The sequence below is a fragment of the Sphingomonas kaistensis genome (assembly GCF_036884275.1).
Taxonomy (GTDB): domain Bacteria; phylum Pseudomonadota; class Alphaproteobacteria; order Sphingomonadales; family Sphingomonadaceae; genus Sphingomicrobium; species Sphingomicrobium kaistense_A.
This window is the reverse complement of the sequence record NZ_CP145607.1, coordinates 2438344-2549424: the sequence shown is the minus strand read 5'-3', so window position 1 is coordinate 2549424 and position 111081 is coordinate 2438344. Positions and strand designations below refer to the sequence as shown.

Below are 111081 nucleotides of genomic sequence, written 5' to 3'. Positions count from 1 at the left end.
GCGGCTGCGCGGGCAGCGCGCGGCTGTCGTTGGCGAACGCCGCGACCGACAGACAGGCGGCGAGCGCCAGTAGCCCTGCGCCGGCGCTTTCTCGCGGCCGAGCGCGCAGCAGGCTCAAGGCCTGGCTCACCGGGCTAGGCCGGTCGGAAGGGAGGGTCGCGGAGGTCATGGGAAGGTGTATGAGGTAGCTAACTCAGCCGGTAATTTCAAGGTTTGGGCGGGTCTGCCCGCCACCGTCCGGTCTCGCTCCAGCGCAAGATCGGGCGCAGCGGCAGGATCCAGACGATGCCGGCAATCATGTAGAAAAGGAGCTGAACGAAGGCTGGCCAGCGGCTAACCACGTCCGAGATCGAGGCGATCAGCACCGACCACACGATGATGATGCCGATGATCATGAACACGCCGGCGGCGGGGCGGGGACGCGGTTCTTCTTCGGGAATCACTGCCTTGCAATCTCCTTGAGGCCGGCCGGTGAGGCAAAGGCGTCGAGCCGCTGATCCCACGGATCGGCCGGAATGGCGACCTCCAGCAATTGAAAGTCCCAGCCGATTCCGACCAGCCGCGCGGTTGGTCGCAATCCTTCGAGCGCGCGATCGTAATGGCCTTGGCCCATACCGATCCGATTGCCTGCACGGTCACAGGCGACCAGCGGAAGGAGAACGAGATCAGGTTGCCGCGGCGGCGCCGTCAGCGGCGGTTGGAGCAGCCCCCATGGCCCAGGCTCGCTCGCCTCGCCGCTGCGGAAGGTCATGCGCGAATCGCGCGCAGCGAAAGCGGGAAGGGCGATATCCTTGCCCATCGCCTGCGCCCGGGCGAGCGCGCCCAAAGGGCTGATCTCGTCTTTCATCGGCTGATAGGCGGCCACCACGGACGCGCCGAACAACAAAGGTTCGAGCGCGGCGGTAAGCTCGGCTTCGAGCGCCTTGCGCGTGTCGGGCGCGAGGCTCGCCGCAAACTCACGCCGCCGAGCGCGAAGCTCGGCGCGCAGCGCGACCTTGTCGGCGGGGGAAGGGGAGGGTGACGGGACCACCATAGGTCGGAGCCTTGTAATCCTCTGACGCCTGTAACGTCAGGTGGGAGCCATGTGTGCCGGGCCCCTAAGAGACCTTAGTGAACCAGCCAGGGACAGCCCCCATGGATCGGGAATAGCCTCAGGGATTTCATGAGGCGCGTGCCAGGCAGTACCCGTCCGCTTCTATCTAGGCGCTTGCGACCTCTTTCTCAAGCTTGGCGGCAAGAAGCTCGAGCCGTTCGGCCAGCGCGTCGACCCGGCGCACCACCTGCGGATCAGGCGGCATCGACGGCGGGGGCGAGACGACGCCGCGCTTTTCAATCAGCTGGTCGGCCAGCAGCAGCGAGGCGAACAGCAGGGTGCGCCCTTCCGACAAAGCGCCCAGCCCGGCCAAAGCCTCGCGGCCCTTGGCGTCCACCATTTCCGCGGCGTGGCGCAGATTCTGCTCCTCGCCGTCGCGGCAAGCGACCTTGTAATGGCGCCCCGCAATTTTGATCGCGATCTCGGCCATTTTTTACGCCTCCACCTTGCCGATGAGTTGGTCGAGCTCGGCGATCGCCGCCCGGACCTTTTCGCGCAGCCGTTCCTCGCCCGCGCCGCGGCGTCCCACTTGTTCAGCGACCCGCTCGATCCGGGCCAGCGCCCGCTCGGCGCGCGTCAATGCAGCTTCCAATGCTTCTTGTGTCATGCGCCTGACCTATGCCTCCGCAAGCGCCCTGCCAAGCGGCGTGGAGGTTGACGCTCAACGGCTCACCCCTCAAAGGGGCCGCACTACCGGCGCGGCCGAGTCCGGTGCGGCGCCGTCATGAAAAAGCGGAGTCACGATGCAGCCGACCCAGCGCCGTCTCGCCAATGCCATCAGGGCCTTGGCCATGGACGCGGTCGAGGCCGCCAACAGCGGCCATCCGGGCATGCCGATGGGGATGGCGGATGCCGCCACCGCCCTGTTCACCAAGGTGATGAAATACGATCCGGCCGATCCCAAGTGGCCCGACCGCGATCGCTTCGTGCTGTCGGCTGGCCACGGCTCGATGCTGATCTACGCACTGCTTCACTTGACCGGTTACGAACGGCCGACGCTCGACGACATCAAGCGTTTCCGCCAGCTGCACAGCCCGTGCGCCGGCCACCCCGAGAATTTCGAGCTTGCCGGCATCGAGACCACCACCGGCCCGCTCGGCCAGGGCCTTGCCACCGCGGTCGGCATGGCGATCGCGGAGCGGCACCTGAACGCGCTTTACGGCGACGATCTGGTCGATCACCACACCTATGTCATCGCCGGCGACGGCTGCCTGATGGAAGGCATCAATCACGAGGCGGTGGGGCTTGCCGGGCATCTCAAGCTTGGGCGGCTGATCGTTCTGTGGGACGACAACAAGATCACCATCGACGGATCGACCGAGCTCAGCCGGTCGGAAGACGTCATGGCCCGCCATGCGGCGAGCGGCTGGCACACCATCGAATGCGACGGTCTCGATGCGGGCAAGGTCGCGCAGGCGCTGGAAAAGGCCAAGGCCGATCACCGCCCGAGCCTGATTCGCTGCAAGACCATCATCGGTTATGGCGCGCCCAACAAGCAGGGCACGTCGGCCACCCACGGTGCGGCGCTCGGCAAGGATGAGGTCGAGGCGGCGCGCAAGGGCCTAGGGCTCGATCCGCAGGAATTCACCATCCCCGCCGACGTGCGCGAAGCCTGGGCCAAGGCCGGCGGTCGCGGCGCCGTCGAGCGCGAAGCGTGGGAGAAGCGTCTCGCCGCCAGCCCCAAGGCCGACGATTTCCGTCGCCGCATGGCCGGCGATCCCGACGAGCGCTGGCTTCAGCCTTATGTCCAGGCGCTGATCGAGAACCCGCCCACCGTCGCGACCCGCAAGGCGAGCGAGATGGCGCTCGAAGTCATCAACGTCGCGGTTCCGGCGACCATCGGCGGTTCGGCCGATCTTACCGGCTCCAACAACACCAAGACCAAGACGACGGGCCCGCTGACCGCCGAGGATTATGGCGGCCGCTACGTCTATTACGGCATTCGCGAATTCGGCATGGCCGCGGCGATGAACGGCATGGCGCTGCACGGCGGGGTCATCCCTTACGGTGGGACCTTCCTCGTCTTTTCCGACTATTGCCGCGCGGCAATGCGCCTGTCGGCGCTGCAGAATGCCCGTGTGGTCTATGTCATGACCCACGATTCGATCGGGCTTGGCGAGGACGGGCCGACCCATCAGCCGGTGGAGCATATCCAGAGTCTGCGGCTGATCCCCAATCTAGAGGTCTGGCGCCCGGCCGATGCGGTGGAAACCGCCGAAGCCTGGGCCGAGGCGCTGAAGCAGGACGGCCCGTCGGTCCTCTGCCTGTCGCGCCAGAATTTGCGGCCGGTGCGGACCAAAGCGTCGGAAGAGAACCTGAGCGCGCGCGGCGGCTACATCGTCCGCCAGCACGCCGATCCCAAGGTGATCCTGATCGCCACCGGGTCCGAGGTCGAACTGGCGCTCGACGTCGCCGACCGGTTGGACGGGGAGGGCGTCGCCGTCCGCGTCGTCAGCCTGCCCAACTGGCGCCGCTTCGAAGCGCAGGACGAGGCGTATCGCGAGAGCGTGCTTCCGACCGTTTCGCCCGAGCAGGTGCTGCGGGTATCGATCGAGGCTGGCACCACTTTCGGTTGGGAGCGGCTGACCATGGTGCAGGGTCTGCGCTTAGGGCTCGACGGCTTCGGCGCCAGCGCGCCGGCCAAGGATCTTTACGATCATTTCGGGCTGACCGTCGACAAGATCGCGCCCAGGATCATGAGCAAGCTCGAAGAGTTCGGTCATGCCGGGCGCGGCAAGGAAAGCAGCCCCGCCGTTCTCGCCGAAGCCGAGGCCCATCCCAGTTAAACCCACGCCGTCCGTGCTTGGCACGGTAAGCGTCTTGCCCCGCGACGTCGCTTGGGGCGCATGAAGAAGAGGAACGAGAAAACGATGACAAAGGTCGCCATCAACGGGTTCGGGCGCATCGGCCGCCTGGTCGCTCGCGCCATCCTCGAGCGTCCGGACTGCGGGCTCGAACTGGTCGCGATCAACGATCTCGCCGACGCCAAGAGCAACGCCTGGCTGTTCAGCCGCGACAGCGTGCATGGGCGTTTCCCGGGCGAAGTGACCGCCGAAGGCGACGCGATTATCGTCAACGGCAAGCGCATCGCGGTCACCGCCGAGCGTGACCCGGCCAACCTTCCGCACAAGGAGCATGGGGTCGAAATCGCGCTCGAATGCACTGGCTTCTTCACCGACAAGGCGGGCGGCGAGAAGCATCTCGCTGCGGGCGCCAAGCGCGTGCTCATCTCGGCCCCGGCCAAGGGCGCGGACCTGACGGTCGTCTACGGCGTCAACCACGACAAGCTGACCGACGAGCACAAGATCGTGTCGAACGCCAGCTGCACCACCAATTGCCTGGCGCCGGTCGCCAAGGTACTGAACGACGCTATCGGCATCGAGCGCGGCCTGATGACCACCATCCACGCCTACACCAACGACCAGAAGATCCTCGACCAGATCCACAGCGACATGCGCCGTGCGCGCGCGGCCGGCATGAGCATGATCCCGACCACAACCGGCGCTGCCCGCGCGGTCGGCGAAGTGCTTCCGGAACTTAAGGGCAAGCTCGACGGCTCGGCCGTACGCGTGCCGACGCCGAACGTGTCGATGGTCGACCTGACCTTCACGCCCAAGCGCGACACCACGCTGGACGAGGTCAATGGTCTGCTCAAGGCGGCGAGCGAGAGCGGTCCCTTAAAGGGCATCCTCGACTATTCGACCGATCCTTTGGTCTCGATCGACCTCAATCATTCGCCGGCAAGTTCGACCATCGACAGCCTCGAGACGGCCGTCCTCGAAGGCAAGCTGGTCCGCGTGGTCAGCTGGTACGACAATGAGTGGGGCTTCTCGAACCGCATGGTCGATACGGCCGGCGCGATGGCCAAGCTCGGCTAATCCACCACTCGCCGTTTGCCCCGAGCGAAGTCGAGGGGCGCACGCCTGTGCCTCGACTTCGCTCGGCACGAACGGAGACTTGAATGCCTGACTTTCATACCCTCGACGACCTGCCCAGTGACCTGACCGGCAAGCGGGTCCTCGTCCGCGTCGACCTGAACGTGCCGATGCAGGATGGCGCAGTGTCCGATGCGACCCGCCTGCAGGCCGCGCTGCCGACCATCCTCGAGCTCTCGGACCGCGGCGCGATCGTCCTGCTGCTGAGCCATTTCGGCAGACCCAAGGGGCAGGTCCGCCCCGACATGTCGACCGCCTTGCTGGTCAAGCCGCTGACCGATCTCACCGGCCGTTCGGTTCGCTTCGTCGAGGATTGCCAGGGCGAGCATGCGGCGCGGGCGATTTCGACCATGACGGCGGGCTCGATCGCGGTGCTGGAAAACACCCGCTTCCATGCGGGGGAAGAGAAGAACGATCCCGAACTCAGCCGCGCGATCGCCGCGCTTGGCGACTATTATGTCAACGACGCCTTCTCCGCCGCGCACCGCGCGCACAGCTCGACCGAGGGTGTCGCCCACCTGCTGCCGAGCTTTGCCGGGCGGGCGATGGAAGGCGAACTGAAGGCGCTGCAAGCCGCTCTCGGGTCGCCCGAGCGCCCGGTCGCGGCGGTGGTCGGCGGGGCCAAGGTCTCGACCAAGCTTGCGGTGCTGCTGCACCTCGTCGGCAAGGTCGATCAACTGATCATCGGCGGCGGCATGGCCAACACCTTCCTTGCCGCGCGCGGGGTGAATGTCGGCAAGTCGCTGTGCGAGCATGAGCTGACCGGCCAGGCCGAAGCGATTCTCGAGGCGGCCGACAAGGCGAATTGCACCGTTCACCTGCCGTACGACGTGGTGGTGGCCAAGGAGTTCGCCGCCAATCCGCCCAGCCTGCGGACCACCAACGTGCATGAACTGGCGGCCGACGAGATGATCCTCGACGTCGGCCCGTCGGCGGTTGAGGCGCTGGGCGACGCGATCAAGAATTGCCGCACCCTCGTCTGGAACGGTCCGCTCGGCGCGTTCGAAACGCCGCCGTTCGACACCGCCACTGTCGCGCTCGCCCGCATCGCGGCGGCACTGACCACCGATGGCAGCCTCGTATCGGTCGCGGGCGGGGGCGACACCGTTGCAGCGCTCAATCACGCCGGGGTGTCGGATGACTTCACCTTCGTCTCGACCGCTGGCGGCGCCTTCCTCGAATGGATGGAAGGCCGCACCCTTCCCGGAGTCGCCGCGCTCGGCGCCTAGCTTTGTTGCGTGGCGGCTGATGCCCGGTTAGAGCCTGCCGCATACGTATGCAGCAGGGTTTTAGGGAGCGTCATGACTAGCGAAGAAATGCGGGCGAAGATTGCGGCCGGTCAGGGGTTCATTGCCGCGCTCGACCAATCGGGCGGTTCGACGCCCAAGGCGCTCAAGGGTTATGGCGTCGAGGAAGATGCTTATTCGAACGATGAGGAGATGTTCGGCCTCATCCACCAGATGCGCAGCCGGATCATCACCTCGCCCTGTTTTTCGGGCGAAAAGGTAATCGGCGCGATCCTGTTCGAAAAGACAATGGACGGCGACGTGGACGGCAAGCCGACCCCGGCCGCGCTAATCGAGCGCGGAATCGTGCCCTTCATCAAGATCGACAAGGGCCTCGAAGACGAGCGCGACGGCGTTCAGTTGATGAAGCCGATCCCCGGCCTCGACGAGCTGCTTACCCGCGCCAAGGACCTTGGTGTGTTCGGGACCAAGGAGCGTTCGGTCATCAATCAGGCCAACGAGGCGGGCATCGCCGCTGTCGTCGGGCAGCAGTTCGAAGTCGCGATCCAGGTGCTGCGCCACGGCATGATGCCGATCATCGAGCCGGAAGTGAACATCAAGAGCGCCGACCGCGCGCAGTCCGACGCGCTGCTGCGTGACGAGATCCTGCGCCATCTCGACCGCCTGCCGGAAGGCGAGCAGGTGATGCTGAAGCTGTCGATCCCGGCCGAAGCGGGGCTGTTCGACGCCCTGACCAAGCACCCGCGCGTGCTTCGCGTCGTGGCGCTGTCAGGCGGGTTCAGCCGTTCGGAAGCGTGCGAGCAGCTCGCCCAGAACCCCGGCATGATCGCCAGCTTCAGCCGCGCGCTGCTGAGCGATCTTCGTCATCAGCAATCGGACGAAGAATTCGACAAGACGCTGGGCGGCGCGATCGACGAGATCCACGCCGCGTCGGTGGCGTAAAGCTCGTCAGTCGGCGCCGCGGCTTCGCAGCGTCAAGGTGAAGGCGAGGGCGAGGGCGGCGATGAAGATCGCCCCCTCGACCGCGCCGGCGAGCAGAAGCAGCGTCGGCGTCAGCGAAGCGAGCAACGGGCCGAGCGGCGCATCGGGGTGAGCCGCGGCGAGCCCGGCGAGGCTTCCCGCCATCATCTTGCCCCCGCCGAAGGTTACCAGCAGCCCGGCCAGCGCGCCCAGCAGCGCGCCCTTGCCCGTCATTACCCCAAGCTTCGGGCGCCCTCGCTCGGCGAGCCACAAAGCGGCGCCGGCCATCGCCCCGATGATCAGCCCTTCGCTGCCCCCCGTGATCGCCAGCGGCCGGCTTCCGATCAGCAGCGCAAAGGCATCGAGGCCGATCAACCGGCCGAGCGATCCGATCAGCATTCCGCCAAGCGCGCCGCCTAGCATCAGCGGCATCAATCGTCCGCGCGCGATTATCCGCCCAAGCGCGCTGCCCGCCGCGACGCCGAGGCCGCCGATCATGCCGACCAGCAGGCAAAGGCAGGTCATCACCAGCACGATCGATATCGCGCCGGTGCCGGGCGGCGGTTCCGTCGCGGCGAGCATGCCGTAGCCGACCCCCCCGAGCAGCCCGGCCGCGGCGCCCCCGGCGAGGCCCGCGCCAGCCAGGAGCAGAATGTCGAACCACGGTAGCCAAATCGGCCTGAGCCGTGGCAGCGCCGCCGAGTGCACTGAACGGGTCGGTTCACCCCCGGCGCTTACCTCAGCAAGAAAACGATAGCCATGCCGCGGCACCGTCTCGATGAAGCGCGGTCGTCCCGCCTGATCGCCAAGCGCCTTACGCAACGCGCGGATGCATTGGGTCAGCGCTTCGTCTGTCACCGGCACACCGCGCCAGACCTCGGCCATGAAGCGGTCCTTGGTGACGAGTTCGCCGGGCTGGCGGGCCAGCAGCAGCAGCGCGTCGAGATAGCGACCGCTCACATCCACCACCGCGCCGTCGCGGGTCAGCCGCCGTTCGGCAGGCTCAAGCCGAAAGCCGCCGAACTCCAGCACCTCATTATTCACGCCGCTCAGCAAAGCCTCATCTCCCGCTCATGCCTTTCAGCAGAGCGGGGGCCAGGGTGACAAGCATTCCCAGTCAAACGTGAAGGAGCGAAAGCACCATGACCGACCCCAGCCGCAAACGACCCGCCCTGTGGCGCCTCGCGATGTGGGGGGCACTTGCGACACTTCTGTCGCTGCCCGCCATTTTTCGCTTTCCCTGGACCTCATCCGACTTCGTCATCATGGGAATCATGCTCGGCAGTGTCGGGCTGGGCATTGAGTTCCTGGTGCGGCGATCGGGCAGCTATGCCTATCGGCTTGGCTCCGTAGCAGCAGTGCTGACGGCCTTCATGACGGTCTGGGCCAATCTTGCGGTGGGCATGATCGGTTCGGAGGAAAACCCCTACAACCTGTACTTCATGGCTATACCGCCGGTGGTCTTCGTGGCTGCCGCGCTGGTGCGCTTCGAGGCGCGGCGGACCGCCTGGATCATGGCTGGAGCGGCCGGGGTGCAACTGGCGCTGGCGCTGGGCGGCATGGATGTCGATTTGCGCGGCGCTCGCTTCAGTTCCTTCTTCGCGATCCTGTGGTTGATCTCCGCGGCCATGTTCTGGGGCGCAGCCGTTGGAGAGCGCCGCGCGGTCCGCTAGGGCGTCGTCCATGATGGACCATGACGACGACCTGACCGTGGAAGGCTTTGCCGACCGCTTCGTGCCGCAGGGGAGAGGTGATGCATCGCTCTACCTCATCAGCCCGCAAGAGGTCGGCGGAGACTTTCCCGACCGTTTGCGCGCGGCGCTCGGCGGCGGCGAGGTGGCGGCGTTCCAGTTGCGGGTGAAGGGCGCCGACCAGCACGCTCTCGCGCGTCTCGCCGAACCGTTGCAGGCAATCTGTGCCGACGCCGGCACCGCCTTCATCGTCAATGACGACATGGGCCTCGCCAAGCGGCTCGGCGCGGACGGCGTTCACCTTGGCCAGAAGGACGGCGATCCGCGCGAGGCCCGCGCGCTTCTCGGACCGGCGGCGCAAATCGGCGTCACCTGTCACGACAGCCGCCATCTCGCGATGGAAGCGGGCGAGGCGGGGGCCGATTATGTCGCCTTCGGAGCCTTTTTTCCGACCACCACCAAGGAAGTCAGTCACGTGCCCGAACTCGGCATTCTCGGCTGGTGGGCGACCCTGTTCGAGCTGCCCTGCGTCGCGATCGGCGGGATCACGCCGGAGAATGGCCGCGGACTGGTCGAAGCGGGTGCCGATTTTCTGGCGGTCAGCGGATCGGTGTGGAATGCGCCCGATCCGGCCAGGGTTGTCGAAGCCTTCCAGCCTTTGCTCAAACGCGGCTGAGCGGGCTTTCCTCGAACCGATCGAGCAGTTCCTCGACATTGTCGTAGACCGCGAGCGCGCCGCGAAGATCGTCGTCCGGGAACAAGCCTGAGCGGACCGCCAGAATCCGGATCCCGGCCGCCGTCGCCGATTCGATGTCGAACGGCGAGTCGCCGACCGCAAGCGCGTCATCCGGATCAACTCCGGCCTTGCGGGCCGCCGCTTCGTAGATGTCTGGACAGGGCTTGGAGCGGTCGACGTCGTCGGCGGTGACCCAGCCATCGACGAACCTGCGGGCGTCGAGCACGTCGAGATGCCGTTTCACCTCCTTCTCGCTCGCCGACGTGGCGAGAATTACCGTCAGCCCTTCCTCATGGCAGCGGCGCAGCAGCGCCCGGGCGCCCGGAAAGGGTTTCAGCCGGTGCATGTAGTCGCGGGCGAACACCTTGGCGTGCGCCTTGCCGAGCGTTTCAATCTCGGCTGGTCCGGCATCGGGAAGCAGGCCTTTCACGAAATTTGCGGCGCCTTTGCCGACCTCGGCATGGATTCGGGCGAGCCGGAACTCGTGACCGGCGGCGCGCAACACTTCCGCCCAGGCCAGCACATGGAAATTGTTGCTGTCGACGAGCGTGCCGTCGATATCGAACAGGATGGCTTTGGGCATGAGGCCCCCAACGAGGAACTGCCGCAAAGCGTTTCCCAACGATGCTTGGGAAAGAAGCCGTGTCTGGATCGTTTCGGGTGGCAACCAATTACTTATCGGGGTTTCCAAGCGATGCGTACTGTTGTTCTTCTCCTCGCCGCCGGTGCAGGCCTTGCCGCTGCCGGACACGCGCTGGCGCAGCAGCCTGCCGCCACCAACAGCCCGGCCGCTGCGACTGCCGCCAAGCCGTGGGTCGCTCCGGGCACGCCGGGATCGCCGATCGACGGCACGGTCTTCCACGCACAGGTCCTGCTCGATGTCGCCGGGTTTCCGAGCGGGGTGATCGACGGCAAGAAGGGCATGGTGTTCGCGCAGGCGCTGCGCGGGTTCCAGCAAAGCCGCAACCTGCCGGTGACGGGCGAACTCGACGGCGCGACCCGCCAGGCGCTGCTTCAGCTCAAGCGGCCGTCGACCCGGATGCTCAGGCTCGGCGAAAACGATCTTCGTGGCCCGTTCGTGTTTCCATTCCCCAAGGACGCGGCGGACCAGGCAAAGCTCGATGGGCTGCATTATCGCAATTCGCTCGAGCAGCTCGCCGAGCGCTTTCACACCACGCCACAGACGATCGTCGCGTTGAACGGCCCGGACAAGCCGATCGGGCAGGGGGCGGTGCTACGCCTTCCGAACGTACTTCCGGGCTCGCGCGATTATGCCGGCGCGATCGGTGACAAGCAGGGGCGGCTGCTCAATTTCTTCAACGTCGATGCCAACCAGCCCAAGGGCGACTTCATCGTCGTCGACAAGTCTGAAGGCGTGATGCGGGTGTACGAGGGCAAGGTGCCCGAGGGGCAGTACAGCACCAATTCCAATCCCGGTCCGGCGCCCAAGCTCGACGACAATCCGGGCAAGCTGGTCGCCCAGTTTCCGGTGACCATGGGGTCGTCGCAATATCCGCTGCCGATCGGGCGCTGGAAGGTGACGACCTATGCGTTCGAACCGCCGTTCAAATATCAGCCGCGCCTGCTCAAGGGGAAGGACCCGAACGAGCCCGAGCAGATGCTTCCGCCGGGACCGAACGGGCCCGTCGGGGTCGCCTGGCTCGACCTGACTAAGGAGCATTACGGAATCCACGGCACCGATTCGCCTGAGACGATCGGCCGGGCCGAAAGCTCGGGCTGCATCCGGCTCGCGAACTGGGATGTGATCCGCCTGAGCCGGATCATGAAGCCCGGCTTCACGGCCATTTTCCAGGCCTGACGGGACAAAGGGGGCAGCGGTGCGGGTCAGCCGGCTAAGTCTCTTCGGCAATGCCATCATCTTTGCCTTGCTGGCGTTCGGCGCGTGGCTGTGGTGGCGCAACGTCAGCCGCGGCGCCGATCCGCCCTCGGCAGCCGAGGCGCTCGCCACCGAGGCGGCCGAGCGGGTCGGGGTCAATCGTAGCGCCCGAGCGCCGCGCCGCGATGGCGGGCCGGCCGGGCCACTGATCATCTCGTCCTCGGGGCTGGCCATTCCCGTGGCCGGGATCCGAATGGCGGACCTGACCGACACCTATAAGGCGAGCCGGGGCGGCGGGAGCCGCGTGCATAATGCCATCGACATCATGGCGCCGCGCGGAACGCCTGTCGTGGCGGCCACCGAAGGCACGGTCGAGAAACTGTTCTTTTCGCGCGGCGGCGGCGGGATCACCGCCTATGTCCGCTCACCCGACGGCCAATGGCTGCATTACTACGCCCATCTCGATTCCTACGCGCCGGGCCTTCAGGAAGGGCAACGTATCAGTCGGGGTGACCCCATCGGCACGGTGGGGATCAGCGGCAATGCAAGCCCGTCCGGGCCGCACCTTCATTACGCCATCTACCGGATGAGCCCGGGCGAGCGGTGGTGGCAGGGCACTCCGATCAATCCCTACCCCCAGCTTGCCGGAAAAGGCGAACGCGGCTAGGGGGCTGGCCCTCGGCCGGGCGTTTTCGGCCAAGCTCTTTCAACCTGTAGAAGCGGAAGTAGCGGATCCATGAAGATCAGCGGCGTCGAAATTCGTCCCGGCAACATCATCGAATATGAAGGCGGCATCTGGCGTGCGGTGAAGATCCAGCACACCCAGCCCGGCAAGGGTGGCGCCTACATGCAGGTCGAACTCAAGAACCTGCGCGATGGTCGCAAGAACAACGTCCGCTTCCGCTCGGCCGAAAGCGTCGAGCGCGTCCGCCTCGACACCAAGGACTTCCAGTTCCTGTACCCTGAAGGCGACATGCTCGTGTTCATGGACAAGGACACCTACGACCAGGTCAGCCTGCCGCGCGACCTGCTGGGCGATGCTGCCGCTTTCCTGCAGGACGGCATGGACGTGGTGATGGAGCTTTATGAGGAAGAAGCCATCTCGGTGCAGCTTCCCGACACCATCGAAGCCACCATTGTCGAGGCCGACGCCGTGGTGAAGGGCCAGACCGCTTCGTCCAGCTACAAGCCCGCGATCCTCGACAATGGCGTGCGCGTCATGGTCCCGCCGCATATTTCGAGCGGCACCAAGATCGTGGTCGACGTCTACGAACAGACCTACGTCCGCCGCGCCGACTGAATGAGCCCGGGGCAGGGTTCGCCTGTCCCGCCCAACCGACCCACCCCCGTCCCCTCCCGCATTCGGGAGGGGGGAGAATTGCCATGGTTTCCCACTCCGGCCTGATCGCCGTCATGCAAAAGGCCGCCCGCAAGGCCGCCCCCAAGCTTCGCCGCGACTTTGGCGAGGTGGGCGAGCTGCAGGTGTCCAAGAAGGGCCCGGGCGATTTCGTCACCATGGCCGACCGACAGGCCGAGGAAACCATTCTCGGCGAACTCAAGGCCGCGCGTCCCGACTGGAACTTCCTGCTCGAGGAAAGCGGCGAGATCGCCGGCAATCCCGCCAAGCCGCGTTTCATCGTCGACCCGCTGGATGGGACCACCAACTTCCTCCACGGCATTCCGCACTTCGCCATCTCGATCGCGGTCGAGGAGAAGAAGCCCAACGGGCAGCCCGACATCACCCATGCTCTGGTCTACCAGCCCCTGACCGACGAGACCTTCTGGGCCGAAAAAGGCCGTGGCAGCTGGCTTCACGACCGCCGCCTGCGCGTGTCGGCCCGCCGTTATCTCGACGAGGCCCTGATCGGGACGGGCATCCCACATCTCGGACGCTCGGACGTCGCGCAATGGAACCGGATCTACTCCGCCATCGCGCCCGAAGTCGCGGGGATCCGCCGGTTCGGCGCCGCCAGCCTCGACTTCGCGTGGGTTGCGGCAGGGCGGATGGACGGCTTCTGGGAAGACGATCTCGACGTCTGGGACTCCGCGGCGGGCATGCTGCTGGTCAAGGAAGCGGGCGGCTTCGTGTCCGACTATCGCGGCCAAGATCGGATGCTTGAACGCCGCGAGTATATCGCCGCCAACGGCGACCTCCACAGCCGCCTTCACAAGCTCGTCGCGAGCGCGCTGCGGAGTTGAGGCCGGGCGCGTCCCGCTAAAGGGACAAAGGGGGACCATATGGTCCTTCTGATGGTTGTTTCCGGCCCAGCCCTGCTCTAGAGCGCGGCCAACCTATTACCGGAGAGTCTCGCGTGGCCGCAGTCGCCGCACAATATCTGCCGATCCTGTTGTTCCTGGGCGTGGCGCTCGCTCTCAGCTCGATCTTCGTGTTCGCGCCGATCATCGCGTCCAAGTTCACCGGCGCCGACAAGCCTTATGCCGAGAAGCTCACCGAATATGAGTGCGGCTTTCCGGCGTTCGAGGATTCGCGCTCGCAGTTCGACGTCCGCTTCTACCTGGTCGCGATCCTGTTCATCGTGTTCGACCTCGAAGCGGCGTTCCTGTTCCCGTGGGCGGTTACGCTCGACAGCACCGGCTGGCTCGGCTGGGGCGCGATGATGGTGTTCCTCGCCGAACTGGCGCTCGGCCTTGCTTATGCCTGGAAGAAGGGAGCGCTCGAATGGGAGTGATGCTCGACCCCGCGGCCAATCCCTATCCGACCGAGGAAGAGATCGCCCGCGCCTATGGTCTGACCCCCGGCTCGCCTGAGCACGCCCGCCTGACCGAGATGGGCAAGGACCTCGACGAGAAGGGCTTTCTCGTGACGTCGGCCGAGGACCTGTTCACCTGGGCCCGCACCGGCTCGCTGTGGTGGATGACCTTCGGGCTTGCCTGCTGCGCGGTGGAGATGATCCACGTCAACATGCCGCGCTACGACCTCGAACGGTTCGGCGTTGCCCCGCGTGCGTCACCGCGTCAGTCGGACGTGATGATCGTCGCCGGCACCTTGTGCAACAAGATGGCCCCGGCACTGCGCCGCGTCTACGACCAGATGGCCGAGCCGCGCTACGTCATCTCGATGGGCAGCTGCGCCAATGGCGGCGGCTATTATCACTACAGCTACAGCGTCGTTCGCGGCTGCGATCGGATCGTTCCGGTCGACATCTATGTCCCGGGCTGCCCGCCGACCGCCGAAGCCCTGCTCTACGGGATCATGCAATTGCAGCGGAAGATCCGCCGCGAGGGGACGATTGAGCGGTGACCCATTCGGCTCCTAGGACCGCGTCCGACGAGGGCGTGATCGATGCGGCCCAGGCCGCGCTCGGTTCGCTGATCCTCGACGTGAAGGATCAGGCGGACGAAATCACGCTGACCGTGCAGCGCGACGGCGTGGCCGACGCCTGCCGCCTGCTGCGCGACACGCCCGGCCTCGAATATCAGCAGCTGATGGAGATCGCCGGGGTTGATTACCCGGAGAATCCGGAGCGCTTCGAGGTCAATTACCACCTGCTCTCGCTGACCCGGAACCGCCGCATTCGCGTCAAGGTGCGGACCGACGAGACGACCCCGGTGCCGACCGTCACGACCCTGTGGCCGGTCGCCGGCTGGCTCGAGCGCGAAGTGTTCGACCTTTATGGGGTGACCTTCGCCGGCAATGCCGACCTTCGCCGGATTCTCACCGACTACGGGTTCGAGGGCTATCCGCTGCGCAAGGACTTCCCGCTGACCGGTTATACCGAGATGCGTTATTCGGAAGCCGAGAAGCGCGTGGTGTACGAGCCGGTCAGCCTGGCGCAGGATTTCCGTACCTTCGACTTCCTGACGCCGTGGAACGGGCCGGAATATCGCCTGCCGGGCGATGAAAAGGCCGAGCCGGGCGCTCCGGGGGGTGCTTCGCCTGCGCCTGCCACCGCGGCCGCGCCGAAGGTCGAAGCTGGCAGAGGCGCCGGCGAGCGTGGCGGCGAAAAACCGTACAATACCGATAACGAGGACCGCAAAACCGCCGGCATGGCTGAAGCGTCGGTTGAGGCCCGAAAGTCGAACAGCGACAAGTCGGCGCAGCTCGGCGGCAAGCTCACCGAAACCGACGAGCCGGTCCCCGACAGCAAGAACGTGACCCGCGACGGCGGGGAGGCGCAGTAATGGCTATCAGCGAAGAGAATGGCGTTGCGCTCGACGAGGGCCGCCAGACCACCCGCGTCGAGATCGGTGTCCTGCCCGAGCGCGGCGACCAGAACCTCGGCGACGAGGCGATCCAGAATTACACGATCAACTTCGGCCCGCAGCACCCGGCCGCGCACGGCGTGCTGCGCCTGATCATGGAATTGGACGGCGAGATCGTCGAACGCTGCGATCCGCACGTCGGCCTGCTTCACCGCGGCACCGAAAAGCTGATCGAATACAAGACCTATGCGCAGGCGATCCCCTATTTCGATCGCCTCGATTACTGCTCGCCGATGTGCATGGAGCATAGCTTCGTGCTCGCGGCAGAGAAGCTGATGGGTCTCGAGGTGCCGATCCGCGCCCAGTACATCCGGGTGATGATGGCGGAACTGACCCGCATCAAGAACCACATGCTGAACCTTGGCTCCCACGTCATGGACGTGGGCGCGATGACGCCCAACCTGTGGCTGTTCGAGCTGCGCGAAGATCTGATGCAGATCTACGAAAGCGTGTCGGGCGCGCGGATGCACGCCAACTATTTCCGCGTCGGCGGCGTCCACCAGGACATCACGCCCAAGACGCTGGACGAAATCGGCACCTTCCTCGACAAGCGCCTGCAGCTGTTCGAGGATGCGATCAGCCTGGTCGCCGACAACCGCATCTTCAAGCAACGCAACGTCGATATCGCAATCGTCACCAAGGAAGACGCGATCGCCTGGGGCTTCTCGGGTCCGATGATCCGCGGCTCGGGCATGCCGTGGGATATCCGCAAGTCGCAGCCGTACGAGGTCTACGACCGGATGGAGTTCGACGTGCCGGTCGGGACCCGCGGCGACTGCTACGACCGCTTCATGGTCCGGGTCGAAGAGGTTCGTCAGAGCTGGCGCATCATCCGCCAGTGCCTGAACGAGATGCCCAAGGGCGAGATCGGGTCGAGCGACCGCAAGGTGTTCCCGCCCAAGCGGGCAGAGATGAAGACCTCGATGGAGGCGCTCATCCACCACTTCAAGCTTTACACCGAAGGCTATCACGTGCCGGCGGGCGAAGTGTATGTCGCGACCGAAAGCCCCAAGGGCGAGTTCGGCGTCTATCTGGTCGCCGACGGCACCAACAAACCTTACCGCTGCAAGATCAGGCCGACTGCGTTCAGCCACCTGCAGGCGATGGACTTCATGATGAAGGGTCACATGCTGGCCGATACGACTGCCGTGCTCGGCGCGATGGACATCGTGTTCGGGGAGTGTGACCGCTAATGGCCGAGCGTCATTTCGCCCCCGATGTCCCCGAACTGCGCGAGCGCTGGAGCGCTTTCGCGTGGGACAAGGCGCATGCGCCCGAGGCTGCGCGTGCGCTTGCCAAATATCCGGAAGGCCGCAAGGCCTCGGCCGTGATCCCCTTGCTCGATCTTGCCCAGCGGCAGGTCGGCGCCGAGACCGGCACGCAAGGCTGGCTGCCGATCCCGGTGATCGAATTCGTCGCTGCAGAATGTGGGCTTCCCCCAATCCGCGCGATGGAGGTCGCCAGCTTCTACACCATGTTCAATCTGGTGCCGGTGGGCAAATTCCACGTCCAGGTGTGCGGCACCACGCCGTGCATGCTGCGCGGGTCCGACGACGTGCTCAAGGCTTGCTATGCCAAAGGCATGAAGAAGGGCGGGACCTCGCCCGATGGCCTGTTCACCCTGACCGAGGTCGAGTGCCTGGGCGCCTGCGCCAACGCACCGATGGTCCAGATCAACGACGACAATTTCGAGGATCTGACCGAAGAGAGCATGACCAGGGTGCTCGACGCGCTGACGGCCGGCAAGCCGGTCAAAGCGGGCTCTCAGATCGGGCGGCAGACCAGCTGCCCCGAGGGCGGCCCGACCAGCCTCAAGAAGATGACCGAGCGCAATTACGACTATCGCCCGATGTGGGCGGAAGCGGGCGAGGGCGCCTGAGTGGAAGGCTCGGTCATCCTGATCATCGTCGGCGTCATCGCCGCCTTTCTCGCGCTCAAGTTCATCAAGGGCGTGGTCAAGCTTGCCGTGCTTGCGGCAATCGTGATCGCGGTCATCTACTTCCTCAGCCAGGGCTCGCTCTAAGATGGGCTACACAGGACCGCTGTCCGACAAGGACCGCATCTTCACCAACGTCTACGGCTTTCAGTCGCCCGATCTGAAGGCGTCGCAGGCGCGCGGCGACTGGGACAATACCAAGGCGCTGATGGCCGTCGGCCCCGACGCGATCATCGACGCGGTCAAGGCGTCGGGCCTGCGCGGGCGCGGCGGGGCGGGCTTCCCGACCGGCATGAAGTGGAGCTTCATGCCCAAGGAGCCCAAGCCCGGCAAACCCAACTTCCTGGTGATCAATGCCGACGAATCCGAGCCCGGGTCGTGCAAGGACCGCGAGATCATCCGTCACGATCCGCACAAGCTGATCGAAGGCGCGTTGATCGCCAGCTTCGCGATGCGTGCGCGGGCCTGCTACATCTACATCCGCGGCGAATACATCCGTGAGGCGCAGGCGCTCGAGAAGGCCATCGCCGAGGCCTATGCTGCGGGTCTGGTCGGCAAGAATGCAGCCGGGTCGGGCTACGACTTCGACATCTTCTGCCATCGCGGTGCCGGCGCCTACATCTGCGGCGAAGAGACCGCGATGCTGGAAAGCCTCGAAGGCAAGATGGGCCGTCCGCGTCTCAAGCCGCCGTTCCCGGCCGGTGCGGGGCTCTACGGCTGCCCGACCACGGTCAACAACGTCGAATCGATCGCGGTGGTCCCGACCATTTTGCGCCGCGGCGCCAGCTGGTTCGCCGGCTTCGGGCGCGAGAAGAACGAGGGCACCAAGCTCTTCCAGATCAGCGGCCATGTGAACAAGCCGGCGGTAGTCGAGGAGAGCATGAGCATCTCCTTCCGCGAGCTGATCGATCGCCATTGCGGCGGTATCCATGGCGGGTGGGACAATCTGCTCGCGGTGATCCCGGGTGGAAGCTCGGTACCGCTGGTGCCGGCGGCCGAGATCATAGACGCGCCAATGGACTTCGATGGCCTGAAGGCGGTCGGCTCCGGACTTGGCACCGCAGCGGTCATCGTCATGGACAAGTCGACCGACATCGTCCGCGCGATCAGCCGCATCAGCTATTTCTACAAGCATGAGAGCTGCGGCCAGTGCACCCCGTGCCGCGAAGGCACCGGTTGGATGTGGCGGATCATGGAGCGGCTGCGTGAAGGCGACGGCAGCCCCGAGCTGATCGACAAGCTCTACGACGTTACCAAGCAGGTCGAAGGCCACACCATCTGCGCGCTCGGCGACGCGGCGGCGTGGCCGATCCAGGGCCTGATCAAACATTTCCGCCCCGAGCTTGAGCGCCGCATGACGGAGCGCAACGGCGGGGCGATGCTCGAGGCTGCCGAATAATGCCCAAGGTTACCGTCGACGGCGAAGAGATCGAGGTCCCCGCAGGGGCGACCGTGCTGCAGGCATGCGAGCTTGCCGGCAAGGAGATCCCGCGCTTCTGCTACCACGAGCGGCTGAGCATCGCGGGCAATTGCCGCATGTGCCTAGTCGAAGTCGCGCCCGGCCCTCCCAAGCCGCAGGCGAGCTGCGCGCTTCCGGCTGCTGACGGCCAGACGATCCGCACCGACACGGCGATGGTCAAGAAGGCGCGCGAAGGGGTGATGGAGTTCCTCCTCATCAATCACCCGCTCGATTGCCCTATCTGCGATCAGGGCGGCGAATGCGATCTGCAGGACCAGGCGATGGCCTATGGCCGCTCGTCCAGCCGCTTCAACGAGAACAAGCGCTCGGTCGACGACAAATATATGGGTCCGGTCATCAAGACCGCGATGACCCGCTGCATCCAGTGCACCCGCTGCGTGCGCTTTGCCGAAGAGGTCGCGGGCACGCCCGAACTGGGCATGCTGTATCGCGGCGAGGATGCGCAGATTACGGCGTATCTCGAGCGGGCGTTGACCAGCGAGCTGAGCGGCAACCTTGCCGACCTGTGCCCGGTGGGCGCGCTTCTGCAGGCGCCGCAGAATTTTGAATATCGCCCATGGGAACTGCGCAAGATCCCGTCGATCGATGTGATGGACGCGGTCGGCAGCAACATCCGCCTCGACGTTCGCGGGCCTCAGGTGATGCGGATCCTTCCGCGCATCAACGAGGACGTCAACGAGGAATGGATCAGCGACAAGACGCGGCACCACGCCGACGCGTTGGTCCGCAATCGCCTCGACCGCCCGTGGCTGCGCGAAGGCGGCAAGTTGCGCGCGGCGACCTGGGCTGAGGCACTCGAGCTGTTTGCGAGCAAGCTGAAGAGCGCCGGGTCGAAGGTCGCGGCGATCGCGGGTGACCTGCTCGACGCGGAGACGATGTTCGCGGCCAAGAAGCTGCTCCAGGGCCAAGGCTCCACCCTGCTCGAAGGTCGTCAGACCGGCCTCGATTATGATGTGACCTCGCTTTCGGCGGTGGCGTTCAACTCGACCCTCGCGGGGATCGAGACCGCCGACGCCATCCTGCTGATCGGCACCAATCCGCGCTGGGAAGCGCCGCTGGTCAACACGCGGTTGCTCAAGGCGTCGCGACGCGCGGGCGCGGCGGTATTCAGCGTCGGGCCGGCGGTCGACCTGACGTATCCGGTGGCCGATATCGGCGACGATCTGGCGATCCTCGGCAAGCTGCCCAAGGCGGTCACCGATGCCTTCGCCAAAGCGGAGCGTCCGGCGGTCATTGTCGGTCCCGGCGCGCTGGGTGCAGGGGCGCTTGGTGCTGCGCTGGCGCTCGTGGGGCCACTCGGCCTCGTCAAGGACGGCTGGAACGGCTTCAACGTCATCCACACCGCCGCCAGCCGGATGGCCTCGCTGATGCTGGGCTACGGCCAGAAGGGTGGCATCGCTGACCTCGAAGCCGCGTCGCCCGAGCTGGTCCTGCTGCTCGGGGCCGACGAAGTCGCGCCCGAGCGCTTTGCCGGCGCTTTTAAGGTCTATATTGGCCATCACGGCGACAAGGGAGCCAAGCAGGCCGACCTCGTCCTGCCGGGCGCGGCCTACAGCGAAAAGCACGGCACCTTCGTCAACCTCGAAGGCCGTGTGCAGCGCGCCGAAAAGGCGAGCTTTGCGCCGGGCGAAGCGCGCGAGGATTGGACCATCCTGCGCGCCGTGTCCGACCTCGTCGGCAAGCCACTTGCCTTCGACCGCTTCGACCAGCTTCGCGCCGCGATGATCGCCGACGTGCCCGCGCTGGGCGAGCTCGGCCTTCTCGACCTGCCGTGGTCGCCGCCGTCGCTGTCGGCCGACGCCGGCGGCCCGGTCGGCCTGCCGGTCAAGGATTTCTACCTCACCAACGCCATCAGCCGCGCCAGCCCTGTAATGCAGCGCTGCTCCGCCGAGCTGATCCATGGCCAGACCTTCGCAGAGGCGGCGGAATGACACCCGAGGAAATCGCGAAGGAGCTGCGCCGTCCCCGCGCGCCTTTGTCTGTCGGCGTCATCGGGATTTTCGTCATGGCCATCGCCGTGCTGATCATGCTTGGCTTGACTTCAGGGACTTCTAAGCTGTGACCGCTACCTTCCAGGGCTGGGGCCTCAACTACGACTGGTCGTGGTTCCTGGCGACCATCGCCGGCGTCCTGCTGATCGCGCTTCCGCTGATGCTGGCGGTGGCGATGATCATCTATGCCGAGCGCAAGATCTGGGCCGCCATGGCGCTTCGCCGCGGTCCCAACGTGGTCGGCCCGTTCGGCCTGCTGCAAAGCTTTGCCGACGGCCTCAAGGTCTTCCTCAAGGAGACCATCATCCCGACCAGCGCCAACAAGGGCCTGTTCCTGCTGGCGCCGATCATCAGCTTCACCGTCGCGCTGATCGTCTGGGCGGTAGTGCCCTTCGACGTCGGCGTGGTGCTGTCGGACATCAACGTTGGCCTGCTCTACATCCTCGCGGCGTCGAGCCTGGGCGTCTACGGCGTGATCATCGCCGGCTGGGCGTCGAACTCGAAATATCCCTTCTTCTCGGCGCTCCGCGCGGCCGCGCAGATGGTCAGCTACGAAGTGTCGATCGGCTTCGTACTAATCTGCGTCGTGCTCTACGCCGGCACCTTCAACATGACCGGCATCGTCATGGCGCAGCAGGGCCATATCTTCGGGCTGCTCAACGGCTTCGGGTTCAATCCCTTGCTGTTCCCGATGGCGGTGGTGTTTCTCATCTCGTCGATGGCCGAAACCTTCCGCACGCCGTTCGACCTGACCGAGGCCGAAAGCGAGCTCGTCGCGGGCTTCCAGACCGAATATTCGTCGATGAGCTTCGCGCTCTTCTGGCTCGGCGAATATGGCAACGTCATCCTGATGTGCGCGCTCAACGCCATCCTGTTCTGGGGCGGGTTCCTGCCGCCGCTCAACATCGACCTCATTCCGTGGTTCGATATTCCGGGCATCATCTGGCTGCTGGTCAAGATGATGTTCTTCTTCTTCGTCTTCGGCTGGGTCCGCGCGACCGTGCCGCGGTACCGCTACGACCAGCTGATGCGGCTGGGCTGGAAGATCTTCCTGCCGCTGTCGCTGTTCTTCGTCTTCGCCATCAGCCTGTGGTTGATGCTGACCCGTTATGGAGCCTGACCGGCCATGAATGCCGCGCAGATCTTGAAGTCGTTTACGCTGTGGGAGCTGGTGAAGGGTCACGCCCTCACGCTGAAGTATTTCTTCAAGCCCAAGGCGACGATCAACTATCCTTACGAGAAGACGCCGCAAAGCCCGCGCTTCCGCGGTGAGCATGCGCTCCGTCGTTATCCCAATGGCGAGGAACGCTGCATCGCGTGCAAGCTGTGCGAAGCGGTGTGCCCGGCGTTGGCGATCACCATCGAGGCCGAACCGCGTGAGGACGGCAGCCGCCGCACCACCCGCTACGACATCGACATGGTGAAGTGCATCTATTGCGGGCTGTGCGCCGAAGCGTGCCCGGTGGACGCCATCGTCGAAGGGCCGAACATCGAATTTTCGACCGAGACCCGCGAGGAGCTGTTGTACGACAAGTCCAAGCTGCTCGCGAACGGCGATCGTTGGGAAGCGGCCATCGCGGCGAACCTTGCCGCCGATGCGCCCTACCGTTAAGCGCCCGGCCATCTCATGATCGCGCTCATCGCCTTTTACCTTTTCGCGACCGTCACCATCACGTCTGCCGTGCTGGTGATCTTCGCGCGCAACCCCGTGCATTCGGTGCTGTGGCTGATCCTGGCTTTCTTCAATGCGGCGGGCTTGATGCTGCTGGTCGGGGCCGAGTTTATCGCCATGCTGCTGGTGATCGTCTACGTCGGCGCAGTCGCGGTGCTGTTCCTGTTCGTGGTCATGATGCTTGACATCGACTTCACGCAGCTCCGCTCGGGCTTCAACCGCAACCTGCCGTTCGGGCTGCTGATTGCGATCGTCCTTCTGGCCGAGATTGTGATCGCGACCTCCGCCTATAACGCGGGTCCGGCGCTGGGCGGAGCGCCTGCCGCGCCGGCGGTCCAGAACATCGAGGCGTTGGGAGCAGAGCTGTACAGCCGCTACCTGCTGCCGTTCGAACTGGCCGGCTTCATCCTGCTGGTGGCGATGATCGGCGCGATCGTGTTGACCCATCGCAGCCGCGGCGACGCGCGCGGGCAGAATGCCAGCCGCCAGATCGGTCGCCGTCCGCAGGACGCGGTGCGCAACGTCAATCAGCCATCGGGCGAGGGGATCGAGCTGTGATCGGGCTGGTGCATTATCTGACGGTGTCGGCGATCCTGTTCGTGATCGGCGTGCTCGGCATCTTCCTCAATCGGCGCAACGTCATCCTGATGCTGATGGCGATCGAATTGCTGCTGCTCAGCGTCAACATCAACCTCGTCGCCTTCAGCGCCTACCTCGGCGACATGAAGGGGCAGATCTTCGCCATGTTCGTGCTGACCGTCGCCGCCGCCGAGGCCGCGATCGGGCTGGCGATCCTGGTGATCTTCTTCCGCCGCCGCGGGACCATCGCGGTCGACGCCGCCGACCAGATGCGCGGGTAACATGCAGTCCATCATCCTCATCGTCTTCCTGCCGCTGCTGGCCGCGCTGGTCGCGGGCCTCGGCGGACGTGCGATCGGCAAGGTGCCGGCCAAGGCCATCACCACCGCTGCGTTGTTCATCAGCTGCGCGCTTTCCTGGCCGATCTTCCTCGGCTTCCTGTCGGGCGCGAACACCGCCACCGTGGTACCCGTGCTCGACTGGATCCGCTCGGGCGACCTGGTTGTCGACTGGAGCCTGCGCGTCGACACGCTGACGGCAGTGATGCTGGTGGTGATCACCACCGTCTCCAGCCTCGTCCACCTCTACAGCTGGGGTTACATGGACGAGGATCCTAGCCAGCCTCGCTTCTTCGCCTATCTGTCGCTGTTCACCTTCGCCATGCTGATGCTGGTGACCGCCGACAGCCTGATCCAGATGTTCTTCGGCTGGGAAGGGGTCGGCCTTGCTTCCTACCTGCTGATCGGTTTCTGGTATCACAAGCCGTCGGCCAACGCGGCCGCGATGAAGGCGTTCGTGGTCAACCGCGTCGGCGACTTCGGCTTCAGCCTCGGCATCTTCGGCACCTTCCTGGTGTTCGGCACCGTCTCGATCCCGGCGATCCTCGCCGCGAGCCCGAGCATGGCCGGATCGACCATCGGCTTTGCCGGGATGCGGGTCGACACCATGACCCTGCTCTGCCTGCTGCTGTTCGTCGGCGCGATGGGCAAGTCGGCGCAGCTCGGCCTCCACACCTGGCTTCCCGACGCGATGGAAGGCCCGACGCCCGTCAGCGCCCTGATCCACGCCGCGACCATGGTCACCGCCGGCGTGTTCATGGTCTGTCGCCTGTCGCCGATGTTCGAGGTCAGCCCGACCGCGATGACCGTCGTCACCTACGTCGGCCTCGCGACCGCTCTGTTCGCGGCGACCGTCGGCCTGGTCCAGAACGACATCAAGCGGGTGATCGCTTATTCGACTTGTAGCCAGCTCGGCTACATGTTCTTCGCTGCGGGCGTGGGTGCTTACGGCGCGGCGATGTTCCACCTGTTCACCCACGCCTTCTTCAAGGCGTTGCTGTTCCTAGGCGCTGGCTCGGTCATCCATGCCATGCATCACGAGCAGGACATGCGTTACTATGGCGCGCTCCGGAAAGAGATTCCGCTGACCTTCTGGGCAATGGTGCTCGGCACGCTGGCGATCACCGGCGTCGGGATCATCGGGGTGTTCGGCTTCGCCGGCTTCTATTCCAAGGACGCCATCCTCGAGAGCGCATTCGCCAGCGGGACCGTGCATGGGACGATGGCGTTCTTCGTCGGTGCGTTCGCCGCGCTGCTGACCAGTTTCTACAGCTGGCGCCTCATCTTCCTGACCTTCTTCGGCAAGGCGCGCTGGGCAGGTTCCGAGCATATCCAGCACGCGGTTCATGGCGATCATCACGATCACCCGGACCAGGAGCATGGCGACAGCAGCCATTCGACCGCGCAGCCGGTCACCGGCACCGCCGGCTACCACCCGCATGAAAGCCCGTGGACCATGCTGGTGCCGCTGGGCGTGCTGAGCCTGGGCGCAGTGTTCGCCGGCTTTGCTTTCTATTATCCGTTCTTCGGAGCCGAAGAAGGACAAGCCTTCTGGAACGGCAGCCTGGTCCACAACTTCGAACTGGTGGAAGCCGCGCACCACGTGCCGCTGTGGGTGAAGCTGACCCCCGGTCTTGTGATGCTGATCGGCCTGGCGCTTGCGTGGAACAATTACATCCGCCGTCCGGACATGCCTGCCAAGTGGGTGGCCGCGACCGGGCCGATTCACGCCTTCCTGATGAACAAGTGGTATTTCGACGAAATCTACAACTTCCTGTTCGTCCGCCCGTCGCTGGCACTCGGCCGCTTCTTCTGGAAGCGCGGCGACGAGCAGACGATCGACCGCTTCGGCCCGCACGGAGCGGCCCATGCGGTGGGCGTCGGCAACCGCATGACCGCGGCGCTCCAATCCGGCTATCTCAACTCCTATGCCTTGGTGATGATGCTCGGCCTCGTCGGCCTGGCCACCTGGGCGATGACCAGCTGATATGAGCTTTCCCATTCTCTCCCTGATGATCGCTTTGCCGCTGCTGGCGGCGCTCGGCTGCCTGTTCCTCAAGGCGGATGGCGCGCGCTGGCTGGCGCTGGGTGCGACGGTGGCGCTGTTCGTGCTCGGCTGCGTCCTGTGGGCAGGCTACGACGTCGGTGGCGCACAGTGGCAGTTCCAGGAGCGGGTGAGCCTCGGCACGCCCTACCTGAACTGGGCGCTCGGGATCGACGGTATCGCGCTGATGCTGATCATGCTCAGCGTGTTCCTGATGCCGATCTGCATCGGCGCGAGCTGGCGCTCGATCGACAAGCGGGTGCCCGAATACATGGCCGCCTTCCTGCTCATGGAAGCGCTGATGCTCGGCGTGTTCATGGCGCAGGACCTGCTGCTGTTCTACATCTTCTTCGAAGCCGGTCTGATCCCGATGTACCTGATTATCGGCATCTGGGGCGGGGTCGAGCGGATCAAGGCGAGCTACAAGTTCTTCCTCTACACCCTGCTCGGCTCGGTGCTGATGCTGGTCGCGATGCTGGTGATGATCGGCGTGGCCGGCACCGGCGACATCCCGACCCTGATGGCGACCGACTTCGCGCCGGGCCTGCAGACATGGCTGTGGCTGGCCTTCTTCGCCAGCTTCGCGGTCAAGATGCCGATGTGGCCGGTCCACACCTGGCTTCCCGACGCCCACGTCCAGGCGCCAACCGCGGGGTCGGTGATCCTTGCGGGCGTGCTGCTGAAGATGGGCGGCTACGGCTTTATCCGCTTCAGCCTGCCGATGTTCCCCGAAGCCAGCGCGCAGTTCGTGCCCTTGGTGTTCGGCCTGTCGAGCGTCGCCATCGTCTACACCAGCCTCGTCGCGCTGGTGCAGGGCGACATGAAGAAGCTGATCGCTTATTCCTCGGTCGCGCACATGGCATTCGTCACCTTCGGCCTGTTCGCCTTCAACCGACAGGGGATCGAAGGCGCGCTGATCGTGATGCTCAGCCACGGCCTTGTCTCAGGCGCGCTCTTCCTCTGCGTCGGCGTGATCTACGACCGGATGCACACGCGCGAGATCGCCAAATACGGCGGCCTCGCCAACAACATGCCCGCTTATGCCTTGCTGTTCCTGCTGTTCACCATGGCGGCGGTCGGCCTGCCCGGCACCAGCGGTTTCGTCGGCGAGTTTCTGGCGATGATGGGCACCTACGAGGTGTCGACCTGGGGCGCGATCTTCGCCACCACCGGCATCATCCTCGGCGCGGCCTATATGCTGTGGCTCTACTGGCGCATCAGTTATGGCACCGCCCGCACGGAAGATGCGTCGGCGATGGCCGACCTCGACCGCCGCGAATGGGCGCTGCTGGCGCCGATCGCCGCGATCGTGCTGTGGATGGGTGTCTATCCCGAAAGCTTCATGGCGCCGATGCGCGATGACGTGGGCCGGCTGCTGACCCGGATCGAGCGGGTGAAGCCGGCCGGTGACAGCCGTCCGACCGCCGGCAATCCGGCCGCCGCCGTTGCGGCCAAGGCCTCCGAACATGGCGCCGGGGAGGCGCACTGATGAACTTCGCTCCGATCCTTCCCGAAGTCATCCTCGGCCTCGGCGCCGTGGCGCTGATGATGGTTGCCGCTTTCGTGCGGCGTTCCTCGACCATCACCCATGTCGCCGCCATCGTGCTGCTGGTCGGCGCCTGCTTCGCGCTGATCGGCGCGCCGCAGACCGCCGGATCGGTGTTCGACGGCATGTGGGCAGCCGACGGCTTTGCCGCCTTCGGCAAGGTTATCATCTATCTTTCCGCCGCGGTCGCCATCGTCATGGCCCACGGCTGGTTCGACCAGAACCATGAGCATGGCGCCGAATATGCGGTGCTGATCCTCTTGTCGGCGCTGGGCGCGTCGGTGATGGTCAGCGCGACCGACCTGATGATGCTCTACGTCGGCCTCGAGCTGCAGAGCCTGTCGGCCTACGTCCTCGCTTCCTATCGCCGCCATGACGCGCGTTCGGCCGAAGCGGGCCTCAAATATTTTGTTCTTGGCGGCCTTGCCAGCGGCATTCTGCTGTACGGAATTAGCTTGCTCTATGGCTTTGCCGGGACGACCTATTTCGACGGCATCGCCGCCGCCTTCGCCGGTCCGAATGGCGCCAGCCTCGGGCTGCTGTTCGGTCTCGTCTTCACGCTCGCCGGCATCGCCTTCAAGATCGCCGCCGTGCCGTTCCACATGTGGACGCCCGACGTCTACGAAGGCGCGCCGACGCCGGTCACCGCCTTCTTCGCTGCCGGGCAGAAGGCCGCCGCCATCCTGCTCGCGACCCGCGTCTGCCTTGACGCGATGGGCCCGGTCACCGACCAGTGGCGCCAGATCGTAATCTTCGCCGCGCTGGCTTCGATCATTCTCGGCGCGGTCGCGGCTTACGGCCAGACCAACATCAAGCGCCTGCTGGCCTATTCGTCGATCAACAACGTCGGCTTCGCGCTGGTCGGCCTCGCCGCGGGTGGCCGCGAAGGCGCGACCGCGGTGCTGGTTTACTCGGCGGTCTACGTCGTGATGACGCTGGGCGCATTCCTTTGCATCATGCGGATGCGCGATGCCGAAGGGCGTCCGCTGGAAAGCCTGTCGAGCCTGTCGGGCCTGTCGCAGACCCGCCCGCTGCTGGCGCTGGCGTTGGCCATGTTCATGTTCAGCCTCGCCGGCATCCCGCCCTTGTTCGGCTTCTGGCCCAAGCTGATGGTGTTCCAGGCGGCGGTCGATGCCGGGCTGCAATTGCTGGCGCTGGCCGCCGCGGCGCTGACCGTGATCGGGGCTTATTATTACCTGCGCGTCATCAAGATCATGTATTTCGATGCGCCGGCCGAGCCGTTCGCGCCCGCCCGTGGCAAGACCGAAACCGTGCTGATCGCCGCCTGTGCGCTAATCATCAGCCCGCTCGGCTATTTGCTGATCAATCCGCTGACCACCGCGGCGGCCGACGCGGCCAGCGTCTTCTGATGCGCCGCGGGGCGCGCTTTTGAGCCGCATCCGCTTTGTCGAGCGCACCGGCTCGACCAACAGCGATCTCCTCGCTGAGCCGCACGCGCCTGAAGGCGAATGGCTGATCGCGGCCCGGCAGGAGCGGGGGCGGGGCCGCCAGAACCGCGCCTGGGAGAGCCCGGCAGGCAATTTCCACGGTTCGACCTTGGTCCGGTTGCGTCCCGGCGATCCGCAGGCAGGCTCACTCGCGCTCGCCGCCGGCCTTGCCCTGATCCGCGCGGTGGAAGCGGCAGCGCCCGCCACCGGCCTGATGCTGAAATGGCCCAACGACTTGCTGCTGGGCTCGGCCAAGCTTGCCGGCATCTTGCTCGAACGGCAGGAAGACCGCGTGGTCGCGGGCTTCGGCGTCAATCTCGCCCACGCCCCCGAAATCCCGGGCCGTGAGACCGTAGCCCTCTCGTCGGTGGCCCTCGTCAGCCCCGAAGCCTTTGCGCCGCTGCTCGCCGCCTCCTTCGCCCGCGAACTCCAGCGGTGGCGCCACGATCCGCTCGGTCTCGCCGCACTGTGGCTGGAAAGCGCGCATCCGGTCGGAACGCCACTCTCGGTTCATGTTGCTGCCAACGAGAAGATCGAGGGCAGTTTCGCCGGCCTCGCCCCCGATGGAGCGCTTCGCCTCTCGTTGGCAACCGGCGAAGAGCGACGCATCCATGCCGCCGACGTCATGCTGGGGAGCGCCTGAGGCCATGCTGCTCGCGGTTGATGCCGGAAACACCAACATCGTCTTCGCGCTGCTGGCGGAGGACGGGATCATCGCCGCGCGCTGGCGGATCGCCACCGACCCGCGCCGCACCGCCGACGAATATGCCGTCTGGCTGCACCAGTTGCTCAGCCTCGAAGGCTATGCCCGCGGCGACGTCACGGGCGTCATCATCGGCACCGTCGTCCCGCGCGCGCTGCACAACCTCCAGACGCTGTCGCGCAAATATTTCGGGCAGGAGCCGCTGGTGGCGGGGCAGGGCGACGCCGCCTGGGGCATCCGCCTCGATGTCGACGAACCGCACAACGTCGGGGCCGACCGCGTGCTGAACGCCATCGCCGGCCATGCCGCTTATCCGGGCGACCTGGTAGTGATCGATTTCGGCACCGCCACCACCTTCGACGTCGTCGATTATGACGGCGCCTACAAAGGCGGGATCATCGCCCCGGGCATCAACCTCAGCCTCGACGCTTTGGTCGCCGCCGCCGCCAAGCTGCCGCGGATCGCGATCGAGGCGCCGGAGGATTACGCCGTCATCGGCCGCACGACAGCGAGCCAAATGCTCTCGGGGATCTATTGGGGCTATGTCGCGATGATCGAGGGCTTGCTGGCCCGCGTTCGCGCGGAAATCGGCCGCCCGGTGACCTGCATCGCGACCGGTGGCCTTGCGACCTTGTTCCAGCAACACAATCTATTCAATGCGGTTGAGCCCGATCTGACCATTCGTGGATTGGCGCTTCTGCATGCGCGAAGCCTTCGGCCCGCCTGACTCGAGATTATGAGGAGCCCGGCGGCAAGGCAGTCCAGCCGCCGCTCCTGACCTTTCAATGGACTGCGATAAAGAACGGCCCGCTTGACTGGGCCATGACAGGAAATTTTGTGACACCAGGCAACGAACTGCTCTTCCTCGCGCTCGGCGGGTCGGGCGAGATTGGCATGAACGTCAATCTCTACGGCACCAACGGCAAGTGGCTGATGGTCGATTGCGGTATGACCTTCGGCGATACCGATTACCCCGGCATCGACCTGATCCTCCCTGACCTCGAGTTCATCGAGAAACGGCGCAAGGACCTCGTCGGGCTGGTCCTGACCCACGGGCACGAGGATCATATTGGCGCGATTCCCTATCTCGCCGCCGACCTCGGTGTGCCGCTTTACGCGACGCCCTTCACCGCCGGGCTGATCGCGCACAAGCTGGAAGAAGAAGGGCTGACCGGTCAGGTCAAGGTGCGGCTGATTCACCCGGGCGACGTGCTCGACCTCGGGCCGTTCCGGGTGACGCCGGTGCCGCTGGCCCACTCGATTCCCGAAGCCAACGGCCTGTTGATCGAAACCCCGCACGGCCGCGTCTTCCACACCGGCGACTGGAAGCTCGATCCCACCCCGGTGCTCGGCAATCCGACCAGCCCGGAGAAACTGAAGGCGATCGGCGATCTTGGCGTCGACGTCATGGTCTGCGATTCGACCAATGCCTTTACCGACAAGGCGTCGGGATCGGAAGTCGAGGTCTACGACGGGCTGCTGAAAGCCGTCGAGGAATCGCCTGGTCGCGTGCTGGTCACCACCTTCGCCTCCAACGCCGCGCGGCTGCACACTATCGGCAAGGTCGCCGAAGCCACCGGGCGCCGGGTCGCGGTCGCGGGCCGTTCGATCGAACGCTATCTGCAGGTGGCGCGGGCGACCGGTTACCTCACCGACTTCACCGACACGGTCCGCTACGACGAAGCGATGCGCCTGCCGCGGCGCGAACTGCTGATCGTCGCCACCGGCGGGCAGGGCGAGCCGCGCGCGGCGCTCGGCCGCATCGCCGCCGGTCAGCACGAAATCAAGCTCGGCGAGATGGACACGGTGATCTTTTCCTCGCGCCAGATCCCCGGCAACGAGCGCGCAGTCGGGCGGGTGATGAACCAGCTGGCCGAGCTTGGCGTTCGCACCATCACCGAGCGGCAGGCGCATGTGCACGTGTCGGGCCATCCGGGCCGCCCCGAATTGCAGCAGATGTACGACTGGATTCGGCCCAAGCTGCTGGTCCCGGTCCACGGCGAACGCCGCCACCTGCTCGAACAGGCCCGGCTCGGCATCGAAAGCGGCATCCCCGGCAGCCTTATCCAGGAAAACGGCGACCTCATCCGCCTCGCGCCGGGTGAGCCGAAGAAGATCGGCGAGGAACGGGTCGGACGGCTGGTTCTCGACGGCGATGTCATCCTGCCCGCCGATGGCGCGACCATCAACGAGCGCCGCCGCATCGCCTTCCAGGGCGTGATCGCGGTCAGCATCGTGTTGCGCAGCAATGGCACGCTCGCCGCCGATCCGGTGGTGCGCGCGGTCGGGGTACCTGTCGAAGAGGATCGCGACGACTTCATCCGCGACGCGCAGGCGACCGCGGCCAAGGCCGTCACGCCGATCCGCGACGAGGATAAATTGCGGGAGACCATCCGCCTCGCCGTGCGCCGCTGCGCCACCTTGTGGACCGGCAAAAAGCCCAATGTGGAAGTGCTGGTGACCCGCCTGTGAACCCCGGAAGCGCCCTTGCCGTTTATTTCCTGATCTTCGTCTTTACGGCATTCCTGATGCTGCCGTTCGGGATGAAGACGGACGAAGAGGCGGGGGCGCCCCGGATCGCCGGGCAGGCCGACAGCGCGCCGCACCGCTTCGACTTGAAGCGGCACCTCATCCGCGCGGGCTTGATTTCGCTGGTGCTGTTCGCGCTGTTCTACGCCAACTGGACGCAGGGGTGGATCACGGCCGAAACGCTGGACTTTTACAACTAGGGTCTAGCGCCGCCGCTCGAGCACCTGCGCCAGCGCGGCGTAGAGCCGGCCCATGTCGCTCGACAGCAGGGTGACGGACATCATGCCGCCTTCCTGTTCGGCCGAGGCGCGCCGCAGCATCGCTTCGAAATCCTGGACGTAGCGCGTGACCGACGCGGCGAAATCGCGGTCGTTGGCGACCTGCTGCTCGACCAAGCGAAGCTCGCCCGCCGTGAGCAGGCGCACGGCCTTGCGGGTGAACACGCCGCGATCGCCCTTGAGGTAGGCCGCCCAGGCGCGATCGTCGACTTCGTCGCTGAGAATGCGGCCGACGTCGATCGAGGCGTTGTGAAGCGAATCGATCAGGGTCGCGGCGCGGCGGGTAAAAGCCTCGCTGTCGGCCAACCGGTCGTCCTCGCGGGTCTTGATGAGATGCTGTTCGAGCGCGGTCGCCGAGCGGCCGATATTGAGCATCTGCTGCGAAAGCCCGGTCGATGCGTGACGCGCCGCCTCAAGCGCGCGGGCGGCGACCCGCTCGACTTCGCCTAATTGCCCGGTGACGCTTTCCTCGACTGCTCGTGCGAGGGCAGAGCGGGCTTCATCGGAAAGGCTCTGCGCGGTTTCCGGCACCACCGCGGCCAGCGCTTCGCGCGCACGGGTCGCGGCCTGGGCGGCGGCTTCACGGACTTGCACCATGGCCTGCACCAGCGCCGGGCCGGTCTCCGCCTGAAGCCGGGTCGCTTCGTCGCCTGCCTGGGCAAGCGCGGCGCGAAGGTCGGCAAGCCGCTGTTCGGCCCCGCCGACGCCGGTTTCGACACTGGCGAGAAGTCCGGCGAGCGCCTGCTGCTGCCCGGACAGCCCCGCGGTGCCCTGTTCCAGGCGCGCTGTCATACCGGTCGCGGCTTCGTTCATCCATTCGACGTCGGGGCGCGCGGCCTGCACGGCGGCAAGCAGCCGCTCGGCGCCGCCCTCGGCATGGCCCAGCGCGCCGCTTAATTCCTCGCCGCATTCGCGCTGAAGCGATGCGATGGCGGTGCGCAGATGCTCGGTGCGGGTGCTGAGATCGTCCAGCGTGCCGCCGCTGGCCGCCTGCTGCGCGCCTAGCCCGTCGAGCTCGCGCCGAACGCGGTCGATTGCCGCTGCCACCGCCTGCGCGCGCATGTCGCCTTCGGCCGCCAGATCGACAAAGCGCTGATCGACCTCGGCCAGCTGGCGTTCTAGGCCAGCGACCAGCGCTGTCACGGCGCGGTCCTGCTCCGCCACCCGCGCGGCAAGGCCATCGAGGGCCTGACCCGCGGTGCTGAGGCGCGAACCGAGCTGAAGCGCGGCTTCCTGGCCGGCAATGCCCAACGCCGCCGCGCTCTGGTCCACCAGCCCGCGCACGGCGGCGGCCTGTTCGTCGACGCCCGCGCGGATCAGCCCGAGCGCCTCGGCCGTGCGTTCGAGCAAGGCATCGACCTGCGCCGAGGCGGTCGTTCCGGTTTCGCTGACCCGCATGGCGGCGGCCGCGCCGGCGCTTTCGATCTGGGTGAGGTGGGCGACCAGCCGCTGCGACGCCCCGCCGACCTGGTCCTCGGCTTCGCGGGCCCGTCCGCTGATCGCCGCGAGCTGCGCTTCGAGCGACGCCGACTGGGCACTTGCTTCGCGGCCCGCGGCGCGCAATTCCTCGCCCATCGCGCGGCTGCTGGCTTCCGCCCGCGGCAAGTCCTCCAGCAACACACCGACGTCGATCCTTGCGCTTTCCGCCGCGCGGTCGAGCGCCACGGCATGGCGAGTCAGCGTTTCGCTTCCGGTGACAAGGTCGCGGGTCACGGTGCCGAGCCGATGCCCCGCCTCGTCACCCAGGCGCATCAGCCGCTCGGCATGACCCGATAGCGCCGCCTGCTCTTCATCGAGGCGCTGGCGCAGGACACCGAGCAACTGCTCGAGGCTGCGGGCTTCGGAGCGCATAGTCTGGACGCTCTGAGTGAACCGTTCCGCTTCGCGCCGCCGGGTCCGGCCGAAGATCAGCCAGGCGAGGCCAAGCAGGATCAGCGGTGCGGCAGCGACGGCCAGCCATTGGGCAAGCAGCGCGGGCGAGGCCTGGCCGCGCAGCGATCCGCCCGCGCTCCAGCCGACAAACCCGATCCAGATCAACGCCAGTACCGCCAGCGTCGCGCCCAGTACCCGACGACCGCCAGCACCTGTTTCGACCGGCTGTTCGGGCACGTCCACCCATTCGGGTTCGGATTGCTGCCACTCGGCAGGAGCGGGGCCGACTTCGTCCGTCAGGTCGAGCGGATGGTCGGCGGCGTCGTGCGACGAGCGGGGGAGGGGCGGCGTCATGCCGCCATGTTTATCACCTTTGCTCGTCTACGGAAGCGTGCAAGAGGAAGCGGCGATGAAGAAGGGGTGGGAATGGCGCTCGGTGCGTTGATCGCGGCGCAGGACGAGGACGACCAGGGCGGACTGCACGCGCTGGCGCCGCTCGCCGGGCGCACGCTGATCGAATATCAGGCGCGCTGCGCGGCGGCGGTCGGCGCGGCGCCGATCGTGGTGATGGTCGAGCGTGTACCGCCGACCCTCCAGAGCGCGTTCGAGCGGCTTCGGGCCGAAGGCATTTCGGTCGTGCCGGTGACCGACGCGATGGAAGCGGCGGCACGCTTCGATCCCGAATTCGCGGTGTTGCAGATGGCTGACGGCGTCGCGCCCGCCGCGGCGCTGCTGGCCGATCTTGCGGAAGAACCGGCGCCGGCCATTCTCACCGTTCCCGACGACGAGCAGCATCAATCGTTCGAGCGGATCGACAACGAACGCCGCTGGGCGGGTCTTGCGGTGATCTCGTCGAGCCTGCTGTCGGATACCGCGCGGATGTTGGGCGACTGGGACCTGCATTCGACCTTGCTTCGCCGGGCCGTCCAGGAAGGCGCCCGGCTGCTGCCCGCGCCCGAAGGCCTGCGCCCTTTCCGCGCCGCGAGCGAGACCAGCGGTGCTGCCTTCGACCGGCACCTCGTCACCAGCAGCCGCCAGCGCCGCCGCGACTGGCCAAGCCGTTATCTCCTCCCTCGGGTCGAGGATTTCCTCACCCGTCACCTGATGGGCGCGCCGGTCCGCCCAGCCGCGCTGATGTGGGCCGCGTTGATCATGGTGCTGGGCGCCGCCTTGCTGTTCACGCGCGGCGAGCCCTTGTGGGCATTCGGCCTGCTTGTTGCCGCAAGTCCTCTCGATCGACTGGCCGAACGCCTGGCGATCGTTCGCCTGCGGCCGTTTTCGCGCCATTCGCTGCTGTCCCGTTCGCTCGCCCCGGCGCATGGCGCGGCGCTGCTCGGCCTTGCCTGGTACGAAACATGGCATGGCGGCGGCTGGGGCGCCCTTGTGGCGGCCGCCGCCACCATCGCCTTCGGTGAAGCCACCCGGATCGAGCGTCGCGGGCGGGAGCTTGGCCCTGATCTGTGGCTGCTGACCCCGCGCAGCGTGGTATTCCTGTCGCTTCCCTTCGCCTTGTTCGGTGCGTGGAGCCTGCTCACCGTCGCGCTTGCCGTCTACGCCGCCGCCGGCTTCTTCATCGTGCAGCAGCTGGTGCAGCCCGAACGCGATTGACGCGGCGTTAACGGTGGCCTTGCTAAGGGGCAGCGACATGCCCGCCGAATGGCCCATCACCAGCGCCCTTTCCGAAGGGCGCGAAACGCGAACCTCGACCGCCTTTGCCGCGGCGGGGAGCGGTCGGCTGGCCGCCGTCGTGCAGGATTTTTTCCTGTCTCCCGAAGCACGGCTGACCGAGCAGGAACGCTCGCTGATGACCGCCATGCTCCATGGTCTGGTCGAGCGCATCGCGGTGGAAATCCGCGCCCGGCTGTCACCCGAGGTGGCGGCAAGCTGCGAGGCCAGCGCGTTTGAACTGGTTGCCGACCTGACCCGCGCCGGGCTGGTGCAGGACGAAGCGCTGGTCGCGCTCCTGCTGCGCCGCGCCGATGTCCAGCGCATCGCTTCGTCGGGGCGCGGCGGGCGCTCCACGCTGCAAGGCTGGACGGCAGGCCACGATGCCGAGGTCGCTGCCGCCGCCATGTCGTTGGTCACCGCGCGCGGGCGTGGCCGGGACCGCTTTGGCCGGGTGTCGCTCGACCTTTCGGACCTCTCCGCGTCCCTGGCACAGAGGCTCGTCGTCGCGGTCGCCGCCGCGCTCGGTCGCCGCTGCCTGGAAGCGGGCGACGCCGAAATCGCCGACGCGGCGAACGATCTCCTATCCAGCCGCACCGAATGGTCGTCGCCCGAGGAACTGGAAGCGGCGCTGGTCGACGCGCTCGGTTCCGACGGCCGCCAGGCCCCCGGCCTGTTGGTCGCGCTGGCGGCGGAAGGCGATGCGCCCCTGCTGGCCGCGGTACTCGCCGCGGAAGCCTGCCTTGCGCCGGATGAGGCATGGGACGCGCTGCTGGGCGGTGCCGACGACCTCGCGCTGTTGTTGCGCCTTGCCGGTGTGCCGCGGCCCGAAGCGGCGGCCTTGCTGGCTTCTGCCGGCCCAGCGCTCGGCATCGGCGATCCGGTGCGGGCGATCGAAGCCTATGATGCAATAAGCGCGGAGCGGGTCGAGGAAGCGCGGGCCGAGCTTGCCCTTCCTTCAGCCTACCGCCATGCGCGGCGGATCATCGGTTGCCATGGCTAGCCTACCGATCCAACCCCCGATCACCGCGCGCGTGGACAACGCCGGTCGGCTGGTGGCAGCCGATGCGCCGCTGCTCGCGCTTCAGCAACAAGCCGGGGCAAAGCTCGGCAGCACGCTGATGGTGCCGCAACTGGCCGGGCTCGCCCACCTCGCGGCGCGGCTCGGTGTCGGGATCACGCGGCCGGTTATGGCGGCAAGCGACGAAGAAGATCTGGATCTTTTGGTGCGGGCAGAGCCGGACGGCGACGGCGTCACCCTGTCGGTCGAACGCTGGAGCGCCCGCCCGCCCGCGCGCTCGCGCTGGCTCGCCTCCAGCCGCAGCGGTGAGGAGGCCGAGGCCCATGCGCGAGCGGCAGCCGAAGACCTCCTTACCGACCCGTCCTTGCGAGTCATCGGCATCAGTCCCGGGCTCGAAAGGCGCCTGGGGAGCGCGGCCGCCGACCTCATCGGTCAGCCGCTCGCTCGCCTGGTGCGCCCAGTGGAAGATGCGAATGGTGACCTGCCGCTCCTCGAAGCCCTGACCGGCCGCACGCCGTTCACGGCGCACGCCGCGAAGCTGCGTCCATACGATCTCGCCGTGCTGCTGGACGGAACGCCGCGCAGCGACGACGGGCAATTTCTTGGATACGCCATTCGCGTCCGCCTCGGCGACGCCGCCCCGCCGGAAATGAAATCAGCCCTTCCGCCGCTTGACGACCTGCTGCGCGAACCGCTCGCCACCATCATCGGGCAGGCCGAAGAGATCGCAAGCCGCAGCCAGGGCCCACTCAAGAACGATTATGCCGGTTACGGCACCGACATCGCGACCGCCGCGCGACACCTCTTGGGATTGCTGAGCGCGCTTGGGGGAAGCGAACAGAAGGCGGGCGACGGCTCCGTGTCGGGCGAAATCGTCGATCTGGCCGAACTCGTCCTCGACGCGGCCGGGCTGGTTCAGGCGGAAGCCTCGACGCGCGGCGTCCTGCTTGACGTCGGCGGAGAAGGAAGCCTCGAGGTGCGCGGACAATCGCGCGCGATCACTCAGATCCTCCTCAACCTGATCGGCAACGCGGTTCGCTTCTCACCCGAAGGCGGCACCGTCGCAATTATTCTCGAGCGCGGGGCAAAGGCGGCGGTGACCGTCAGCGATCAGGGGCCGGGCGTCGCGCCGGCCGACCGGACTCGCATCTTCGAACGCTTCGAACAAGGCGCGGAATCGCGCGGTGGCACCGCCGGCCTCGGCCTTGCCATCTCGCGCCGGCTGGCCCGCGATATGGGCGGAGAGGTCGAACTGCTCGACCCCTCCGGTGACGGCGCCGCGTTCCGGCTGACCGTCCCGCTGGCTCAGCGGGATCCCACGTCCACGTAATCGCGCTGCGTCGCGCCGGTGTAGAGCTGGCGCGGACGGCCGATCTTCTGCTCGGGATCGGCGATCATCTCGTTCCACTGCGCGACCCAGCCGACGGTGCGGGCAAGGGCGAACAGGGCGGTGAACATCTCGGTCGGGAAGCCGATCGCGTTCAGGATCACGCCCGAATAGAAATCGACGTTCGGATACAGCTTCTTCTCGACGAAATAGCTGTCGCTAAGCGCGATCTGCTCCAATTCCTTGGCGACGTCGAGCACCGGATCGGAGATGTTGAGCTCGCGCAGCACCTCGTCCGCGGTCTCCTTCATCACCTTCGCGCGCGGGTCGAAGTTCTTGTACACGCGGTGGCCGAAGCCCATCAGGCGGAACGGATCGTCCTTGTCCTTGGCGCGGGCGATATATTCCGGGATGCGATCGACGTGACCGATCTCGCGCAGCATGTTGAGCGCGGCTTCGTTGGCGCCGCCATGCGCCGGGCCCCACAGGCAGGCGATGCCCGCCGCGATGCAGGCGAACGGATTGGCCCCCGACGAGCCGGCCAGACGGACCGTCGAGGTCGAAGCGTTCTGCTCGTGGTCGGCGTGGAGGATGAAAATCCGGTCCATCGCCTTTTCGATGATCGGGTTCACCACATATTCCTCGGCCGGAACGCCGAAGGTCATGCGAAGGAAGTTGCCGGTGTAGGACAGCGAATTGTCCGGATACAGGAACGGCTGCCCGATGCTGTATTTATAAGCCATCGCCGCGATCGTCGGCATCTTGGCAATCAGGCGGTGCGAGGCGATCTCGCGCTGCTTTGGATCGGTGATGTCGGTCGAGTCATGGTAAAAGGACGACAGCGCTCCGACCACGCCGCACATGATCGCCATCGGGTGCGCGTCACGGCGGAAGCCGCGGAAGAACATCGCCAATTGCTCGTGCAGCATGGTGTGGCGGCTGATCGTGTAGGTGAAGCGGTCGAGCGCATCCTTGTTCGGCAATTCGCCGTGCAGCAGTAGCGAGGCGACTTCCATGAAGGTCGACTTCTCGGCCAGCTGATCGATCGGATAGCCGCGATGCAGCAGGATGCCCTGTTCGCCGTCGATATAGGTGATCGCACTGCGGCAGCTCGCGGTCGAGGTGAACCCCGGATCGTAGGTGAACATGTCGGTCGCGCCGTACAGCTTGCGGATGTCGACCACGTCGGGCCCAACACTGCCGCTCAGAACCGGTAGTTCGAGGGCCTTGTCGTCCGTGGTCAGCTTGGCATTCGACATCAATCGCGCTCCTTGAGGTGCAACTTCTTGAGTTAGTGGTTCGACATCTGGTCGGCGATGCGAGCGAGGCTTTCTTCCTGCCCGAGCAGCACCAGCACGTCAAAAATGCCGGGGCTGGTGGCCCGTCCGGTCAGCGCCGCGCGCAGCGGCTGGGCGAGCTTGCCGAGCTTCAGCCCTTCGGCTTCGGCCAGCGCCTTGACCACGGCTTCGGTCCCGTCGTGGGTCCATTCCGCGCCCTTCAGCGCGTCGTGGAGCCGGCCGAGCAGCGCCCGTGCAGTGTCGTCGAGCAGGCTTGCCGCCTTGTCGTCCATTTGCAGCGGCCGGGACACGAACAGGAAGTCGGCGTTGGCGCTGAGCTCGTTCAGGTCCTTGGCGCGCGCCTTGAGCTCGGGCATCGCCCGTTCGAGCAGCGCCAATTCCTCAGCGTCCAGACCGCCACGTCGCGCCGCGACCAGCACGGCAAGCCGGCTGTCTTCGGCATGCCGCAGGTAATGGCCGTTGACGTTCTCGAGCTTTTTCAGATCCATCCGGCTGGGCGATTTGCCGACATGGTCGATGTCGAACCATTCGATCGCCTGCTCGCGGCTGATGATCTCGTCGTCGCCATGCCCCCAGCCGAGACGGAGGAGATAGTTGAAGAGGGCTTCGGGCAGGATGCCCATCTCGTCGCGATAGGCATCGACGCCGAGCGCGCCGTGGCGCTTCGACAGCTTGGCCCCGTCCGCGCCGTGGATCAGCGGGATGTGGCCGTAGGTCGGTTCGGGCCAGCCCATCGCCTTGACGATCGCCAGCTGGCGGAAGGCATTGTTGAGATGGTCGTCGCCGCGGATGACGTGGGTGACGCCCATGTCGTGATCGTCGACCACCACCGCCAGCATGTAGGTCGGCGTGCCGTCGGAGCGGAGCAGGACGAAGTCGTCGAGTTCCTCGTTCCGGACCACGACGCGGCCCTGGACCATGTCCTCGATCACCGTCTCGCCCTCGCGCGGCGCCTTCAGCCGCACCACGAAAGGCGCATCGGGGGAAGGGGCCTCGCCGCCATCGCGCCATTCGCTGACGATGCGGAACGGCTTCTTCGCCGCCTGTGCTTCCTCGCGGCGGCGGGCGAGTTCGTCCTGGCTAAGGTAGCAGCGATAGGCCGCGCCGCGTTCGATCAGCTGGTGCGCGACTTCGGCATGGCGGGCCTCATAGTGCGACTGGAAGTGCGGCTCCCCGTCGCCCGCGATGTCGAGCCAGGCAAGGCCGTCGAGAATGGCGTCGATCGCCTCGGGGGTCGATCGTGCGCGGTCGGTATCCTCGATCCGCAGCAGATACTTGCCGCCGTGATGACGCGCGAACAGCCAGTTGAACAAGGCCGTCCGCGCTCCACCGATGTGAAGATAGCCGGTCGGGCTTGGCGCGAAGCGCGTGACAATGGTGCTTGCGCTCAACCGTGCTTTCCTCTTTCCTCGGTCCGCCGGATCGCGCCTCTCACTGGAAAGGGGCAGCATGGATGTTGCCGTTTCCACAGGCAGCGCGCCGGCAGGGCTGCACTGGCAAGCCAGAGCGTTCTTCGCAAGTGCGGAAAAACGCCTTGAGGCCGAACGTTCCCAGCTTGCGCCGTGGGCGGTAGTCGCTTTTGGTGGCGGAATAGCCCTTTGGCTGGTGCTGGCGGACCCGGTTGCCTGGACATCGTTGCTGCTGTTTGCCGCCGGGCTCGTCCTCGTCGGGCTGGTCGTCGGCGGGCGCAGCGGACAGGTCATTGCCTCGGTCGCCCTTTGCGCGGCGCTCGGCTGCGCGCTTATCTGGTGGCGGAGCGGAGAAGTGGCGGCGCCCCGCCTCGACAAACCGCGGATGGCCGCGTTCGAGGCCGACGTACTCCGGACCGAACGGCTCGTCGCGAAAGACAGCCTGCGGCTGACGCTGGCGCCGTCCGATCCCAGGCTGCCGCCGAAGTTCCGCGTCTCACTGCCGCTGGCCGACGCCGAGTCGCTGGGACCGGCGCTGGGGGTAGGCGCCAGGATCCGCCTGCGCGCGCGGCTCGCCCCGCCGATGCCGATGGCTTTGCCCGGCACCCACGACTTCGCCCGCGACGCGTGGTTCATGGGGCTTGGGGCCACCGGACGGGCGCTGGGCGACGTCACGATCATCGAACCCGCGCATGAAAGCGGCCTCGATCGCATCCGAAGCCGGCTCGATTCGCATGTCCGCAGCCGATTGAGCCCGGCCGAAGGCGGTATCGCCACGGCACTGGCGACCGGCGACCAGGGCTCCGTCACCGACAGCGATGCGGAAGCGATGCGCCGATCGGGTCTTGCCCACCTCCTGTCCGTCAGCGGGCTCCATATCGCGGCGGTGATCGGCTTCTTTTATCTGCTGGTGCTGCGAAGCCTTGCCCTGTTCCCCGCAGCCGCGCTGCGCTGGAACCTGGTCGCACTCGGATTTGCCGTCGGCGCCCTGGCGGGGGTCGGCTATACGATCCTTACCGGATTGCAGGTGCCCACCGTGCGAAGCTGCATCGCTGCCTTGCTCGTGCTCGTCGGCGTGCTCCTCGGCCGCGAAGCAATTAGCTTGCGATTGCTGGCGACCGGGGCGCTGCTGATCCTGCTGATCCGGCCGGAAGCGATTGCGGGCGCGAGTTTCCAGCTCAGCTTCGCGGCGGTCCTGACCCTCGTCACCCTGTATGGCTCCCCGCGCTTCAAGGCATGGTTCGAGCGCCGCGAAGAAGGATGGGCAAGGGCAAGCCTTCGCTCGGTCGGGGCGATGGCCGCGACCAGCCTCGCGATCGAATTCGCGCTGATGCCCTTTGCGCTCTACCACTTTCACCGCGCCGGCCTGTACGGCGTCGCGGCCAACCTCATCGCCATTCCGCTCACCACCTTTGTCATCATGCCCCTGGAGGCTGCGGCACTGCTGCTCGATGTTGTCGGGCTGGGCGCTCCATTCTGGGCCCTGACCGGCTGGGCGATCGGCCTGTTGCTACAGGTCGCCCATTCGGTTGCCGACACGCCCGGCGCCAGCACCGTCCTGCCGGCCATGCCGCGCCTCGCCTTTGCCCTGATCATCGGCGGCGGACTGTGGTTCGGAATATGGTCGACAAGCTGGCGATGGTGGGCAGCGGCACCACTCGCGGCCGGCATCCTCCTCACCATTGCCGAGCCGCTGCCCGATCTCCTCATTACCGGGGACGGCAAGCATCTGGCGGTGATTGACGAGCGCGGTACGCCGTGGCTGCTGCGCGATCGGACAGGTGATTTCGTTCGCGACCTGATGGCCGAAAATGCCGGCTTCGATGGCGACCCGCCGCCGCTTGCCGCTTATCTCCAGGCGCGATGCAGTGCCGATGCCTGTGTCGCCAATCTCGGCGATACGGGGCGGACGCTGCTGGCGCTGCGCTCGACCCAGTGGCTCGACTGGACCGAACTGACGCGCGCTTGCGCCGCCGCCGATATCGTAGTCGCCGACCGCCGCCTTCCGCGCGGCTGCCGCGGGCGGTGGCTGACGCTTGACGCGCCGCGACTGCGGGAAACCGGCGGCCTCGTCATCGATGCAGAGAAAGGCAGGGTGGCCAGCGTCGCCGAGCGGGTCAACCGTCTGCCGTGGGCCGGCGGAGGCTCTTAGGCCGCGACCCAGACCGCGATTTCATTGCCGCCGGGATCGATGAAGTGAAAGCGGCGGCCGCCGGGAAAGGCGAAGATCGGCTTGGCGATATGACCGCCCGCCTTGGTCACCGCGTCGAACGCCGCGTCGAGATCGTCAACCCGAACCACCGGCAGCGGCGCCGACAGCGCTTCCTCCGGATCGCCCTGCAAGCCGACACTGACGGCGCCCTCGGTCGCGCTGTAGGTCGGACCGTAATCGGCGAAGGTCCAGCCGAACGCCTTGCGATAGAAAGCACGGGTCAGCTCATGCGCCCCCGCGCTCGGCAATTCGACATAATCGATATGGGCTTGGCTCATAGTCCCGGCACTCCATTGGCGATCCACAGGCTCACGGCGGCCGCAATCACGAGACATAGCGCCAGCCGGCCGGCGCCGACCCTGATCATTCCCGGCGTGCCGGCAGGATAATCCTTGCTCCGCCCCGTGACCATCGCTCCGACGAGATGCCGGCCCTTCCACCGATAAAAGATGATGGCCGCGACATGCAGCGCGATCAGGGCAAGCAGCAGGTTGAACAGGATCTCGTGCACGTCGCGCGCCCATTCGGCGGTGTCGAAGCTGACCAGCCGGTTGAGCGGTCCGCTGACCACCCCGTCCTCGTCGGAAAGGGGCAGGCCAAATCCGACTTGGAGAAGCATGAGACCAAGCAATGCGACCACACTCATGGCACCAAGCGGCGTGTGCCCGACCCCGCGCCAGCCCGAGGGATCGCGAAGATAGGCTCGCACCTTGCCCGGCCCCCTCACGAACGAGCGAAAGCGGGCGGTCGAGCTGCCGAACATCCCCCACAGGATCCGGAACAACAGCAGGAACAGGATCGTGAGACCGCTCCTGATGTGCCATTCGATTTCGCCGTTTTCCGCCGACCACCAGGAAAAGGCGATCAGTGGTACCAAGCTCCAGTGAACCAGCCGAACGGCCACATCCCACACCGGCACCGCAAGGGCGGCTTCGGTATGCGCCGGGTCAGTCATGCATGTTCGAGCGGAAGCGATCGTGGCAGGCGCTGCAGGTCTTGCCGAGATTGGCGTGGGCTTCCTTGATCGCCCCGAAATCGCCGCCGGCGGTAGTCGCCTGAAACACCCTCGCTGCCTCGTTGAAGTTCGCCATGCCCTTGTCGAACTCGGCCCGCTGCTGCCAGATGTCGGCCTTGGCCCCGGTTTTCGCGACGTCGGGACCGGTGCCGAGCGGGAACCAGCCGATCGCCTGCGGGGCAAGGGTCGCGATCCGATCGGCCGAGGTCCGCACCGCGCCTAGGTCCTCCTTGTCGATCGCCTGCTTGGCGGCGCGCATCGCTTTGCCGATCTTCTCGTAGCCCTCGTGCCGCTCCTTAATCTTGGCGAGGGCGGCTTTGCGCTCCAGCGGGGTGTCGGCAGCCGCCATGGCGGTGTTGAGGACTTCGGCGCTCGCGTCCACCCCGCTCGCATTGGCGTCGTTGAGCACGGCATTGGCATCATCGCTCCCGCTGCTGCAGCCAGCGAGGGAGAGGACAGCGGCTGCCAGCATCAGAAACGCGCGCATCGACATCTCCGTCGAACCTAAGGGGTAAATAGAGCTTACTCAGCTCCGGCGGGCGGGGTCCAACTGTCGTCGATCATCTTGATCAGGGCGGAGAAATCCTTGGGTCCGCCGCCCCGCTCGACGAAGCGCCCATAGAGTTCGGCCGCTTCGCCGCCCATCGGGGTGTAAGCGCCCGCCGCCTGCGACGCTTCCATCGCGAGCTTCAAATCCTTGAGCATCAGCTGCGCCGCGAAGCCGCCGTCATAGCCGCGGTCGGCCGGGGTCTCCGGACCGACGCCCGGCACCGGGCAATAGGAGGTCATCGACCAGCTTTGTCCGCTGGCCTTGCTGGAGATATCGAAGAATACCTGCGGGTCGAGGCCGAGCTTCTGCGCCAGCACAAAGGCTTCGCAGGTGCCCGCCATGGTAACGCCGAGCAGCATGTTGTTGACGATCTTCGCCGCCTGGCCCGAGCCCGAGCCGCCGGCATGGATCACCGCCTTACCCATCTTCTCGAGGATAGGCCGGGCGCGCTCGAAACCGGCATCGGTGCCGCCAACCATGAAGGTAAGCGTCCCGCCCTCGGCCGCCGCGATCCCGCCGGACACCGGCGCATCGACCATCTCGTAGCCCGCGGCCCGCGCTTCTTCCTCGACCGCGCGAGCGGTGGCGACGTCAATGGTCGAGCAGTCGAGCAGGATGGCATCGGTCGGCGCCTTGCCGAACACCGCCGAGCGATAGACTTCGGCGACATGCTTGCCCGCGGGCAACATGGTCACCACCGCTTCGGCGCCCTCGACCGCCGCCGCCGCATCCGCCGAGCGAGAACAGCCGCGCTCCTCGGCCTTGGCCAGCGCCGCTTCGCTGAGGTCGAAGGCACGCACCTCATGCCCCGCCTTGGCGAGATTGGCGGCCATTCCGCCGCCCATGTTGCCGAGCCCGATGAACGCGATCCGTGCCATGCTTTACGCTCCTACTTGCCCGTCCACTTGCCCGGGCGCTTTTCCACAAAGGCGCTCATACCTTCCTTTTGGTCCTCGGTCCCGAACAGGCCGTGGAACAGCCGCCGTTCAAACTTCACACCCTGCGCCAGCGGAAGCTCGAATGCCGCGTTGACCATCTCTTTGGCCGCGATCGCGGCGAGCGGGGGCATAGCGGCAATTTCTGCGGCGGTCTTGAGCGCTTCCTCGACCAAGGACGCGGCCGGCACCACCCGGGCGACCAGGCCAGCCTTTTCGGCTTCCTCGGCGCCCATCATCCGGCCGGTCAGGCACATTTCCATCGCCTTGGCCTTGCCGACCGCGGCGGCGAGCCGCTGCGAGCCGCCCATGCCGGGGGTTACGCCAAGCTTGATCTCGGGCTGGCCGAACTTGGCATTGTCGCCGGCGATGATGAAGTCGGCCATCATCGCCACCTCGCACCCGCCGCCCAGCGCAAAGCCGCTGACCGCCGTGATCCACGGCTTGCGGGTGTCGGTGACCCGTTCCCACCCGGCAAAGAAATTGGCCGAATACATGTCGGCAAAGCCCTGCGCCTGCATCTCCTTGATGTCGGCGCCGGCCGCAAACGCCTTTTCGCTGCCGGTCAGCACCAGGCAGCGCTGGCTGTCGTCGGCGTCGTAGGCGGCAAAGGCATCGATCAGCTCGGCCAGCACCTGGCTGTTCAGCGCGTTCAGCGCCTGCGGGCGGTTGAGCCGCACCAGCGTGACGGCGTCGTGCTTCTCGACGAGCAAAGTGGAATAGTCGGTCATTTGGCCTCCGGGAACGGGGTCCACGCCTCTTCAGGCGGAAGGTCGGTAAACAGTTGGTCGACGGTCTCGTCCAGCACCGCTTCGGGCACCGGCGGCTTCCAGTCGGCGCGATTGTCCTTGTCGATCAGCAGCGCGCGAACCCCTTCGACGAAATCGTGGGTCATCACGACCCGGCTCGCCAGCGCATATTCGGCGCGCATCTCGTCCTCGAAACTCTCGCGCGTTGCGCCTTCCTGCAACAGGCGCAGGGAAACCTTGCACGACAGCGGACTCTTGCTGCGCAGCGTGGCAAGTTCGGAGCGCGCCCAGTCGCTGTCCTCGGCTTCCAGGCCGGCGATCACGTCTTCCAGCGTGTCGGGCGCGAACAGGCGGGCGATGTCGGCCATGTTCTGCTCGATCCGCGCGGTGGGAGGCACGCCGGCGAAATTGCCCGCGGCCCCTGCGGCGCGAGCTGGCGCGGCCGTTAGCCGCTCGACGAGATCGGGAAGCGCGGCCTGCGGAACATAGTGGGTGGCAAGGCCGAGATACTTGCATTCGGCCCCGTCGAGCCGCGCGCCGGTCAGCGCCATGAACTGCCCGACCCGGCCCTCCAGCCGCGACAAATACCAGCCGCCGCCGACGTCGGGGAACAGGCCGATGCCCGTTTCCGGCATTGCAAGCCGGGTCGCTTCGGTCGCGACGCGAACCTGGCAGGGAAGGGCGATCCCGACCCCGCCGCCCATGGTTATCCCGTCCATCAACGCGATGGTCGGCTTGGGATAAGTGAAGAGCAGGTGGTTGAGGCGATATTCGGCGTGGAAAAAGGCCGCGGCCTCTTTTCCGTCGCTCGCCCCGGACTTCGCCAGGGCGACAACATCGCCACCCGCGCAGAATCCGCGCCCCTCGGCATGATCGATCAGCACCGCATCGATTGCCGGATCGTCGCGCCACTCGAGCAGCGCCGCGCTCATCGCGTCGCACATGCCGAGGTTCAGCGCATGGATCGCGCGCGGGCGATTGAGCCGAATCCGCCCCAGCCGGCCCTCGACCGTAATCAGGACATCGCTGGTCACTGGCGCAGCATTTCGCGCGCGGTGATCATCCGCATGACCTGGTTGGTCCCTTCGAGGATCGAATGGACCCGCAGATCGCGCCAAAACCGCTCGATCGGATAATCCATCAGGTAACCGTAGCCGCCATGCAACTGCAACGCGCGGTCGGCGATGCTCGACCCGGTGTCGGTCGCAAGCCGCTTGGCCATCGCCGCGAACCGCGTCTTGTCGGGTGCATTGTCGGTGACCTTGGCCGCGGCGAGATAGAGGAGGGCACGCGCCGCCTCGAGCTCGGTCGCCATGTCGGCCAGCATGAACTGGGTGTTCTGGAAATCGGCGATGGCGGTGCCGAACTGCTTGCGTTCCTTGGTATAGGCGACGGCCTCATCGAGGCAGCGCTGGGCGCCGCCGAGGCTGCACGCGCCGATGTTGAGGCGCCCGCCGTCGAGACCCATCATGGCGATGCGGAAGCCCTCGCCCTCGCCGCCTACACGGTTCTCGACCGGCACCCGGACGTCGTCGAAATTGACCTGCGCGGTCGGCTGCGAGTGCCAGCCGAGCTTGCGCTCCTGCGCGCCGAAGCTGACGCCGGGCATGTCCTTTTCGATCACCAGGCAGCTGATGCCCTTTGGGCCGTCCTCGCCGGTGCGGACCATGGTGACGTAGATCTCATTCTCGCCGCCGCCCGAAATGAACGCCTTGGAGCCGCTGACCACATAATGATCGCCATCGCGCACCGCGCGCGTCTTGAGCGCCGCCGCATCCGAGCCGCTCGACGGCTCGGTCAGGCAGTAGGAGCCGAGGCGCTCCATGCCAATCATGCTCGGCAGATACTTGTCCTTGACGGCCTGGCTGCCGAAGCGGTCGATCATCCACGCCGCCATGTTGTGGATCGAGATAAACGCGCTGGTCGATGGGCAGCCATAGCTCATCGCTTCGAAAATCAGCGCTGATTCGAGCCGGCCGAGCCCGATCCCGCCGCTTTCCTCCGACACGTAGATCGCCCCGAACCCGAGCTCGGCCGCTTTCTGGACGGTGGCGCGCGGAAAATGATGTTTCTCGTCCCACTCGGCCGCATGGGGCGTGATTTCGGCGGCCGTGAATTGCCGCGCCAGATCCTGGATCTGGCGCTGGTCGTCGGTGAGGTCGAACTGGGACATGCCGCGCGCGTTAGCGCAGGGTCATAAGGCCGGGCAAGCGGTGTAGGTGAGGTCGACCGGCCCTTCCTCGCCGCCCTTCTCGGTGCGGCGAAGCTTGTTGCCGTTGCGCTCGAAGGTGATGACCCGCTCCCAGGTCATGCCTTCGCCCGAAAAGCCGTAATTGGCGGTAAAACGATTGGCCGGGGTCCAGGCATCGATCCGGTCCAGCGTGCCGCGGCTTTCGTAAAAGGTGAGGCGGCTGTCGTTCACCACCATCAGGCCTTTGGCGGCGCTGGCGAATTCGGGTTTGCAGTCGTTGGCGGTCAGCCCCCAGCGGCCGTGAAATTCATCGGGGATCGAAGTCGGCTTGGGACCGGGCACCGACGCAATAGTGTTGGCGGATGGCTCGATCCCTTCGTCGATGTCATCGGGGATCGGCCCCTTGTCGGCACCTCTCGCGACGGGCTGGCCGACGCGGCCGGTGGGGCCGTCACCGACCCCGGCATCGCGGGCGATCGTCTCGCCGGTGTCAGCCTTGTCCGCCGCAGGCGAGCAGGCGAGGAGGGGAAGGGCGGTGAGGAGTGCCAGTAATTGTCGCATCACCCTACCAACGCCTCCGCTTCGATCTCGACCAACCATTCGTCGCGTAGCAGCGCTTTTACAACGACCATCGTCGCCGCAGGCCGGGTTTCGCCGAATATCGCGCCGTGAACCGAGCCGACGGCGTCCGCATCCGCCGGATCGACGATGTACATTCGGGTGCGCACAACATCGCCTGCCGACCCGCCAAGCTCCTCGATCGCCTGCAGGATGATCGCAAAGCACCGCCGCGCCTGCACTGCGGCATCACCAGGCATGGACGAGCCATCGGCTTCGACCGGCGCGGCGCCGGAAACGAGAATGCGCTCACCCACCCGAACGGCGCGGGAAAAGCCGTAACGACCTTCGTATGGCGACGAGCCCGTGGCGCGTCGAACCGTCATCGTTCACCCAGCACCCGTTGGCGGAACAGGGGATCGGCGATCTTCGGACTGACCCGGTCGTACCAGCGCGGCGCGGGCATGCCCTGTTCCCAAGCTCGCGCCTCGGTCAGCGTGCCCTGCATCGAGGGGACATCGGGCAGACGGCTTCCAAGCGGATCGGCATAAGCTTCATCGGCAGTGACGATGGTCCAGCCCGCCTTGCGCAGCCCCTTGACCAGGTCAGGAATGAACAAAGCGGCGAGATCGGTTTCGTGCAGCAGCAACACGTGGGCGGGCGACCGGCCAAGCACGCGCCGGGCCAGTGCGTCGTTATAGTCCGCTGCCCCGACCATGGTCTCGACGTAGAGATCGCGCAGCGCCTTTCGGTCGATCGGCTTGTTCGCCTTTACCGCGTCGGAGGTCAGGGCTTCCATGTTCCAGTCGGCACCGTCGGCGGTGACATAACCGTTGCGAAGCCCCCGCTCAGCCAGCGCGGCACGCACGGCGTTGCGCTTGGTTTTGTCGGCGCGGCCTTCGTTCAGATACGGGAAGCGGAACCACGGGCGGTGGCCGGGCTGCCCCTTCAGCCAGGCTTCGGCCTGGTCGATGTTGGCGATGTACTCCGTCGCCGACACGTCGGTCAGTGCCGGGTGGCTCCAGCTATGATTGGCGATGACGTGCCCGGCGCGGACATAAGCCGCGATCCTCCGTTCGCCGCCGACCCCGTCATTCTTGCCGAAGTTGCCGGGTATGACGAAGAACGCCGCCTGTCGCACCCTAGCGTTGCGAAGGCCCGCAATCAGCCGCTCGGTGCGCTCGTCCGGGGTGAAGAACGGCCCCCGGTGCCGCGGTGCATCGTCGAAAGTAAGGGCGATGCGCTTGTCCACCGCCGCTGCCGGCGCGCCGGTCAGGAGCAGCGCCAGCAGCAGGACGAGAAAGCCCATCGGCCTCAGCCCATGGTCGGGATGATGAAGGCGTTGCCGCCGTCGCCTACGCCGCCGTCGGGCCAGCGCGCGGTCACGGTCTTGACCTTGGTCCAGAACTTGACGCCCTCCATGCCGTGCTGGTTGGTGTCGCCGAAGCCCGACCGCTTCCATCCGCCGAAGGTGTGATAGGCGACCGGCACCGGGATCGGCACGTTGACGCCGACCATGCCGACGTTCACGCGGGCCGCGAATTCACGCGCGGCATGGCCGTTGCGGGTGAAGATGGCGACGCCGTTGCCGTACTGATGCTCGCTCGGCAGCCGCACTGCCTCGTTGAAGTCGGCGGCACGGACGATCTGCAGCACCGGCCCGAAGATCTCTTCTTGATACGAACGGAAGCTCGGCTTCACATGGTCGAACAGGGTCGGGCCGACAAAATAGCCCTTTTCGTGGCCCTGCAGCGTGAAGCCGCGCCCGTCGACCACCAGTTCGCCGCCCTCGTCGACGCAGGTCTGGATCCAGTCTTCGACACGGTTCTTGTGCGCTTCGTTGACCACCGGGCCATAATGCGCCTCGGGATCGGTCGAGACGCCGACCCGCAGCGCCTCGATCGCCGGAATGAGCTTGGCGCGCAGGTCGTTGGCGGTCTTCTCGCCGACCGGCACCACCACCGGCAGCGCCATGCAGCGCTCGCCCGCCGACCCGAACGCTGCGCCGGTGAGGTCGCTGACGACCTGGTCGAGATCGGCGTCGGGCATGACGATGCCGTGGTTCTTGGCGCCGCCGAATGCCTGCACCCGCTTCCCGTTCGCCGTGCCGCGCGAGTAGATGTACTGCGCGATGTCGCTCGAACCGACGAAGCTCACCGCCTTGACGTCGGGATGGTCGAGGATCGCGTCGACCATCTCCTTGTCGCCATGAACGACGTTCAAGATACCGTCGGGCAGGCCCGCTTCGGTCATCAATTCGGCCAGGCGCACCGGCACGCTCGGATCGCGCTCGGAGGGCTTGAGAATGAAGGCATTGCCGCAGGCGATGGCAACGCCGAACATCCACATCGGGATCATCGCCGGGAAGTTGAACGGGGTGATGCCGACGCACACGCCGAGCGGCTGGCGCATCGAATAAACGTCAATGCCAGGGCCCGCCCCTTGCGTATATTCGCCCTTCAGCGCGTGGGGGATGCCGCAGGCGAACTCGATGACCTCAAGCCCGCGCTGGATGTCGCCCTTTGCGTCGGCGATCACCTTGCCATGCTCGCTCGCCAGCGTGGCGGCGAGCTCTTCCATGTTCTTCTCGACCAGTGCCTTGAAGTTAAACATGACGCGCGCCCGGCGCTGCGGATTGGTCGCGGCCCAGCCGGGCAGGGCGGCGTTGGCGGCGTCGACCGCTTTCTGGAGGTCGGCCGCGGTGCCGAGGCGGACATTGGCCTGCACTTCGCCCGCGGATGGATTGAAGACGTCGCCCGAGCGCTCGCCGCTGGCAAGGCTGCCGCCGCCGATGAAATGATCGATCTGCCGCATGAAAATACTCTCCTCGTTGAGCGCGCACTAGCCAAGGCGCAGCGCGGATGCCAGTCATGCCCGCGATCAGGAGACTAGCTCATGCGTCAGTTCGCGTTTCTCGGCCTATTTGCCCTTGCCGCCCCGGCCCTTGCCGCCATGCCCGAACAACAGATGATGGCGGCGGCCGGCAAGGTCAGCGAAGCGCGCCTGCGCGCCGATGTCGCGAAGCTGGTCAGCTTCGGCACCCGGCACACCCTGTCGAGCCAGACCGACCCCCGGCGCGGGATCGGCGCCTCGGTGCGCTGGGCGGAAGCAGAGCTGAAGGCGCTCGGCCTCCAGACGCTGCAGACCTGCGACACGGTGACCGGCCGCCGCGTTCCGCAGCCGACCCGGGTCTGCAACGCGGTCGGCATCCAGCGCGGGACCGAGCGACCCAACGACGTGGTGATCATCACCGGCCACATCGACAGCCGCGTCACCGACGTCATGGACGCGACCAGCGATTCGCCCGGCGCCAATGACGACGGCTCGGGCACGACTGCGGTGCTCGAAGCCGCCCGCGCGCTGCGCGGCGCCAAATTCGGCGGGACCATCGTCTATGGCGTGCTGTCGGGGGAAGAGCAGGGGCTGCTCGGCGGCAAGATCCTGGCGGACTATGCCAAGGCGCAGGGCTGGAACGTCGTCGCCAACTTGAACAACGACATCATCGGCAATAGCTGCGGCTCCGACGGCGTGTGCGACAACAAGACCGTGCGGGTCTTTTCCGAAGGTCCGCGCTGGCAGGGCCGCGAAGCACTGGCGAGCGCTCAGCGCAGCCTCGGCGGCGAGAACGACAGCCCGAGCCGCAATATCAGCCGCTTCCTCGATCGCCTGGCCGAACGGCTGCCGCAGATCGGCCTCAACGTCCGCCAGGTCTGGCGCAACGACCGCTTCGGCCGCGGCGGCGATCATACCGAATTCCTCAACGCCGGCTTCCCCGCCGTCCGCTTTTCGGTGTCGGTCGAGGATTACGACCATCAGCACCAGGATCTGCGCACCGTTAACGGCAAGAAATTTGGCGACACCATCGACGAGATGGACTTTCCCTATCTCGCCAAGGTCGTCCGCCTCAACGTCGCCGCGCTGATGGCGATCGCCAACGCCCCGCCGCCGCCGGCGCCGGTTGCGGAAGGCGCGGTCAGCACCGATACGACCGTGACGTGGGCGCCGCTGATTGGAGCCAGCGGATACAAGGTGCACTGGCGCCGGACGGATGAGAACAATTGGACCAAGAGCGGGGGGACGGTCACCGATGTGATCACCAGCAGGGAGACCCCTGCGCCTGCCTTGCCGGCCAATCCCAATCGCCCGTCCAACACTGCGTCCATGGGTCAGGTGCCCGATGGGGCCCAGAAGCAGTCGATCCTGAAGGGCACCCGCGTCGACGACTGGGTGTTCGGAGTCTCTTCGATCGGCAAGGACGGCTGGGAAAGCCCGGTCGCAAGCGCGGTGCCGGGCGGGGCGTTCAAGCCCTATGTGGCGCCAGCGCCGACGGCCCAGTGATCGTCACCCCGGGCTTGACCAGGGGTCCCGCATCTTCTTTGGACCAGTGACCAAGAAGCGGGATCCCGGATCAGATCCGGGATGACGGAGTAAACGAAGCGCCCCTCGATACCGACCTTCCCGCCGTCCAGCGTCCGCTCGCGGGTATCCTGCTGCGCCTGCTCACCGCGGCGCTTCTTGCCATCATGTTCGCCGGCGTGAAGCTGGTGGGCGACCGCGGCGTCCACGTCGTCGAAAGCCTGTTCTATCGGCAGATCGGCTCGGTGGTCTGCGCCACGGGGCTGGTGCTCGCCGGGCCCGGATTCTCCTCGCTTCGGACAAAGCGGGTCGGTGCGCATATCGGGCGGATGGCGCTCGGAATGTCCTCGATGGCGCTCAATTTCCTCAGCTTCCTGCTGCTGCCCCTGGCCGAGGCGACCGCGATCGGATTCACCGTGCCGATCTTCTCGACCATCCTCGCCGCACTGGTACTCGGCGAGGCGACCGGCCGCTGGCGGTGGGGCGCGGTGATCGTCGGCTTTGTCGGGGTCTTGCTGATCGTTCACCCGGGCCAGGGCGCGGTCCCGCTGACCGGCGCCGCGGTGGCCCTGGTCGGGGCCGGCATGACCGCCGCCGTCACCATCGTGATCCGGCGCCTGGGGCAAACCGAACGCGCATCCACCACCGTCTTCTGGTTCGCCGCCAGCAGCTTGGTGCCGCTCGGCCTCCTCATGCTGCATTTCGGCAAGGCGCATGACGCCGGCACCTTCGCCCTTCTTGCCGGCGTGGCGCTCGCGGGCGGACTTGCTCAGCTTACCCTCACCGCCAGCCTCCGCCTCGCCCCCGTCGCGCTGGTGATGCCGATGGACTATAGCTCGCTCCTCTGGGCAAGCCTGCTCGGCATCTGGCTGTTCGGGCAATTTCCCTCCGCTTCCGTCTGGCTCGGCGCGCCGGTGATCATCCTCAGCGGTCTGGTGATCGTCTGGCGGGAACACCATCTCGCCCGGCGCGCTGCTCTTGCGGCGCAGGCCGCCACTTCCGCCTAAGGATCCGAATGACCCGCAAGCCCGTCTCGACCGGTCTCCCGAGCCCCAAGCAGATTCTCGAGTTCATCGAGAAGTCGGGGCAGCCCGCCGGCAAGCGCGAGATCGCCCGCGCCTTCGGCCTTCAGGGCAACGAGAAGATCGCGCTGAAAGCCTTGCTCAAGGACATGGCCGACGAGGGCCTGATCGACAGCGCTCCCGGCCGCGCCTTTCACAAGGCGGGCGGCATTCCCCGCGTCACCGTGCTGCGCATCGTCGCGGTCGAGGAGCAGGCGGTCGCCGTTCCCGACAATTGGCAGGGCGAAGGCCCGCCGCCCAAGCTTCGGGTCATCGAGAAAGGCCGGCGCTCGGCGCTTGCGCTCAACGACCGCATCCTCGCCCGCACCGAGGAGCGGGGGCAGGGCCATGTCGCCCACCTGATGAAAAAACTGCAGCGTTCGGCCGACCTCATCCTCGGCGTCGTCCACGAGGACGAGGCGGGCGCCAAGTGGCTGAAACCCGTCGACAAGCGCGAACGCCGCCAGTTGCCGCTGTCCGACCTTGGCGACGCTGAGGTCGGCGATCTCGTGCTGGCCGAACCTTCGGGCCGACCACCGCGCGTCTCGGCCAAGATCGACGCCGTGCTCGGCGATCCCTTCGCGCCGCGCAGCTTCAGCCTGATCGCCATTCACAAGCACGGGCTGCCCCACGAATTCGCCGCCGAGGTGATCGAGGAAGCGCGCGAGGTATCGACGACCCCGCTCGGCTCCGACCGCGAGGACCTTCGCCACCTGCCGATCGTCGCGATCGACCCCGCCGACGCCCGCGATCATGACGATGCCATCTGGGCCAGCGCGCGCGAAGACGGCGGGTGGGACGCGATCGTCGCCATCGCCGACGTCAGCTTCTACGTTCGTCCCGGCTCCGCCCTCGACCGCGAAGCCCGCCGCCGCGGTAACAGCGTCTACTTCCCCGACCGCGTCGTCCCGATGCTCCCGCACGAATTGTCGTCCGACATCTGCTCGCTGAAGGAAGGCGCCGACCGCGCCGCGCTCGCCTGTCACCTCCACGTCGGCCCCGACGGCGCGCTCAAGGCGCACCGCTTCACCCGCGCCGTGATCCGCGTCGCCGCCAACATCGCCTATGAGGATGCCCAGCGCGCCATCGACGGCGAAGGCGGGGTCGAGCCCGAGCTGCTCGCCACGGCGCTGAAGCCCCTGTGGGACTGTTGGAAGGCCCTCTACGCCGCCCGCCAGAAGCGCGAACCGCTTGAGCTCGACCTGCCCGAGCGACAGGTCGTCCTCGATGAAAAGGGCCGCATCATGTCGGTCGCCCCGCGCGAGCGCCTCGACGCGCACAAGCTGGTCGAAGACTATATGATCGCCGCCAACGTCGCGGCCGCCAAGGCGCTGGAGGCGAAGAAAGCCCCGGTCATGTACCGCGTCCACGAAACGCCGGGCCGCGAGAAGCTGACCGCGCTCAAGGATTATCTCGCGACCTTCGGGATGGAGTTTGCGCTCGGCCAGGTGATCAAGCCCGCCACCTTCAACCGCATCATCGCCAAGGTCGGTGAGGGCGATTCGCTGCCCGAGATCACCGAACAGATCCTTCGTACCCAGACCCAGGCGCGCTATTCGCCCGACCCGCTCGGTCACTTCGGGCTGGCGTTGCCATCTTACGCCCACTTCACCTCGCCGATCCGCCGCTACGCCGACCTCCTCGTCCACCGGGCATTGGTCAGCCATTACAAGCTCGGCGACGGCGGCCTTCCGCCCGAGGATGCGATCCGCTTTACTGAGATCGGCGAGCTCATCTCCATGCTCGAGCGGCGCGCGATGGAGGCGGAGCGCGAGACCATCGACCGCTATGTCGCGGCCTATCTTTCCGACCATGTCGGCCAGCTCCTCGACTGCCGCATTTCGGGCGTCCAGCCGTTCGGTTTCTTCGCCACGGTCGAGGGGCTCGGCGGCGACGGCCTGATCCCCGCCGCCGATCTCGGCCAGGAATATTTCCGCTACGACGAAGCCTCGCGCCAGCTGATCGGCGACGAAACAGGCGAAACCTATCGCGTCGGCCAGCGCCTCCAACTGCGCCTCGCCGAAGCCAATCCGGCCAGCGGTGCGCTCCGGTTCGAGCTTCCCGAAGGTAGCTACGGCCGTGGCCCGACCGATCGCCGCGACCGCGTTCACAAACCCGTCATGGGTCGCCGCGGTCGCCCCGCCAACATCCGCCATCAGGGCCGCAAGAAGCGCTGACCTTTATTGGGCTTTAGGGGAGGAAGAGGAACCGGGCCAACGGACGGCTGGTTTGCAGACGCATTGGCCTTGCAGGGCCTCGCATCTTCAACTCATCGACAGGAACCCCAATGCCCAAGACCATCGCCGTTCTCCGCGGAAGCCCCCGCGCCGACAGCCTGACCAAGAAGCTTGCTCGCGGGATCGAGCTTGCGGTGGGCGACCGGCTGACGTTCAAGGACATCGAGATCCACGACCTGCCGCTCTACAATCCCGACCACGAAAAGGATCAGCCGCATCCCGCTTGGGACGCCTTTCGCGCCGCGGTGAAGGAATGCGACGGCCTGCTGTTCGTGACCCCCGAATGGAACCGCTCGATCCCCGGTGGCCTCAAGAATGCGATCGACATCGGTTCGCGGCCTTATGGCGAGGGCGTGTTCCAGAAGAAGCCCACCGCGGTCGTCAGCCAGTCGTCGGGCGGAACCGGCGGTTTTGGCTGCAATCACCACCTTCGCCAGTGCCTTGTCCACCTCGACGCGATCGTGCTCGGCCAGCCCGAAATGTACGTCGGCAACCTGTCGGCCGACAAGTTCGGCGAGGATGGCCGGGTTAGCGACGAGGGTCTGGCCAAGCTGATCGACGGCTTTGCCGACACCTTCGTCGCATGGGTCGACAAGCAGGGCTGATCACAGCCGCGGCAGCGTGACGCCCTGCTGGCCCTGATACTTGCCCGCGCGGTCGGCATAGCTGACCTCGCACGGCTCATTGCCCTTCAGGAACAGGAACTGGCACGCGCCTTCGTTGGCGTAGATCTTGGCGGGGAGCGGCGTGGTGTTGCTGAATTCCAGCGTCACATGCCCCTCCCATCCGGGCTCGAGCGGGGTCACGTTCACGATGATCCCGCACCGCGCGTAGGTTGATTTGCCCAGGCAAATCACCAGCACGTCGCGCGGCACCCGGAAATACTCCACCGTCCGGGCCAGCGCGAAGCTGTTGGGCGGGATGATGCACACGTCGGTCTTGCGATCGACGAAGCTGTTGGCGGCGAAGTCTTTGGGGTCGACCACCGCCGAATCGACGTTGGTGAAGATCTTGAACTCGTCGGCGACGCGGGCGTCATAGCCGTAGCTCGACAGGCCGTAGCTGATGCACCCGTCGCGGCGCTGCGCCTCGACGAACGGCTCGATCATGCGGTGGGATTGCGCCTGCTCGCGGATCCAGCGGTCGGAAAGAATGCTCATGGATGACGCTTAGCCGCGCGTTCAACGGTTCGTCGATTCCCGCCGCGCGGTTTTCCGCCGAGCCCACGATATCCCCGTTATCCACAGCTTGGCGGCGCGGCGGAAAGGCGTATCAGCGGCTCCAACATGGCCGAAATCCTTCTTCACCCGGGCGCCGGACCCGCCGAGACCCCGGTCCAGCAACTCCCCTGCAACGTCGAAGCCGAAGCCGCGCTGCTGGGCGCGCTGCTGCTCGACAACCGGCTGGTCGAGGACGTCCAGCTCAAGCTTCGTGCCGATCATTTCTTCGAGCCGCTCCACGGCCGCATCTACGAAGCGATTCTGCGCCTCACCGATCGCAACATGATCGCCAATCCGGTCACGCTGAAGCCCCTGTTCGAAGCGGACGAGGCGATGAAGCAGGTCGGCGGACCGTCTTATTTGGCCCAGCTGACCGGCTCGGGCGCGGCGCTGATCGCGGCGCGCGATTTCGCGCACCAGATCTACGATCTCGCCCTGCTCCGCAGCCTGGTCGCGGTCGGCCGCGATCTCGTCACCGGCGCGCTCGACACCTCCGAAGACGTCAAGCCGCTCGAACAGATCGAACGCGCCGAAACCGAGCTCTACAAGGTCGCCGAACAGGGCGGCGGCGAGGGCAAGGTCAAGACCTTCGCCGACGCGTCCAAGGAAGCGCTGCTGATCGCCGAGGCCGCGCTCAACTCGGGCGGCGCGCTATCGGGCATCACCACCGGCCTCACCGACGTCAACGCGCGGATGGGCGGCATGCACCGTTCCGACCTTATCATCCTCGCCGGGCGCCCGGGCATGGGCAAGACCTCGCTTGCCACCAACATCGCCTTCAACGCCGCGCGGCGGATGCTGCAGGACCTGGCCGATGGCATCGCACCCGAACGCTCGGCCGGCGCCGCGGTAGCGTTTTTCAGCCTCGAAATGTCGGCCGACCAGCTCGCCACCCGCGTGCTTGCCGAACAGAGCAACATCCCGGGCACGCAGATCCGCACCGGCAACATGAACTTGAATGAATTCCGCGAATTCGCCCGGGTCGCGGCGGAGTTGAACAGCCTGCCCCTCTACATCGACGATACGCCCGGCCTGACCATTGCCGCGCTGCGCGCCCGCGCCCGCCGATTGAAGCGGCAGAAGAACATCGGGCTGGTGATCGTTGACTACCTCCAGCTCCTGTCGGGTGGCGGCAAGTCCAACGACGGCAATCGTGTGCAGGAGATTTCCGAGATCAGCCGCGGCCTCAAGAGCCTGGCCAAGGAGCTGCACGTCCCCGTCGTAGCCCTGTCGCAGCTCAGCCGTGCGGTCGAACAGCGCGAGGACAAGCGGCCTCAGCTCTCGGACCTGCGCGAATCAGGCTCGATCGAGCAGGACGCCGACATGGTCTGGTTCATCTATCGCGGCGACTATTACCTGATGGCCAAGCAACCGCCCGACGACCATCCCGACCTGCCCGGCTGGCAGGAGGAAATGGCCAAGATCTACGGCACCGCCGAACTGATTATCGCCAAGCAACGCCACGGCGCGACGGGCAAGGTCAAGCTCAAGTTCGACGCGCGGATCACCAAGTTCACCGATCTGGTGGAAGAAGGCCACGCGCCCGAATTCCACTAGGCGGCCGCCCGGGGGTGGGCCGCGGGCCGGATGCGCTTCAGACGCTCCGGCCCGCTCTGGCCTTCAATCCTCCAGCATGTTGGGGTCGCGAAGACCTTCGCCGATCGTGGCGCGCGCGATCTCGCTTTCGCTGCTGGTCACCGGATAAGCGCAATAATCCGCCGCATAAGCCGCGCTCGGGCGATGATTGCCGCTGAGGCCCACGCCGCCGAACGGGGCATTCGACGGCGCGCCATTGGTCGGCTTGTTCCAGTTGATCACGCCGGCGCGAACCTCGCTCCAGAAGCGGTCGAACTGTTCGGGCGACCCGCCGACCAGGCTCGCGGCAAGGCCAAAGCGCGTGTTGTTGGCTTCGGCAATCGCTTCCTCGAAGCTGGCGACCCGGATTAGCTGCAACGCCGGTCCGAAGACCTCCTCGTCGGGGCGGTCCGAGACATCGGTGACGTCGATCAGCGCCGGGGTCAAAAAAGGCTTGTCCTCCTCCGGTCGGTCGAGCCGGCGGATTACCCGCCCGCCCTTAATCATCAGGTCGAGGAACTGGCTTTGCACCTGATCGGCGGCGGCATTGTCGATCACCGGCCCCATGAAGGGCTGCGGGGTGGCGAACGGCTCGGAGACGATCAGCCGGTCCATCAACTTCAGCATCGCCTTGACCAAGGCGTCGGCAGCAGTCCCATCGCGAACGATCAACCGCCGCGCCGCGGTGCAGCGTTGCCCGGCCGAGAGAAACGCCGACTGCACCGCGATGGTCGCCGCGGCCTCGACGTCGGCTGCGTCCCACATCACCAGGGGGTTGTTGCCGCCAAGCTCGAGCGCAAGAATTTTGCTGGGCGTCTCGGCGAACTGGCGGTGAAGCGCCTGTCCCGCCCGGGCCGAGCCGGTGAACAACAGCCCGTCGATGCCATCCTGCCCGGCCAAGGCGCGACCTTCGTTCGGACCGCCGATGAGCAGCCGAACGGCGCCCTCCGGCACGCCCGCCTCATGGTACAGGCTGACCAACATCTCGCCGACCGCCGGCGTCTTTTCGGACGGCTTGAACACAACCGTATTGCCCGCCAGCAGCGCGGGCACGATGTGGCCGTTGGGCAGATGCGCCGGGAAATTATACGGGCCAAGCACCGCCAGCACGCCGTGAGGCTTGTGCCGCACCGCGATCTTGGATCCCAGCGCCGCTTCCTGCCGCGTCGTCCCGGTCCGCTGCATGTAAGCTGCGATCGAGATGTCGACCTTGTTCACCACCGCGCCGACCTCGGTCTTGGCTTCCCACAAGGGCTTGCCCGTTTCGGCCGCGATCAGCCGCGCGAACTCGGCCTCGCGGGCGCGCACCGCATTGGCGAAGCGGCGCAGCGTTTCGGCACGGTAGGTGACTGATTGGGCGGCCCAAGCGGGGAAAGCGTCGCGCGCGGCAGCGACCTCGGCCGCAGCATCGCCGGGTTCGCCGGTCCAAAGGGTGGCTCTGGTCGCCGGCTCGAAAGAGATGAGGGTCATACGGGCTCGTTGGAAGCCGAGGGCGCGCGCGGCGTCAAGGCGTCACCCATGCGCCGGATCGCCGTCACCTTGGCATTGAACGGGCTCCAGTCGTCGCGGTCAGCGATCGCCGCCCAGATCGATTCCACCTCGTCGATCAGCATCGAGCAGGGTTCCTCGTCGCGCCAATAGGCATGACTGCGGTCTCCGCGTCGGGCGCCGATCGCGTCGGCCAGCGCGTCGAAGGCGGGATCGGCGTACGCCTCTCCCGCGGGCCGTTCGCCCCCGCGCCAGTCGAAGAAGAAGCGATCGATCCCGACCGTCTTCCTGCCCAGCGCCGCCACCGCCGCACGCGCGATTAGTCGATCCTCTTCGCCGCTGGCCGGTGCCAGCCCCAGCCGCCTCACCATCCCCGCCGCCAGCGCGGCGTGGAAATGGCCGGCAAAGCCTTCGAGGCTGGTTTGCAGGCCCTCGTGCCCGTCGGTCAGCAGCGCGAGACACCCCGCAAGCTGCGCTAGGTTCCACTGGACCGCCTCCGGTTGCCGCCCGAAGGCGTAGAGCCCGGAATGATCGAAATAGGCCGCGGTGAAGCCCGGCTCCCAATCCGGCGCGAACCGCCATGGGCCATAGTCAAAGCTCTCGCCGGTGATGTTGATGTTGTCGGTATTGAGCACCCCGTGGACGAACCCCGCCACCATGAAGCTCGCCGCCAGCGCCGCCGTTCGCTCCACGACCAAAGCGAACAACCGCTCCGGCCCCGCGTCCGCCGGCTCGCCGTACAGATGCTCGAGGCAATAGCGGGCCAGCCTCTCCAGCCCCTCGACATCGTCGTTAAACGCCAGCCGCTGGAAGGTGCCGATGCGGATGTGCCCGTGGCTGAGGCGCGTCAGCACCGCCGAGCGGGTAGGGGAGGGCTCGTCATTGCGTTCCAGTTCCTCGCCCGTCTCGAACAGGGCGAAGCTGCGGCTGGTCGCAACGCCCAGCGCTTGCAGCATCTCGGTCGCCAGCACCTCGCGAACGCCGCCTTTCAAGGTCAGGCGGCCATCGCCGAACCGGCTCCACGGCGTCTGGCCCGACCCCTTGGTGCCAAGGTCCATCAACCGGCCAGCGTTGTCGCGCAGTTGGGCGAATAGAAACCCACGTCCGTCGCCGAGCTCGGGATTGTAGGAGCGGAACTGGTGGCCATGATAGCGCAGCGCCAGCGGCCGCTCGAGATTGCCTTCGAGCGGCTCGAACCGGCAGAAATGCCTCGCCCAGTCGACGTCAGCGAGCCCAACCTCCGCCGCTGCGCGCTCGTTCAGGAAGCGCGCGGTGCAGGCGGGAAAGTTCGCTGCGCGCACAGGGTCATAGAAGCTGTTCCCAAGCTCCAGGATGCGTGGATCGGGTCGGTAGGGTTGCACAGGCGTCATCTTGTCCGGATAGAGGCGGGGCAGAAAAAACGGGAGCAGCCACGTGGCGCGGTACGAGGACCGGAACTACAACAGCACGGACGGCCTTCGGCTCCATTATCGCGATTATGCTGGGGGCGATCCCAATCAGCCGCCGATCCTGTGCCTTCCGGGTCTCACCCGCAACGCGCGCGATTTCGAACCGGTGGCGGAGCGCTTCGCCGGCGAATGGCGTGTCCTCGCGCTTGATTTCCGTGGCCGCGGCGGGAGCGCGCCTGACCCCGATCCGTCGCGCTACATGCCGGCGACCTATGCCCGCGACGTGATCAAGCTTCTCGATCAACTCGGCATCGCCGACGCGGTGTTCATCGGCACTTCGCTCGGCGGGCTCGTCACCATGCTGATCGCGGCGATGGAGAATGAGCGGATCGCCGGCGCCGTGCTCAACGACATCGGGCCCGAGGTGTCGCCCGAAGGCATCGAGCGCATCCGCACCTATGTCGGCAAGCCCGTGACCTGGGAAAGCTTCGCCGATGCCGGCGCCTCGATGCGGGAGCGGATGGGCGATGTGTATCCGCGCTGGGACGCGACCGAGTGGGAACGCTTCGCCCGCCGCTGCTGCCGCGAGGAAGGCGCGCATGTAGTCTACGACTATGACATGCGCATCGCCGAGCCCTTCGCCCAGGCCAATGAAGCCACCCAGCCCGACCTGTGGCCCTGGCTCGACCATCTCAAGGGCCGCCCGGTGACCATCCTGCGCGGCGCCACCAGCGACCTCTTCACCGCCGCCACCGCCGACCGCATGGTCAGCGAGCTTGGGGCCGGGGCCGAACTGGTGACCATCGACGACGTCGGTCACGCGCCCAGCTTCGACGAACCCGAAAGCATTGCCGCCGTCGAACGGCTGCTGACGCGGGTGAAAGGCTGATCCGAGCGTTCCGCTGAGCGAGTGCAATCTGCTGTTGATCGCACCTCGCTAGGCCTAATCGACTTTATTTATGCTGCAGTGCAGCAAAGTCGTCTCGCGAACGGTTGAACCCCTGCTGCCTTGTGCGCAGGAGAAAGATTATCCCCGGCCTTCACGACACCATCACGCGGTTGAGCACCCTACGGAGCCGCTTCGCCAACCAGTCAGATCCCGTCCGCGACGATCGTCTTGAAGAGATGACCGGGTTCGGCGCGAACCCCGGCAATCTCATCGCCCGCACTTACCGACCCGAAAGCCTTGCCGAGGGCGCGCCGCTGGTGGTCGTCCTGCATGGCTGCACCCAGTCCGCCGGCAGCTACAACCGCGGCGCCGGCTGGACCAGCGCGGCGGACGAGAATGGCTTTGCACTCCTGTTTCCCGAGCAGCAGCGGGCCAACAATCCCAATCTCTGCTTCAACTGGTTCGCGCCCACCGACACCAAACGGGGCAGCGGCGAAGCGGCGTCGATCAGCCAGATGGTCCAGACCTTTTGCGAGCGCCATGCGTTGGATCCGGCCCGTGTCTTCATCACCGGTCTGTCCGCCGGCGGCGCGATGACCGCTGCCATGCTCGCCAGCTATCCGGAGCTCTTTGCAGGCGGCGCGGTGATCGGCGGGCTGCCGGTCGGCACCGCTTCGACCGTGCCGGAAGCGTTCGAGCGGATGCGGGGACAGGCGGCGTTTCGCCCGGGGCAGCTCGCCGAACTGATCCGCTCCGCATCGACGCATCAGGGTGACTGGCCCACCCTATCGGTATGGCATGGCAGCAGCGACGCCACGGTGGACGCCAGCAACGCCGCAGCCCTGGTCGAACAATGGCGCGGTTTGCACGGGGTCGAAGCGGCTCCGACCACGACCGACCGGATCGGCAATCACCTGCGCCGCGCATGGTCAAATCGCGATGGCATCGAGGTAATCGAGGAATATGTGATCCCGGGCATGGGCCACGGCACGCCGATCCACGCAGTCGCGGCCAATCAGGGCGAGGAAGTCGGTCCCTACATGCTGGACGTCGGAATTTCCTCGACCCGTCGCCTCATTGCCTTCTGGAAACTGGACGGCGAGCGCCCGTCGGTACGCAAGGCAGCATCTCCGAATGTGACCCAAACCCGGGAGCTTGCCGCGATGGCCCCCGTTCGTCGCCCGTCACGACCGCAGTCGCGGCAACCGGTCGCGAGCAGCAAGGTTCAGGACGTCATTGAAAAGGCGCTGCGCACTGCCGGCCTGATGAAATAAACTCGACGCTCAGGCGGTGATCCGCCGCAGCTTGTCGAGCGCGGGTGCGTCGCCTTCTTCCTGCGCGATGGTCGACACGAACTTGCCGTCGCGCCCGAACAGCAAAACTTGGCTGCCGTGATCCACGGTATAGCCGCCCGGCGCCTCCTTGTTAGGGGTCCGCGCCTGATAGATGGCGTGGGTCTTCGCCACCGCCGAGACCTGCTCCTCGCTGCCGGTCAGGCCGATGATCGGCGTGCCGAACAGCCCAACATAATCGCCGACCACCTTCGGCGTATCGCGCGCCGGGTCGACCGACACGAACACGATGTCGAATGCCCCGTCGCCCTTGCCGAGCTCGCGCCGCAGCTTGGCGAGCTTGCCGAGCGTATTGGGACAGACGTCCGGGCAATTGGTGAAGCCGAAGAACATCGCATACGGCCGCCCGGCCAGCGCTTGCCGGCTGTCGAACGGCTGGCCATCGGTGCCGGTCAGCGTGAACGGCCCGCCGAGCTGGAACCCCGGCATCGCGGGATCGGCGCGGCTGGTGACCCTCGGCCCGTCGGCCCGGAACAGCAGTAGCGCGGCAAAACCGAGCGCGGCCAGGCCAACCAGCGACCACAGTATCAGCCGCAGCGTCCTGATCCGCGTCGACGGCCCAGCCTCAGTGGCCACCATGACCTCCCGCCGCCGGACCCTGCGCGCCGGGTGGCAGCACCGGCAGGCTCGCCCGCACCAGCCCGGCCTTTTCGAACCGCAGCGTCAGCGGAAGCCTGCTGCCCGGTTTGAGCGGCGCTTTGAGCCCGCTCAGCATGATATGCAGCCCGCCGGGCTTCATGCTGATAATTCCGCCGCTCCCCACCGGCACCGCGCCCGCCGCGCGCATCCGCATCACGCCGCCGTTGTTCTGGCTGTCGTGAACCGACACGCTCGCCGCTGCCGGGCTGCTCGCGCCGATCAGCCGATCGGCCGCGCCGCCGTTGTGGACGCTGACATAGGCCGCGCTGCTGCCGACCCCGGCGCGGGCCCAGCCGCTGACATGGAGGGCAGGGGCCTTGGCCGCCGCCGGTACCGCCAGCGCGAGCGCGGCGGCGAGAAAGGAAAAGCTCTTCATCGGCGCGCATTTAGGGCGCGGCGGCAGCTTCCACAACGCCGGCTTAGACGGCTTCCACCGTCTCCACCTCGGGGACGTAATGACGGATGAGGTTTTCGACCCCGCGCTTCAACGTCACCGCCGAGCTCGGGCAGCCCGCGCACGCGCCCTGCATGGCAAGGAACAGGGTGCCGCCCTTGTAGCCGCGATAGACGATGTCGCCGCCGTCCTGCGCGACCGCCGGACGCACGCGCGTCTCGAGCAGATCCTTGATCTGCGCCACGATCTCGGCGTCGGCCGGATCCTCGTCGAAGCTCGCTTCCTCGTCCCCGGCGACATGAATGCCCCCAGCGCTGCCTGCCCGAAACAGCGGCGCGCCCGAGACGAAATGATCGAGCAGGATCTGCACCACGTCGATTTCCAGCCCGGCCCAGTCGACGTCGGGAGTCGCGGTCACCGACACGAAATCACGCCCGAAGAATACGCCCTCGACATCGCCCGTCGCGAACAGGGCCTCGGCCAGCGGACTTGCCGCCGCGCTTTCCGCATCGGGAAAATCGCGGCTGCCTGCTTCCATCACGGTGGAGCCCGGCAGGAATTTGCGGGTCGACGGGTTGGGTGTCTGTTCGGTGGTGATCAACATGATCGCCATGTGGCGAAGAAGCCGCCCGGCTTCAACCGCGCGGCGGTCATTCCGGGAGGATATCGACCCGCCGGTTCTGGATCTCGCGCACGCCGTCGGCCGTCGGCACGAACGGATTGTCCTCGCCTTCGCTGACAACCGTCAGGGCGGCGCGGGGCACGCCGCGGGCGACCAGGGCATCGGCCACGACCTGCGCCCGGCCCAGCGCAAAGCGCCGATTGACCGCGGCGCTGCCGGGGCGATCGCTATGCCCGGTAATCCGCAAACGCGTTCCGCCCGCCGCCGTCTTGGCGGCTTCGTCGAGCACCGGTTCCCATTCGCGGCGAATTTCCCGGCCCCCGCTGTCGAAGAAGATCATCATCGGCGCGGGCGGGGCAGCAGCCTGCGCGGACGCGAGCAGGGCGAGAAACGACGTCAGCATGGAAGGAATGTATGTCAGACCCGCGGGCCGCTTGCCACGAGAAAGAGCAGGATGCCTCAGGCGGCGGTGGCGGTCGCTTCGCACGCCGCGGCACGAGCGGCGAACTGACGGGCGAGCTTGGCATGCCATTCACGGGCCGCGGCGGTCATCGAACGACTTGCGGCAGTCCGCTCTTCCGCGGCTCTCCGGGCATAATAGCGCTGGTTCGATTCCATTCTTTGCGGCTCCACGAACAAGGGCGAGCGGTGCTCCCAATCGAAGAGTTGCGCGCCAATGGTGGATAAAGGGTTAATATCCACAAGCGTCCCAAGCCGGAACAGTTCGTTGCAGATGAGTGACAGTCGGCACGGTTTCGCAGATCATCGCTGAAACCGAACGACTCGCCGTCCGTTGATGGGTCGAACGCAACTTTTGGAGCGAGGGGGAAGCCACAATGCTGACTTCGAGCATGACGACGATGAAAAGCTACAATCCCACCCTTCGCGGCTACCACGCCGTGTACCGCGAGAATGCGGTCAATCATTGCCCCGGCTGCGGCCGGACGCACTGGCTGATCGGCCGCATGCTTGCCGAATGCGGTTTCTGCCATACCGCGCTGCCGCTGTCCGAAAGCTATTCGCGCAGCGCCGCCTCACCGATGTTCCGTCATGGGACGGGGGGCCTCAGCAAAGCGGCCTGACTTCTCGCGACTCCGGCCGATTTCTGCTATAAAGAGATCATGGCCGGAGCCGCACTTCTGCTTGCCCTTGCGCTCAGCGCGCCTGGCCCCTTCACGCTGGTGAATGGCACCGGCACCACTATCACATCCTTGTCGATCCGCGCCGCCGATGGGCGGGGCAACTGGCGTGCGCTGGGCGGTCCGTTCGTCGCTCGTCAGCGCAGCCCCATGCCCGCGCCCGGTGGAGACCTGTGCGCCTTTGACCTCCGCGCCCGCGTCGACGGGGCGGAGTTCACCTGGTCGTCGGTCAATCTGTGCGACGTGCGAAGCGTGACGCTGAACCGGCGTCCCGACGGAACCCTCTGGGTCGATTACGACTGATCGGCCGAAGTCGCCGCGCGGTGGTCACCGCCCGGACCGGGGCGGGGCGCAGCGTGGCCGAAGCCTTGGGCGTTGCGTCGAGCAGCTTGGCCCCCGCGACGAACACTACCAGGCAGCAGATCACGAAGAACATCCAGCCGATCGCACCCGGATACAGGGTGAGATAATGCTTGCCGCGCTCTGCGGCGCCCAGCGCGATCGCCCAGGTCACCGCCCAGGCTTCCCACCGGGTCCTGATCGTGAACAAGCGGCCAATCCGCCGCGCGACGCCATTCGCCTTCATACCCATGGTTAAGCAACGGGCGTGCCAATGGCGGTGTTCCGCCCTTTTTGCGTTAAGGATATTCCTTACCTGTCAATTAACCCGACTCTTTTGGGACGGGGTGGCTTTCACCCGGCGGGCGCAGCGCCTAGATGCGGCTTTGAAAGCTCCATGTCCAAGACCGCGCCGCCCTCTCCCGAATTCGACAAGAAGAAGATCGTGGCCGAAAACCGCCGCGTTCGCTTCGACTATTTCATCGAGCAGAAGTTCGAGGCGGGGATCGCGCTTCAGGGCACCGAGGTGAAGGCGCTGCGCAACGGCGAAGGCTCGATTGCGGAAAGCTACGCCACCGTCGAGGATGAGGAAGTGGTGCTGATCAACAGCCACATTCCCGAATACAAGAACGGCAGCTGGATGAACCACGAGCCGCGCCGCAAGCGCCGGCTGCTGCTCAAGAAGCGCGAGATCGGGCGACTGATGGGCGCGATCAACCGCCAGGGCCTGACCCTCGTCCCGCTGTCGATCTACTTCAACGGCAAGGGCAAGGCGAAGGTCGAACTGGCGCTGGCGCGGGGCAAGAAGGTCCATGACAAGCGCGAAACGATCAAGGAACGCGACTGGAAGCGCGAGCAGCAGCGGCTGATGAAGTCGAATGGCTGATCGCCCCGGCTTCTTCCGCCGGCTCGCCATCAAGGCGACGCCCAGCCGAGAGGAAGTGCTGGAAAGCCGCTGGCTGAAGCCGTTCGGAACGCGGGTCCGTCAGTCGGACCTGTGGCGCTTTACCCGCCGCTCGGTCCCGCGCGGGGTGGCGGCCGGCCTGTTCATCGGGATCTTCCTGATGGTCCCTGGGCTGCAAATTGTCGGCGCAGCGCTGCTGTGCATCCCGCTTCGCGGCAATATCCCGATTGCCGCGGCGATGACCTTTCTGTCCAATCCCGCGACCACGCCGTTTTTCCTGATCGCGGCGCTGGCGCTCGGCAACAAGCTCGGTTTCCACGCCGACCTCGCAGCCTTCAACCAGCTGTACGACAGCGGCGTCGGCGTGCGCGAATGGCTGGCCTGGTTGCTGTCCGACGCGGCCCCGGCGATGGTCACCGGCCTGTTCTTCATCGCCGTCGCCTGTGCGTTCGTCGGCTGGGGAGTGTCGATTGTCTTTTGGCGCTGGTGGGTCGGGGCCAAGTGGCGCAGGCGCGTCCGGCGAGATTTATTCCAGCATAACCACTGACTTAGAAAGCCAAGGAACCCCATGAAGCGACTTCTTCTTGCCCTTGCCGCCACGACCGCCCTTGCCGGCTGCGCGACCAACCCGACATCGCCAGCCACCGCCGATGCGCTGCCCGCCGCAGTGGAGCCCATCCAGGCCGCTGCGGCGCCGGAAACCAAGGCCGAACTCGGTACCTATGGGTTTGATTCAAAGGGCATGGACACCACCGTCCTCCCCGGCGACAACTTCTACAACTATGCCAACGGCACCTGGGCCAAGAACACGCCGATCCCCGCCGATAAATCCAATTACGGCATGTTCGGCGCGCTGGACGACCTGTCCAAGGATCGCACCAGGACCCTGATCGAGGAAGCGGCCAAGGATCCCAATAGCCGCATCGGGACCGTCTACGGCAGCTTCATGGATCAGGCCGCCATCGAGGCCAAGGGCCTTGCCCCGATCAAGCCGTGGCTCGACCAGATCAAGGGTCTCTCCAACCGCTTGGCGCTGCCCAGCCTCTATGCCGACGCCGCCAAGAATGGCGTCGGCACGCCGTTCGCCGCGTTCGTCGGTCAGGACGACAAGAACCCCGACGCCTATATCCTGTCGCTCTACCAAAGCGGGCTCGGTATGCCGGATCGCGACTATTATCTGTCGAACGACGCCAAGATCGCCGAAGTCCGCGCCAAGTATCTGCAGCATCTGACCAATGTCCTGACGCTTGCCGGCGAAGCCAACGCTGCCGCCCGCGCCAAGGCGGTGTTGGCGCACGAAACCGACATCGCGCGGGTGCACTGGACCCGCGTCGATAGCCGCGACGCGACCAAGACCTACAACAAGCTCACGCTGGCGCAGCTTCGCAGCCGTGCTCCGGGCTTCGATTTTGCCCGCATGTTCAACGAGATCGGTGCCGGCGCCAGCCAGGATCTGCTGGTTGCCCAGCCCTCGGCGATCACCGGCATCGCCAAAATCGTCGGTCGTGCTCCGCTTGGTGTGCTCAAGGACCAGCTGCTGGTTCGCTCGCTCAACTCCTACGCTTCGGTCCTGCCGAGCGCGTTCGACAAGGAACAGTTCGCGTTCTACGGCACCGCCCTCGGCGGCACGCCCGAGCAGGAAGCCCGCTGGAAGCGCGCGGTGGACTTCACCGTCGGCGCCCTTCAGGACGACGTCAGCAAGCTCTACGTCGCCCGCTATTTCCCGCCCGAAACCAAAGCCGCCGCTGACGCACTGGTAAAGAATGTGGTGGAAGCCATGGGCCGCCGCATCGACAATCTCGCCTGGATGGCCCCCGCCACCAAGCAGCGGGCCCGCGCCAAGCTTGCCAATTTCACCACCAAGATCGGTTACCCCGACCAGTGGCGCGACATGAGCGGGCTGGAGGTCGCGCCCGGTGACGCGTTCGGCAACGCCCTGCGGTCGAACCGCTTCGACTTCGCCTACAACATGAACAAGCTCGGCAAGCCGATCTACCGCTGGGAATGGGGCATGACCCCGATGACGGTGAACGCCTACGCCAACTTCTCGATGAGCGAGATCGTGTTTCCGGCCGCGATCCTTCAACCGCCGTTCTTCGATCCCAACGCCGATCCCGCGGTCAATTATGGCGGCATCGGCGCGGTGATCGGCCATGAGATCAGCCATCACTTCGACGACCAGGGCTCGAAGTATGACGAGAATGGCCGCCTTGCGGACTGGTGGACCCCGGCCGACGTCGCAGCCTTCAAGGCTGCCACTGACCAGCTGGTCGCCCAATATGACGCCTATGAGGTGTTCCCTGGCGCCAAGGTCAACGGCCGCTTCACGCTTGGCGAGAACATCGGCGACTTGGCCGGTGTGACTTTTGCCTATGACGCCTATCAGCACAGCCTTGGCGGGCAGCCCGCGCCGACGATCGACGGCACCACGGGCGACCAGCGCTTCTATCTCGGCTGGGCGCAGGTGTGGCGGCGCAACTACCGTGAGGCAAACCTCCGCAACCGCCTCCTGACCGACCCGCACAGCCCGTCGGAACAGCGCGTCTTCGTGGTGCGCAACTTCGACAGCTGGTACAACGCGTACAACGTGCAGGCCGGCCAGAAGCTTTATCTGGCGCCCGAACAGCGCGTTCGCGTATGGTAGGCTGATGCTCCACGCCAGGCTCGCCGCGATTGACGCTCAACCCGTCCCGCGCGGCGAGCCTTGGCTGGTGCCGCTTATCCTCGCCGCCCTGCTTGCCGGGCTGGCGCTTGTTGCCACCACCACCGCCATGCCGGTCGCCGCCATCCCGCTCGGGATCGTGGGCGCCGCGCTGGCCTTGTGGGCGGCCTTTCGCCGGCCCCGCGCGACACTCGCCACCGATCTCGCCGCGCCAGCCGCCCCCGACTTCGCGCTGGTCGCGGCCGGGCTCAACCTTTGTCACGACCCCGCCGTACTGACCGATGCCGACGGCGCGGTGCTCAGCCTCAATCGCGCCTACCGGCAGCGCTTCCCCAGCTTGGATCATCCGCTGTCCTTGGGACTGGGGGACGAAGCAGATGCCGCGCTCGCCGACGCGCAGGCTGCGGCGCTGCGCGAAGGGGAGGGCCATGTCGTCGATCTCTCCACCGCCGCTGCCCCGCTGACGGTGTCGGTCGAACGTGTCGGCGCGGGCCGCAATCTCCTCCTGTGGCGCTTTCCTCGCCCGCCCCGCTCGCCGATCAGCGTACTGGCCGGCCGCATTTCGGGCATCGAAGGACAATTGCTGGGCGAAGCCGGCGTGCTCGCCGCGGTGGTCGATGCCGATGGCCTGGTGATCGCGGCCAATCCGCTCTTCACCCGCCGAACTAACGCCACGATCGACGGATCGAGCAGCTTCGAAAGCCTGCTGTCGGGCGCGGGCGATGGGCGGGTGCGTCTCGCGACCGAAGGCGCCGCCGGGCCGCTCCTGCGCCTGCTACACATTCCGGCCGAACCGGGCTCCGGCCAGCCGGCCGGCCTTGCGCTCCTGTTCGCGACCGGCGAAACGGCAGGCCTTGCCGAGCCGGCCAGCCTGCAGGCGCTGCTCGACCTGATGCCGCTCGGCCTCGCTCTGGTCGATCGCGACGGCCGCTTCCTGACCAGCAACACGTCCTTCCGCCGCGCCGCCTCGCTCGACGAGGACAAGGCGCTGCCCGCTTTCCCGAGCGACCTGGTGGTCAAGGAAGACAAGGCCGCGGTCGCCGACGCAGTTCGCCGCAACAGCCGCGGCCCGGCCATGTCGGGCGACCTTGCCGTGCGCCTGCCGCACCAGCCGACCGAACCCGTTGCGCTGACCATCGCGGGCCTCCGCAACCTCGGCGACGCCAGCGTCCTCCTCCTGCTCAAGGACAATAGCGAGGAAGCCAAATTGAAACGCCAGGTCGCGCAGGCGACCAAGATGCAGGCGGTGGGCCAGCTCGCCGGCGGCGTCGCGCACGATTTCAACAACATCCTGACCGCGATCATCGGTCACTGCGACCTCATGCTGATGCGCCACACGCCCGGCGACAGCGATTACGACGACATCCAGCAGATCAAGTCGAACTCCAATCGCGCGGCGGGCCTGACCCGCCAGCTGCTCGCTTTCTCGCGCCAGCAAACGCTGCGCCCGCAAGTGCTGCAGCTCCCCGACGTGGTCAGCGAAGTCAGTCACCTCCTGAAACGTCTGCTCGGCGAAACCGTGGTGCTTCAGGTCAAGCACGGCCGCGAACTCGGCGCCGTGCGCGCCGATCCGGGTCAGCTCGAGCAGGTGATCGTCAATCTCGCGGTGAACGCCCGCGACGCGATGCTCGGTAGCGGCGGCGGCAAGCTCATCATCCAGACCTATTCGGTCCGCGCCGACCAGGTCGCCGAACTCGGCTCCGACATCCTGCCGATCGCCGACTACACGGCGCTCAGCATTTCCGACACCGGCTGCGGCATCCCGCCCTCGGTCCTCGGCAAGATCTTCGAGCCCTTCTTTACCACCAAGGAAGTGGGCAAGGGCACGGGCCTTGGCCTCTCCACCGTCTACGGCATCGTCAAGCAGTCGGGCGGGTTCATCTTCGCCGACAGCAGGGTGGGCGAGGGGACGAGCTTCGTCATCTACCTCCCCGTCCACCAGGAAGAGCGCAAAGCCCCGGTCAAGCCCGCCGCGCCGCAGCCCAAGGCCGAAGAAACCTGGGGCACGGGCGTCGTGCTGCTGGTCGAGGACGAAGCCATGGTCCGCACCGTCGCCGAGCGGGCGCTCACCCGTCAGGGCTATACCGTCCTCACTGCCGCCAACGGCGAGGAAGCACTCGAGATCGTCGCACGCGGCGAACCGATCGACCTCATGGTGACCGACGTCGTGATGCCGATCATGGACGGCCCGACCATGGCCCGCGAAGCACGCCTGACCCGGCCCGAACTGCCGATCCTGTTCATGTCCGGCTATGCCGAGGAACAGCTCCGCCGCTCGATCGACTTCGAAAACGTCGCCTTCCTGCCTAAGCCCTTCTCGGTGCAGCAACTTTCCGAGGCCGCGAGGCGCATCCTCTCAACCCGCTGAAAAGTATTGCCTTACCGTTTCGGACCTGCAAAAGCCGTCGCGTGAGCACGGGGCGTTCCATTCTCGTCGTCGAAGACGAACCGCTGATTGCGATGATGCTCGAGGATTTTCTCGAAACCCTCGGTCACACCATTCATGCCAGCTGCGACAACGTCGCCGACGCGATGGATGCCTGCCAGCAGGGCGGGTTCGATGTCGCCATCCTCGACGTCAATCTCAAGGGCGAACAGGTCTGGCCTGTTGCCGAACAATTGAGCGAACGCGGCATTCCCTTTGTGATCGCCAGCGGCGGCCATGTCGAACCCCCGCCAGCTAATTTCGCCGACGCGCCGTTGCTTGAAAAGCCCTACACTATCGATCGGATTGGCCCGGTCCTCGAACAGGCTACTGGCTGACGCGAAGATTTAGTTGCGGATGTGGACGCGGTTCACTTGCGGGACAGTCCATCACCGGTAAAAGGCTGAGGAAACCATCGGTTAACGGGGATCCTCGGTGAACAAGCTCCTTCTTTCGACCACTATTCTGGCGCTTCTCGCCGTGCCTGGTGCTGCCGAAGCCCGCAAGAAGCCCAAGACCCCGCCGCCCGCCCCCGTGGTTGCGCGGGTTGCGCCGACCGATCCGGTCGAGCTCTACTACTTCCAGCGCGGGGACGCGCCGATCTGGCTGCGCAGCGACGCCACGCGGGCCGCTGCAGCGCAATTGTCTTTAATTCTCCGCCGCGCGCCGATCGACGGCTTCGCGGCAGGCCCGGCGCTCGCCGCCGATGTCGATGCAGCGCTTGCCGCGGCAGTCCCCGGCAATGCCGCGGCGGCGCGCGCGGCCGAATTGCGGCTGAGCAAGGCGTGGGTCTCCTACGTCCAGTATCTGCGCGCTCCGCCCAAGGGCATGGTCTACGGCTACGAAATGCTGGCGCCGCACAGCCGGCCCGACCAGATCCTGCTGACGACCGCCGCTTCGCCGGACCTCGGTACCGCGCTGACCCGCCTGTCGGACGTTAACCCGATCTATCGCTCGCTCCGCGATGCGGCACTGGCCAGCGGCCTGACCACGGCGACGCCGGAACTGCTCTCAAACCTCGAGCGCGCGCGCGTTCTCCCGGCGACCGGGCGTTTTGCGCTGGTCGATGCCGGCAATGCCACACTCACCATGTACGAGAACGGCCAGGCGGTGGACCGCATGAAGGTCGTTGTGGGAACGCCCGACACGCCGACCCCGATGATCGCCAGCATCGTCCACTACGCCTATCTCAATCCATATTGGGAAGTGCCGCCGGCGCTGACCAAGCGGATCATCGCACCCGGCGTGCTGCGGGGCGGCGACGCCTATCTCAAGCGCAACGGCTATGAGGTGATGACCAACTGGACCAACGAAGCGACCGTGGTTCCGGCCAGCGAGGTCAATTGGGCCGCACTCGCCAAGGATCCGGGCCTCGTTCGCGTGCGCCAGCGTCCGGGCCCGCTCAACAGCCTTGCCGGCATGAAGATTCCCTTCCCGAGCGGGCAGGACATCTTCCTCCACGATACGCTCGACAAGTCGAAGTTCGCCAAGACCGATCGTCACCTGTCGAACGGCTGCGTCCGGCTTGAGGATGCGCAGCGCTTCTACCGCTGGCTGCACGGCAACACGCCGGCGCCCCAGACCAAGGAAGCCGACGTGCTCGTCAAGCTTCCGCAGGGCGTGCCGATCTACCTGACCTACATCACGCAGGAAGCCGACGCGTCGGGCAAGCTCGCCTCGCGCGGCGATCCCTACGGCTGGGATGGCCGCCCGGACCGTCAGCTGGCCGCGGCGACCTACACCAGCCCGACTCGCGGCGCGCCATAAGCGTAGGCAAGACGCCCGTCAGGCGCTGACACGACAAGGGCGGGGTGCCGGGCAGGCGCCTCGCCCTTTGTCGTTCCTGAGGGGCTCCTGGCCCCTCCATGGCGCAAAGAAAAACGGGGCGGAGCCATAAGCTCCACCCCGTCTTCTTGTGCGTCACCGCAAGTTGCAGGCTCCCGAAAGAGCCTGCTCCCTGCGCTTAACCGCGGACCGGAGCAACCGGCGGCGGCGGCGGCGGCGGCGGCGGCACCGGGCACGCGTCGGTCGCCAGGATCACCGAACCATCCGGGCAAGTCTGCGTCGGCGGGGGCGGCGGGGGAGGCGGCGGCGGCGGCGGCGGCGGCGGCGGCGGCGGCGGCGGGGCCACGCCACCCAGGTTGAACGACAGGCTGGCCATCAGCGAGTGCGTGCGCAGGCGCGAACGCGCATCGCCGGTCACCGCGGCAACCGGAGCGAAGGTCAGGGTGTCTTCGAGATCGTGGTTGAAGAAGCGATACTTCAGGCCGAAATCGATGTTGTCGCTGACGGGATAGCGAACGCCGGCGAGAAGCTGCCACGCGAATCCGCTGTCCTTGAGGCTGCGCGAGCTCAGCGCGGCGGTCGACAGATTGACGCGGGTGCGGGCATAGCCGGCGCCACCGCCGACAAAGCCCTGCCAGCTGTCATCGGCACCGAAGTCGAGGAGCAGGTTGCCCATGACCGACAGCGACGTCGTGCGGCCGTCGGCATCGACGATCGTGCCGTTCAGGTTGTAGTTGTCGTGACGGGCACGCTTGTAGGCCACTTCGGCCTCGGCGCGCAGGGCACCGAAGTCGTAGCCGGCGTTGACGCCGATGTCGTAGCCGTAGTCGTGGTTGCCGATGGCATAATCGTTGAAGGCGATGCCAGCCGCATTGGTGACGTCAATGGCAACGTCTTCGACGATCATCGCACCCAGGTCGACGCCGACGTAGCCCGCACGGTCGCGGGCCATCGCTGGCGTAGTGATGGCGGCCGCTGCGGCGGCGGCCAGTAGGTATTTGCGCATGCTTTCCCCTTCTCGCTCGAAGTTTAGTGTTGATGGCGCCCCGAACCTGTAGAGCAGGCACTTGGTTTCGCTCAAGCGAAAGCTGTGTGGGAGTGGACCGCCGACTGTAGCATTTCTGCAACGATGCAGCAGGACCAAAACACCGCGTTTCACCTGCCAAGATACGGATGTAAAACGCTAATTCTGGAACATCCGTTATCACAACAGGGAAAGGTGTCGACACAAAACCGGTTGCCGCTCCGCTGCGAAATCAAGGGTCCGGCCCCACTGACCGCTTCCCTCTCGCCACAATCGATGGAGACGTGTAGGACCCACCCATGGGAAGCGGAGGAGCTGTGCAGGCTTCGATTGATGACGATCGCCTTGTCGAGACGGTGGGATACAGTCCCATCGCAACCGTGTTGAGCAACCCTCGCAAGGCGGATAATCCATTGGAGGTGGCCAACCAGGCCTTTTGCGATCTCACCGGCTATGCCGAAGGAGAAATCCTGGGCCGCAATTGCCGCTTCCTGTCGGGCCTCGGAACCGAACCCTGGCTTACCGAACGCATCCGCCAGGGGGTGCGAACCCGTTCCTCGGTGCTGGTCGACATCCTCAATTACAAGAAAGACGGCACAGCGTTTCGCAACGCGGTGCTGGTGACGCCGCTGTTCGATGGCAACGGCGAACTGAACTGGTTTCTCGGCAGCCAGGTCGAGCTTGGCAACGAAAGCACCTCGGTGTTCATCGGCCGCCGGGAAAAGGCCGTCATTGCCGTGAATAGCCTTCCTCCGCGCCAACGCCAGGTGCTGGAACTGATCGCCAAGGGACTGCTCAACAAGCAGATCGCTTGGGAACTGAAGATCAGCGAGAAAACGGTGAAAATGCACCGCGCCCTGCTGATGGAGCGGCTCGGCGTTCCGACCAGCGCCGATCTCATCCGTTTGGCGGTTGAAGCCGGCCTGTAAGGTTCTCGGGGGCGATACCTCCCTAAGTCCGTCTGTCCACCGCTCGGCGGGATGGCGCATTGCTGTCGGACATCGTTCCGACGTCCTGCTTCCCCTTTGAGGCGCGGATCGATCCGAGGCTGCGCTTGTCGCGGCGCGGACAAGACCTGTGCCGGCCGCGAAGCCGCCCACTCGCGACCGGCACATCGTTGTGACTGCTCGTCAGTCGTTCGCGGCGTCCAGTTCGTCGGCCACCAGCCGTTCCAAGCGCTCGTCGGCGGGGAAGCCATCGGCCACCCAACGCTGCTCGATCCGCTTCAGCGTTTTCGCCACCAGCGGGCCCGGCGTGATCCCCCGCGCGATCAACTGGCCGCCGCCGATCGGCATCCGCGGCGGTGCCCAGCCTTCGAGAGCGCTCGCCTCCGCGGTCTTGCCCGCCAGCAACAGGCGATCCTGCGCCTCGGTCACGCCGATCGCATAGGCCATCGCCCGCGGCTGCTCCCCGGCATCACGGCTGGCGGCCGACGCCATGCGCTTGCGGGCCTTGTTGCTGAGCTTCAACCGCGCCGCGACCTTTTCCGCCACCAGCGGGTCGCCGGGAAGCAGCGCGGAAAAGCGCCGCAGCGGGTCGGGGGCGATCCCCGCCGCCGCCTCCGCCTCTATCAGCGCTTCCAGCCGCATGTGCGCATCCGGCGCGATCTCGGGCAGAACTGGCGCAAGCAAGCCATGCTCCAGCATCAATCGCACCGTCGCCTCCGGATCCGGCAGGGCCAGCAGCTTCAGCCATTCATCGGCTATCCGTTCCCGCGACAGTGCCATCAGGTCATTGGCCCGCGCGGCGCAGGCGGCGAGGCCGGCCTCGTCCACCCCGCGCCCGAAGCGCGCCGTGAAACGGAAGAAGCGCAGGATGCGCAGGTGATCTTCGGCGATCCGCTGCAGGGGCTCGCCGATGAACCGCACCCGCCGCGCGTCGAGATCGTCCAGGCCGCCGAAATAGTCGTGCACCTCGCCGGTCGCGGGATCGAAATAGAGCGCATTGATGGTGAAATCGCGCCGCGCCGCGTCCTCGCGCCAGTCGTCGGTGAACCCCACCGTCGCGTGCCGCCCGTCGGTGGCGAGGTCGGCGCGCAGCGTGGTGACCTCCACCGTCTCGCCCTTGCTCACCGCGGTCACGGTGCCGTGCGCGATACCCGTAGGGATGGTGCGAATGCCCGCTGCGCCGCAGCGCCGCATCACCTCGTACGGGCTGAGCGTCGTCGCGGCGTCGACATCGGCGACCTCAGCTCCGAGCAAGCCGTCGCGCACCGCGCCGCCGACCAGCCGCGCATTGCCAGGCCCAAGCGCCGCGAACAACGCCGCCACGCCCGGCCGCTCGGCGATCGCGCGAAGGGCAGCGGTGTCCGTCATGCCTCGAGCCGCCGGGTCAGATTCACCAGCATCGCCGCGGTCGCGCCCCAGATCCGGCGGCCGTTCCAGCCAATCTCGTAATAATGGCGCCGCGCGCCGCGGAACTCAGCAGACATGCGGCGCTGATTGGCGGGGTCGAGCAGAAAGGCAAGCGGTGCCTCGAACAGGTCGGCGACCTCCTGCTCCTGCGCGAACAGCGGCAGATCGGGCTCGACCTCGCCCACCACCGGCACCACGCGGTAGCCGGTGACGGTGCGATAGGGGTCGGCGCTTCCCCACAGGGAGACGGCCGAGCGGGGCAGGCCGATCTCTTCCTCGGCCTCGCGCAGCGCGGCGGCGGCGATGTCGGCATCTTCGGGATCGACCCGGCCGCCCGGAAAGGCGACCTGGCCGGCATGGGTGCGCATATGCTCGCGGCGCACCGTCAGCAGCACGCCCGGCTCCGCCCGCCGGGTGATCGCCACCAGCACCGCCGCCGGCACGGCAGCGGTCACCTCCTCGCCGTCGAGGAGATCGCCGGCAAGCAGGGTCGGCGGGGCAGGGCGGTCGAGCGCGGCGCGCAGCCGCTCGGTCAGGCTCACGAAGCGGGGAAGGAGAAGAACAGGCCGTCGCTCCACACGCCCGGCGGATCGGCGGCCAGCGCCAGTTCGGCCAACTCGTACCACACCGGTCGTTCGAGGCTGGCTTCGATCCCGTGGCGCACCGCGACGAGGGGCAACCCGTCGACGAAGCGCAACGGATGCGCCGGCCCAACGATCAGCGCGCCGCCATCGCTCAGCTGAAAGCCGATCCGCCGCGCTTCGCCGTCACCCTCGTGGCTCATCGCAGTGACCCTGAGCGCCGCCAGTTCGACGTCGATATCGAGTTTCTCGACCGGCGTGACCAGCACATGCCGACCGTCGGGCTCGCGCCGCAGCACCGAGGCGAACAAACGCACCAGCGCGTCGCGCTCGATCCTTTTGCCTTCGTGAAACCAGCGCCCCTCGCGGTCGATCCGCATGCCGCTGCTGCCGCAATGCGACGGGTTCCAGCGATCCACCGGCGGCCCGCCGCGCGCCGAGGCGGCGGCGGCGATCTCGTCGAGGCTGCGCCCGGCAGGTTCCAGCGGGGGACGGGTTTCGGGCATCGGCACCGCAGATAGGTCAGCTGTTTGTTTAGGCAAGGCCAGCGGCTAGGACTTGAAGCCATGAACAAGGTCGCGATCGTTACCGGAGCGGGCAAACGGGTAGGGCGGGTGCTCGCCGAAGGACTGCTGGCCGACGGCTGGCAGGTGGTCGCCCATGTCCGTCGCGACGATGACGAGGTGCCGGACGGCGCGATCCGCGCCGCCGCCGATTTGGCGCAAGGGCGGCAGGCCGCCGAGACAATTCTGGCCGCCTGTCCAGCGCCGCCTCGGCTGCTGGTCAACAACGCCGCCCGCTTCGCCGCCGACACGCTTGAAAACTTCTCCGCCGAGGAGCTTGCGGCGCACATGGCGGTCAACGTCGCCGCGCCCGCTTTGCTTTCCGCCGCCTTCGCCGCCGCGGGCGGGGAAGGGGACCGGCTGATCGTCAACATTCTCGACGCCAAACTCGCCGCCCCCAATCCGGATTTCTTGAGCTACACGCTATCCAAGGCGGCCCTCGCCACGCTGACCGACCTCAGCGCCCGGGCGCTGGGCGGGCAGAGCATCCGCGTCAACGCGATCGCCCCGGCGCTGATGCTGTTGTCGGAAGGGCAGAGCGCCGACAATTTCGACGCGACCCATGCCTTCAATCCACTCGGTCGCGGGGTCGAGCCCGCCGATGTCCTGCGCGCCCTTCAATTCCTGATGGACTCGCCCGCGCTCACCGGCGAGACGCTCACCCTCGACAGCGGGCAGCGCTTCTGGCGGCTGCCGCGCGACGTGCAATTCCTGGAGCCCAAGCCCTGATGACCGACCTTGCCGAATTCACCCCCCGCCTCGACGGGCTGATCCCGCCCGCGCTGGCGGTGCGTTCCGCCAAGATCCATCTCGATTCCCTCGCGGTCATGACCGACATCGGCTTTCACGATTTCGAGATCGGGACACCGCAACGATTGCTGATCAGCGTCGAGGTCTGGCTGGACGAGACCGCGGCGCCCGACGGCGACCTCGCGGCGGGTGCGTGGAACTACGATCACCTCCGGCTGGAGATCGAGCGAATCGCTTCCTCCCGGCGATTCAACCTCCAGGAGACGGTTGCCCGCGAAATCTACGACTGGATTGCTGCGCGGGCTGGAGTGAGGGCGCTTCGTGTTGGCACGTCTAAGCCCGACGTCTATCCTAACGCCCGAGGAGTCGGCGTTGAAATCGCCAGCTTTTCCGGAGCTGCCCCGTAAGAGTACGCTCCGACGGTTGAGGTTGCGGAACAATATGATTGCACCGCGATTGAGGCCACATTAAGGAAACCCGCCGACCCCGCCGATGATATGTTGAACCATCGGCCCGTCAGCCCCGGAACCGCTGCCCTTTTGGCGGAACTGGAACTGAAGGAAGGTCACCCCTGAGGAGAATAGCGGCAGGATGTCTTACGCCAATCGCAGGCAGATGAGCGGGAACAGGACGGTTTCGATCGTCATTGTCGCCTTGCTGCATGTGCTGCTCGGATATGCGATCATCACCGGCCTCGCGTACAATGTCGTGAAAAAAGCCGCTGAAGATCTGAAGACCTTCGACGTCGAGGAGGAGCCACCGCCCCCTCCCGAGGAACCCCCACCCCCGCCCGAGAAGCAGGTCGAGGCTCCGCCGCCGCCGGTGGTGTCGCCGCCGCCGCTGGTGCGGACCAACACGCCGCCGCCGCCGGTCAGCACGGTGAATGTCGCGCCGCCGCCGGTAATCACGCCGACAGCGCCGCCGGCTCCGCCGGCTCCGCCCGCGCCGCCGCCCCCGCCACCGCCGCCCGCGCCGGTCAAGGTGCAGCCGGCCAAGGCCCGTGCGAACCTCACGTCCTATTTTTCGGATGACGATTATCCGCAGGACGCGATCCGCAACGAGCAGCAGGGTACCACCGGCTTCCGCCTGGATATCGGTCCTGATGGCCGCGTCACCAACTGCACGGTGACCAGCTCGTCGGGGTCCAGCTCGCTGGACAGCACGACCTGCCGCCTTCTTCGCAGCCGGGCCCGGTTTACCCCGGCGACCGACAGCAGCGGGGCCAAGACCAGCGATTCCTACAGCTCGCGCATCGTCTGGCGCCTGCCTGCGGACTGATTGTCACCGACCTTAATCCAACGGTTTCCACTTAAGGATACGCACTATGACTTTCGTCTCTCTGATGGCCGCCGCGGCCGCCGCTCCGGCGGGTGAAAACCCCTACGGCCTGATGCAGGCGCTGAATGAGGGTGGCATCATCTCCTGGGCCACCTTCGTGATCCTGGTCGCCATGTCGATTGGCACCTTCTACATCCTGTTCACCAAGTTCTTCGAACAGCAGAAGATCATCAGCCAGGGCAACAAGGTCCGGGCCAGCTTCTGGAACTCGCCGAACCTCAAGGACGCTTCGAGCAAGCTCGACGCCAAGAGCGCCTACCGCGCGATCGTTGACGACACGCTCATCGCCCAGGAGCAGCACGGCAAGCTGACCAACCCGGTCGACCAGCATGACTGGATGGCCAACAGCCTCGCCCGTTCGCAGGGCGGCATCGGCGCCCGTCTCGGTGAAGGCCTCGCCTTCCTCGCGACCGTCGGTTCGACCTCGCCGTTCATCGGTCTGTTCGGTACCGTCGTCGGCATCTACCGCGCCCTGATCAAGATCGGTGCGTCGGGCCAGGCCTCGATCAGCACCGTCGCCGGTCCGGTTGGTGAAGCGCTCATCATGACCGCGCTCGGCCTCGTCGTCGCGGTTCCGGCCGTGCTTGCCTACAACTGGCTGATCCGTCGCAACAAGTCGATCATGGAAGATCTGGCCGCCTTCACCAACGACCTGCACGGCTACGTCATGTCGGAGGGCAAGGTTAAGCCGCAGATGGTTTCGGCCGCTGCTCCGAATGCCGGTTCGGCCTCGGTCGCCAAGGGCGCCCAGACCCGCACCGCCGCCGCTCCGACCCCGGCCGGCACCCCGCCGCTGACCGCCGGTCAGACCTCGACCGGCCAGCAGGCTGGCGGCACCGGCACCAGCACGCTGGATCGCCGCTAAGCCTTGGTTCAGGGAGCCGGGCGTCTGATCGGCGTCCGGCTCCTGCCTCGGCAAGCGCGCAAACCTATCTGAAAAAGGGAAGTATCATCCCATGGCAATGAGTGTCGGCAAGGAAGACGGCGACGACGTCCCGATGTCCGACATCAACACCACGCCCCTCGTGGACGTGATGCTGGTGCTCCTGATCATCTTCCTCATCGCGGTTCCGGTCGTGGTGGAAACCGTTCCGATCGCGCTTCCGGCCACCGCCTATGAAGCCCGCGAGACCAAGCCCGAAAACGTCGAGCTCACCGTTCGCGGTGGTCCGGGCGGGACCTGCGAAGTCTATTGGGGTATGACCCCGATCGACAGCCAGACCCTGCTCGATCGCTCGGTCAAGTCGCTCGAGGACGCCATCGCCAAGGTCGGCGGCGCGGAAAACCTCACCGACGATACCATGCCGGAAGCGCATATTCGTGGTGACGTGAACACGCCGTACAAGTGCATCGGCGGTACCATCTTCACCATGCAGCGGGCCGGTTTTGCCCGTGTCGGCTTCGTGTCGGAGCCGCCCGCCGGCACCGGCGTGACGCGGCTGTAAGAAAAGGAACTCGCCCCATGGCGATGCAGACGACTTCGAATAACTCCGAAGGCGAACCGATGATGGAGATGAATACCACTCCGCTCATCGACGTCATGCTGGTGCTGATCATCATGCTGATCATCACCATCCCGCCGCAGACCCACGCCGTGAAGCTTGACCTCCCGCAAGGCGACAGCCCGCAGCAGGAGATCATTGATCCGGTCAAGAACAAGATCGTGGTGACCCAGGGCAACGCCATTTTGTGGAACGGCGCCCCGGTGAACCAGGTCCAGCTGCGGCAGTATCTCGACATCACGCAGCAGATGAACCCGGTCCCCGAACTGCACCTGCAGCCCGAACCGGAAGCCAAGTACGACCTCGTCGACCAGGTGCTGGTCGTGACCAAGCAGGCCAACGTGTCCAAGATGGGCTTCGTCGGCAACGAGGCCTACGGCAAGGCGTTCTGACGCTGGATTGAAACAGGTTCGGGAACCATCCCGAATGATCCTGGGCGGCCTTTCCTTAGCGGAAAGGTCGCCCTTTTTTCATGGTGGTGCGTTCAGGTGGTGACCACCCTTTTCACACGCAGGAGAAACGCACCCCATGCGCACGCCCAGTCTTTACCTCATCCTTGCCGGCGCCACGTCGCTCGCTGCCTGCGCCACCCCCAGCGACGCACCGTCGAGCGCGATGTCGGTCCCATTGATCGGAAGCGCGGGGCAAGCAATCGGTACCGTGCGCATGTGGGAAACACCCGGCGCCGTCAGCTTCCGGGTCGAAGCCAACGGGCTCTCGGTCGGTCGCAAGGGGCTGCACGTCCATGCCGTCGGGCGCTGTGACGGGCCTGGTTTCACCACCGCCGGCTCGCACTGGAACCCGGCCTCGCGCAAGCATGGCCTGTCCAACCCGATGGGCCCGCACGCCGGCGATCTCCCCAACGTCCCCGTCGCCGCCAACGGCACCTTGCGCGAAACCGTGGTGCTGACCGGCGCCAGCTTCGCCCAGCTCCGCGACGCCGATGGCTCCGCGCTGGTGCTTCACGCGGCCGAAGACGACAATGTTACCGACCCGTCGGGCAACAGCGGCGACCGCATCGCCTGCGCGGTGCTCAGCCCCGCCGGCTGATCGGGGCAGGGCAGGGAAGTTCCGGCGATTTTCCTGCCCGATGGCCTGTAGCGGCCAAGCGCTGCTCGCTTCGTTGGGGGAAATGACGGCCGAGTGGGGCCGCCAGTCCCAGGAGTAAGACACAATGCCGCAACGTTTTGCCGCGACCGAGAATGCCTTTGACAAAGGCATCGAGAAGACCACGCCGAAGGCCGGTGCCAAGCTGGCCGGTGAATGGGCCGAAGCCGTTCGCAAGGCCGACTTCACCGGCGCCAAGGGCCTCGCATCGGAGCTCGAGCGGCTAGAGAAACTGCTCAGCGCCGACGAACCCGATTCCGAGAAGCTTAAGCCGCTGCTGGAAAAGATCGGCCAGGACACCGCCAAGGCAGCCGACCGCGCCGACGATCCCAAGGTCGCCGAAAAGGTCCGCAAGCTCGCCGACGCGATGGGCGCCAAGTAACTCACGTAAAGCTCTGAGGAAGGGGCGGCCTTTACCGGCCGCCTCTTCTGCTTTGTTCAGGGCAGCGGCAGGTCGATATGCTCGCGGAACTGCTCGATCAGGCGACGGTAGAGGTCGCGCTTGAACGGCACGATGAGGTCGGGCAGCGCTGACGGCGCGACCCATTTCCACGCGTCGAATTCGGGATGCGCGGTGGCGATATCGACGTCGCCCTCCCGTCCTAGGAAGCGGCACAGAAACCAGTCCTGCTCCTGCCCGCGCCACTTGCCGCCCCACAATTTGCTCTTCAATTCTTCCGGCAGCTCGTAGCGCAGCCGCTCGGGACAATCGGCGATCCGCTCGACCAGATGCGGCGGAATGCCGGTCTCTTCTTCCAGCTCGCGAAGCGCGGTGTCCCACGGCTCCTCGCCCTCGTCGATCCCGCCCTGCGGCATCTGCCACGCTTCGTCGGTGCGATCGATGCGGCGGCCGACCCATACCTGGCGGTCGGCATTGAGGAGCATGACGCCGACTCCGCGGCGATAGGCTTGATGTTCGGTCATGCCCGCCCCTGTGTCATCCCGGGCCCGGCTCGCCAAGTATGTCCGCCGGCCTCATACAGCACGTCCTCGATCCGGTCCCGATCGACGTTGCCGCGGCTGGTGTCGACAAGAAGATCCCGCTTTCATAGCGATACTCCTCGAGGTTCGTACCTCTTATGCGGTCAACCGACCCAGGGTCAGCGCGAGTTGCCTGACGGCGCGCTCGAGATCGCCCTGCGCGCTCGGCAGCGCCTTGCGCAGGTTGAGGAAGCCGTGGATCGTGCCGGCGCACTCCTGATACACCGTCTCCACTCCTGCCTCGACGCAGGCCGCAGCGAATGCCCGGCCCTGGTCGCGGATCGGGTCGAGCGACGCGGTCACCACGATCATCGGCGGCAGCCCGGCCAGCGGCTTCGCCAGCACATTGTAGCGCCAGTCCTTGCGATCGGGCGCATAGCATTGGTCGAACCAGCCCATCGACGCCCGGCTCAGCAGATAGCCTTCGCCGAAAGCGTCGAGGCTCGGATAATGCTTCACCGGATGCGCCGCGGGGTAGAAGGGCATGGCCGCCAGCACCGGCGCCGCCGCCGGCTCGTCGCGCAGCGCCAGCGCCGTGAGAATCGCAAACGTCCCGCCCGCGCTGTCTCCGGTCGGCACCAGCCCGGTCGCTTCCAGCCCGAGCTGGACTGGGCTCCCGGCCACCCATCGCGCGGCGGCGATGGCGTCATCGGGACCGGCGGGAAAGGGGTGCTCGGGCGCCAGCCGATAATCGACGGCCACCACCGGCAAGTCCGTCAGCCGCGCCAGCTCGGCGCACACCGGATCGTGGGTATCGAGGTCGCCCAGCACGAACCCGCCGCCGTGATAAAAGACCAGCACCGGACCCGGCTCTCGCTGATCCCGCGCATCGTATAGCCGCATCGGGCACGGCCCTCCGCCCACATCGCGCAGCACTGCCAGTGCGCCCACCGGCGCATCGAACAGCGCGCGGCTGGCATGCATCATCCGCCGCGCGTCGACCAGCCCGACATCGACCGCGCGCTTGCCCCCGGGACCATTGGCGATCGCCAGCAAGGCGGCGACATCGGGACGGACGAAGGGTTGGGTCATGGTCGCAGCCCTAACGTGGTGACGCCGCCCTTTGCACGCGCTAAAGGCGGCTCAACCCCTTTTCCCTTGCAGGACGCGCCATGGCCACGGCCACTCACATGCTTACCCCCGAGGAGGCACATGCCGACCTCGTTCCCGAAAACGTCGTGGTTCGCTTTGCGGGCGACAGTGGCGACGGGATGCAGCTGACCGGCGGGCAGTTCACGCTGTCTACCGCGCTCGCCGGCAACGACCTCGCGACCTTCCCCGACTTCCCGGCCGAGATTCGCGCGCCGCAGGGGACGACCTTCGGCGTCTCGGCGTTCCAGATCAACTTCGGCTCGGCCTCGATCGAGACCGCCGGCGACCAGCCCGACGTCCTCGTCGCGATGAACCCGGCGGCGCTGAAAGTGAACGTCGCGAGCCTGCGCGACGGCGGCCTGATCATCGCCGACGAAGGCGAATTCTCCGCCCGCAATCTCGCCAAGGCCGGCTACGACGCCAATCCGCTCGACGACGGCAGCCTCGCCCGCTGGCAGCTGATCAAGTTCAAGATCAGCCAACTCACTCTCGACGCCGTGAAGCCGTTCGGCCTCGGCAACAAGGAAGCGCTGCGCTGCAAGAACATGTGGACGCTGGGCCTCGCGCTGTGGATGTTCGACCGTGACCGTGGGCCGATCGTCGACTGGCTCAAGGCCAAGTTCGCCAAGGCCCCGACGCTCGCCGAAGCCAATATCGCCGCGCTGAACGCCGGCCACGCGTACGGCGACACGATCGAAATGGGCGCCGCCTTCCGCCCCCACCATATAGAAGCCGCCCCGGCCGAGCCTGGTCTCTACCGCACCGTCACCGGCGCCGAAGCGCTCGGCCTCGGCCTCGTCGCGGGCGCGCAGCTCGCCGACCTGCCGATGTTCTTCGGCGGCTATCCGATCACCCCGGCCAGCGCGCTGCTGCATCACCTCAGCCGGCTCAAGGAATATGGGATCACCACCTTCCAGGCCGAGGACGAGATCGCCGCTATTTGCGCCGCGATCGGGGCGTCCTACGCCGGAAGCCTCGGTGTTACCTCGTCCTCCGGTCCCGGTATCGCGCTGAAGACCGAAGCGATGGGTCTCGCGATCATGACCGAGCTGCCCCTCGTCATCGTCAATTCGCAGCGCGGCGGCCCCTCGACCGGCCTTCCGACCAAGACCGAGCAGAGCGATCTCTACCAGGCGGTCTACGGCCGCAACGGCGACGCGCCGATGCCCGTCATCGCCGCCCGCTCGCCCGCCGACGCCTTCGACTGCGCAATCGAGGCGGTGCGCCTCGCCGTCCGCTACATGACCCCGGTCATGCTGCTCACCGACGGCTACATCGCCAATGCCGCCGAGCCGTGGAAGGTGCCCGACATGAGCGGCTACGCCCCGTTCCCGGTCGCCCACGCCACCGAGGACAGCGTGCCGCGCAACGAGGCCGGCAAACTCGAACCCTTCAGCCGCGACGAGAAGCTCGCCCGGCCGTGGATCAAGCCCGGCACGCCCGGCCTGCTCCACCGCATCGGCGGGATCGAGAAGCGCCCCGGCACCGGCGACATCGACTATTCGCCGCAGGCTCATGCCGAGATGACCAAGACGCGCCAGGAAAAGGTGCTCGGCATCGCCCGCGACATTCCGGACCAGGACGTCTGCCTAGGAAGCGCCGGCGCCAAGGTCGCGGTGGTCGGCTGGGGCTCGACCTTCGGCCCGATCCATCAGGCGGTGAAGCGGCTTCACGCGCAGGGCCACGACGTTGCCCACGTCCACCTCCGCCACATCTGGCCGCTGCCGCAGAACCTCGGCGAACTGCTGCGCTCCTTCGGCACCGTAATCGTGCCTGAAATGAACACCGGCCAGCTTAAGACCCTGCTGCGCGACCAGTATCTGGTCGACGTGCAGAGCCTGACCAAGACCAGCGGCCAGCCGTTCAAGATCGCCGAGATCGAAGCCGCCGCCCGCGCCGCCCACGGCGGCACGCTGGCGCCCGAAACGACTCAGCTGCCCGAAATCGAAAGCGGCCACGACGACGGCCACAGGCACGCGGCCGAGGTCCACTGATGAAGCCGATCAACCCGGTCCCTTACATCGCCATGCTGATCCTGGTGCTCGGCATGATCTACCTCTTCTACGGACGCTGACCCATGAACGCTCCAACCCCCATCGAGAAGACCACCGCCAAGGACTGGGCGTCCGACCAGGAAGTGCGCTGGTGCCCGGGCTGCGGCGATTATGCGGTGCTGAAAGCCGTGCAGCGGACCATGCCCGACCTCGGCGTCGCGCGCGAAAAGACCGTGTTCGTCTCGGGCATCGGCTGCTCCAGCCGTTTTCCTTATTACATGGAGACCTACGGTTTCCACACCATCCACGGCCGCGCGCCGGCGGTGGCGACGGGGGTCAAGCTCGCCAACCCCGACCTCGATGTGTGGATCATCACCGGTGACGGCGACGCCCTCAGCATCGGCGGCAACCACACCATGCACCTGTTGCGCCGCAATCTCGATTGTCAGGTGCTGCTGTTCAACAACGAGATCTACGGCCTGACCAAGGGCCAATATTCGCCGACCAGCCGCGTCGGCACCCGCAGCCCGTCGACCCCGTTCGGCTCGGTCGACACGCCTGCGCGCCCCTGCGCCTTCGCACTCGGCGCCGGCGCCCGCTTCGTCGCGCGCGGGATCGACGTCCACAAGTCGCTCCCCGACGTGCTGAAAGCCGCCCACGCCCACAAGGGCACCGCCTTCATCGAGATCTTCCAGAATTGCGTCGTCTACAACGACGACGTCTTCGCCCCCTTCACCGCCCGCGATGTCGCAAGCGAGATGCAGCTGTGGCTGAAGCATGGCGAGGCGATGCTGTTCGCCGGCGGCACCAAGGGCATCGCGCTCGACACCGATACGCTGAGCCTCAAGGTGGTGGCGGGTGACGATCCGTCGGTCCTCATCCACAATGTCCGCAATCGCACCCTCGCGCACATGCTGGTCGAAATGCCCCCGGTCGGTTTCCCGGTCGCGTTGGGCGTGATCTACGACGATCCCGCCCCGACCTTCGAAGCCTCGGTCATCCAGCAGAACGAGACCGCTGCGGCCGGCAAGAAACCCGACCTCCAGAGCCTGGTCGGCAAGGGCCAGAGCTGGATGGTCGAAAAAGAACCCCGCGCCGAATAGGCCGCTTGGCCACGGCCGAGACCACAACACCATTGAACAGGCATCGGCTGCGGCCCTCGCCGGAGCATTTGTCCGATGAATCCCCGTGAACTCCTCGCCACCGCCCAGATTCCCGGAGGCGACGAAATGCGCCTCTATCGTCGCGGCGAGGATCACATGATCCTGCTCGAACGGACCGAGCTCATGTCGACCCGCATGAGCGGCTCCGAAGAAGCGCTCGCGACGCTGACGGCGCAGCGGCTCGGCACCAAGCCCCGGCAGCGCTGGCTGATCGGCGGCTACGGCATGGGCTTCACCCTGCGCGCCGCGTTGAAAGCGCTTCCCGCCGACGCGGAGGTTACCGTCGCCGAATTGGTGCCGGAGATCATGGATTGGGCCAAGGGCCCGATGGAAGCGCTCAACGCCGCCGGTCTCGCCGACAAACGGACCCGCATCCACATGGGCGATGTCGCCGATCCGATCCGCGAAGGCGGATGGGACGCGATCCTGCTCGATGTCGACAACGGCCCCGACGCGCTCGTCCGCGCCGCCAACCAGTGGCTGTACGAACCGAGCGGCCTGGCGACCATCAAGACGGCGCTGAAGCCGGGCGGCGTACTCGCCATCTGGTCGGCGGGATCCGATGCGCAGTTCAGCAAGACCCTGCTGCAGGCCGGCTTCCGGGTCGAGGAACAGGACGTGCGCGGCCGGTCCAACGGCAAGGGCCCGCACCATTTCATCTGGTTCGCTTCCCGCCGCTAGATGGACAATCTTACCCACAGCCTTGCCGGTGCCCTGCTCGGGCAGATGGGCCTGAAGCGCGCCAGCCGCTTCGCGCTCGCCGGCTGTATCCTAGGCGCCAACGCCCCCGACATCGATTTCATCGTGCCCTTCTTCCTGCCGGTCGACTACATCGCCTTTCACCGCGGACCGACCCACGCGCTGTTCGGCCTGCCGGTCATGGCCGCCGGCACCGTCGCGCTGCTGTGGCTGGTCGACCGCCTCAAGCCCGCCAAGCCGGGCACCACGCCGTTTCGCGCCTGGCCGCTCTTTCTCGTCACCCTGCTGGCGGTGATCAGCCACCCGTTTCTCGACTGGCTGACGACCTACGCCGTCGCCTTCTTCGCGCCGCTCGGTGACCGCTGGTATTCGGCCAACGCCATTTTCATCATCGACTGGGTTTACTGGATCATCCTGGGGCTCGGCATCTGGCTGTCGGTCCGGCGTGGCAAGCGGGGAGGGGCGCACACCGGCCGCCCGGCGCAGATCGCAGGTGGCATCCTGCTCCTCTACATCGCCGCCAACGTCGCCTGGAGCGCGCATGCCGAGCGAACCCTCGCCGCCGCGCTCCGCCAGCGCGGGATCCAGCCGCGCCTCGCCGTCGCCAGCCCGCCGCCCTTCGCCTTCTGGAACCGCACCATGGCGTGGCGCAGCGACAGCATCTGGGGCAGTGGCAACTTCGCGCCCGGAACCGGCCTCAGTCTCAACCCCGAAACCCGGCCGCTCAATCTCGACGACACGCGCTTTCTCCGCGCCCGCGCGACGAGCCGCCAGGTCCGCTCCTTCCTCTACTGGTCGCGCATGCCCATCGTGGTCGAGGTCGCCGGCCGCCCGGTCCTCACCGACCAGCGCTATTATCGCGCGCTCGACGACAAGAGCGTTCCCGCCGCCATCCGCCGCCGCGCGCCTTCAGCCAGCTTCCAGATCCCGCTCGACCTGCCCTCAGAGCCATAGTGCCTTTGGGCCAGCGAGCGCGTTGAGCGAAGCATGGCCGCCCCCCAACTCGTCTGGTTCCGTCAGGACCTCCGCACCGCCGACCACCCCGCTTTGATCGCCGCCGCCGAACAGGGGCCGGTGGTCGGCCTCTACGTCCTCGACGACGAAACCCCCGGCCGCTGGAAGATCGGCGGCGCCCAGCGCTGGTGGCTGCATCACAGCCTCGACGCGCTGGCGCAGGAACTCGACAAGCTCGGTTCCACCCTGATCCTCCGCCGCGGCCGCTCGTCAAAGGTGGTGCGCGACGTCGCCAAGGAGCTCGGCGCCGGCGGCGTCCACGCCATCCGCCAGTACGAACCCTGGTGGCGCGAAGCCGAATGCGAGCATGGCGATTTCGTCATCCTCCACGACGGCGACGTGCTTCATGAGCCCAGCGCCATCTGCTCAGGGTCCAAAAAACCGTTCAAAATCTTCGGCCCGTTCTACCGCGCGCTCGAAACCCATTTCCCGCCGCCGGAGCCGCTGCCGGCACCCAAGCTGACCAAGCCGTCCAAACTCCCCAAAAGCGACAAGCTCGCCGACCTGGACCTCCTGCCGACCAAGCCCGACTGGTCGACCGGCTTCACCGACTGGACCCCCGGCACGCAAGGCGCGGCCAAGCAACTCCGCCACTTCGTCGATCACGCCTCGGACTACGCGGCCCACCGCGACCTTCCCGCCGAAGACGCCACCAGCCGATTGTCGCCCCACCTCCACCACGGCGAACTCAGCCCCCGCCAGGTCTGGCACGCACTGGGTCGCAAAGGCGGGGAGAAATTCCACCGCGAGCTCGCCTGGCGCGATTTCAGCCGTTCGATGACCCTCGCCGATCCCCTCATCGGCAAGGAATCGCAGCGTCCGCTTGGCCTTACCACCCGCCACGGCAAAGCCGCCGACTCCGACTTTACCGCCTGGACCCGCGGCCGCACCGGCTATCCGCTCGTCGACGCCGGCATGCGGCAATTGTGGGAAAGCGGATGGATGCACAATCGCGCGCGCCTCGTCACCGCCAGCTTCCTGTGCAAGCACCTGCTGATCGACTGGTGGCGCGGCGCCGACTGGTTCTGGGACTGCCTGGTCGACGCCGATTACGCCAACAACAGCCAGAACTGGCAATGGGTCGCCGGCACCGGCTTCGACAGCCAACCCTTCTACCGCATCATGGCCCCGCTCACCCAAAGCGAGAAATTCGACGCCGCCGATTATATCCGTCGCTGGGTGCCCGAACTCGCGCATCTGTCCGACGCCGACATTCACGATCCGTGGGGCAGGGGAGCCGCACCGCCCGACTACCCCGAGCCGCTGATCGGCCACAAGGAAGCCCGCGAACGCGCGCTGGAGGCCTTTCGCAAGCGCGCCTCCTGACGCTAAGAAGCCGGCATGGCCACCCGCGGTTCGCACCTCCTCAACGCCGACCGCAGCTTCGTCACCGGCGCCGGCCTGCTCGGCCGCTTCTTGGCCCCAGCCTTCGCCCGGATCCTCGACCAGCTCCACGAGCGGCTGCGCGAAGGCGGCATCCACGGCACGCTGCCCGACGGCACCGCCCGCCGGATCGGCTTCCACGCCCCCGGGCCCGAGCCGGTGGTGACGCTCCACAGCTGGCGCGCGCTGGTCCGCCTCGCCACCAGCGGCAGCGTCGGCTGGTACAAGGCGTGGGCGAACGGCGAATGGTCCTCGCCCGACCCGGTGCCCCTGTTCGACCTCTTCATGCGCAACGCCGTCAGCCTCGCCGGCACCGCTCGCGCCAAAGGCCCGTTCCGCCTCGTCAACTGGCTCGCCCATCACTGGCGTGACAACGCACCGGGCCAGGCCCGCCGCAACATTGCCGCCCATTACGACCTCGGCAACGACTTCTACGCCGCCTGGCTCGACCCCAGCATGAGCTACTCGAGCGCCCTATTCCGCTCGCCCGAAGCCACGCTCGAAGCCGCCCAGCACGCCAAGATCGACGCCATCCTCAATCGCCTGAACCTCACTGAAGATTCGACGCTGCTCGAAGTCGGCTGCGGCTGGGGCGGCCTCGCCATCGCCGCCGCCAGGCGCGGTGCCCGCGTCACCGGCCTCACCCTCTCGACCGAGCAGCAGGCCTGGGCGCAGCAGCGCATCGCCGCCGAAGGCCTTGCCGACCGCATCACCATCCGCCTCGAAGACTATCGCGACCACCGCGGCCGCTACGACGCCGTCGCCTCGGTCGAAATGGTCGAAGCGGTCGGCCAGCGCTGGTGGCCGACCTATCTCGACGCCATCGCCGCCAACCTCCGCCCTGGCGGCCGCGCCGCGCTGCAATCTATCACCATCCGCCCCGAACTGTTCGACGCCTACGCCGCCAGCGCCGACTTCATCCAAACCTACATCTTCCCCGGCGGCATGCTGCTCCACGAACCCCGCTTCCGCGCCCTGGCACAAGAGCGCGGCCTCGCCTGGCACGAGCCCCACGCCTTCGGGCTCGACTATGCCAAGACGCTGAAGCGCTGGCGCACCACCTACGACGAAGCAGTGGCAGCCGGCCGCCTCGCCGACTTCAGCCCCGAATTCCACGACTTGTGGCGCTATTATCTGATGTATTGCGAAGGCGGATTTCGCGGCGGCGGCATCGACGTCGCCCAGGTCACACTAGTCAAAGCCTAAGCCGTCGTCCCGGCGCAGGCCGGGACCTCAGGCGGCAAAGGCGCCATACCGACCGAGGTCCTGGCCTCCGCCGGGACGACGCAATAAATCTAATCCACCCGCACCTTGGCACCGCTCTCGCGCTCTTCGCCCAGCAACTGCACCAGCCGCTCGGCCACTACCTCGGGCGCCTTCACGTCCGCCGGATCCTCGCCCGGAAACGCCTTGGCCCGCATCTGCGTCCGCGTCGCGCCCGGGTCGAGCACCGTCACCCTGAGCTTGCCCGAAAACGCCGTCTCGTCGGCATAAGCGCCGAGCAACGTCTCCAGCGCCGCCTTGCTCGACCCATAAGCGCCCCAGAACGCGCGGGGGGTCGCGCCGACGCTGCTCGTCACGCCCACCACCTCGGCCTTGTCCGACGCCTTCAGCATCGGATCGAACGCCGCCAGCAGCGCCTGTGGCGCCAGCAGGTTCAAATTGATCAGCCGCGTATATTCCTTGACGTCGATATGCTCGACCGGGGTGAGGCTGCCCAGCGTACCCGCGTTCAGAACCAGCAGGTCCAGCTTCTGCCACCGCCCCGAAATCGCCTGCGCCAGCTTGCCGATATCCTCGGCCTTGGTGAGATCGAGCGGGGCGATGGTCGCGGTCCCGCCCGCCGCATGAATCCGTTCCTCCACCGCTTCCAGCCCGGCGGCGGTCCGCGCGGTCAGGATGACATGCGCGCCCTCGCGCGCCAGCGCTTCGGCGATCGCCGCGCCGATCCCGCGGCTGGCTCCGGTGACAAGGGCGAGGCGGCCTTCGAACATGCTCATGGCCGCGCGCCCTAGCCGAGCCGTCGCCCCCGGCCAAGTCGCCGGCTCCCAAGTCATTGTGCCGCGGCTCCAAGCCCGTTAGTTCTACCTCTGTTCTCTTTACTGACAGCGGGGATGAGTCGTGGACGCGTTGATGGTTGCACTGCTGGTAGGGGCCGTCGCGGTGGTTGCTACCCTGCTCGGCTGGTTCCTCGGCTCGCGCCCGGCCGCCGCCGCGCAAGGGGAAGCCAAAGCCGCCCGCGACCGCCTCGCCATCCTCGAGCGCGATCACGCCGTCGCGTCCGAACAGGCGGGCCGCCTCCGCCTGACCGAAGAAAGCCTCAAGGCCGTCACCGAGGAACGCGACCGCGTCGCGTCCGACCTGTCGGCGGCACGCGTCATCACCGACCTTCATGCCGATCTCGACGCCCGTCACCGCGCGCTTCAGCAAGAAGCCGGCACGCTGCGCGGTGCGCTCGCGGGAGCCGAGGAACGCCTCGCCCGCCTCGCCGAGGCCGAGCGCCTGCTCGACCAGCGCACCGCCGAACGCGACGAAGCCCGCCGCGCAAAGGCCGGGCTCGAGACCGAGGTGAAGAGCTTCGAGGATCGCCTCACCGACCTCCGCAAATCGCGCGACGAGCTCATCACCCAGTTCCGCGACGTCGGCGACAAATTGCTCGAAAAAGCCCAGACCGACTTCCTCGCCAAGGCCGACGAGCGGCTGCACAAGGCCGACCGCGAAAGCCAGGCCAAGCTCCAGACCTTGCTCCAGCCCGTGTCCGACACGCTCAAGCGCTACGAGGAAGGCCTCCAGCGCGTCGAGGCCGAGCGCAAGGACAGCTATGGCGAACTCCGCGGCGTGCTCGGCGAACTGCGCAAGGACAATGGGCAGGTCCGCGACGAGACCCGCAATCTCGTTAATGCACTACGCTCGAGCCCCAAGGCGCGCGGCCGGTGGGGCGAACAGTCGCTCCGCAACGTGCTGGTCCAGGCCGGGCTCACCGAAGGCATCGACTTCGAAATGGAAGTCAGCCTCGACACCGCCGACGGGCGCCTGCGACCCGACGTGGTCGTCAACCTGCCCAGCAACCGCAAGCTGGTGATCGACGCCAAATGCTCGCTGAACGCCTTTCTCGACGCCTGCGACGAGGTCGATGACGAGAAGCGTCAGCTTTGCTTCAAGGCGCATGTTGCCTCGATCCGCAACCATGCGCAGGCGCTCGGCTCGAAGGATTATTGGGCGCAGTTCGGCGAGGCGGCCGACTATGTCATCATGTATATCCCGGGCGAACATTTCCTCACCGCCGCGCTCGAACAGGACCCGCAATTGTGGGACTGGGCATTCGAACGCCGCGTGCTGCTCGCCACCCCTACCAACCTCGTCGCCATCGCCCGCACCGTCGCCAGCGTGTGGCGGCAGGAAAAGATCACCGAACAGGCCGAAGTCATCGCCGCGCTCGGCAAGGAACTCCACAGCCGCATCGCCACCATGGCCGAGCATGTGGTCCGCATGGGCCGCAATCTCGCGACCGCGAACGACGCCTACAACAAGATGGTCGGCAGCCTTGAAACCCAGGTCTTCACGCAGGCCAAACGCTTCGAGGGCCTCGGCTCGGGCAGCAACAAGGAGATCGCCTCGCCCCCGCTGGTCGAAGTCGCCCCGCGCCCGCTGACCAAGCTCGCTCCGCCGGCCGCGAACGATGAACTGACCGCGGCCGAATAACCCCCGTCGTCCCGGCGAAGGCCGGGACCTCAGTCAACGATAGCGCTCCTCGGCAATCAGCGCCGACCCTCTACCGGCCCACCGCACCCCTCGAATGAGCGATCGTCCACCCGCACCTGCACGCGATCCTGATAGACCCGGTCGCTCATCCCATCGCTGCAGCGCTGGCCGTGGACGATGTTGACGTTGATCCGTCGCCCCTGATAGATGTCGCCGGCAAAGCCGTGGATGGCGCGCGGCTGCGCCTCGGCAATCCGACTGTTGGGTTTCGCCGCCTCTGTGAACACCATCTCGCGCCCGTCGATCGTGAGCGACCAGAACGGCTCGGTTCCCAGCGCGCGATAGGTCGCGGCGGGCTCGGCCGGCGCCGTCGGCACGGTGGCACAGCCGGCCAGCAGCACAGTGGCGGAAATAAGCGGAGCACGCATCGGATTGGCCTTTCGAAGGAGGCGAGTCATGCTGCCACGCTAACGCTGCCGAGATGAACGGTCACCGTCCGCTTGCAATGTAGGACTTGCGATGGGACAAGTGCCGAACAGGTTCGTTTTGCTCTTTGATTTCGCTGCTCTCGCAAGGGTTTGACCTCAAAGGTCACACCCTTGCGCAAACTGGCCGCCACCGGTGACCTTTGTGACCTTGTTCAGAAAGATTAACGCCAGCTCGCGCGGATGTGGAAGGCCATCACCGCCGTCGCCACCGCCGCGTTGAGGCTGTCCGCCCGGCCCAGCATCGGCATCTTCACCAGCAGGTCGCACTCGGCCTCGTAAGCGTCTGGCAGGCCTGCCTGCTCATTGCCGACCAGCAGGAAGCAGGGCTGCTCATAAGTCGGGTCGAGATAGTCGTGATCCGTCTGCAGGCTGGTCCCGACCAGTTGACCCGGTTCTTCCCGAAGCCAGGCGAGGAACGGCTCCCACGGCACCTGCACGATCTTCTGGGTGAAGATTGCCCCCATCGACGCCCGCACCGCCTCGACACTGTACGGGTCGGCGCTGTCGTCGACCAGGATCAGCCCACCCGCCGCCACCGCATCCCCGGTGCGCAGGATGGTCCCGATATTTCCTGGATCGCGCAGCTTTTCGGCGACGAACCACATCGGTGAGGTGGAGCGGTCAAGATCGGCGAGGCCCAGCCGCGGCTGGCGATAGGCGCCGAGCAGCAGCGGCGGATTATCCTTGCCGCTCATCTTGGCCATGATCTCGTCCGGCACCACGATCGCCTCGGCGCCCGCGGCCTCCGCCTGCGCGACGATCTCGGCCGCCAGCGGGTGAAGGTCGCCCTCGGCGCAGGCGACGATTTCAGGCAGCACGCCGACATCGCGCGCTTCGGCCATGATCCTGAGGCCCTCGGCGAGGAACAGCCCTTCCAGCCGACGCGCCTTTTTCTCGCGCAGCGACCGCAGCCGCTTCACCGTGTCGTTCGAAAAGGAAGTGATGTGGCGGGGCAGGGGTCAATCCTCCCCGAACTTGTCCTCAACCAACTGGCTGAGCTGCGCCACCGCCTCGTCCGCGCCGTCGCCAGACGCACTGATCTCGATCGAATCGCCGCGCGCGGCGCCCAGCATCATCAGCCCCATGATCGACGTCCCGCAGACCTTGTTGCCGTCCTTGGCGACTTCGACCGGGGTGCCGAGCTTGCTTGCGAGCGTGACGAACTTGGCGCTCGCCCGCGCATGCAGCCCGCGCTTGTTCTCGATCCGCACCACGCGGCTGGTCGCCCCGCTCAAGCCGCGGCCTCGCCCAGGATCTCGGACGCGACCGAGATATATTTGCGCCCGGCCTCGCGCGCGGCGGCCACGGCGGCGCGGACGTTCATCGACTTGCGCGCGCCTTCGAGGCGGATCAGCATCGGCAGGTTCACGCCCGCGATGACCTCGATGTCGCCGGTTTTCATCAGGCTGATCGCCAGGTTCGACGGGGTGCCGCCGAACAGGTCGGTCAGGATGATCACGCCCGCACCGCTATCGACCTCGGCGATCGCCTCGGCGATGTCCTTGCGACGCGCTTCCATGTCGTCATCGGGGCCGATGCAGATGCCGGCCACCGCGTCCTGCGGCCCGACCACATGCTCCATCGCAACGATGAACTCGGCCGCGAGCCGGCCGTGGGTCACCAGCACTAATCCAATCATTTCAGCGCTTCTCAGGTCCTTCGATGCGCGACTGGCCCAGTTCAAGAGAATCATCGGGGCGAAGCGCTAGGTCTCGGTGCCGGATATTCGGCGAAAAGCCGCGCGCACGCAACCGCTTGCCCATGCCAAGCGCCGCAGCCACCGAACGATGTCTCCCGCCGGTACAGCCGAAGGCCACGCCGACATAGGCCTTGCCGGCCTCCCAATAGCGCGGAAGCAGGAAGGCGAGCAGCTCTTCGGTGCGGCCCATGAACTCGTCCCACCCGTCCTGCGCGGCGACGAAATTCGCGACGGGCGCGTCGGCGCCGGTCAGCGGGCGAAGCTCGTCCACCCAGTGCGGATTGGGGAGGAAGCGCAGGTCGAACACGAGGTCGGCGGTGCGGCTGATGCCTCGGGCGAAGCCGAAGCTCGTCAGCGTTACGACCAATTCATCGCTTTCCTCGCCATAGCGCCGGCGCAATTCGTCGCGCAGGTCGGCGGGCTTGAAGTCGGTCGTGTCGAGCACCGCGTCAGCACCAAGGCGAAGCGCGGCGGTGAGCGTGCGCTCCCGCGCGATGCCGTCCTCGGCCGGGCGGTCGGGTGCCAGGGGATGGCGGCGGCGGGTTTCGCCATAGCGGCGGATCAGCTCGGCCCCGGTGGCATCGAGGAACAGGATCTCGGGCCGGACGCCGGGGACCGAATGCACCAGCGAGGGCAAGGCATGCGGATCGAACCCGCGGCTGCGGACGTCCATGCCGACCGCGACGTTGGCGGACGAGCCCGAGCGGTCCGCGCGATGAACGAAATCGTGGAGCAGCGACGTCGGCAGATTGTCCACCGTGTCCCACCCCATGTCCTCGAGCACACCGAGCGTCGAGGATTTACCCGCCCCGGACATGCCGGTGACGAGCAGCAGGCGTGGCAGCCTGTCCGAGCCCTGCTGCCGCCGGTCGCTCATGTCAGCCCAAAGCGGTCGAGCGCCAGCGACACCTTGGCCGCCGCCGACGCGGTGCGCGCGTCGACGCTGATCAAGGGCACGGCAAGCCCGCAGATCATCCGCTCGCGCGAGTCGCTGGGAAAGCGCTGGATATCGCTTGCCAACTCGACCACCAGCGCCACGGCGACATCCTCGACCACCGGCGTTGCGACGATCCCGAGACCGCGGATTTCGAGCTTGCCGCGAATGGTGGCGGGCGCTGCGGCGTGCAGCCGGGTCCCCCGCTTCTGAACAATGGTCTGGTCGTCCGATACGAGGGTGAAGCCGCGATCGATCAATTGCAGCGCAAGGTCGGATTTGCCCGACCCCGAAATGCCCGTGATCAACACCGCGCGGCCGTTCAGGGCCACCGTGCTGGCATGCAGGGTCTCGCTCGACAGGCGCAGGCTCATGCTTCTGCCCCTTCGCTTCCGGCGGCGGCCGGAAGGCAGATGGTGAAGCGGGCGCCCGAAGGCGCGTCGTCGCGGTCGGCCACGTCAATCTCCCCGTCATGGCCCTTCACGATCGCGCGGGCGATCGCAAGGCCAAGCCCCGAATGACGACCGAATTCGCCACTCTCTGGCCTTACTGAAACGAAGCGATTAAAGATGGCTTCACGCGAAGCCGCGGGAACGCCGGGCCCTTCGTCGTCGATGCGGATGCGGACGTTGTCGCCGACCGCCGCAACCGCCACCTCGACCAGCCCGCCCGGCGGCGAGAAGCTGACCGCATTGTCGATCAGATTATCGATCGCGCGGGCAAGCCGGTTCGGTTCGGCCATCACGATGGCGCTGGCGGCGCGGGGCCGAGCAAAGGCGATCCGGACATTGCCGGTCAGCCGTCGTTCTTCCCATCCGTGGCAGATCTGGCCGACGAGCGTGCCAAGATCGACCGGCTCGAACGCACTACGCGCAAGCTCGGCGTCGGTGCGCGCCGCTTCGCCGATGTCGCCGACCAGGCGGTCGAGCCGAAGGACGTCCTGCCGCACCACGTCGAGGAGTTGATGGCGAAGCGCCGGATCCTCGATGCGGTCGAGCCCGTCTACGGCGCTTCGGAGCGAGGCGAGGGGGTTCTTGAGCTCGTGGGTCACATCGGCCGCGAAGGCGTCGAGATTGTCCATCCGCTGACGCAGCGCCTGGCTCATGTCGCTGACGGCGCGGGACAGCATTCCGATTTCGTCCTTGCGGCGGTTGAACCGCGGCACATTGACCTCGCGCGACCGGCCCAGCCGCACCCGGTGCGCGGCAAGCGCCAGCCGGCGCAGGGGGCGGGCGATGGTGCGGGCCAGGAACAGGGATAGCAGCAGGGAGAAGAGCGCGGCGCCGAGCAGGCCGAGGCCCAGCTTGGTCCGCTCCTGCCGCACGGTGCGGGTGAAGTTGCGATCGTTGGCGGTGACCAGCACGACTTCGCCGCTCGTCGTGCGGGCGGCGGCGGACAACACGGGGGTAAGGTCCGGAGCATTGCGCACGACCGAGGTCGTCTGCCCGGTCCGCAGGGCTCGAAGCGCCTCGGGCCAGGCCTGCATTTCGTCCACCGCAGGCTCGACGAAATCGGGCACCGTGCGCTCGCCAACGGCGAAATTGAACGCGCGATCGAGCGCACGCGCCGCTTCCTTGGCCCAGCCCTGGGTCGCCGGATCGCGCAGGCGGTAGCTCGGCTGCGTAACCCGCCAGCTATCCTGCCTGAGCTTTCCATCGCGTCCGTAGAGCCGGACCCGTGCTCCGGTCGCCCCGCCGATGTCGCCCAGCAGCATCGGCACGTCGTCCGGCGCGATCTTCGGGACCGCGGTGGCCGCCAATTCGGCTAGAGTGCTGGTCTGCGCCTGCCGCTCGTCGCGCAACTGATTGCGGAAGCTGTCGAGAAACAGCAGCGCCAGCGCGAGCACCAGCAGGATGATAAGATTGACGCCGAGGATGCGGCGCGACAGCCGCCACGGCATCTTGAGGCGCGGCGAAAAGCCGGCGGTGGGCTCAGCCATCGCTGAAACGGTAGCCGACGCCGTACAGCGTTTCGATGGCGTCGAACTGCGGATCGGCGGCGCGGAACTTGCGGCGGATGCGCTTGATGTGACTGTCGATGGTGCGGTCGTCGACGAACACGTCTTCCTGATAAGCGACGTCGAGCAACTGGTTGCGGTTCTTGACCACGCCGGGCCGCTGGGCGAGCGTTTCGAGGATCAGGAATTCAGTCACGGTTAGGGTGACCGGCCGGCCGTCCCACATCACTTGATGCCGCGCCGGGTCCAGCCGCAAACGGCCGCGCTCGATGACGGGCGCGGCGCCGTCTTCTTCATGGTCCGACGCCGCAGTGCGATTCATGTCCGCGCGCCGCAGGATGGCCCTGATCCGCGCGATCAGCAGGCGCTGGCTGAACGGCTTGGCGATATAGTCGTCGGCCCCGGCGGCAAGGCCATGCGCTTCGTCCTGCTCCTCGTCCTTGGAGGTCAGGAAGATAACCGGCATCGCCGCCGCAGAGCCGCCGCCCGCACGAAGCGCCGACAGCAGGGCAAGGCCGTCCATGCCCGGCATCTTGATGTCGAACACGCCAAGGTCCGCCGGATTGTCGCCAAGCGCCTTCAGCGCACTCGTCCCGTCCGGATACAGCCGGGTGACGAAACCCTCGGCCTGCAGGGCGATCGAGACCGACGTCAGGATGTTCCGGTCGTCGTCGACCAGCGCGATCACGGGAGCGGACATGGGGTCAGCGCCTAGCCCAGTGTCCCACAACGCTTCAAGGCGTGAGGCCGGTTTGACGCTCGCAACCTTTTGCGGGCATAGGCGGTTCATCTCACCGCATACGTATGCGGCGGCGGCTTCCATCCTGGGGCCGGCCGCCGCTCGCCCATGAGCAAAGGGAAATCAGACGTGACGAATAGGGTTCCTTCCTTCGGCCTCGACTCGCAGGGTATCGCGACGTCGGCCACCCTCCACTGGAATCTCGTCACTGCGCGCCTTTATGAAGCCGCGCTCGCCCGCAACGAAGGCATGATCGCCAAGGACGGCCCGCTGGTCGTCAAGACCGGCCGCCACACCGGCCGCAGCGCGCAGGATCGCTTCATCGTCCGCGACGAGACCACCGAAAACAACATCTGGTGGGGCAAGTCGAACAAGCCGATGGACCCGGCCGCGTTCGACCGCCTGTACGAAGACTTTCTCGCCGCCCTCGGTGACAAGCAGGAGCTGTTCGTCGCCGACCTGTTCGGCGGCTCGCAGCCCGAGCACCGGGTCAAGGTGCGGGTCGTCAACGAATATGCGTGGCACAACCTATTCATCCGCACCATGCTGGTCCGCCCCGAAGGCGAGCAGCTGGCGGACTTCGCGCCCGATTACACCATCATCGACCTGCCCAGTTTCCGCGCCGACCCCGAGCGTCACGGCTGCCGTTCGGAAACCGTGATCGCGATCAACCTTACCAAGAAGCTCATCCTGATCGGCGGCACCGAATATGGCGGTGAGATGAAGAAGTCGGTGTTCGGCCTCTTGAACTACCTCCTGCCGCAGGACGGCATCATGCCGATGCACTGCTCGGCCAACATCGGTCCGGACGGCGACACGGCGGTGTTCTTCGGGCTCAGCGGCACCGGCAAGACCACGCTGTCGGCCGACCCCAACCGCACGCTCATCGGCGACGACGAGCATGGCTGGTCGGACACCGCGGTCTTCAATTTTGAAGGCGGTTGCTACGCCAAGATGATCCGCCTCAGCGAGGAAGCCGAGCCGGAAATCTTCGCCACCACCAAACGCTTCGGCACCGTGCTCGAGAACGTGGTCATGGACCCCGAAACGCGCGAGCTCGACCTCGACGACAACAGCCTCGCCGAAAACAGCCGCGGCGCCTATCCGATCGACTTCATCCCCAATTCTTCCGAAAAGAACATGGGGCCGGTGCCGCAGACCATCATCATGCTGACCGCCGACGCGTTCGGCGTGCTGCCGCCGATCGCCCGCCTCACCGCCGACCAGGCGATGTTCCACTTCCTGTCGGGCTACACCGCCAAGGTCGCGGGCACCGAAATCGGCGTGACCGAGCCTGAAGCCACCTTCTCGACCTGCTTCGGCGCGCCGTTCATGCCGCGTCATCCGAGCGTTTACGGAAACCTCCTAAAGGAGCGGATCGCCAAGGGCGGGGTAACCTGCTGGCTGGTCAACACCGGCTGGACTGGCGGCAAGTATGGCACCGGCAAGCGGATGCCGATCAAGGCGACCCGCGCGCTGCTCAACGCCGCGCTCGACGGCAGCTTGAACAACGCCGAATTCCGCAAGGATCCGCTGTTCGGCTTTGACGTGCCGGTGTCGGTGCCGGGCGTCGACGACGGCATTCTCGACCCGCGCTCGACCTGGGCCGACAAGGACGAGTTCGACCGCACCGCGGCCAAGCTGGTCGATCTGTTCTGCGACAATTTCGAGCAGTTCGCGGAGCATGTCGAAGAAGGCGTCCGCCAGTGCCAACCGAAGGTCGCTCAACCGGCCTGAGCGCTGCCGCTCCGAATCAAAAGAGGGCGGGCCGTCGGCATGACGGTCCGCCCTTTTCGTTTGCCGATGCCGCTAGAACAGCCGGGTCAGCAAATAGATCAGCGCCGCGACGGTGGCGCTGGCGGGAATGGTGATGATCCACGCCATGATGACGCTTTGCGCCACGCCCCAGCGGACCGCGCTGGCGCGGCGGGCGACGCCGGCCCCAATCACCGCCCCGGTGATGGTGTGGGTGGTCGACACGGGAATGCCGAACAGGCTCGCGCCGAACAACATTACCGACCCGCCGGCCGAGGCCGAAAAACCCTGATGCTGGTCGAGCTTGGTGATCCGGCTGCCCATCGTTTCGATGATTTTCCACCCGCCGGTCAGCGTGCCGAGCCCGATCGCGATATAACAGCTGATCGCGACCCAGTGCGGCACCTCAAAATCGCCCTGCAGGTAGCCAGTCGAGAACAACAGCACGGTAATGATGCCCATCGTCTTTTGCGCGTCGTTCAGCCCGTGGCCGAGCGAATAAGCCGCGGACGACACGAGGTGCAGGCGGCGAAAACTCTTGTCGGCGCCGCGGTTCGATGCCCGCTGCGCCAGCCACGACGACAGCAGCATCACCGCCATCGCCATCACCATGCCGAGCAAAGGGGCGAGGGGGATGAACAGCAAGGTCTTGCTGACCCCGCTCCACTGGATGGTGCCGAGCCCGGCGGAGGCAAGCCCCGCACCGACCATTCCGCCGACCAGCGCGTGACTGGACGAACTCGGAATGCCTTTCAGCCAGGTCACGATGTTCCAGAACATCGCCCCGATCAGCGCCGCGAACACCACCGATGGCGTGACGAGGTCCTTGTCGATCAACCCCTTCCCGATCGTGTCGGCCACCTTGTGCAGCGCGGGAAACGCCAGCGTCAGAAAGTACGCCGCGAAATTGAAAAAGGCGGCAAACGCCACCGCCTGCACCGGCCCCAGCAGCCGCGTCGCGACCACCGTGGCGATCGAATTGGCGGCGTCGTGCAGGCCGTTCAGGACGTCGAACGCCAGGGCGACGATGATCAGGCCGACCAGCAGCGGAAATGCAAGCTCGTGCATTAGGCGTGATCGATGACGATGCTGTCGATCTCGTTCGCGACATCCTCGAACGCATCTACGATCCGCTCGAGATGCTTGTAGATTTCGCGGCGCACGGTGAATCGCATGGCCCCGGCGGGGTCGCTTCCGAACCGCTGAAACGCGTTTCTGAGACCGGCGCGGTGGATCTCGTCGGCATGGCCTTCCATCCGGACCAGCCGCTCGGTCAGTTCGTGCAGGCGGCCGGCATTGCCGCCGACATCGCGCAGCAGCGGCAGCGCTTCGGCCAGCAGGCGGCCCGAATCGACAATGATCCCGACCATGTCGCGCATCTCGGGCTCGAAGTCGGTGAAGCCGTAGAGGTCGACCGCATTGGCGGCGGCCTGCATCTCGTCGATCGCATCGTCCATCGCCGAGATGAGCGAAGTGATCGAACCGCGATCGAACGGGGTCAGGAAGGTGCGGCGGACGGTGCCCAAGGTCTCCCGGATGATGTTGTCGGCATCCTGCTCGCGCTCGCCGATCTCGCGGATATGCTCGTCGCGCGCCGAGCCCTCGTTGAACAGGCGGCTCAGTGCCTGTGCGGCACCGACCACGCTTTGCGAATGGGCTTCGAACAATTCGAAGAAATTGCCCGTCTGGGGCAGGAGCTTCTGAAACCAGGCGAACATCGGACCTACCTTGGATTTTTCGAGAACGGCGGACAGCAACGTCGGGCGCCGGATCGCGGAATTGAACTCGGCGGCGTTGAAGGAGCGGATGAGGTCGGCCAGATCCTCTTCCTCGACCGCGTTGGCGGCATCGGCGAGGGTGAACCACCGGCGGGTCCGCTCGCCCGCTTCCTTCCAGTCGGGCAGCTCTTCGGCGACCGACAGGGGATAGACATCGACGTCCAGCATCAGGCTGGCGCCTGTCTTGCGCCGCTTGCGGTAACGGTAGGAACCGAGAGGAAGCGGGCAGACCGCGCCGCGCACGCCGGCTTCTTCCTCGGCTTCGAGCGCGGCGGCGACGTGCGGCTGGAGCTTGCCCATCGGGTTGCCCTTGGGGATCACCCAGCGCTTGCTTTCGCGGCTGGTGACAAGGAGCACATGGACGGGGGAATCTAGCCCGTTTCCTCGCGAGCGATAGGGCAGGGCGGCTATCTGGCGAATTGTCGGGATCCTGGCACGAGGATGCGGCCGGCCGTGAGGCCGAGCCGCATTGTTACAGGCCCATTACAGTGAGATGACAGAAATCCAAGCCCCGTGAGGGCTCAGGCCGTGCCCCCGTTCGAGCGGATATACTCGCCGACGTTGAGCGCGAGGACGTCCATCGGCACGTTACCGCCGAGCAGCACCGCATCGTTGAAGAAGCGAATGTCGAACTTGCCCCCGAGCGCCGTCTGGGCGCGAGTGCGCTGGCGGTTGATGGCGGTGTGGCCGATCTTGTAGCCGCAGGCCTGGCCCGGCCAGCTGCAATAGCGGTCGACCTCGGAGCGGGCTTCGGGCTCCTTGGTGCCGTTCTCGTCCATGAAGAAGCGCACCGCCTGCTCGCGGCTCCAGCCCTTGGCGTGGAGGCCGGTGTCGACCACCAGCCGGCAGGCGCGGAAGGCGATGCCCTGGAGGTAGCCGAGACGGCCGGCGGGGAAGTCATCGTAGAGGCCGAACTCGTCCGCCAGCTGCTGCGCATAGAGCGCCCAGCCTTCGGAATAGGCATTGAAGGCGAGCATGGTGCGGATCAGCGGCAGCTTGTTGGCATATTCGCCCTGCCACACGTGACCGGGGATCGCCTCGTGGTGGGTGAGGTCGGGCAGGTCGAACTTGGTGTGGAGTTCGGTGGTCCGCAGGTTGATCCACATCTTGCCGGGGATCGAGCCGTCGATCGAGCCCGCCCCGCCGTACGCGCCGGGCGCGCCGGGTTCTTCTTCCGGGGGCAGGCGGCGAACCTCGAGATTGCCGCGGACAAGGGTGTGGAACATCTGCGGCAGCTTGGCGCGGACCAGCTTCAGCCGTTCCTGGATAAAGGCGACGATCTCGGCACGACCCTTGTCGCCATCGGAGAATTTGTAGCGCGGATCGCGGCCGAGGGCCTGCATCCGAGTGCCGACCGATCCTTGCGTGTAGCCGAGGCTCTTGAGGATCGGGTCCATCCGGCCCTGCAGCTCGCGCAGCTCGGTCAGGCCGATCTGGTGGATCTCCTCGGGCGACAGGTTGGTGGTTGTCGAAGCCTTGAGCGCCCAGCGGTAATAATCGCTTCCACCGGGGCGGGCGGCCATGCCGGGGGCCGCGCTGGCGACGGCGCGCTGGCGCTCGAGCTCGGCGATCTGGCGTTCCAGCGCCGCGGCATAGGGCCCGGCGACGATGGCGCGGGCACGGGCTTCCCAGTCGCCGGGGATGTTCTTTTCGCGGGTACGGCGGACGATCGATTCGACCAAAGTGCCACCGCCGCGCGCGCCGGTGAGCGACTGGCGAAGCTGGGGCAACGCCTTGTCGAGGAGGAAGGACGGCGGGACGAGGCCCTTTTCGCGCGCGGCGACGATACGGACGGTTTCGCCGTCGAGCTGTGCCGGGGCGGCGGCGAGGCGGGAAAGATAGGCTTCGGCGTCGACCGCGGTTTCGATCTGATGATCGGAGTCCATGAAGCGCGGCAGGTCGAGATAGGCGCCAACGTTCTGGATCACGACATACGGGCTGTTGCGCCAGCCCCCGACCGCGACGTCGCCATAAGGCTGGGCGAAGCCTTGGGACGCGGCATTATAGGCGCTGCGGACGACTTCGATGCTGGTGCGGCTCGACGGGGCGAGGGCGGAGAGGTCGACGGCGTTCACCCGCGCTAGGTCGGAGCGGATCACCGCGGCAAGGCGGGCCTGCCCCGCGGGCGACCGGTCCGACAGTTGCGAGCGCAGCGCGGCGTTACCGCCCTTGTCGATGCCGAGCGTGGTCGCGCTTTCGGGCGAAAAGGCGAGGAGGTTGGCCGCAACCGAGTCGAGCAGAGCGGTCGCTTGCGATTCATCGATCCGCGGGCCGGAACCGGCGGCCGACGCCACGGCGCCGGTCGTTCGGACCGCACAGGCGGTGAGCGCGGTGGTGGAAGCAGCGGCGACGAGAGCCTGACGGCGGGTGAGGGAGGTCATGCGCCCAGCTTAGGCGCGGCCTCCACGATCAGGCAATTGCCTTCGACTCCAATGATTTCGACCCGCTCGCCCGGCTGGACCGCTGCGCCGCGCGCGCTCCATTCGCCGTCACCAAGGCGAACGCGCCCGCCATGCTCGTCGATCGAGGTCACCGCCACCGCGCTGCGACCGATCAGTTGTGCCGATCGGTCGTTGAGATGACGGGCCGAGGACGGGACCGGTCGGTTCGCATAGACCTTGCGGCCAAGATAGACCGCAAGCGCGGTGTAGATGGCGAACAGCGCGAGTGCGGGCGCAAGGCCGAACCCGAACAACAGGACGAACACGCCCGTCACCATCGCCGCGATGCCGATGAACAGCAGGAAGAAGCCGGGTGCCAGCACTTCGGCGATGAGCAGCAGCACGCCGCCGATCAGCCACCACCAGCCCATGTCGATCCCGTTCATCACGCTTGCGGCAGGCCCGGCACGACGCGCGGCTTGGCGGGCTGCGCGGGAGCGGCCGGCTCATCCTTGCCGAACGCGGCCTTGGCGATCTCGCCGATCCCGCCGAGGCTGCCGACCAGCTGGGTCGCCTCGACCGGCATCAGGATGGTCTTGGCGTTGGGCGAATTGGCGAAGGCGGCGAGCGCTTCGACATATTTCTGGGCGATGAAATAATTGATCGCCTGGGTGTTGCCGTCGGCGATCGCGTCGCTGACCGACTTGGTCGCCGACGCCTCGGCCTGCGCGGCGCGCTCGCGCGACTCGGCTTCCCGGAAGGCGGCTTCCTTGAGGCCCTCGGCCTGAAGGATCTTGGCCTGCTTTTCGCCCTCGGCGCGCAGGATCTCGGAAGCGCGCATACCTTCGCTTTCGAGAATGGCGGCGCGCTTCTCGCGTTCGGCCTTCATCTGGCGGGTCATGGCGTTGACGATGTCGGCGGGCGGGCGAATGTCCTTCAATTCGACGCGGGTGATCTTGACACCCCAGCTTTCGGTGGCCTGATCGACCACCTGGAGCAGCCGGACATTGATCTCATCGCGCTTGGACAGAGTCTCGTCGAGGTCCATCGAGCCCATCACGGTGCGCAGGTTCGTAGTCGAAAGCGCCATGATCGCGGTGTAAAGGTCGCTCACTTCATAGGCGGCGCGGGCAGGGTCAAGCACCTGGAAGAACACCACGCCGTCGACCGACACCATGGCGTTGTCCTTGGTGATGATCTCCTGCCCCGGAATATCGAGCACCTGTTCCATCATGTTGATCTTGCGCCCGACGCGGTAGAAAAAGGCGGGGACGAAGTTGAAGCCGGGGTCGGCGACGCGGACGAAGCGGCCGAAATGCTCGATCGTGTAGCGATGGCCCTGGTGGACGATCTTGATGCTGGCCATGACGAACAGCAGCACCAAGGCCACGACAAACAGAAGAAAGGTCTCAAGCATGGGGTCCCCCGGACGAATTCGGCCTCCGCATCATGCCCGGCTTGAGGTTCCTAGCGAAGCGAAATCGGCGGCATGCTGAACCTGTTCGGCCGCCCGGCGGTGTTGTTTCTGCCTGCCAGCCGGCCGGGAGCGATCGCCAAGGCGCGAGAGAGCGCGGCTGATCTCGTCATCCTCGACCTTGAGGATGCCGTCGCAGCCGGGGACAAGGAAAGCGCCCGGACGGCGGCGGTAGCGGCGCTGGAGACGCCGTGGCGCTGCCCGGTGGCGGTGCGGATCAATGGCGAGGGCACGCCGTGGCACGCCGCGGATCTCGACGCGCTGCGCCATGCGCGAGCCGACCTAGTGGTTGTGCCGCGTGTCGAAAAACGCGGTCACGTCGAGGAAATCGCCGCGATCGGTCATCTGCCGGTCGCGGCGATGATCGAGACGGCGCGAGGTGTCCTGGCGGCGGCGGACCTCGCCCCGCGCTGCGCGGCGTTGATCGCGGGGACCAACGACCTCGCGGCGAGCCTGCGGCTTCCGGCGGGAGCAGGGCGAGGGTCGTTGCAGACGGCGCTTCAGACGATCGTGCTGGCCGCGCGAGCGGCGGATCGGCCGTGCTTCGACGGGGTGTTCAACAAGCTCGACGACGCCGATGGATTTGCGGCGGAAGCGGCGGAGAGCCGCGCCTTGGGCTTCGATGGCAAGACGCTGATCCACCCGTCGCAGATTGCGCCGTGCAAGGCGGCGTTCGCGCCGAGCGAGGCGGAGCGGGCGCGGGCCGAGCGGCTGGTCGCGGCGGCAAGTGGCGGGGCGCAGCGCTTCGAGGGCGAGATGATCGAACGCATGCACGTCGAGGCTGCGGAGCGGCTTCTGGCGCGCTAGACCCCTTGCCGAATCGTGCTCCAGCCGCCAAGTGCGCGCATGGCCGATCTTCTCTTCAGCAACGACATCCCGCTGGGTCTCACCTTCGACGACGTGCTCCTTCAGCCGCTCGAATCGAGCGTGCTTCCGTCGGACGCCGATACCCGCACTTTCCTGACCCGCGGCATCGAGCTGCACATTCCCTTGTCTTCGTCCGCGATGGACACGGTGACCGAGGCCGACATGGCGATCGCCATGGCGCAGCTGGGCGGTATCGGGGTGCTTCACCGCAACCTGAC

The 111081-nt window shown here is 66.5% G+C and carries 117 protein-coding genes (2 of these 117 cut by a window edge); 68 read left to right on the top strand and 49 right to left on the bottom strand.

Features of this window, described 5'->3' with window-relative positions; translation table 11 throughout:
- The 5 genes from V6R86_RS12480 to V6R86_RS12460 form a co-directional block, all read right to left on the bottom strand.
- Positions 1-169: the 5' portion of a cell wall hydrolase gene (locus V6R86_RS12480; protein WP_338504878.1), read on the bottom strand. It extends 977 nt beyond the left edge of the window; 169 of the gene's 1146 nt are visible here — the first part of the coding sequence; its start codon is at positions 167-169; its stop codon lies beyond the left edge, outside the window.
- 37 nt (positions 170-206) lie between these two features.
- Positions 207-443 carry a DUF2842 domain-containing protein gene (locus V6R86_RS12475; RefSeq protein WP_338504877.1) on the bottom strand — a complete coding sequence of 79 codons (237 nt, stop codon included), beginning with the start codon at positions 441-443 and terminating at the stop codon, positions 207-209.
- On the bottom strand, positions 440-1033 hold the full coding sequence (locus V6R86_RS12470) for a 5-formyltetrahydrofolate cyclo-ligase (protein ID WP_338504876.1): 594 nt from the start codon (positions 1031-1033) through the stop codon (positions 440-442). Before V6R86_RS12470 ends, V6R86_RS12475 begins: the two co-directional genes overlap by 4 nt.
- A 166-nt stretch (positions 1034-1199) precedes the next feature.
- On the bottom strand, positions 1200-1523 hold the full coding sequence (locus V6R86_RS12465; RefSeq protein WP_338504875.1) for a cell division protein ZapA: 324 nt from the start codon (positions 1521-1523) through the stop codon (positions 1200-1202).
- Between the two features lie 3 nt (positions 1524-1526).
- Positions 1527-1700, bottom strand: a complete 174-nt coding sequence (locus V6R86_RS12460) for a hypothetical protein (RefSeq protein WP_338504874.1) — start codon at positions 1698-1700, stop codon at positions 1527-1529.
- A 136-nt stretch (positions 1701-1836) separates the two neighbouring features.
- On the opposite strand from V6R86_RS12460, the gene tkt reads away from it, so the two are divergent.
- From tkt to V6R86_RS12440, 4 genes are all read left to right on the top strand, one after another.
- Complete coding sequence (gene tkt / locus V6R86_RS12455; RefSeq protein WP_338504873.1) at positions 1837-3879, top strand: transketolase; 2043 nt, start codon at positions 1837-1839, stop codon at positions 3877-3879.
- Between the two features lie 84 nt (positions 3880-3963).
- Positions 3964-4971, top strand: coding sequence for a type I glyceraldehyde-3-phosphate dehydrogenase (gap, locus tag V6R86_RS12450; protein ID WP_338504872.1), 1008 nt, complete (start codon positions 3964-3966; stop codon positions 4969-4971).
- An 83-nt stretch (positions 4972-5054) separates the two neighbouring features.
- The gene (locus V6R86_RS12445) at positions 5055-6257 is read left to right on the top strand and encodes a phosphoglycerate kinase (RefSeq protein ID WP_338504871.1); all 1203 of its coding nucleotides are present in this window, start codon (positions 5055-5057) and stop codon (positions 6255-6257) included.
- Positions 6258-6329: 72 nt separating this feature from the next.
- Positions 6330-7217 carry a fructose bisphosphate aldolase gene (locus V6R86_RS12440; protein WP_338504870.1) on the top strand — a complete coding sequence of 296 codons (888 nt, stop codon included), beginning with the start codon at positions 6330-6332 and terminating at the stop codon, positions 7215-7217.
- A gap of 6 nt (positions 7218-7223) precedes the next feature.
- Here the strand turns inward: V6R86_RS12440 and V6R86_RS12435 are convergent, their stop codons facing one another.
- On the bottom strand, positions 7224-8279 hold the full coding sequence (locus V6R86_RS12435; protein ID WP_338504869.1) for a transcriptional regulator: 1056 nt from the start codon (positions 8277-8279) through the stop codon (positions 7224-7226).
- Between the two features lie 98 nt (positions 8280-8377).
- On the opposite strand from V6R86_RS12435, the gene V6R86_RS12430 reads away from it, so the two are divergent.
- Together V6R86_RS12430 and thiE are read left to right on the top strand one after the other, a co-directional pair.
- Positions 8378-8908 carry a hypothetical protein gene (locus tag V6R86_RS12430; RefSeq protein WP_338504868.1) on the top strand — a complete coding sequence of 177 codons (531 nt, stop codon included), beginning with the start codon at positions 8378-8380 and terminating at the stop codon, positions 8906-8908.
- A gap of 10 nt (positions 8909-8918) precedes the next feature.
- Positions 8919-9602, top strand: coding sequence for a thiamine phosphate synthase (gene thiE, locus V6R86_RS12425; RefSeq protein ID WP_338504867.1), 684 nt, complete (start codon positions 8919-8921; stop codon positions 9600-9602).
- Here thiE and V6R86_RS12420 read toward each other — a convergent pair.
- Complete coding sequence (locus V6R86_RS12420; RefSeq protein ID WP_338504866.1) at positions 9589-10245, bottom strand: HAD family phosphatase; 657 nt, start codon at positions 10243-10245, stop codon at positions 9589-9591. The two genes, thiE and V6R86_RS12420, sit on opposite strands and share 14 nt — an antisense overlap.
- Positions 10246-10356: 111 nt before the next feature.
- On the opposite strand from V6R86_RS12420, the gene V6R86_RS12415 reads away from it, so the two are divergent.
- From V6R86_RS12415 to V6R86_RS12300, 24 genes are all read left to right on the top strand, one after another.
- Positions 10357-11481 carry a L,D-transpeptidase family protein gene (locus V6R86_RS12415; protein ID WP_338504865.1) on the top strand — a complete coding sequence of 375 codons (1125 nt, stop codon included), beginning with the start codon at positions 10357-10359 and terminating at the stop codon, positions 11479-11481.
- Positions 11482-11500: 19 nt separating this feature from the next.
- Complete coding sequence (locus tag V6R86_RS12410) at positions 11501-12166, top strand: M23 family metallopeptidase (RefSeq protein WP_338504864.1); 666 nt, start codon at positions 11501-11503, stop codon at positions 12164-12166.
- 69 nt (positions 12167-12235) lie between these two features.
- Positions 12236-12799 carry an elongation factor P gene (efp, locus tag V6R86_RS12405; RefSeq protein WP_338504863.1) on the top strand — a complete coding sequence of 188 codons (564 nt, stop codon included), beginning with the start codon at positions 12236-12238 and terminating at the stop codon, positions 12797-12799.
- An 83-nt stretch (positions 12800-12882) separates the two neighbouring features.
- A complete protein-coding gene (locus tag V6R86_RS12400; RefSeq protein WP_338504862.1) occupies positions 12883-13698 on the top strand; it encodes an inositol monophosphatase family protein in 816 nt (271 codons plus the stop codon).
- A 113-nt stretch (positions 13699-13811) separates the two neighbouring features.
- Entirely contained in the window at positions 13812-14189 is a 378-nt protein-coding gene (gene ndhC / locus V6R86_RS12395) for an NADH-quinone oxidoreductase subunit A (RefSeq protein ID WP_338504861.1), read from the top strand.
- Between the two features lie 98 nt (positions 14190-14287).
- Positions 14288-14761: a NuoB/complex I 20 kDa subunit family protein gene (locus tag V6R86_RS12390; protein WP_156957009.1), complete on the top strand. Its 474-nt coding sequence runs from the start codon at positions 14288-14290 to the stop codon at positions 14759-14761.
- Entirely contained in the window at positions 14758-15642 is an 885-nt protein-coding gene (locus V6R86_RS12385) for an NADH-quinone oxidoreductase subunit C (RefSeq protein ID WP_338504859.1), read from the top strand. Before V6R86_RS12390 ends, V6R86_RS12385 begins: the two co-directional genes overlap by 4 nt.
- Positions 15642-16916 carry an NADH-quinone oxidoreductase subunit D gene (locus V6R86_RS12380; protein WP_338504858.1) on the top strand — a complete coding sequence of 425 codons (1275 nt, stop codon included), beginning with the start codon at positions 15642-15644 and terminating at the stop codon, positions 16914-16916. The genes V6R86_RS12385 and V6R86_RS12380 overlap by 1 nt, the downstream gene beginning before the upstream one ends.
- Complete coding sequence (locus V6R86_RS12375; protein ID WP_338504857.1) at positions 16916-17602, top strand: NAD(P)H-dependent oxidoreductase subunit E; 687 nt, start codon at positions 16916-16918, stop codon at positions 17600-17602. Before V6R86_RS12380 ends, V6R86_RS12375 begins: the two co-directional genes overlap by 1 nt.
- Positions 17603-17746: a hypothetical protein gene (locus tag V6R86_RS12370; RefSeq protein ID WP_338504856.1), complete on the top strand. Its 144-nt coding sequence runs from the start codon at positions 17603-17605 to the stop codon at positions 17744-17746.
- Between the two features lies 1 nt (position 17747).
- Positions 17748-19058, top strand: a complete 1311-nt coding sequence (gene nuoF / locus V6R86_RS12365; protein WP_338504855.1) for an NADH-quinone oxidoreductase subunit NuoF — start codon at positions 17748-17750, stop codon at positions 19056-19058.
- Positions 19058-21070 carry an NADH-quinone oxidoreductase subunit NuoG gene (nuoG, locus tag V6R86_RS12360; RefSeq protein ID WP_338504854.1) on the top strand — a complete coding sequence of 671 codons (2013 nt, stop codon included), beginning with the start codon at positions 19058-19060 and terminating at the stop codon, positions 21068-21070. The genes nuoF and nuoG overlap by 1 nt, the downstream gene beginning before the upstream one ends.
- A complete protein-coding gene (locus V6R86_RS12355) occupies positions 21067-21201 on the top strand; it encodes a hypothetical protein (protein ID WP_338504853.1) in 135 nt (44 codons plus the stop codon). The genes nuoG and V6R86_RS12355 overlap by 4 nt, the downstream gene beginning before the upstream one ends.
- The gene (gene nuoH, locus V6R86_RS12350) at positions 21198-22250 is read left to right on the top strand and encodes an NADH-quinone oxidoreductase subunit NuoH (RefSeq protein ID WP_338504852.1); all 1053 of its coding nucleotides are present in this window, start codon (positions 21198-21200) and stop codon (positions 22248-22250) included. The genes V6R86_RS12355 and nuoH overlap by 4 nt, the downstream gene beginning before the upstream one ends.
- 6 nt (positions 22251-22256) lie before the next feature.
- On the top strand, positions 22257-22742 hold the full coding sequence (gene nuoI, locus V6R86_RS12345; protein WP_338504851.1) for an NADH-quinone oxidoreductase subunit NuoI: 486 nt from the start codon (positions 22257-22259) through the stop codon (positions 22740-22742).
- Positions 22743-22757: 15 nt separating this feature from the next.
- Complete coding sequence (locus tag V6R86_RS12340) at positions 22758-23360, top strand: NADH-quinone oxidoreductase subunit J (RefSeq protein ID WP_338504850.1); 603 nt, start codon at positions 22758-22760, stop codon at positions 23358-23360.
- Positions 23357-23662: an NADH-quinone oxidoreductase subunit NuoK gene (gene nuoK / locus V6R86_RS12335; protein ID WP_338504849.1), complete on the top strand. Its 306-nt coding sequence runs from the start codon at positions 23357-23359 to the stop codon at positions 23660-23662. Before V6R86_RS12340 ends, nuoK begins: the two co-directional genes overlap by 4 nt.
- A 1-nt stretch (position 23663) precedes the next feature.
- Entirely contained in the window at positions 23664-25706 is a 2043-nt protein-coding gene (nuoL, locus tag V6R86_RS12330; RefSeq protein WP_338504848.1) for an NADH-quinone oxidoreductase subunit L, read from the top strand.
- A gap of 1 nt (position 25707) precedes the next feature.
- Complete coding sequence (locus V6R86_RS12325; RefSeq protein ID WP_338504847.1) at positions 25708-27252, top strand: NADH-quinone oxidoreductase subunit M; 1545 nt, start codon at positions 25708-25710, stop codon at positions 27250-27252.
- Positions 27252-28679 (top strand): NADH-quinone oxidoreductase subunit NuoN, encoded by a 1428-nt coding sequence (nuoN, locus tag V6R86_RS12320; RefSeq protein ID WP_338504846.1) that lies wholly within the window; start codon positions 27252-27254, stop codon positions 28677-28679. The genes V6R86_RS12325 and nuoN overlap by 1 nt, the downstream gene beginning before the upstream one ends.
- Before the next feature lie 19 nt (positions 28680-28698).
- Positions 28699-29400, top strand: coding sequence for a biotin--[acetyl-CoA-carboxylase] ligase (locus tag V6R86_RS12315; RefSeq protein ID WP_338504845.1), 702 nt, complete (start codon positions 28699-28701; stop codon positions 29398-29400).
- A gap of 4 nt (positions 29401-29404) precedes the next feature.
- Positions 29405-30187, top strand: coding sequence for a type III pantothenate kinase (locus tag V6R86_RS12310; RefSeq protein ID WP_338504844.1), 783 nt, complete (start codon positions 29405-29407; stop codon positions 30185-30187).
- 110 nt (positions 30188-30297) lie between these two features.
- Positions 30298-31932 carry a ribonuclease J gene (locus tag V6R86_RS12305; RefSeq protein ID WP_338504843.1) on the top strand — a complete coding sequence of 545 codons (1635 nt, stop codon included), beginning with the start codon at positions 30298-30300 and terminating at the stop codon, positions 31930-31932.
- Positions 31929-32189 (top strand): DUF1467 family protein, encoded by a 261-nt coding sequence (locus V6R86_RS12300; protein ID WP_338504842.1) that lies wholly within the window; start codon positions 31929-31931, stop codon positions 32187-32189. Before V6R86_RS12305 ends, V6R86_RS12300 begins: the two co-directional genes overlap by 4 nt.
- A 3-nt stretch (positions 32190-32192) precedes the next feature.
- Here the strand turns inward: V6R86_RS12300 and V6R86_RS12295 are convergent, their stop codons facing one another.
- On the bottom strand, positions 32193-34493 hold the full coding sequence (locus V6R86_RS12295) for a hypothetical protein (protein WP_338504841.1): 2301 nt from the start codon (positions 34491-34493) through the stop codon (positions 32193-32195).
- A gap of 72 nt (positions 34494-34565) precedes the next feature.
- On the opposite strand from V6R86_RS12295, the gene V6R86_RS12290 reads away from it, so the two are divergent.
- Genes V6R86_RS12290 through V6R86_RS12280 form a run of 3 tightly spaced genes read left to right on the top strand, consistent with a single transcriptional unit; the run spans position 34566 to position 38155 of the window.
- Complete coding sequence (locus tag V6R86_RS12290) at positions 34566-35747, top strand: hypothetical protein (RefSeq protein WP_338504840.1); 1182 nt, start codon at positions 34566-34568, stop codon at positions 35745-35747.
- Between the two features lie 37 nt (positions 35748-35784).
- Positions 35785-36807: a DUF2336 domain-containing protein gene (locus V6R86_RS12285; RefSeq protein WP_338504839.1), complete on the top strand. Its 1023-nt coding sequence runs from the start codon at positions 35785-35787 to the stop codon at positions 36805-36807.
- Positions 36800-38155: a HAMP domain-containing sensor histidine kinase gene (locus V6R86_RS12280; protein WP_338504838.1), complete on the top strand. Its 1356-nt coding sequence runs from the start codon at positions 36800-36802 to the stop codon at positions 38153-38155. The genes V6R86_RS12285 and V6R86_RS12280 overlap by 8 nt, the downstream gene beginning before the upstream one ends.
- On the opposite strand, the gene V6R86_RS12275 is transcribed toward V6R86_RS12280, so the two are convergent.
- Together V6R86_RS12275 and gltX are read right to left on the bottom strand one after the other, a co-directional pair.
- On the bottom strand, positions 38131-39414 hold the full coding sequence (locus V6R86_RS12275; protein WP_425335965.1) for a citrate synthase: 1284 nt from the start codon (positions 39412-39414) through the stop codon (positions 38131-38133). The two genes, V6R86_RS12280 and V6R86_RS12275, sit on opposite strands and share 25 nt — an antisense overlap.
- Before the next feature lie 29 nt (positions 39415-39443).
- Positions 39444-40901: a glutamate--tRNA ligase gene (gene gltX / locus V6R86_RS12270; protein WP_425335964.1), complete on the bottom strand. Its 1458-nt coding sequence runs from the start codon at positions 40899-40901 to the stop codon at positions 39444-39446.
- On the opposite strand from gltX, the gene V6R86_RS12265 reads away from it, so the two are divergent.
- Complete coding sequence (locus V6R86_RS12265; protein WP_338504835.1) at positions 40900-43011, top strand: ComEC/Rec2 family competence protein; 2112 nt, start codon at positions 40900-40902, stop codon at positions 43009-43011. The genes gltX and V6R86_RS12265 overlap by 2 nt on opposite strands.
- Here the strand turns inward: V6R86_RS12265 and V6R86_RS12260 are convergent.
- The 11 genes from V6R86_RS12260 to V6R86_RS12210 are packed head-to-tail and all read right to left on the bottom strand — an operon-like array spanning position 43008 to position 51883.
- The gene (locus V6R86_RS12260) at positions 43008-43349 is read right to left on the bottom strand and encodes a VOC family protein (RefSeq protein WP_338504834.1); all 342 of its coding nucleotides are present in this window, start codon (positions 43347-43349) and stop codon (positions 43008-43010) included. The genes V6R86_RS12265 and V6R86_RS12260 overlap by 4 nt on opposite strands.
- Positions 43346-44026 (bottom strand): cytochrome b/b6 domain-containing protein, encoded by a 681-nt coding sequence (locus V6R86_RS12255; protein ID WP_338504833.1) that lies wholly within the window; start codon positions 44024-44026, stop codon positions 43346-43348. Before V6R86_RS12255 ends, V6R86_RS12260 begins: the two co-directional genes overlap by 4 nt.
- On the bottom strand, positions 44019-44573 hold the full coding sequence (locus tag V6R86_RS12250; RefSeq protein ID WP_338504832.1) for a cytochrome c: 555 nt from the start codon (positions 44571-44573) through the stop codon (positions 44019-44021). The genes V6R86_RS12255 and V6R86_RS12250 overlap by 8 nt, the downstream gene beginning before the upstream one ends.
- A 35-nt stretch (positions 44574-44608) precedes the next feature.
- A complete protein-coding gene (gene mmsB / locus V6R86_RS12245; protein WP_338504831.1) occupies positions 44609-45514 on the bottom strand; it encodes a 3-hydroxyisobutyrate dehydrogenase in 906 nt (301 codons plus the stop codon).
- A gap of 11 nt (positions 45515-45525) precedes the next feature.
- The gene (locus V6R86_RS12240; RefSeq protein WP_338504830.1) at positions 45526-46302 is read right to left on the bottom strand and encodes an enoyl-CoA hydratase-related protein; all 777 of its coding nucleotides are present in this window, start codon (positions 46300-46302) and stop codon (positions 45526-45528) included.
- The gene (locus V6R86_RS12235; protein WP_338504829.1) at positions 46299-47354 is read right to left on the bottom strand and encodes an enoyl-CoA hydratase/isomerase family protein; all 1056 of its coding nucleotides are present in this window, start codon (positions 47352-47354) and stop codon (positions 46299-46301) included. Before V6R86_RS12235 ends, V6R86_RS12240 begins: the two co-directional genes overlap by 4 nt.
- The gene (locus V6R86_RS12230; protein WP_338504828.1) at positions 47351-48493 is read right to left on the bottom strand and encodes an acyl-CoA dehydrogenase family protein; all 1143 of its coding nucleotides are present in this window, start codon (positions 48491-48493) and stop codon (positions 47351-47353) included. Before V6R86_RS12230 ends, V6R86_RS12235 begins: the two co-directional genes overlap by 4 nt.
- Before the next feature lie 21 nt (positions 48494-48514).
- The gene (locus V6R86_RS12225) at positions 48515-49072 is read right to left on the bottom strand and encodes a hypothetical protein (RefSeq protein ID WP_338504827.1); all 558 of its coding nucleotides are present in this window, start codon (positions 49070-49072) and stop codon (positions 48515-48517) included.
- Positions 49072-49455, bottom strand: a complete 384-nt coding sequence (locus V6R86_RS12220; RefSeq protein ID WP_338504826.1) for a RidA family protein — start codon at positions 49453-49455, stop codon at positions 49072-49074. The genes V6R86_RS12225 and V6R86_RS12220 overlap by 1 nt, the downstream gene beginning before the upstream one ends.
- Positions 49452-50378, bottom strand: a complete 927-nt coding sequence (locus V6R86_RS12215; RefSeq protein ID WP_338504825.1) for a polysaccharide deacetylase family protein — start codon at positions 50376-50378, stop codon at positions 49452-49454. The genes V6R86_RS12220 and V6R86_RS12215 overlap by 4 nt, the downstream gene beginning before the upstream one ends.
- 5 nt (positions 50379-50383) lie before the next feature.
- Positions 50384-51883 carry a CoA-acylating methylmalonate-semialdehyde dehydrogenase gene (locus tag V6R86_RS12210; protein ID WP_338504824.1) on the bottom strand — a complete coding sequence of 500 codons (1500 nt, stop codon included), beginning with the start codon at positions 51881-51883 and terminating at the stop codon, positions 50384-50386.
- Between the two features lie 81 nt (positions 51884-51964).
- Here V6R86_RS12210 and V6R86_RS12205 point away from each other — a divergent pair, with 81 nt between their 5' ends.
- The 4 genes from V6R86_RS12205 to V6R86_RS12190 all read left to right on the top strand — a co-directional run bounded on the left by V6R86_RS12205 (position 51965) and on the right by V6R86_RS12190 (position 57328).
- Entirely contained in the window at positions 51965-53407 is a 1443-nt protein-coding gene (locus tag V6R86_RS12205) for a M28 family peptidase (RefSeq protein ID WP_338504823.1), read from the top strand.
- A gap of 62 nt (positions 53408-53469) precedes the next feature.
- On the top strand, positions 53470-54432 hold the full coding sequence (locus V6R86_RS12200) for a DMT family transporter (RefSeq protein ID WP_425335989.1): 963 nt from the start codon (positions 53470-53472) through the stop codon (positions 54430-54432).
- 8 nt (positions 54433-54440) lie between these two features.
- Positions 54441-56663: a ribonuclease R gene (gene rnr / locus V6R86_RS12195; RefSeq protein ID WP_338504822.1), complete on the top strand. Its 2223-nt coding sequence runs from the start codon at positions 54441-54443 to the stop codon at positions 56661-56663.
- 110 nt (positions 56664-56773) lie between these two features.
- Positions 56774-57328 (top strand): NAD(P)H-dependent oxidoreductase, encoded by a 555-nt coding sequence (locus V6R86_RS12190; protein ID WP_338504821.1) that lies wholly within the window; start codon positions 56774-56776, stop codon positions 57326-57328.
- Here V6R86_RS12190 and dcd read toward each other — a convergent pair whose 3' ends face one another.
- Positions 57329-57883 (bottom strand): dCTP deaminase, encoded by a 555-nt coding sequence (gene dcd, locus V6R86_RS12185; protein ID WP_338504820.1) that lies wholly within the window; start codon positions 57881-57883, stop codon positions 57329-57331.
- Between the two features lie 126 nt (positions 57884-58009).
- Here dcd and V6R86_RS12180 point away from each other — a divergent pair, with 126 nt between their 5' ends.
- Entirely contained in the window at positions 58010-59500 is a 1491-nt protein-coding gene (locus tag V6R86_RS12180; RefSeq protein WP_338504819.1) for a replicative DNA helicase, read from the top strand.
- 63 nt (positions 59501-59563) lie between these two features.
- On the opposite strand, the gene astD is transcribed toward V6R86_RS12180, so the two are convergent.
- Positions 59564-60988: a succinylglutamate-semialdehyde dehydrogenase gene (gene astD, locus V6R86_RS12175; protein ID WP_338504818.1), complete on the bottom strand. Its 1425-nt coding sequence runs from the start codon at positions 60986-60988 to the stop codon at positions 59564-59566.
- Positions 60985-62376 carry a protein adenylyltransferase SelO family protein gene (locus V6R86_RS12170; protein ID WP_338504817.1) on the bottom strand — a complete coding sequence of 464 codons (1392 nt, stop codon included), beginning with the start codon at positions 62374-62376 and terminating at the stop codon, positions 60985-60987. Before V6R86_RS12170 ends, astD begins: the two co-directional genes overlap by 4 nt.
- A gap of 43 nt (positions 62377-62419) precedes the next feature.
- Here V6R86_RS12170 and V6R86_RS12165 point away from each other — a divergent pair, with 43 nt between their 5' ends.
- The gene (locus tag V6R86_RS12165; RefSeq protein ID WP_338504816.1) at positions 62420-63283 is read left to right on the top strand and encodes an alpha/beta hydrolase; all 864 of its coding nucleotides are present in this window, start codon (positions 62420-62422) and stop codon (positions 63281-63283) included.
- Positions 63284-63453: 170 nt separating this feature from the next.
- Positions 63454-64557 carry an extracellular catalytic domain type 1 short-chain-length polyhydroxyalkanoate depolymerase gene (locus V6R86_RS12160; RefSeq protein ID WP_338504815.1) on the top strand — a complete coding sequence of 368 codons (1104 nt, stop codon included), beginning with the start codon at positions 63454-63456 and terminating at the stop codon, positions 64555-64557.
- Positions 64558-64566: 9 nt separating this feature from the next.
- Here the strand turns inward: V6R86_RS12160 and V6R86_RS12155 are convergent, their stop codons facing one another.
- Genes V6R86_RS12155 through V6R86_RS12135 form a run of 5 tightly spaced genes read right to left on the bottom strand, consistent with a single transcriptional unit; the run spans position 64567 to position 66908 of the window.
- The gene (locus V6R86_RS12155) at positions 64567-65211 is read right to left on the bottom strand and encodes an SCO family protein (RefSeq protein WP_338504814.1); all 645 of its coding nucleotides are present in this window, start codon (positions 65209-65211) and stop codon (positions 64567-64569) included.
- Positions 65201-65650 carry a copper chaperone PCu(A)C gene (locus V6R86_RS12150; RefSeq protein ID WP_338504813.1) on the bottom strand — a complete coding sequence of 150 codons (450 nt, stop codon included), beginning with the start codon at positions 65648-65650 and terminating at the stop codon, positions 65201-65203. The genes V6R86_RS12155 and V6R86_RS12150 overlap by 11 nt, the downstream gene beginning before the upstream one ends.
- 43 nt (positions 65651-65693) lie before the next feature.
- The gene (locus V6R86_RS12145; RefSeq protein ID WP_338504812.1) at positions 65694-66272 is read right to left on the bottom strand and encodes a NifU family protein; all 579 of its coding nucleotides are present in this window, start codon (positions 66270-66272) and stop codon (positions 65694-65696) included.
- A gap of 46 nt (positions 66273-66318) precedes the next feature.
- On the bottom strand, positions 66319-66693 hold the full coding sequence (locus V6R86_RS12140; RefSeq protein ID WP_338504811.1) for an OmpA family protein: 375 nt from the start codon (positions 66691-66693) through the stop codon (positions 66319-66321).
- A 56-nt stretch (positions 66694-66749) separates the two neighbouring features.
- Positions 66750-66908 carry a hypothetical protein gene (locus V6R86_RS12135; protein WP_338504810.1) on the bottom strand — a complete coding sequence of 53 codons (159 nt, stop codon included), beginning with the start codon at positions 66906-66908 and terminating at the stop codon, positions 66750-66752.
- Between the two features lie 218 nt (positions 66909-67126).
- On the opposite strand from V6R86_RS12135, the gene V6R86_RS12130 reads away from it, so the two are divergent.
- The 8 genes from V6R86_RS12130 (at position 67127) to V6R86_RS12095 (ending at position 75526) form a co-directional block, all read left to right on the top strand.
- Positions 67127-67372 (top strand): hypothetical protein, encoded by a 246-nt coding sequence (locus tag V6R86_RS12130; RefSeq protein ID WP_338504809.1) that lies wholly within the window; start codon positions 67127-67129, stop codon positions 67370-67372.
- 39 nt (positions 67373-67411) lie between these two features.
- Positions 67412-67732 (top strand): hypothetical protein, encoded by a 321-nt coding sequence (locus tag V6R86_RS12125; protein WP_338504808.1) that lies wholly within the window; start codon positions 67412-67414, stop codon positions 67730-67732.
- Between the two features lie 433 nt (positions 67733-68165).
- Positions 68166-68654: an SsrA-binding protein SmpB gene (smpB, locus tag V6R86_RS12120; protein WP_338504807.1), complete on the top strand. Its 489-nt coding sequence runs from the start codon at positions 68166-68168 to the stop codon at positions 68652-68654.
- The gene (locus V6R86_RS12115; protein WP_338504806.1) at positions 68647-69219 is read left to right on the top strand and encodes a DUF2062 domain-containing protein; all 573 of its coding nucleotides are present in this window, start codon (positions 68647-68649) and stop codon (positions 69217-69219) included. The genes smpB and V6R86_RS12115 overlap by 8 nt, the downstream gene beginning before the upstream one ends.
- Positions 69220-69240: 21 nt before the next feature.
- Positions 69241-71316, top strand: a complete 2076-nt coding sequence (locus tag V6R86_RS12110) for a M13 family metallopeptidase (RefSeq protein WP_338504805.1) — start codon at positions 69241-69243, stop codon at positions 71314-71316.
- Positions 71317-71320: 4 nt separating this feature from the next.
- Complete coding sequence (locus tag V6R86_RS12105; RefSeq protein WP_338504804.1) at positions 71321-73702, top strand: hybrid sensor histidine kinase/response regulator; 2382 nt, start codon at positions 71321-71323, stop codon at positions 73700-73702.
- Positions 73703-73743: 41 nt separating this feature from the next.
- Positions 73744-74097, top strand: coding sequence for a response regulator (locus V6R86_RS12100; RefSeq protein WP_338504803.1), 354 nt, complete (start codon positions 73744-73746; stop codon positions 74095-74097).
- Between the two features lie 97 nt (positions 74098-74194).
- Positions 74195-75526: a L,D-transpeptidase family protein gene (locus V6R86_RS12095; RefSeq protein ID WP_338504802.1), complete on the top strand. Its 1332-nt coding sequence runs from the start codon at positions 74195-74197 to the stop codon at positions 75524-75526.
- Positions 75527-75722: 196 nt separating this feature from the next.
- Here the strand turns inward: V6R86_RS12095 and V6R86_RS12090 are convergent, their stop codons facing one another.
- Positions 75723-76550, bottom strand: coding sequence for an outer membrane protein (locus V6R86_RS12090; RefSeq protein WP_338504801.1), 828 nt, complete (start codon positions 76548-76550; stop codon positions 75723-75725).
- 317 nt (positions 76551-76867) lie between these two features.
- On the opposite strand from V6R86_RS12090, the gene V6R86_RS12085 reads away from it, so the two are divergent.
- Positions 76868-77497 (top strand): LuxR C-terminal-related transcriptional regulator, encoded by a 630-nt coding sequence (locus V6R86_RS12085; RefSeq protein WP_425335963.1) that lies wholly within the window; start codon positions 76868-76870, stop codon positions 77495-77497.
- Between the two features lie 201 nt (positions 77498-77698).
- Here V6R86_RS12085 and V6R86_RS12080 read toward each other — a convergent pair whose 3' ends face one another.
- The 3 genes from V6R86_RS12080 to V6R86_RS12070 are packed head-to-tail and all read right to left on the bottom strand — an operon-like array spanning position 77699 to position 80009.
- Positions 77699-78883 (bottom strand): CCA tRNA nucleotidyltransferase, encoded by a 1185-nt coding sequence (locus V6R86_RS12080; protein ID WP_338504799.1) that lies wholly within the window; start codon positions 78881-78883, stop codon positions 77699-77701.
- Entirely contained in the window at positions 78880-79464 is a 585-nt protein-coding gene (locus V6R86_RS12075; RefSeq protein ID WP_338504798.1) for a CoA pyrophosphatase, read from the bottom strand. The genes V6R86_RS12080 and V6R86_RS12075 overlap by 4 nt, the downstream gene beginning before the upstream one ends.
- The gene (locus tag V6R86_RS12070; protein WP_338504797.1) at positions 79461-80009 is read right to left on the bottom strand and encodes a DUF1285 domain-containing protein; all 549 of its coding nucleotides are present in this window, start codon (positions 80007-80009) and stop codon (positions 79461-79463) included. The genes V6R86_RS12075 and V6R86_RS12070 overlap by 4 nt, the downstream gene beginning before the upstream one ends.
- A gap of 60 nt (positions 80010-80069) precedes the next feature.
- Here V6R86_RS12070 and V6R86_RS12065 point away from each other — a divergent pair, with 60 nt between their 5' ends.
- From V6R86_RS12065 to V6R86_RS12030, 8 genes are all read left to right on the top strand, one after another.
- Positions 80070-80795 carry an SDR family oxidoreductase gene (locus V6R86_RS12065; protein WP_338504796.1) on the top strand — a complete coding sequence of 242 codons (726 nt, stop codon included), beginning with the start codon at positions 80070-80072 and terminating at the stop codon, positions 80793-80795.
- Positions 80795-81223: a dihydroneopterin aldolase gene (locus tag V6R86_RS12060; protein ID WP_338504795.1), complete on the top strand. Its 429-nt coding sequence runs from the start codon at positions 80795-80797 to the stop codon at positions 81221-81223. Before V6R86_RS12065 ends, V6R86_RS12060 begins: the two co-directional genes overlap by 1 nt.
- Positions 81224-81407: 184 nt before the next feature.
- Positions 81408-82094, top strand: a complete 687-nt coding sequence (locus tag V6R86_RS12055) for a TonB family protein (RefSeq protein ID WP_338504794.1) — start codon at positions 81408-81410, stop codon at positions 82092-82094.
- A gap of 64 nt (positions 82095-82158) precedes the next feature.
- Positions 82159-83019 carry a MotA/TolQ/ExbB proton channel family protein gene (locus V6R86_RS12050; RefSeq protein ID WP_338505488.1) on the top strand — a complete coding sequence of 287 codons (861 nt, stop codon included), beginning with the start codon at positions 82159-82161 and terminating at the stop codon, positions 83017-83019.
- A gap of 91 nt (positions 83020-83110) precedes the next feature.
- Positions 83111-83599, top strand: a complete 489-nt coding sequence (locus V6R86_RS12045) for a biopolymer transporter ExbD (RefSeq protein ID WP_338504793.1) — start codon at positions 83111-83113, stop codon at positions 83597-83599.
- Positions 83600-83622: 23 nt separating this feature from the next.
- Entirely contained in the window at positions 83623-84048 is a 426-nt protein-coding gene (locus V6R86_RS12040) for a biopolymer transporter ExbD (RefSeq protein ID WP_338505486.1), read from the top strand.
- 136 nt (positions 84049-84184) lie between these two features.
- Entirely contained in the window at positions 84185-84706 is a 522-nt protein-coding gene (locus V6R86_RS12035) for a superoxide dismutase family protein (RefSeq protein WP_338504792.1), read from the top strand.
- A gap of 124 nt (positions 84707-84830) precedes the next feature.
- On the top strand, positions 84831-85145 hold the full coding sequence (locus V6R86_RS12030) for a hypothetical protein (RefSeq protein ID WP_338504791.1): 315 nt from the start codon (positions 84831-84833) through the stop codon (positions 85143-85145).
- A 56-nt stretch (positions 85146-85201) separates the two neighbouring features.
- Here the strand turns inward: V6R86_RS12030 and V6R86_RS12025 are convergent, their stop codons facing one another.
- Positions 85202-85687, bottom strand: a complete 486-nt coding sequence (locus tag V6R86_RS12025) for an RNA pyrophosphohydrolase (RefSeq protein ID WP_338504790.1) — start codon at positions 85685-85687, stop codon at positions 85202-85204.
- Between the two features lie 153 nt (positions 85688-85840).
- Positions 85841-86776 (bottom strand): alpha/beta hydrolase, encoded by a 936-nt coding sequence (locus V6R86_RS12020; protein WP_338504789.1) that lies wholly within the window; start codon positions 86774-86776, stop codon positions 85841-85843.
- A gap of 80 nt (positions 86777-86856) precedes the next feature.
- Between V6R86_RS12020 and V6R86_RS12015 the strand changes: the two genes are divergently transcribed.
- From V6R86_RS12015 to V6R86_RS11990, 6 genes are all read left to right on the top strand, one after another.
- Entirely contained in the window at positions 86857-88830 is a 1974-nt protein-coding gene (locus tag V6R86_RS12015; RefSeq protein WP_338504788.1) for a 2-oxoacid:acceptor oxidoreductase subunit alpha, read from the top strand.
- A gap of 83 nt (positions 88831-88913) precedes the next feature.
- A complete protein-coding gene (locus V6R86_RS12010) occupies positions 88914-89933 on the top strand; it encodes a 2-oxoacid:ferredoxin oxidoreductase subunit beta (protein ID WP_338504787.1) in 1020 nt (339 codons plus the stop codon).
- A 75-nt stretch (positions 89934-90008) separates the two neighbouring features.
- A complete protein-coding gene (locus tag V6R86_RS12005) occupies positions 90009-90674 on the top strand; it encodes a spermidine synthase (protein ID WP_338504786.1) in 666 nt (221 codons plus the stop codon).
- Complete coding sequence (locus V6R86_RS12000) at positions 90675-91646, top strand: metal-dependent hydrolase (protein WP_338504785.1); 972 nt, start codon at positions 90675-90677, stop codon at positions 91644-91646. It abuts the gene before it with no gap.
- Between the two features lie 33 nt (positions 91647-91679).
- Positions 91680-93032: a deoxyribodipyrimidine photo-lyase gene (locus tag V6R86_RS11995; protein WP_338504784.1), complete on the top strand. Its 1353-nt coding sequence runs from the start codon at positions 91680-91682 to the stop codon at positions 93030-93032.
- A 15-nt stretch (positions 93033-93047) separates the two neighbouring features.
- Positions 93048-94295 carry a cyclopropane-fatty-acyl-phospholipid synthase family protein gene (locus V6R86_RS11990; RefSeq protein ID WP_338504783.1) on the top strand — a complete coding sequence of 416 codons (1248 nt, stop codon included), beginning with the start codon at positions 93048-93050 and terminating at the stop codon, positions 94293-94295.
- An 89-nt stretch (positions 94296-94384) separates the two neighbouring features.
- Here V6R86_RS11990 and V6R86_RS11985 read toward each other — a convergent pair whose 3' ends face one another.
- Entirely contained in the window at positions 94385-95089 is a 705-nt protein-coding gene (locus V6R86_RS11985) for an SDR family NAD(P)-dependent oxidoreductase (RefSeq protein ID WP_338504782.1), read from the bottom strand.
- Positions 95090-95222: 133 nt separating this feature from the next.
- On the opposite strand from V6R86_RS11985, the gene rmuC reads away from it, so the two are divergent.
- On the top strand, positions 95223-96791 hold the full coding sequence (rmuC, locus tag V6R86_RS11980) for a DNA recombination protein RmuC (protein WP_338504781.1): 1569 nt from the start codon (positions 95223-95225) through the stop codon (positions 96789-96791).
- Positions 96792-96847: 56 nt separating this feature from the next.
- Here rmuC and V6R86_RS11975 read toward each other — a convergent pair whose 3' ends face one another.
- The 8 genes from V6R86_RS11975 to V6R86_RS11940 all read right to left on the bottom strand — a co-directional run bounded on the left by V6R86_RS11975 (position 96848) and on the right by V6R86_RS11940 (position 102569).
- Positions 96848-97219 (bottom strand): hypothetical protein, encoded by a 372-nt coding sequence (locus V6R86_RS11975; RefSeq protein WP_338504780.1) that lies wholly within the window; start codon positions 97217-97219, stop codon positions 96848-96850.
- Positions 97220-97440: 221 nt separating this feature from the next.
- The gene (locus tag V6R86_RS11970; protein ID WP_338505484.1) at positions 97441-98235 is read right to left on the bottom strand and encodes an RNA methyltransferase; all 795 of its coding nucleotides are present in this window, start codon (positions 98233-98235) and stop codon (positions 97441-97443) included.
- Positions 98236-98238: 3 nt separating this feature from the next.
- Positions 98239-98514, bottom strand: a complete 276-nt coding sequence (locus V6R86_RS11965; RefSeq protein ID WP_338504779.1) for an HPr family phosphocarrier protein — start codon at positions 98512-98514, stop codon at positions 98239-98241.
- Positions 98511-98918, bottom strand: a complete 408-nt coding sequence (locus tag V6R86_RS11960) for a PTS sugar transporter subunit IIA (RefSeq protein WP_338504778.1) — start codon at positions 98916-98918, stop codon at positions 98511-98513. Before V6R86_RS11960 ends, V6R86_RS11965 begins: the two co-directional genes overlap by 4 nt.
- Before the next feature lies 1 nt (position 98919).
- Complete coding sequence (gene rapZ / locus V6R86_RS11955) at positions 98920-99855, bottom strand: RNase adapter RapZ (RefSeq protein WP_338504777.1); 936 nt, start codon at positions 99853-99855, stop codon at positions 98920-98922.
- Entirely contained in the window at positions 99852-100286 is a 435-nt protein-coding gene (locus V6R86_RS11950; RefSeq protein ID WP_338504776.1) for an HPr kinase/phosphatase C-terminal domain-containing protein, read from the bottom strand. Before V6R86_RS11950 ends, rapZ begins: the two co-directional genes overlap by 4 nt.
- Positions 100283-101851 carry a sensor histidine kinase gene (locus V6R86_RS11945; protein ID WP_338504775.1) on the bottom strand — a complete coding sequence of 523 codons (1569 nt, stop codon included), beginning with the start codon at positions 101849-101851 and terminating at the stop codon, positions 100283-100285. Before V6R86_RS11945 ends, V6R86_RS11950 begins: the two co-directional genes overlap by 4 nt.
- A complete protein-coding gene (locus V6R86_RS11940; RefSeq protein ID WP_338504774.1) occupies positions 101844-102569 on the bottom strand; it encodes a response regulator transcription factor in 726 nt (241 codons plus the stop codon). Before V6R86_RS11940 ends, V6R86_RS11945 begins: the two co-directional genes overlap by 8 nt.
- Positions 102570-102716: 147 nt before the next feature.
- Here V6R86_RS11940 and V6R86_RS11935 point away from each other — a divergent pair, with 147 nt between their 5' ends.
- Positions 102717-104345 carry a phosphoenolpyruvate carboxykinase gene (locus tag V6R86_RS11935; RefSeq protein ID WP_338504773.1) on the top strand — a complete coding sequence of 543 codons (1629 nt, stop codon included), beginning with the start codon at positions 102717-102719 and terminating at the stop codon, positions 104343-104345.
- Between the two features lie 72 nt (positions 104346-104417).
- Here V6R86_RS11935 and V6R86_RS11930 read toward each other — a convergent pair whose 3' ends face one another.
- The 5 genes from V6R86_RS11930 to V6R86_RS11910 form a co-directional block, all read right to left on the bottom strand.
- Positions 104418-105431, bottom strand: coding sequence for an inorganic phosphate transporter (locus V6R86_RS11930; RefSeq protein ID WP_338504772.1), 1014 nt, complete (start codon positions 105429-105431; stop codon positions 104418-104420).
- Positions 105431-106498: a DUF47 family protein gene (locus V6R86_RS11925; protein WP_338504771.1), complete on the bottom strand. Its 1068-nt coding sequence runs from the start codon at positions 106496-106498 to the stop codon at positions 105431-105433. Before V6R86_RS11925 ends, V6R86_RS11930 begins: the two co-directional genes overlap by 1 nt.
- Positions 106499-106662: 164 nt before the next feature.
- On the bottom strand, positions 106663-108522 hold the full coding sequence (locus tag V6R86_RS11920; RefSeq protein ID WP_338504770.1) for a DUF885 domain-containing protein: 1860 nt from the start codon (positions 108520-108522) through the stop codon (positions 106663-106665).
- Positions 108519-108968 (bottom strand): NfeD family protein, encoded by a 450-nt coding sequence (locus tag V6R86_RS11915; protein WP_338504769.1) that lies wholly within the window; start codon positions 108966-108968, stop codon positions 108519-108521. Before V6R86_RS11915 ends, V6R86_RS11920 begins: the two co-directional genes overlap by 4 nt.
- Positions 108968-109939, bottom strand: coding sequence for an SPFH domain-containing protein (locus V6R86_RS11910; protein ID WP_338504768.1), 972 nt, complete (start codon positions 109937-109939; stop codon positions 108968-108970). Before V6R86_RS11910 ends, V6R86_RS11915 begins: the two co-directional genes overlap by 1 nt.
- Positions 109940-110011: 72 nt before the next feature.
- Here V6R86_RS11910 and V6R86_RS11905 point away from each other — a divergent pair, with 72 nt between their 5' ends.
- Together V6R86_RS11905 and guaB are read left to right on the top strand one after the other, a co-directional pair.
- On the top strand, positions 110012-110803 hold the full coding sequence (locus tag V6R86_RS11905) for a CoA ester lyase (protein ID WP_338504767.1): 792 nt from the start codon (positions 110012-110014) through the stop codon (positions 110801-110803).
- A 39-nt stretch (positions 110804-110842) separates the two neighbouring features.
- On the top strand, positions 110843-111081 hold the 5' end (the start) of the coding sequence (gene guaB / locus V6R86_RS11900; protein WP_338504766.1) for an IMP dehydrogenase. Its footprint extends 1240 nt past the window's final position; 239 of the gene's 1479 nt are visible here — the first part of the coding sequence; its start codon is at positions 110843-110845; its stop codon lies off the right edge, out of view.

Coding starts and splice junctions, on each gene's coding strand:
- V6R86_RS12470 (WP_338504876.1), bottom strand. CDS start 1,033: ATGGTGGTCCCGTCACCCTCCCCTTCCCCCGCCGACAAGGTCGCGCTG.
- V6R86_RS12465 (WP_338504875.1), bottom strand. CDS start 1,523: ATGGCCGAGATCGCGATCAAAATTGCGGGGCGCCATTACAAGGTCGCT.
- V6R86_RS12460 (WP_338504874.1), bottom strand. CDS start 1,700: ATGACACAAGAAGCATTGGAAGCTGCATTGACGCGCGCCGAGCGGGCG.
- tkt (WP_338504873.1), top strand. CDS start 1,837: ATGCAGCCGACCCAGCGCCGTCTCGCCAATGCCATCAGGGCCTTGGCC.
- gap (WP_338504872.1), top strand. CDS start 3,964: ATGACAAAGGTCGCCATCAACGGGTTCGGGCGCATCGGCCGCCTGGTC.
- V6R86_RS12445 (WP_338504871.1), top strand. CDS start 5,055: ATGCCTGACTTTCATACCCTCGACGACCTGCCCAGTGACCTGACCGGC.
- V6R86_RS12440 (WP_338504870.1), top strand. CDS start 6,330: ATGACTAGCGAAGAAATGCGGGCGAAGATTGCGGCCGGTCAGGGGTTC.
- V6R86_RS12430 (WP_338504868.1), top strand. CDS start 8,378: ATGACCGACCCCAGCCGCAAACGACCCGCCCTGTGGCGCCTCGCGATG.
- thiE (WP_338504867.1), top strand. CDS start 8,919: ATGATGGACCATGACGACGACCTGACCGTGGAAGGCTTTGCCGACCGC.
- V6R86_RS12420 (WP_338504866.1), bottom strand. CDS start 10,245: ATGCCCAAAGCCATCCTGTTCGATATCGACGGCACGCTCGTCGACAGC.
- V6R86_RS12415 (WP_338504865.1), top strand. CDS start 10,357: ATGCGTACTGTTGTTCTTCTCCTCGCCGCCGGTGCAGGCCTTGCCGCT.
- efp (WP_338504863.1), top strand. CDS start 12,236: ATGAAGATCAGCGGCGTCGAAATTCGTCCCGGCAACATCATCGAATAT.
- V6R86_RS12400 (WP_338504862.1), top strand. CDS start 12,883: ATGGTTTCCCACTCCGGCCTGATCGCCGTCATGCAAAAGGCCGCCCGC.
- V6R86_RS12390 (WP_156957009.1), top strand. CDS start 14,288: ATGGGCAAGGACCTCGACGAGAAGGGCTTTCTCGTGACGTCGGCCGAG.
- V6R86_RS12380 (WP_338504858.1), top strand. CDS start 15,642: ATGGCTATCAGCGAAGAGAATGGCGTTGCGCTCGACGAGGGCCGCCAG.
- V6R86_RS12375 (WP_338504857.1), top strand. CDS start 16,916: ATGGCCGAGCGTCATTTCGCCCCCGATGTCCCCGAACTGCGCGAGCGC.
- nuoF (WP_338504855.1), top strand. CDS start 17,748: ATGGGCTACACAGGACCGCTGTCCGACAAGGACCGCATCTTCACCAAC.
- nuoG (WP_338504854.1), top strand. CDS start 19,058: ATGCCCAAGGTTACCGTCGACGGCGAAGAGATCGAGGTCCCCGCAGGG.
- V6R86_RS12355 (WP_338504853.1), top strand. CDS start 21,067: ATGACACCCGAGGAAATCGCGAAGGAGCTGCGCCGTCCCCGCGCGCCT.
- nuoI (WP_338504851.1), top strand. CDS start 22,257: ATGAATGCCGCGCAGATCTTGAAGTCGTTTACGCTGTGGGAGCTGGTG.
- V6R86_RS12340 (WP_338504850.1), top strand. CDS start 22,758: ATGATCGCGCTCATCGCCTTTTACCTTTTCGCGACCGTCACCATCACG.
- nuoL (WP_338504848.1), top strand. CDS start 23,664: ATGCAGTCCATCATCCTCATCGTCTTCCTGCCGCTGCTGGCCGCGCTG.
- V6R86_RS12325 (WP_338504847.1), top strand. CDS start 25,708: ATGAGCTTTCCCATTCTCTCCCTGATGATCGCTTTGCCGCTGCTGGCG.
- nuoN (WP_338504846.1), top strand. CDS start 27,252: ATGAACTTCGCTCCGATCCTTCCCGAAGTCATCCTCGGCCTCGGCGCC.
- V6R86_RS12310 (WP_338504844.1), top strand. CDS start 29,405: ATGCTGCTCGCGGTTGATGCCGGAAACACCAACATCGTCTTCGCGCTG.
- V6R86_RS12295 (WP_338504841.1), bottom strand. CDS start 34,493: ATGACGCCGCCCCTCCCCCGCTCGTCGCACGACGCCGCCGACCATCCG.
- V6R86_RS12290 (WP_338504840.1), top strand. CDS start 34,566: ATGGCGCTCGGTGCGTTGATCGCGGCGCAGGACGAGGACGACCAGGGC.
- V6R86_RS12285 (WP_338504839.1), top strand. CDS start 35,785: ATGCCCGCCGAATGGCCCATCACCAGCGCCCTTTCCGAAGGGCGCGAA.
- V6R86_RS12280 (WP_338504838.1), top strand. CDS start 36,800: ATGGCTAGCCTACCGATCCAACCCCCGATCACCGCGCGCGTGGACAAC.
- V6R86_RS12265 (WP_338504835.1), top strand. CDS start 40,900: ATGGATGTTGCCGTTTCCACAGGCAGCGCGCCGGCAGGGCTGCACTGG.
- gltX (WP_425335964.1), bottom strand. CDS start 40,901: ATGCTGCCCCTTTCCAGTGAGAGGCGCGATCCGGCGGACCGAGGAAAG.
- V6R86_RS12260 (WP_338504834.1), bottom strand. CDS start 43,349: ATGAGCCAAGCCCATATCGATTATGTCGAATTGCCGAGCGCGGGGGCG.
- V6R86_RS12255 (WP_338504833.1), bottom strand. CDS start 44,026: ATGACTGACCCGGCGCATACCGAAGCCGCCCTTGCGGTGCCGGTGTGG.
- V6R86_RS12250 (WP_338504832.1), bottom strand. CDS start 44,573: ATGCGCGCGTTTCTGATGCTGGCAGCCGCTGTCCTCTCCCTCGCTGGC.
- mmsB (WP_338504831.1), bottom strand. CDS start 45,514: ATGGCACGGATCGCGTTCATCGGGCTCGGCAACATGGGCGGCGGAATG.
- V6R86_RS12240 (WP_338504830.1), bottom strand. CDS start 46,302: ATGACCGACTATTCCACTTTGCTCGTCGAGAAGCACGACGCCGTCACG.
- V6R86_RS12230 (WP_338504828.1), bottom strand. CDS start 48,493: ATGTCCCAGTTCGACCTCACCGACGACCAGCGCCAGATCCAGGATCTG.
- V6R86_RS12225 (WP_338504827.1), bottom strand. CDS start 49,072: ATGCGACAATTACTGGCACTCCTCACCGCCCTTCCCCTCCTCGCCTGC.
- V6R86_RS12220 (WP_338504826.1), bottom strand. CDS start 49,455: ATGACGGTTCGACGCGCCACGGGCTCGTCGCCATACGAAGGTCGTTAC.
- V6R86_RS12215 (WP_338504825.1), bottom strand. CDS start 50,378: ATGGGCTTTCTCGTCCTGCTGCTGGCGCTGCTCCTGACCGGCGCGCCG.
- V6R86_RS12210 (WP_338504824.1), bottom strand. CDS start 51,883: ATGCGGCAGATCGATCATTTCATCGGCGGCGGCAGCCTTGCCAGCGGC.
- V6R86_RS12205 (WP_338504823.1), top strand. CDS start 51,965: ATGCGTCAGTTCGCGTTTCTCGGCCTATTTGCCCTTGCCGCCCCGGCC.
- rnr (WP_338504822.1), top strand. CDS start 54,441: ATGACCCGCAAGCCCGTCTCGACCGGTCTCCCGAGCCCCAAGCAGATT.
- V6R86_RS12190 (WP_338504821.1), top strand. CDS start 56,774: ATGCCCAAGACCATCGCCGTTCTCCGCGGAAGCCCCCGCGCCGACAGC.
- dcd (WP_338504820.1), bottom strand. CDS start 57,883: ATGAGCATTCTTTCCGACCGCTGGATCCGCGAGCAGGCGCAATCCCAC.
- V6R86_RS12180 (WP_338504819.1), top strand. CDS start 58,010: ATGGCCGAAATCCTTCTTCACCCGGGCGCCGGACCCGCCGAGACCCCG.
- astD (WP_338504818.1), bottom strand. CDS start 60,988: ATGACCCTCATCTCTTTCGAGCCGGCGACCAGAGCCACCCTTTGGACC.
- V6R86_RS12170 (WP_338504817.1), bottom strand. CDS start 62,376: ATGACGCCTGTGCAACCCTACCGACCCGATCCACGCATCCTGGAGCTT.
- V6R86_RS12150 (WP_338504813.1), bottom strand. CDS start 65,650: ATGAAGAGCTTTTCCTTTCTCGCCGCCGCGCTCGCGCTGGCGGTACCG.
- V6R86_RS12145 (WP_338504812.1), bottom strand. CDS start 66,272: ATGTTGATCACCACCGAACAGACACCCAACCCGTCGACCCGCAAATTC.
- V6R86_RS12140 (WP_338504811.1), bottom strand. CDS start 66,693: ATGCTGACGTCGTTTCTCGCCCTGCTCGCGTCCGCGCAGGCTGCTGCC.
- V6R86_RS12135 (WP_338504810.1), bottom strand. CDS start 66,908: ATGGAATCGAACCAGCGCTATTATGCCCGGAGAGCCGCGGAAGAGCGG.
- V6R86_RS12130 (WP_338504809.1), top strand. CDS start 67,127: ATGCTGACTTCGAGCATGACGACGATGAAAAGCTACAATCCCACCCTT.
- V6R86_RS12125 (WP_338504808.1), top strand. CDS start 67,412: ATGGCCGGAGCCGCACTTCTGCTTGCCCTTGCGCTCAGCGCGCCTGGC.
- smpB (WP_338504807.1), top strand. CDS start 68,166: ATGTCCAAGACCGCGCCGCCCTCTCCCGAATTCGACAAGAAGAAGATC.
- V6R86_RS12115 (WP_338504806.1), top strand. CDS start 68,647: ATGGCTGATCGCCCCGGCTTCTTCCGCCGGCTCGCCATCAAGGCGACG.
- V6R86_RS12110 (WP_338504805.1), top strand. CDS start 69,241: ATGAAGCGACTTCTTCTTGCCCTTGCCGCCACGACCGCCCTTGCCGGC.
- V6R86_RS12105 (WP_338504804.1), top strand. CDS start 71,321: ATGCTCCACGCCAGGCTCGCCGCGATTGACGCTCAACCCGTCCCGCGC.
- V6R86_RS12090 (WP_338504801.1), bottom strand. CDS start 76,550: ATGCGCAAATACCTACTGGCCGCCGCCGCAGCGGCCGCCATCACTACG.
- V6R86_RS12085 (WP_425335963.1), top strand. CDS start 76,868: ATGGGAAGCGGAGGAGCTGTGCAGGCTTCGATTGATGACGATCGCCTT.
- V6R86_RS12080 (WP_338504799.1), bottom strand. CDS start 78,883: ATGACGGACACCGCTGCCCTTCGCGCGATCGCCGAGCGGCCGGGCGTG.
- V6R86_RS12070 (WP_338504797.1), bottom strand. CDS start 80,009: ATGCCCGAAACCCGTCCCCCGCTGGAACCTGCCGGGCGCAGCCTCGAC.
- V6R86_RS12065 (WP_338504796.1), top strand. CDS start 80,070: ATGAACAAGGTCGCGATCGTTACCGGAGCGGGCAAACGGGTAGGGCGG.
- V6R86_RS12060 (WP_338504795.1), top strand. CDS start 80,795: ATGACCGACCTTGCCGAATTCACCCCCCGCCTCGACGGGCTGATCCCG.
- V6R86_RS12055 (WP_338504794.1), top strand. CDS start 81,408: ATGTCTTACGCCAATCGCAGGCAGATGAGCGGGAACAGGACGGTTTCG.
- V6R86_RS12050 (WP_338505488.1), top strand. CDS start 82,159: ATGGCCGCCGCGGCCGCCGCTCCGGCGGGTGAAAACCCCTACGGCCTG.
- V6R86_RS12045 (WP_338504793.1), top strand. CDS start 83,111: ATGGCAATGAGTGTCGGCAAGGAAGACGGCGACGACGTCCCGATGTCC.
- V6R86_RS12040 (WP_338505486.1), top strand. CDS start 83,623: ATGCAGACGACTTCGAATAACTCCGAAGGCGAACCGATGATGGAGATG.
- V6R86_RS12035 (WP_338504792.1), top strand. CDS start 84,185: ATGCGCACGCCCAGTCTTTACCTCATCCTTGCCGGCGCCACGTCGCTC.
- V6R86_RS12030 (WP_338504791.1), top strand. CDS start 84,831: ATGCCGCAACGTTTTGCCGCGACCGAGAATGCCTTTGACAAAGGCATC.
- V6R86_RS12025 (WP_338504790.1), bottom strand. CDS start 85,687: ATGACCGAACATCAAGCCTATCGCCGCGGAGTCGGCGTCATGCTCCTC.
- V6R86_RS12020 (WP_338504789.1), bottom strand. CDS start 86,776: ATGACCCAACCCTTCGTCCGTCCCGATGTCGCCGCCTTGCTGGCGATC.
- V6R86_RS12015 (WP_338504788.1), top strand. CDS start 86,857: ATGGCCACGGCCACTCACATGCTTACCCCCGAGGAGGCACATGCCGAC.
- V6R86_RS12010 (WP_338504787.1), top strand. CDS start 88,914: ATGAACGCTCCAACCCCCATCGAGAAGACCACCGCCAAGGACTGGGCG.
- V6R86_RS12005 (WP_338504786.1), top strand. CDS start 90,009: ATGAATCCCCGTGAACTCCTCGCCACCGCCCAGATTCCCGGAGGCGAC.
- V6R86_RS12000 (WP_338504785.1), top strand. CDS start 90,675: ATGGACAATCTTACCCACAGCCTTGCCGGTGCCCTGCTCGGGCAGATG.
- V6R86_RS11995 (WP_338504784.1), top strand. CDS start 91,680: ATGGCCGCCCCCCAACTCGTCTGGTTCCGTCAGGACCTCCGCACCGCC.
- V6R86_RS11990 (WP_338504783.1), top strand. CDS start 93,048: ATGGCCACCCGCGGTTCGCACCTCCTCAACGCCGACCGCAGCTTCGTC.
- V6R86_RS11985 (WP_338504782.1), bottom strand. CDS start 95,089: ATGAGCATGTTCGAAGGCCGCCTCGCCCTTGTCACCGGAGCCAGCCGC.
- rmuC (WP_338504781.1), top strand. CDS start 95,223: ATGGTTGCACTGCTGGTAGGGGCCGTCGCGGTGGTTGCTACCCTGCTC.
- V6R86_RS11975 (WP_338504780.1), bottom strand. CDS start 97,219: ATGCGTGCTCCGCTTATTTCCGCCACTGTGCTGCTGGCCGGCTGTGCC.
- V6R86_RS11960 (WP_338504778.1), bottom strand. CDS start 98,918: ATGATTGGATTAGTGCTGGTGACCCACGGCCGGCTCGCGGCCGAGTTC.
- rapZ (WP_338504777.1), bottom strand. CDS start 99,855: ATGAGCGACCGGCGGCAGCAGGGCTCGGACAGGCTGCCACGCCTGCTG.
- V6R86_RS11950 (WP_338504776.1), bottom strand. CDS start 100,286: ATGAGCCTGCGCCTGTCGAGCGAGACCCTGCATGCCAGCACGGTGGCC.
- V6R86_RS11945 (WP_338504775.1), bottom strand. CDS start 101,851: ATGGCTGAGCCCACCGCCGGCTTTTCGCCGCGCCTCAAGATGCCGTGG.
- V6R86_RS11940 (WP_338504774.1), bottom strand. CDS start 102,569: ATGTCCGCTCCCGTGATCGCGCTGGTCGACGACGACCGGAACATCCTG.
- V6R86_RS11935 (WP_338504773.1), top strand. CDS start 102,717: ATGAGCAAAGGGAAATCAGACGTGACGAATAGGGTTCCTTCCTTCGGC.
- V6R86_RS11930 (WP_338504772.1), bottom strand. CDS start 105,431: ATGCACGAGCTTGCATTTCCGCTGCTGGTCGGCCTGATCATCGTCGCC.
- V6R86_RS11920 (WP_338504770.1), bottom strand. CDS start 108,522: ATGACCTCCCTCACCCGCCGTCAGGCTCTCGTCGCCGCTGCTTCCACC.
- V6R86_RS11915 (WP_338504769.1), bottom strand. CDS start 108,968: ATGAACGGGATCGACATGGGCTGGTGGTGGCTGATCGGCGGCGTGCTG.
- V6R86_RS11910 (WP_338504768.1), bottom strand. CDS start 109,939: ATGCTTGAGACCTTTCTTCTGTTTGTCGTGGCCTTGGTGCTGCTGTTC.
- V6R86_RS11905 (WP_338504767.1), top strand. CDS start 110,012: ATGCTGAACCTGTTCGGCCGCCCGGCGGTGTTGTTTCTGCCTGCCAGC.